The organism is Flavobacterium sp. P1_E4 (assembly GCF_056405915.1).
The window spans coordinates 115,343-207,142 of sequence record NZ_JBFUBE010000007.1 but is presented as its reverse complement, the minus strand read 5'-3'; the positions used below and the strand labels follow the sequence as shown (position 1 = coordinate 207,142).

Here is a 91,800-nt window from a genome sequence, read left to right as displayed (position 1 = left end):
TTAAAGCTGACGCTGATGCCGCTGCTGTGAAACTTGCTGCAGATGCTAAAGCTAAAGCAGATGCTGATGCCACTGCCGCGAAACTTGCCGCTGATAATAAAGCCAAAGCTGATGCTGATGCCGCCGCTGCAAAATTGGCTGCTGATAATAAAGCTAAAGCAGATGCTGATGCCACTGCCGCGAAACTTGCCGCTGATAATAAAGCCAAAGCTGATGCTGATGCCGCTGCCGCAAAACTTGCTGCTGATAATAAAGCTAAAGCTGACGCTGATGCCGCTGCTGTGAAACTTGCTGCAGATGCTAAAGCTAAAGCCGCTGCCGATGCCGCTGCTGTGAAACTTGCTGCAGATGCTAAAGCTAAAGCAGATGCTGATGCCACTGCCGCGAAACTTGCCGCTGATAATAAAGCTAAAGCTAAAGCTGACGCTGATGCCGCTGCTGTGAAACTTGCTGCAGATGCTAAAGCTAAAGCAGATGCTGATGCTGCTGCTGCGAAACTTGCTGCCGATGCTAAAGCTAAAGCAGATGCTGATGCAGCTGCCACAAAATTGGCTGCTGATAATAAAGCCAAAGCAGATGCAGCTGCTGCGAAACTTGCCGCTGACGCCAAAGTGAAAGCAGATGCTGATGCCGCCGCCGCGAAACTTGCTGCAGATGCTAAAGCTAAAGCCGATGCAGCTGCTCAGGCTGAGCAAGATAAAATTGAAGCTGCTGCTGCCGCAAAATTGGCTGTTGAGGCGCTTGCTAAAGCCAAAGCTGATGCTATGCCTAAAGACGAATATGGTAAATCAATGGATAATTTGACCAAGACTCTTGAAGATTCTAAGCGTAAACAACAACAATTGTTAAGTCGTTTGGATGCTTCTGTGGCCAATAAGCAAAAAGCATTGAAAGAAATGAGAGAAGAAAATGATTTAAGTGATAAAGGTATTGTAAAAACGACAGTGGAATTCAAAAGCACGTCTGCTGAAAATGCCGAGCTAGAATCTATTAAGGCGCAAATTGCAGAGGTCAATAGAGCTCAGGCTGAGTCATTGGATGAGTTTAATAGACTTTATGCTGAAAGACTTAAAAAGACTCCAAAAAATGATTTGATCAATCAAAATTATTTAAAGACTATTGAGAATTTAAAAGCGGAACAGGCAAAAGCGGAGCAATCTAATGCTATCATGGCTGCTAAACTTGAACAAATCAAAGTTGAAACGGAGATAGAGAAAAAACGTAGAATTAAGCGTGCAGCTTCTTTGAATGATCAAGATCGTTATACGCAAGATTTGGCTACTCTTAAACGAATAAAAGAAACTACGAAAGTAAGTAGTACACCATTAAAAGCGGAAGATTTTGATTTTGGAGAAAGTCAGTCCAACATGCAGATTATTAAAAATAATAAGAATGTTGAAAGTGGTTATTATTTAATATTGGCCGTTCATACTGATGCTCAAAAACGAGATGCATTTGTTACTAAAACAGTAGCAGCCGGTCAAAAAGACGTGAATTTCTTCTATGATGCCAGTTCAAGTAAATATTTTATTTACGAAGCAATGTTCGATAATTTGGATGAAGCTACTCAGGCGTTAGGAGAGAAAGGTAAGAAACCATATAACGGTAAAATGGTTATTGTTAAAATTCAGAAATAATTAATAAGATTTAAGAGGTTAAGTATAAATAGTTACAAAATACTATTTGTTATTGTTGGATAATGTTTATTTTAGCCGTTTAAGTGCAAATATTTTGTTTAAAATAACATCATTTTAATAAATTGTAATCTTTGTACTATATTTAATAATATTTTTGAATGTTAAACGAAATTCTAATTTTAATAGATTATAAGTTTTTTAGTATTTAAAATGTTAAAAAAGCATTTAATATAAATTATGAATTTAATTTTTTTTTAACCTTTCCCCAATAGGTTTAAAAAAAATGAATTCATCCTAAATATGATTACCATGAAAAAACCTACTTTTTGTAAAGCAGTTTTTACTGTTTTTATTCTTTTATTGAGTTTTACTTCTGTGGCACAGACATATAAGACTTTTTCTATTAGGAAAAAAATAGATGTAAGAGGTGGTATGACTGTAGCGGGAAATAATATTCTGAGTTATGATAAGGTTCTGCCTTATAATGACAACACGAAGTCTAACCAAGATATATCAATGCAATATGTTGATATTGATGGGGATGCTACTACTTTCAACTCAAGCAGTGCCGATGTAATAATTCCAAAACAAAAAAATGGAACCCCTTCTACTTGTTACAGAGTAGCCTATGCCGCTTTATATTGGAGTGCGATGTTACAAAGTGGGAGTAGGACTGATATACACAAGGTAAAGTTAAAATTACCAGGTGCCACAACCTATGAGAATATTGTTGGGACGGTAGTCTATGATGCTGGAACCACTCCCATAGATCCCGATTCGAATAAACCCTATGCTTGTTATGCAGATGTAACTAGTTACTTGAATAAGTTGCCAACTATGGCGGGGACTTATACTGTGGCGGATGTGGTTTCAAGTACTGGTACTAATGGTTCAACTGGATTGTCTGCCGGATGGACCCTTTTTGTGGTTTATGAGGATCCAAGTCTTAATATGAAATCATTTAATGTTTTTGACGGATTTAGTCATGTGTATTCATCCCATTACGAAAAAATTCCTGTTTCTGGATTTATAACCCCCCCATCTGGTAATATTGATTTAGAATTTGCTTATGCCGCTTTAGATGGTGATAAACCTCAGGGAGGGACCAAATTAGAATTTGATACAAAAGAAGTAACAACACCGTTAAGATCCGCAAATAATTTTTTTGGTTCTGTTATTGAAAATACCAATGGTGTTTCAACTCCTAGAAATCCTGCGGGAAGTAATACTTTGGGTTACGACACGGGGATGTTACAAGTAAAGTCAGCTCAGCCTGAGTATATAGATCACGATGCAACTAATACCTCTTTTACCTTACAAGTAGCCAGAGGGCAGGCAGATCCTGTTTTTGTTTTTTTTAATGCCTATGCGGTAGATGTTATTGCGCCAGACATTGAGCTCACCAAAATAGTAAAAAATGCTGTAGGTACTGATATTGGAGGTCAAGAGGTTTTGCTGGCAGATCGATTGTTTTATGAAATCAGTTATCAAAATGTAGGTAATGATAATGTGACAGGAACAGTTACACCTGATAATCCTACAGGACAATATATGATTATTAAGGATGTGCTTCCTAAAAATGTTATATTCAATTATCCGACAGATCTTACTGCTATAGATTTAACGAATTCTGGAGGAGCTACAGTGCTATCATATAATGCCGCTACACGAACAATAATTTTTCAAGTTCCTAATTCTTCGGTGCAAATTGGGGATCCAATATTTACAATTCGATTAAAAGTACAAGTGGTTCCGGATTGTAACTTGTTGAGTGATGCCTGTTCAAATGAAATAAAGAATCAGGCTTTTGCAAGTTATCAAGGTGCTATTAATAAAACTCCCGTTATTGAGGAGGGGAGTTTTGCCTCTACAGTTTGTAATTTTGGGACTGGTGCACCTACCAATTTTTTGGTAGGAATTACCGATTGTAAATTTACCAAAAAATTTATTTTATGTAACACCAGTGTCGTGCTTACAGCTTCAAGTGGATACAGCAGTTATGTTTGGTCAAAAACTTTAAATGGGCCATCAATAGGAACAGGCCAAACGTTTACGGCTACTCAAACAGGAGTTTATTATGTTCATGCTACTGCTGCTGCGACCTGTAAGTCCATTGATGAAGAAATAACAGTTGTCCCTTTTGGAAGCACAATTTCGAATCCGGTGATTCCTTATGCACAAGCGCCTTATGGAGGTTCAGTGACAACATGTACTATCAATGGAAAATTATTGCCTAATATTTTTCTTTGTGGAGCTAATGATGTTCGTGCTATTAAAACAGGAATTAATGATGCAACATCAATTATTTGGGAAAAATTAAATGAAAATGGAACTTGTCCAGCGGCAACCAGTACGACTATTTGCGCCAACGAAAAGACAACGTGTAGTTGGTCCCAAGTGGGAACGGGTCCGGATTATGATGTAAAAACTGCCGGACAATTTAGGCTTACGATAAATTATACGGGAGGATGTTTTAGTGTGTTTTATTTTAACGCATTTCAAAATCTCCTAAACCCAAAAGTTACACCTAGAGATATTACTTGTGACACCAAGGGGCAAATTACCGTTAACAATATTCCTGCGTCAGGTTATGAGTTCAGTTTAGACAATGGTGGAACTGGAACATATCAAGCGAGTAATATTTTTGCTGATGTAGCGGCGGGTTATCATGACGTTTATATTAGACAGATCGGTGTGACAAATGCTTGTCTTTTTAAAGTTCTTAATGTTTACATTAGAGAAAGGATATATAGCGTTACTGTAAATGTTACTCAGCCACTTTGTTATGGTGGAAAGGGGAGTGTAACTTTACAGGCCAATAATGTTCTTCCTCAATATAACTATAGCATCTATCAGGGAGCTACACCAGTGAATGAAGTAGGTCCGATAAATGCAAGTGATTATAGTTATTCTGCTTTGAATGCAGGTAAGTATACTGTTAGGGTTTGGACAGCTGACGGTTGTGATTATTCAGAGGAAATAGAAATTATTAACCCTCCTAAGTTTACTGTTACGGCTGTACTTACTACACCTTTAACCTGTACAAATGGAATGATTACAGTAAATACTTTTAATGGGACAGGTCCTTTTAAATATTTTGTAAATGGTTCTACAAGTTCTCAAAGCTCAAATCAAATTGTAGTGAGCACCCCATTGCCTACTGGAGGTAAGTACGATATAGTAGTTACGGACAGTAAAGGTTGCAGTGCGAGTACATCGATTCCTGTGGCTAAGCTTGCGACTCCTGTTTATACAGTAAAATCAACAAATGTAGTATGTTACGGTGATACTACTGGAACCATTGAATTTTTGTTGACTTCCAATGCTGGCAATTATAAGATTTATTATAGTATTGATGGTGGGGCTAATTATTCTACTAATCCACTTTTCACTGGTCTTGTTGCCAATACGCCGTATACACCTAAAGTAAGATACACCTTAAATGATGTTGATTATTGTGCTGATGCGAATATGCCAACAATTACGTTAACAGGACCAGCTGCTGCTTTAACGGCATCTGCAGGTGTAGGCGAACTAGCAGGTTGTGGTCCATTACAAGGAGGTCAGCCTACAGGATTGATTCGTTTTGCTAATGCTCAAGGAGGAACTGCACCCTACAAATATAGTTTTGATGGAGGTTCTACATGGCAAACAGATCCATTTAAGTATGTGGTATCCTCAACGGTTTCTTATGATTTAAGAGTGAAAGATAATGTAGGATGTGAATATAAAATTCCGTATAATGTTATCTTGGATCCTAAGCCAGCCGATCCTGCAATAGATGATGACATAAAACCAGTTTACAATTGTGATGGTACGGCTACTGCAACTATTGTTGTAAATACTCCAGTGTCTACCGGATCGACTTATACATATGAGTATTATTTGAAAACGGGAACAGCTGCTCCTGTTGCAAATACTCCTATAACAAGTAATGTGTTTACAAATGTTCCTAATGGAAGTCATACTGTAATTGTAAAATACAATATTCAAACGGTATCAAGTTACAGTAATTTATTGTCTGAAAATTTTGGGTATGGAGATGATACGACTTCACCTGGAATTAACACTAGTTTTTATTGTTTTGAAAGACAAGTTGCGGCTACTCAATGTAAAGGAAGTACTGCGATTAATGACGGTGATTATTCTGTAACTTCATTTATAGTAAACCCTTTTGGTCCTTGGATTCAACCAGGGGATCATACTCCACAAACAGTGCCTCCAACACCTAAAGGTAGAAGTTTGGTGGTAAATATTGGTGATCAAATCGCTACTCAAGATGTATTGTATCAAAAAGTAATTAATGATATTATCCCTAATCAGCCTATTAATTTTGAGTTTTATGCAATGAATTTGCTTAACAAAACTAATGGACAATTTGATCCTGATTTAAGAGTCGCTTTGGTTGATGCAACAGGAACGGAAATCTCTTGGTTTGCGACTGGTAGTGTTCCTAAATCAGAAAAATGGGAAGTGTATCCTAAAACTGCCATTACTCTTAATCCTGGACCATATACTACTTTAAAATTTATTGTTCGTTCCAATGTAAGACAAACTAGTGGTAATGATGTGGCTATTGATGATATCAAGGTTTATCAAATGCCAAAATCATGTGGTAATGAAAAATCAATCCCAGTAGTTATTGATTCTAATAATGCGTTTAAAGCGACAACTCCATCGGTTCAAAATACAAAATGTAGCACTTCAGCAGATGGTAGCATTACCATCTCAGCAGTAAATTTTGATCCAGCTTTAGGTTTTTATTACTCAACTAATAATGGTTCTTCCTTTACTAACTCAAAGACTTCACCTGTAACAGTTTCATATCTTGGAGTTGGTACTTATAAAGTAATTGTAAAAAACGATGTTGCGGGAACTTGTAAATTTTCATTTGATTCAAAAATTGATGCGCCACAAGCGGTTGTAATTGTTAAATTGGATCAAACAGCTCCAACTTGTATAACTGGTGGTTCCATTACGGTTACTACTGTTAGCGGAGGAACAGGGGCTTATCAATACCAATTAAGTAATGCGTCTGGTGTTTATAAAGCATATCAGACTAGTAATACTTTTACAAATATTCCTCAAGGAACCTATACTGTGATGGTAAAAGATGCCAATAGTTGTTTATCACCAGCATCTGCGCCAATAACCCTAACAACACCAACAGGGCCAACAGCATCTATTACTCCAACTGCAGGTTTATGTTTTGATGGTTCAAATGCAAGCATCACAGTTGGAATAAGTGGAGGAACATCACCATACAGTTATAAAGTAAAAGTAGGATCAGGGACTTACGGTGCTTTGAGCGCAACTTTCACTGGAACTTCATTTGTATATCCTGTTACGGCAATAGGTGATTATTCATTCATTGTTGTTGATAAAAATAGTTGTGAGTCAGTAGCAGTAACCCAAACGATTAATGATAAATTGACCGTAGCTACACCTGTTACAACGTCTTTAGACTGTGATGTAGCTCCTGCAAACCAGGCTGTGATTACAGGTACAATTTCAGGTGGAACTGCACCATTTGTTGTTTCACTTATTTCTGGAACTGGAGGTACTTTGGTTCAACCTGTTGGAAATGGAAATACTTTTACCTATTCTAATGCTGTTGCAGGTACTTATAAATTTAAAATTGTAGATGCTAATAATTGTTCTATAAATAGTAGTGATGCTAAAATAGATGCATTGGTTGTGGTAACAGGCAAATCTACTGTGACTAATGAAACTTGCGGAACACCTGATAATGGAAGTGTTACGTTGGAAGCACTTACAGGTGTTGCCCCTTTTACTTATAGTTTTAATAATTCAGGCTTTACAGGTACAGTGACATACGGTTCTTTGGCTGGTTCTGTTGCCGGAACGTCGTATCCTTATAAAATTAAAGACAGTAAAGGTTGTATTTATAGTGGTACAGCTACTGTACTCGAGCCAACTCCTATAGCGATCTCTGCCTCTATTACGACAGCATATACTTGTGATAATCTTGCGACTATTACCGCAACAGCTTCTAATGGAAATGGTGGATATACTTTTGATTTGATAAGAGGAACAACAATAGTGTCTTCCAATTCTACCGGTTTGTTTCCTAATTTGAGCGTTGCGGGAAGTTATACCGTAAAAGTTACCGATTCGAAAAATTGTTCAGTAACAAGTACTCCAGCGATGGTAATCACTGCATTGAATAAGCCAGCTTCATGGACGATAGGCAATTCAGCGCTTACTTGTCCAACTAATAAAGCGACAGTAACGATTACGAATGTTAAAAATAGTGGTGGAGTTGTAATTGCTACTTCGGGATTACAGTTCAGAATAGTTTTACCGACAGCTACTGTATTTCAGGCAAGCAGTTCATTTGCAAATTTAGATCCAGGTGTTGAATATACTTTTGAAGTAAAAGATGCCAATAATTGTAGATTTAGTGATATATATACTATAACTCCATTACCTGTTTTTACAGTAATTCTAAAATCATCTGTTAATGAAGCATGTTTAAATGCTGCAGATGGTTCCGCTATATTTACTGTTTCAGGATTAGGAAACGGGATTGGCTATACTTATAAAGTCGACACCAGAACTGCAGTTTCAGGTACTTCTCCTGCAACGGGAACTTCATTTGATATTCCGGTAGCAGGATTAAGTGCAGGTGCTCATACTATTATAGTAACAAACACAACTACTACTTGCCCTGTTTCAGCTCCTGTGACTATTACAGCTCCATCAGCAGTTTTAAAATTAAATGCTCCAACATTGACACACGTTACTTGTTTAGCAAAAGGTACCGCAACAATTAATGCTGTTGGAGGTTGGGGAACGAACACCTATACTGTTACCCCTAAGTCACCAGCAGGTACAGCAATTGTTCAGGTAAATAATAATAAATTCATTGATTTAGGAGCAGGAACTTATTCGGTTTCTGTAAAAGACTTAAGTGGTTGTAGCCTGGCAGGTGCTGATTTTACAATTAACGATAAAGTACTTCCTGCTGCAAGCATAAGTGCAACATCGACTTATTGTGCAGGTGGGGCCGGAGCAACCTTAATAGTAACTCCTACTGTGTCGCCACAAGCTAATTATAGATATAGTATAAATGGAGGCACGCCACAGGTTAGTGGAACTTTCTCTGGATTAGTTCCAGGTGATTATACTATCGAAGTATCTGATATTACTACTGGATGTACATTGCCTTTAGCGAAACAAACCATTGCTCTACCAATGACGGCAAGCACTAGCTTGTTAGCGGATTTGGATTGCGACGTAGCACCAGCTTCTCCAGATGCTTCTATTGAAGTTACTATTGATAACGGATACCCAGACTATAAATACAGAGTTAATAAAACAGGTGTTCCTTTTAGCGGCACTTATACTAATGTTGGTGCTGGACTAAGCGTATTTACTTATCCTGCAGCAACGGCTGGAACGTATTATTTTGAAATTACTGACAGTAAAAGTTGTACAACGGTTGTTTCCAGAACGATAAACGCACTTGTAAAACCTGATTTTACATTCTCTCAAGTTGATGTAAAATGTAAATCTGGAGCTACAGGAAGTATTACAGTTACTGGCGTGCCAGCTTCTGGAACGTATACTTATATTTTGACTCCAACTGCTCCTGTTGGTTCTGTTGTAAGTCAAACAACGAATGTGTTTAATAATCTAAAAGCAGGAACGTATGATGTTCAGGTTAAAGATGAGAAAAAATGTACTTCTCTTTCAAAAACGGTTACAATTACAGAGCCTGTAAATGGTTTAACTGCTACCGCCAATCTTACCACTAAATTAACTTGTGATACCAATAACGCATCACAAGCTGCGACAATTACCGTTACAGCAATCAATGGAACACCATTTAGCGGAACTGATCCATACAGATACAGTTATAATGGAGTACTACCAGCTGTAACATCAAATACCTTTACAACTAGTGTCCCTGGTGCAGTTAGTATTGTGGTATATGATGCAAACAACTGTCCTTACACCGTTCCTGTATCGCCTGTGGTGAATACATTGAATCCTCCAAAAACGATGACTTTTGCGCAAGCAAATCCAATTACTTGTGATCCTACAAAAGGTGATACTGATTTAACCGTATCGTTTTTGAACGGTGTTGGTCCATTTAAAGTTGAAATTACAAGTACAGATGCAGGAGTGGCACCGACTAATCCAGTAGTAACAGGTGTAACTACTAATAGTCATACTTTTGCAAATCTAGCTTCAGGTACTTATTACTTTAAAGTAACCGATGCTAATAATTGTACCCTAATAGGTAATTATACAATAAATCCTGTTGTAACGATCCAGGCTTCTGGGTCAATTTTTACTGATGTGACTTGTAATGGCGCTGCTAATGGTGTACTTAAATTTACAGTTTCAGGTAATAGAACTGGAGGATATACTTATACTTTAGTAGGTAGTATTTCAGGAACAATTGCCGGTGGCGTTAAAGCATTAGACGTTATTACTTACTCTAATCTAAAAGGAGGAGAAAATTATACATTTACGGTTACGAATACTGCAACTAAATGTCAGGATACGGACGCGGTTACACTTTCTCAGCCAACTGCGATTACTGGTTTAACGGCAAATGCTACTAAAGTTTTCTGTTCGAATTTATCAACAACAATTACTGTTACAGCTTCTGGTGGAACATCACCATTATATTATGCCGTAGTGAAATTAGGTGCGGCAATCCCGGTTTTCCCTACAGATTATAACACTACAGGTATTTTTACAAAAGATACTGGTGTTTATGGTTTAGCTTATGATGTTTATGTAGTTGATAAAAATGGAAATTGTCCTCAAAAACTTACTCCTGTAAATGTAGTGAAAGATCCAGCGCCAACAGTAACTGCTAGTGCAGTAGGGCAATGTTTAGGGGTAGGGACTTACACTATAACGGCTACTCCAGGGGCAACTGTATTTGGTACGCCAATGTACAGTTTGAATGGTGGAAGTTTTGTGTCTACTAATACTTTTACTGTAACAGCAGCTGATGATTATACGATTACGATCAAGGACGGGAATGGCTGTACAGCGCCTAGTAATATCGTAACGGTTGCTCCAAAATTAACAGTGAGTGGTACTTTGGATAAAGACATTACATGTGCTTTTACTGCTCCTTTCACATCAAATAGCGCACAAATAACGTTGAGTGGAGATGGAGGGAAAGGTGTTTATACTTATGAATATAGTTTAAATGGAGGTACTTTTACTTCTTTTGCTGGACCGGTTTATAAAACTGCAACTCCTGGTAGTTATATTTTTAAAATAAAAGATGCCAGTGGTTGTAGTGCTAGTACTTCAGGAGCTTTCGTAGTTACTGCTAAAGTTGATCCTGTGATTGATGACGTTGCAATCGCCGGACCGGTGGGAGTTACAGTGACGCAAAAAATTAATTGTACTGGGGACGCCTCTGCTGCAATCGCTATTGCAATGGATGATACAAAAGGTTTAGAGCCGTTTGTATTTAGAGTAGAAAGATTGGCACCAACATATCAAGATTATGGCACTCAAACTTCTGGTTTGAAAGCAGGGGATTATAAGATTACTGCTACTGATGCAAAAGGATGTTATGATACAGAACTTATAAATATTGCTGAGCCAACGCCTATTATTTTAAATTATAAAGCAGATCCTATTACTTGTAATTCAACAGGTGGAGTTTCATTAGGAAAAATTACAATTCTTTCGGTTAGCGGAGGAACACCTAATTATATTTATCACGTCACCGGGGTGAATGGTTATGATAAAAAATTTCCAAACCAAACAGGTAGCGCTATGGTATTTGATGTAGTTGATTTTGGTCTTTATCAAATTATAATTACAGATGCAAATGGTTGTTCTAAAATTCAACAAGATATTTTGGTTGCCTCTCCTCCAAATGATCTAGATATTAATATTGTGCCCCTAGCGGATTGTACTACACTTGGATCTGCAACTGTTTCTATAGGGAATTTACCTTTAGGGAGTATAACAGGTACAGGTCCTTTCTATTTTAGAATTTATACAGGACCTGGTGTAGTGTTTAATGCCGCAGATCCTAGTTGGAAACCGGAGTCACCAGCAGGTAGTAAAAAAGCAACTTTTGGTAATTTAATACCTGGTGTAAGCTATACATTTATGGTATATGATGCTGATGCTGCTCATGGGGGAACTGGAACTGGATGTTACTATTATGAAACTTCAACTGCACCTATTCCAACAAGTTCAACAATATCAGTAAATCCTTTAAAAGCAAATAATATTACTTGTACGGGATCGGCAAACGGGAATGTTTCTTTTACTATTAATCAGAGTTATGGGGCAGCAACACCTGTAAAATATCAAATTTATAATTCACTTACGGTTGCTCCAATAGGGGGACTTGTTTCAGCTACAATTCCAGCCAGTGGTTCATTGGTAGTGAATAATTTTGGTAATTTACCAACGGGTAATTATTTTGTTTTAGTTACAGAAGATGTAGGGGCAACTAATGCTGGTTGTAGTAAAGTGTCTGCATATTTCAACATTACTGAATCTGCAATTCTTTTATCCGTTTCCGCATCAGTTACAAAAAAATCAAATACATGTGTGGCCAATGCTGGAATCATTACAGCCATTGCTAAAGATGGAACAGGACCTTATTTATACCAAATTTTCACTGATGCAGGAACAGCTGGTATAATTGATGCTACTGATAATATTACTACTAATCCAACTTTTTCGGCTACGTTCACTGCCGCAATGACTGCTAATACCTTCAAGAGAAGTCAAGGCAATTATATTGTATACGCAAAAGACGCATACGGTTGTATTAAAGCGGCATTTGTCTCTTTGGTTGATGATGTAGCACCAACAATCAATGCATTACCAACCACTGCTGTTTGTCCTGCTGACATGCCAAAAACGATAACAATTTCTGGTACTGTGTTTACGGGTTCTTCTATAACCTATGCAGTAGGTTCTGGACTTCCTGCTGTAGCAGTACCTGGTGCATACCAAATATTGCCAAACTTTAAACTTACTGCTTCAGGAAATTATACGTTTTTCGTAAAAGACGACAATGGGTGTGTTGCAAAAGCACCATATACTATTAATGATGAAATTATTGTCAATCTTAAGGTTGATAAACAATTGGATTGTACAGCATCACCTAATGCTATCATTCACGCTGATATTGAAGGAGGGCTTGGTACTGGTAAATATTTTTATAAAGTAAAAATTGGAAGTGGTGCTTTTGGAAGTAATGTGCCGATAACTGGAAGTTCATTTGATTATCCAGCCGTCACTTCAGATACTTATACTTTTGTTATTACTGATAACGTTTGTAGTTTTACGCAGCCAATTAGTGTGGGTGCTAAAGTACCTACCGTATTCGGTACATCGGTTGTAAATGTGAAATGTTTTGGTGACAACACCGGAAGTATTACAGTTAATGTGACTTCTGGAGAGGGGCCATTTGAGTATAAGTTAACGGGAGGCCCTGTTTCTTATCCATATCAAGATTCAAACCAATTTAATTTATTGAAAGGATCAACAGCATATATAGTAACTGTTAGAAGCAAAGCAAATCTATGTGAATACACTAAGCCAATAACTGTTGGTCAACCTAATTTGGCTTTGGCAATTAGTTCACCAACTATAATTAAACTTTCTTGTGGTGTTGGAAATAGTCCACAACCGGCTAAGGTAACTTTAAACGTTACTGCAGGAACAGGTACAGGTTCTTATCAATATAATTTTAATGGTAAAGGTTATGATACTGTAAATGTGTTCACTGTAGATGATAATGGAAGTGCGCAAATTATTCCTTACTCAATAAAAGACGCTAACGGTTGTGAGGTTACAAGTTCGGTTACTATTGATAAATTAGATCCACCAACTAATTTCGCCATGACACCGTCTGCTGTTATTACATGTGCAACAACAGCTGTTAATGTTACTATTTCAAATGTTGTAAACTCTGCTGGTCCGGTTACTACTGGCTTAACGTATCAAATTGTTTCGCCTAGTTCGGCTACATCTAATGTAACTGGTGCAACTAGTGGTGTTTTTACAAATTTAGCCCCAGGAAACTATGTTTTCCAAGTAACTTATGCGGCGACTGGTTGTGTGAAACAATTACCGTATGAAATTAAAGACGTTGTTAAAATCAACATTGTAGAGCAATCCACAACTGGAATTACTTGTTCTACAGCTGCAGATGGTAAAGCGAGTTTCTTTGTTTCTGGTTTTGCTTCAACAGCAACTTACCGTTATGAGTTGGATGGAGTTGCAGTTCCTGGTAATTTGTCATCTTCAACAATTAATTTAACAGGATTAGCGAAAGGACCGCATACTATCAAGGTAATTGATAATGTAACAGCTTGTCCAAAACTTATTAATTTCGATATTGATGCTCCAGCGGCTGCTTTGGCAATTGCTTCAAAAGTGGTGACACCATTGGGTTGTACAACATTTGGTGCAGTGAAAATTACAGCAACAGGTGGATGGGGTAATTACGAATACACTGTAAAACAACCAAATAATGTTTTATTGACTAATAATACGGGAGTTTTTGGTGGCCTTACACAAACAGGACTTTACAGTATTTCTGTAAAAGACGCTAATGGTTGTGTGGTAACAGATTCATTCAATTTAGTGACTCCAACTAATCCAACGGCTGCGATTGCTGCAACTTCAGATTTTTGTTATGATACTGTGAATGGGGCAACATTAGTGGTAAACGCTTCATTGGGAGTTGCTCCTTATCTTTTCAGTATTGATAATGGTAATACATTTAGTCCAAGTAATACTTTGCCAACGCCAAATGGTACTTATACCTTTAAGAATCTAGCTCCAGGCAGTTATGATGTTGTGGTTAAAGATGCTTATGGGTGTGAATCAACAGTACCTTTAAATAGAGTTATTGAGCCACAGCTTTTTGCTACTGCACAAAACTTAAAAGACATTTTCTGTACAGGAACTGTTAATGGAGCTATTAAAATTGATGCTGTAGGTGGATATGGTTCTTATACCTATACTGTAGCAAAAGACGGTGCTGCAGCATCAGCACCGATTGCGTTCCCTGCAGGGTCAAATACTGCTAATTATTCAGTAGTATCTTCAGCTCCAGGAAGTTATGTTTTTGTGGTATATGATGCTAGAGGTTGTTCATATCCGATTGCAAATGCAATTGTGATGGTAGCACCGACTCCTGTTACGTATACAGCAACACCTACTTCACCAAGTTGTATTGGAACACAAGGAAATATTGGTAATGGATCTATTTTGGTGACTTTAGCAGCTGGTAATAATAACCCGGATTATACTTATTCAATTGTTAGAACTGCTCCTACTGCTGGGTCTACTATAACACAAGTTAATAATGGATTATTCACAGGATTAATTGCCGGTACTTATAGTGTAACAGTTACATCTGAAAGAGGATGTTCAACTCCAAAGACAGTAGTTATTAATGCTCCAGTTGTTGTAACGGCAGCTGCAACTGCATCGGCATTCACGTGTTCGCCTGCAAATACTGTAAATGTAACGACAGTTACTGTAACAGGTACGGGGGGGGCAGGAACAGGTGCTATTTCGGATTACACTTATAGTGAAAACGGAACTACTTGGAAGACCACTAATACATTTACAGTTATAGATAATGGATCTACTCAAAACCTAACCTATTTTGTGAAAGATGCGAATGGTTGTATGGATGATGTTCAAATACCAATTGCTAAATTCCCTCGATTAGTGTCTGCTACTGCAAGTCTTGTTACCAAAGCGGCATGTAATAACACAGGCGAAGTGATAAAAGTTGATATTGTGGGTGGAGCATCTCCTACTAATTTTGAATATCAAGTGGCTATTAATGGAGGTGCTTACAGTACTCCTGCAATTCCACTGGCTGCTCTTACTTTCAATTATACTGCTTCAACGGCTGGTAGTTATTATGAATTTAAAATCACTGATAAAACTACAGGTTGTAGTATTGTTTCTAATGTCTATTCAGTACCATTATTCAATATTATGGAAGTGGCTGCTTCTGTTACTTCTAATGTAAGTTGTAATGGTGGAACGGATGGTGCTATTGAAATTAATGTTACTGATTATTCTGGTGCTTATACATACAAAGTATTCAACGGAACAAACCCGGTAGCAGTAACTTCAGGTTCTGGAAATACTTCTACTAACCCATTTGTTATTCCTTTCGGATTAGCAGCTGGTACTAAATATAGAGTTGAAGTTGCTCAAAGTGCATATCCATCTTGTACAGTTAGTTCTACAGCTGTTGGAATTACACAGCCGCCAGTTTTAAATTTAAGTGGATTAGTTATAAGTAATGTAAATCAAAACTGTAATAATACAGGTTCAGTTCTTACTGTGGATGAATCTACAATTGTAGGAGGTACACCTGGTTTTACATATGCATTTGTGCCAGCTGGACAAATTCCAACAAATACAGATTACAAAGCTTCAAATACGAAAACTTTTGTTACAACAAAAATTGCCCCGTTGTTTGATGCGTATGATGTATATGTAAAAGATAGTCAAGGATGTCCTGCTTTTAAAACAGTACAAATTATGAAGGATCCTATGCCTGCAATTGCAAAAGTTAGTGTGCTAAGCCAATGTGCTAGTACTGCAGGTTATAGAATTGATGTTACTGCAAGTGGCGTAGCTCCTTTGAAATACAGTTTAGATGGAGTTCAATTCCAAGATAATGCATTCTTTATTGTGGATGCTCCCGGAAATTACACGGTATCTGTAATGGATAAAAATCAATGTGTAACAACAGCTACAGCAACTACCATTTTAGAACCTTTGACATTACGTGGAGAAGTTTCTTTGTTACCAACATGTAAAGATGCTGATGGAGAAATTACTTTATTCGCTGCTGGTGGAACGGTGACACCAGCTAATAACTATGAGTATACTAAAGACAATTGGGTAAGCAAACAATCTTCAGCTGTTTTTGGAGGTTTAGCGCCTGGAACTTATAATTTCAAAGTAAGAGACTTAGGTACACTTTGTGAAAAAGGTGTTCAAGTTATTATTACTGTTCCAACGGATGTTACAGCAATAACTAGTACAGTAACACCAGTAAGTTGTAATGGAGGTTCGGATGGAACTGTTTTAGTCGCTATTGCAGCTACAAACGACAATCCTATATATACTTACGCGTTGTCAGGTATTGATATTATGGGTAATCCAGTTTCTAGACCAGTTCAAAACTCGCCTATTTTTGAGAATCTACGTGCTAGTCAACTTTTAAATGATTATACGGTAACGGTGACTTCTGGAAGAGGATGCGAGGGTACTTCAAGAGTTAAAGTTGTTGAACCAGGTTTAATTGTTGTAAATACGAATGCTGTAAATGTTGCGCAATTTGCATGTGCTACAGGAACTAACGAAGCTAGTTCTGCAACTATTACTGTTAATCCTGCTAATATTAGTGGTGGTTCAGGAAACTATGTGGTATACGAGTTCTTCAAAGCAGGAACTATTCTTCCAGTACAAAAAGGAGTAAATAATGTATATACAGAGGTAGATTTTGCAGGAGGTTCTTATACTGTAAATGTATATGATGATAATGGTTGTATGGGTACTTCAGCGTTACCAATTATCATCGATGAATACATTCGTTTGGATGAAATTAATGTAGTTAAAACTGCAATTACCTGTAATAATCTTGAGAGTATTACTGTAACTGCAGTAGATCCTTCTGGGACTGCTATTGCAGGAACTACATATGATTTAGTTGATGTAAGCGGAGTTCTGACATTCCCAACTAATACAACTGGAATCTTTACAGGCTTAAAAGTTGGTAATTACATTATTACTGCAACAAATCCTGCAACAGGATGTAGCATACAAAAAGTACATTATGTTAATGAGCCAAATACATTCCTGTTGGATGCTGTGAAAACAAGTGATGTAGTTTGTTTTGGTTCAAATGAAGGAGCGGTAACTATTAATTTGATTGATAAATTGCCAAATCCAACAAATGAAGCAGGAGCTTTTAGTTATACAGTTGTTGGACCCGTACCAAGTAGTGGAAATTTATCAAATGCAGGGCCATTGAATCTTACGGGTTTAACTGCGGGTCAATATACAGTTACTGCAACTTTATTGAGTACTCCTTACTGTACGGTAGAAACTACATTTACTATTAGTCAACCAGCAGCTGAATTAGAAATTAGTGAAACTCATACACCAATTACTTGTGTGACTGGCAATAATGATGGATCTATTTCAGCTAATGCCGTTGGCGGATGGCCGGGTGCTTATGAATTCCAATTGGAATTAGTTTCTGGAGCAGTTATAACAGGTTGGGGATCTTCATCAAACTTTACAAGTCTAATCGCTGGTGATTATATTGTAAAAGTGAGAGATTCCAAAAAATGCATTGATAAAGTAGCTGTGACTTTAGTGAACCCAACACCTATCACAGCTGTTTTGTTGGCTGATAAACTTACTTTGGCTTGTTTTGGTGATACCAATGTAATCTTGACAGTAGAGCAACCCGTTACAGGAGGATCAGGTTTTTATAATTATACATTAGAATCTACTTATAGTGACGGAACAGTGACGCTAAATGGTCCACAGACAAGCAATGTGTTTGCTAACTTGGGAGTAGGCAGTTACAGGGTAATAGTTTCAGATACGTGGGGTTGTTCTGCTGTTACAAATGCCGTGGTAATAAACGAACCAACAGTAGTAACGGCTAGTTTGGTTAAAGCTTCTGCTCAAACTTGTTTGAGTGCGGCTACTCTTACTTTATCTGCAACTGGAGGTACAGGACCTTATACCTATAGCGCAGATCCTAATTTCACTAATGTTTTAGGGACATTTACAAGTTCAGTAACTTTCCCAGTACCTTTTACAACTGTGGATGTAGATCATCTTTACTATGTAAAAGATAGTAACGGTTGTGTAAGTTTTAATTCGAATACAATAGCTGTTACTCCTTTAGAGCCATTAGATTTTAAATATGAAAATGACAATCCATATATTAATTGTTTAGGAGATAATAACGGACAGATAACTGCAATTGCTAAAGGAGGTTCTGGAAATTACATTTATACATTATTTGATGGTTCCGGCAATGTTATTACACCAGCGCCTGTTCAACTTGAACCAGGTCATTTCACACAACTTTTGGCAGGTGACTATTTGGTGGAAGTTAAAAGTGGTGATTGTACATCAGCTCGTAAACCAATTACGATTACGCAACCTACAGCGGCATTAATCTATACACCAGTTGTGACAGATGTAACTTGTAATGGTAATGGAGATGGTAAATTGGAACTTACTGCTTCAGGTGGTACGGGAGTTATCAAATTTGCGTTGAGTCCTGATCTGGATAAATTTTTGGACAGCGGAACCTTTTTGAATTTGAAAGTTGGTCAATATCAGGCAATTATTCAAGATGAGAGAGGTTGTAACCACGTTTATGATTTCAAAATTGAGGAGCCACTGCCAATTGTCGCTAACGTTGATCTTGCTACAGTACAACAAGCACTATGTGCAGGAGATAAAGCGTCCTTTGGTATTACTATATCAGGAGGAATCGCTCCTTACAGCACGAGTATAGACGGTGGAGCATTTGTCCCATATATAGTAGGAGAACCTTATAAAGATCTTTCAGGAGGTAAACATACAGTAATTGTACAAGATGCAAACACATGTCCAGTTTCATTGGATGTATTATTAGACCTACCTGTTGTTCTAAATCCAACTGCAGATCCTACTGAAACTTGTGAAGATAATTTACCAATCAACTGGGTTATAGTAAAAATTGATGTTAGTAATAATCCAGCGGATGTTATGTACTCTTTGGATGGTACTGGTGCTGAGCAAGCAAGTAATAAATTTACAAATCTAGCTCCGGGGGATCACTTTGTAATGGTTCATCATACAAAAAACAACTGTTATGAAGTGTCGAACATCTTTCCAATTGAAAAAATTGATCCATTGACTCTTTCTGTTGATCTTGGAGGATTAAATGAAATTGTGTTTACTGCTAAAGGAGGTACTGAGGTTTATCAATACATGGTTAATGGTGAATCAATTGGTTCTAACAATAAATTTATTTATTATAGATCTGGAGAGTACATGGTGACAGTAATTGACAGTCATGGTTGTATGGCATCAGTTACTAAGTATTTTGAGTTTATAGATATTAAAATACCACCAATATTTACACCAACTGGAGATGGCACTAATGATAATTGGAAACCAACCAATACAGAAAACTATCCAGATATTAAATTTGTGGTGTATGATCGTTATGGACGTCAAGTAGGTACTTTTGGTGCAGGACAATCTTGGGATGGTAAGTACAATGGAACGGAGTTGCCAATGGGTGATTACTGGTATGTATTGAAATTGAGACATTCTCAAGATGATCGTGAATTTATAGGCCACTTTACTCTATATAGATAACAATAAGTGAGAGTAGTTATCCAAAATGTAAAATAAAATGAAAAAGATCTTAATCAGCATTTTTCTTTTGACTGTAACAGCCAGTTACAGTCAAGAGTTAAATGTTCCAGTAGCTACACAATATTTGGCCGATAATCCCTATGTGATTTCACCCAGTTATGCTGGTATTGGAGATAACTTTAGAATTAACCTCAATGGTTATAAACAATGGGTAGGTGTTGAAGATGCACCCCAGAGTCAGGCTCTTTATGCCGATTTTAGAGTATTGGACCAATCTGGTGTGGGTGTTACTTTGTACAATGATTCAAATGGTAATACTAAACAAACGGGAGGTAAGCTTACATTTGCTCACCACATTATTTTGGATTATTATACCAAACAATATCTTTCATTTGGGCTTTCGTATATTTATAACTCGTTTCGTATAGATTTGCCTGATTTAACTAACACTCTTCCTGATAGTGGTATTAATGGTGATCGTTCTACTACTAATAATAACTTTGAAGTTGGATTGTTATATCGTAATAGAGGTTTCTATGTGAGTGGTACAGCTACCAATATTTTGCAAAAAAATATTGATTTTACCACAACCAAACTTGAGCCAAATTTACTTACAAATTATCAATTATATTCAGGTTATGTGCTTGATATAGGTAACAGAACTGAATTGGAACCATCAGTTTTTTATCAAATATTTCAAAGTGATGGACGTTCTAACACGGATTTGAATTTTAAATATCGAAAATTCAACAGATATGAAGATTATTATTGGATTGGTGCTACCTATCGTTTTTTGAATGACCAAATTGGTCAGCCATTAGGTGTAGGTCCTATGATTGGATTTACAAAAGGATATATCTCGATGGGATATTCTTATCAAATTACACTGGACAATGATTTGGCCGCACATAATTCAGGGACTCATTCCTTAACGATAGGATTTAGATTCTTGCAAGGAGTTAGTAACTGTCCTTGTACTCAAGGTCCAGTTCATGACTAGGTAACATTTTTTAAAATATAAAAAAGCACAAATTAGTTCTGGTATACAGAAATAATTTGTGCTTTTTTGTTTTATTTCGATGGATCTGAGTAATTTATTTTTTATTGTTGGGTTGTTATACGTTAATGCATATTAATTTGAGAATATGTATATTGATTTGTACTTATTTTATATTTACATCGATTTCGTTAGTAAATTCATAATTTTTTTAGAATTTTCAAATTTAATACTTATTTAAAAGTTATATCTTTGTTATTCTTTCAAAAACAACTAAAAAAAAGAACCATGAAGACTTTGAATAACTTTGATTTCAATAATAAAAAGGCAATAATAAGAGTAGATTTTAATGTCCCTTTGGATGAAAATTTTAATGTAACCGATGCAACGCGTATTGAAGCTGCAAAACCTACTATAGATGCTATTTTGGCGCAAGGAGGAAGCGTTATCTTAATGTCTCACTTAGGGAGACCAAAAGGAGCTCAAGACAAATATTCTTTAAAACATATTCTAAATACAACTTCACAAATTTTAGGTGTACCAGTTCAATTTGCTGCTAATTGTGTTGGAGCAGAAGCTCAGGATGCTGCTAAAAATTTGAAACCAGGGCAAGTATTATTATTGGAAAATTTGCGTTTTCATGATGAAGAAGAGGCTGGAGATGTTGCTTTTGCGAAAGAATTAGCTTCACTTGGAGATATTTATGTAAATGATGCTTTTGGTACAGCACATAGAGCCCACGCTTCGACTACCATTATTGCCCAGTTTTTTCCAACTAGCAAGTGTTTTGGATTGCTATTAGCGAAAGAAATTGAAAGCTTAAATAAAGTTTTAAAAAATAGCGAGAAACCTGTCACTGCTGTTCTTGGAGGATCAAAAGTATCTTCAAAAATAACAGTTATCGAAAATATTCTTGACAAAGTAGATCACATGATTATTGGTGGTGGAATGACATTTACGTTTGTAAAAGCGTTGGGTGGAAAAATTGGAGATTCTATTTGTGAAGATGACAAACAAGAATTAGCTCTTGAAATTTTGAGATTGGCCAAAGAAAAAGGAGTTCAAATTCATATTCCAGTTGATGTTGTTGCTGCAAATGATTTTTCGAATACAGCCGATACTCAAATTGTAGACGTAAGAGAGATTCCTGATGGATGGCAAGGTCTTGACGCAGGACCAAAATCATTGGAGAACTTTGAAAAAGTAATTTTGGAATCCAAAACTATACTTTGGAACGGACCTTTAGGTGTTTTTGAAATGGAAACATTTGCCAAAGGTACAATTGCACTTGGAAACTATATTGCTGCTTCTACTGAAAATGGTGCTTTCTCTCTTGTTGGAGGTGGGGATTCTGTAGCTGCAGTAAAACAATTCGGTTTTGAGGATAAAATGAGTTACGTTTCTACTGGTGGTGGTGCCATGTTAGAAATGTTAGAAGGTAGAACATTACCTGGAATTGCTGCAATATTAGACTAATAATCTTGGTATTGACATCAAATCCTATCACTTGAATTTTTAAATTGTTAGTTATACATTTTTGAAAATCAATTTAACCTTTAGTTGCTTTATTTGCGGCTAAAGGTTTTTGTTTTTGTTTAAAGCACTAAATTAGAGTAATTTGCGTTATATATACTGATGTCCTACAATGCATTTTGTGTTGTATTTCAGAGTTCCGTTTTTAAAAAACATTAATTCCTTGCTTGAATTGTTTTCAATCAAATAATTGTTTTAAGTCTTTGATTAGTCTTGGTTTATTTTTAACGAGAAGTTTGTGTTTAATTTGAGGTTAATATTTAAACACTTTTTGAAATTATTTGCTTACAAAATTTAGTAAATTAGGTTAAATGTCGAATTTTTTTGTATTTTTAACATTATTTATGATTCAAATTAGAAAATACATTCTAAGTTTGCAATAATTGATTTGTAATCGTTTGAATAATAGCGAATTGAAATTACAGTTATGACAATAAAAAATACCACCCTTTCTTTTTTTCTTTTGCTTTCTTTTTCAGTATTCTCGCAGATTGCTGTGGAGAAAACTGATATAGTTAGTGCCGAACGGCCTATTTCCTTTTTAGATTCAATAAAAAATTCTTTTGTTAAATACGATCGTACTGTTAAAAGTGATAGTTTGTGGATGAATCAAATAGGAAGCACTCTAGATATCTATAATGACTTAGAAACGGAAATCAATACAGTTAATATTGACAAAGATATTGATAAAGAATTGCCTACTGAATTGCTGAAAGAACGATTGGCTGCAATGGATGCTAAATCTCCTTTTAATATCGAATACAATCAAGGCTTAGAAAATTTAATAAAGTCCTTCCTTAAAAATAGAAGAAAAGCATTTGCCAATCAAATGGCGGTTGCCGAATATTACTTTCCTCTTTTTGAAGAGGCGATGGCCAAGCAAAATGTGCCTTTGGAAATTAAATACTTAGCCGTTGTGGAATCGGCCCTTAATCCAAAAGCAGTTTCAAGAGTAGGTGCAACCGGTTTGTGGCAATTCATGTATCAAACAGGAAAACAATACAACTTGAATATCGATTCTTATGTTGATGAACGTTCTGATCCTTTGAAATCTTCAGCAGCTGCAGCTCAGTATATGACTAACATGTACGCCATTTTTAACGACTGGGATTTGGTTTTAGCTTCTTATAATTCTGGACCAGGAAATGTAACCAAAGCTATTCGTCGCTCAGGTGGTCAGCAAAATTTTTGGAACATAAAAAAACATCTTCCACAAGAAACCCAAGGATATGTCCCTGCTTTTCTTGCCACAATGTACATTTATGAATACCATAAAGAACACGGTATTGTTCCTAAAAAAGCTTTAGTTAGACATTTTGCCACCGATACAGTAATGGTGAAAAAAGAGATGTCTTTTGCTCAAATTTCGAATTTATTAGACATTCCGATTGAGCAACTTCAAGCGCTAAATCCTTCCTATAAACGCAATGTAATTCCTAATTATGCTGGTGTAAACCATTATTTGACTTTACCTTCTTGCAAGGTGGCTGTTTTTACTTCCAATGAAGATAAAATTTATGCTTACGTTCAATATGAAATGGACAAAAGAGAAAAGATTAATGAAGGCAGAAAGTCTAATTATATCAAAGATTCTACATCTACAGCATTAGCGTCAAATACCAAAGTGAAATACTATAAAGTTAAGCATGGTGATAATCTTGGAGATATTGCAAAAAGAAATGATGTTGCAGTATCTGATTTGAAGAAATGGAATCACCTCAAAGGAAATTCGGTTGCTGCTGGTAAATCATTGAAAATAATCATTGAAAAAGATTCGGATTCAAGTAGTGTTCAATTGGCTTCAAATAGTGATAAAAATAAAACTTTAGTTGCTAAAGAAAATAGCAGTATTGCAAGCAAGGAAAACAAAGCAACTGTAGACAAAACAGATACGCTTGTTGCCAATGCTACGAACTTCTATATTGTCCAAAAAGGTGATAATTTAAATACTATTGCCAAAAAATACAATACTACAGTAGCTGATATTAAAGAATGGAATCATCTTACTTCGCAAACTTTAAAATTAGGAGCTTCATTGCAAATTGGTAATGTAGTTGTACCTGTGACTAATGAAACTGCTGTTGCAGTTGTTGCTGCGCCTGAGCTTAAAGATATTCAATACGAAGTGCAAAAAGGTGATAATCTTGGAGGTATTGCTAAGAAATTTGGTGCTTCTTTAACCGATTTAAAGAAATGGAATAACTTGCACTCAAACAACATAGTTGTTGGTAATTCATTGGTAGTGGCCAAAAATGAAATTGCTATTAATACCAATAATGCGACAGTAGATTCTTTTAAGAAAAAAGAAATTGCTACTGCTTCTTCCAAAAATGACGAAAGCAATTATCTCGTGCAAAAAGGAGATTCCTTGTTTAGCATTTCAAAAAAATATCCAGGGGTTACTGTATCCGATTTGAAAAAATGGAACAATATCACCGGCGATGATTTAAAACCAGGAATGGGATTGAAAATAAAAGGATAATTGAATAAACTGCAGTATATTTGAAGTCTATTCAGTCTTTTTAATATGAATAAAACTGCTATATTATTTCTATTTGTCGTTGTAATTTTTTTTTCTTGCTCTAAGGAAAAAGAAAATAGTTCCAAACACTCTACTGGTAAAATTAATGCTATTTCAATAGTTATAGATAATCAATTGTGGAATGGTGTCGTTGGAGATAGCATTAGAAATAAATTTGCAAGTCCCGTAGAAGGCTTGCCAAAAGAGGAACCTATTTTTGATATTAACCAATACCCTACCAATGTAATGGAGGGTTTTGTAACCAAAAGCAGGGTTATTATTGTTGTCAAGAAAGGGGCTGAGAATCGTTTTTCAGTGCAAAAAAACCAATATGCCACTCCTCAAAACGTATTCCATATTACAGGAAAATCAGTTGCGGCTATTCTGGAATTAATTGAAAAAAATACTCCTGATATAATCCAAAGAATCAGAAAAGGAGAATTGGCAGCCCACCAAGAATTATTAAAAGACTCTTTGGTAATTTCTAAAACAATTCAGAAACAATTTCAACTTGATTTGAAAGTTCCTAAGAGCTATTCTTTTAGTATTAAAAACAACAATTTTGTCTGGTTAAAAAGAGAGTTTGCCAGTGGAAGTAGCAGTATTTTGGTTACTCAGTTTCCTATTAACAAGGGTAAGCTTGAAGATAATGTTTTGAATCAGATTGTGAAAATTCAAGATTCTATTGGGGCTGAATACATTAAAGGACAGGATTCTTCTTCAAATATGTATGTTGATGTGTCTTATCCGCTTTATCTTTCGAAAACTACTTTGAATGATAAAATGACCTATGTAACAAAAGGAACGTGGAGATTGAAAGATAGCTTTATGTTTGGGCCTTTTATTAGTTATCTTATAGTTGATACCAAAAAGAACAGAATTACTTACCTTGTAGGATTTTGTTATGTTCCCTCCAAAGATAAACGCGATTTCATGCATGAATTAGAGTCTATTTTAAAAGAGGTGAGGATAAATTGATTTTGTTTTTGAATAATAATTGTTTTGAGTTTTATATTTGCAAACTTAAAATCAGAATATAAAAAGATTCCAACGATGAATATAGAATGGAAAATAAAGCCTTTTGAGGCATTATCTGTAAATGAATTGTATGATATACTTCAATTGCGAAGCAGAATCTTTGTTGTGGAGCAAAATTGCGTCTATCTTGATCTTGATGGTAAGGATAAGGTTGCTTTACATCTTTTTGGAACTTTTGATGGTAAGATTGTGGCTCACGCCCGACTTTTTAAATCTGGAATTTCTTTTGATAATGCATCCATAGGAAGAGTAACTGTTGATCCCGATTATAGAGAAAGGAAATGGGGACATGAATTGATGAAAGAAGCTATTGCGGGTATTTTGGAACACTTTGGCGAAAGCCAAATTACCATTGGAGCTCAATTATATCTCAAAAAATTCTATGAAAGCCTTGGTTTTGTTCAATCTAGCGAAATGTATCTGGAAGATGACATTCCGCATATTGAAATGGTGAAAGAGTGATTAGCATTGGTAGGTTTTAATGCTTCTTTTTACTATCAAAAATTGTATAACCAAAAACTAAAGACGTTAAACTATATTTGGAATCAGAAAAAGAATAGTTAGCAAAAATATTTGTTGAGTTGTGTTTCAATTCAACATTGAATTTATTTTTAAAACTGTAACCTATTCCATAACCTATTCTGTTTGCGAACTCTACTTCCAATTGAGAAGCATGACCGTCGTTAACATCTGAATTTAAATCCTTCGAAATAATATAGGAACCTTCGATAAATATTTTAGAATTGTCATTAACGAACATATAGTATCTAAAACCAAATGGAAGATCTAAATGACTTAAAGAAACCTCCCATTTTTGTTCTCTCGTTTCTGGGTGAACACCTACAACATATGTATATGTTGCCGTTGCTGAAATTTCATAAGAATTATAACTTGGGCTAAAAAATAATGACCACTTATTTCTATTAATTGGGAGAATAAATTCGAGTTCAGTTCCAAAAGTAAAATTTGTTTTTTTATCAAAATCAAAAGAAAAACTTGTTAAACTATTAGAGGCAGATAAAGAAGATGATGTAAGTCCAGCCAGTACTTTTACATTAAGGCTCCCTTTTTCTAATTTCTTACCATAGTCAACAATATGATTATTTTCACAAGTATTATAATCAATAAAATACTTTATTAAATCTTTACGAGTGTACTTTAATTTTAAAGCGTCATCTATATTTTTGTTACCACAATTTAAATTTTGCCATAACTGTTTTTGAAAATCATTATTAGATACTACCCTGGTAGAAAAATCATTTTCAATGATATACTTTTTATTAATTAGCTGCTCTATAGGTGTGCTTCCTGTTTTATAAAAAAATTGTTTTAGATTTAAAGTTTTGTATTCGTATAAAGGAGTTTTACTATCCACTAAGACTTTGAGAAATACTGTTACTTCTTTCCATTCTGGTTCCCTATTTTCATTTAAATTATTAAGATTACCATTTGAAGTATCAATTTTAACAGTAGCTCTTTCGTATTTTAAAATATCACCAATCTTAAATTCTTTTACAGTTTTAACATCCGCATTCATCACTTGAGAGTCATCCACCCTAAGCTTATATTCAAAATCAGTGGGGTTCTCATTTTTGTCTTTATTTTTTATATAGCATTCCGTCTTAGTTCCTTTATTATCGATAAAATATGATTTTTCGTAATTAACTTGTGCATTAAGATTTAAGCAAAATAAAATAAATAGTAAGACAAATAGCGTTTTTTTCATTGTGAGTTTGCGATTAATTTTAAAACGCAAAGACAATAAAAAAAATCTTAATAAAAAAATTTAAAAATCCTTTTATTTCTAAAAAAAACTCTAGTTTTTATATAGTTGGATTTTGATTAAAAAATTAATCAATTTCAACCAAAACCGGGCAATGATCGGAATGCATCGCATCTGGTAATATAACGGCTCTTTTGAGTTTATGTTTTAGGGAATCGCTCACCAAATTGTAATCGATGCGCCAACCTTTGTTGTTCCCACGAGCTCCGGCACGGTAACTCCACCATGAATATTGGTGTGGCTCGCTGTTGAAATGGCGAAAACTGTCCACAAATCCAGATTTCATGAATTTATCCAACCAAGCTCTTTCTTCCGGTAAAAATCCAGATGTATTTTTATTTCTGATGGGGTCGTGAATATCGATCGCTTCATGGCAAATGTTATAATCTCCGCAAATGATTAGATTGGGAATGCTTTTTTTAAGCTCGTCAATGTAGTTTTGGAAGTCATCCATAAACATAAATTTATGATCCAATCGCTCAATATTTGTTCCCGAAGGCAAATATAAACTCATTACAGAGCAGTCATCAAAATCGGCACGAAGGTTTCTGCCTTCAAAATCCATATGTTGAATTCCGGTTCCGTAAACTACATTATTCGGTTTTATTTTGGAAAGAATGGCAACTCCACTGTACCCTTTTTTGGTGGCTGGGTAGTAATATTGATACGGATATCCTGCAGCGGTAATGTCAGAAACGGGGATTTGTTCCTCTGTGGCTTTTATTTCCTGTAAACAGATAACATCTGGATTAGCATGTTGTAACCATTCTAGAAATCCTTTGGTAATGGCAGCGCGAATTCCGTTTACGTTGTATGAGATAATTTTCATTACTTAACTTTTTTTTAAATCCGAAGTAAATTTTGATGGAAACAGGTTCTTCAAAACCAATTTTTTATATCAAATTCGGAAGATTATTTTTTCTGTGGAATCCAAAAGTAGTAAAAAGTAGAAAGATTGATTCAAAAAAAACCATAAAAAATGGAGGATTTTGCTATCTTTGTTTCTTGCTCAAAAAAGAAAAATAAATGGGTTTAGTTACCGCGAAGGAAGTTGCAAAGACAATAAATACGGACAAGTACGGCGTTTTCGGTACTTTTTCCGGCTGGTTGTTGATGAAAGTTTTAAAGATTTCAACATTAAACAAAATATACGACCGCAACAAACATTTGAAAGAGCTACCGTTCTTGAATGCTATATTGGACGAGTTTCAAATTAAATTTGAAATTCCGGAGGAAGATTTTAAACGTTTGCCAAAAGATGGCGCCTATATTACCATTTCGAATCATCCACTTGGAGGAATAGATGGTATTTTGTTGTTGAAATTAATGCTTGAAAAAGAACCTAATTTTAAGATCATAGCAAATTTTTTACTGCATCGAATTGACCCCATGAAACCCTATATCATGCCGGTGAATCCTTTTGAAAATCACAAAGACGCGAAGTCCAGTGTGGTAGGGATTAAGGAAACGTTGCGCCATCTTAGAGACGGTAAGCCATTGGGGATGTTTCCTGCTGGTGAAGTTTCTACTTATAAAGATGGAAAATTAGTAGTGGATAAAGCTTGGGAAGAAGGTGCCATTAAAGTAATTCGAAAAGCACAGGTTCCTGTAGTTCCTATTTATTTTCACGCCAAAAATAGTCGTTTGTTTTATTTTTTATCCCAAATAAATGACACATTAAGAACAGCCAAATTACCATCGGAATTATTGACTCAAAAAGACAGAATCATTAAGGTACGTGTTGGAAAACCTATTTCGGTTGCTGAACAAAACGAACACGAATCGATTGAAGATTACACGGAATTCTTGAGAAAGAAAACCTATATGTTGGCCAATCCTTTTGAAAAAGAGAATAATTTTTTGAATACGGCTAACTTGAAACCTACCAAAAGCCCTAAAAAGATTGTCACTCCCGCGAGTACGGAAAAAATGATTGCCGAAGTGGAAGCCTTGAGAGTTGCAGATCTTCGACTTTTACAAAGTAAAAATTACGAAGTGTTTTTTGCCGAAGCCAAACAAATTCCGAATATTCTTCATGAAATTGGACGTTTGCGTGAAATTACTTTTAGAGAAGTTGGTGAAGGAACGAATGAGTCAATTGATATTGATAAATACGATAAATACTATCGTCACCTCTTTTTGTGGGATGATGAAACCAAGCAAATTGCTGGTGCTTACCGCATGGGATTGGGATCTCATATTTACCCCAAGTATGGTATTGAAGGCTTTTATTTGAATGGACTTTTCCGTTTTGAGCCTGAATTGCACGACATGATGAGCAAATCTATCGATATGGGTAGAGCTTTTATTATCAAGGAGTATCAGCAAAAACCAATGCCGTTGTTCTTATTGTGGAGAGGAATTATACACACAACTTTGCATTATCCAGAGCATAAATATTTATTGGGTGGTGTAAGTATCAGTAATCAATTTTCGGATTTTTCGAAATCATTGATGATTGAATTTATGAAATCGCACTATTATGACCCATATATTGCTCAGTATATCCATCCTAAAAAAGAATTCAAGGTCAAATTAAAAGATGCAGATAAGGATTTTATTTTTGATGAAGCGGAAGCTGATTTAAATAAATTCGACAAACTTATTGACGAATTGGAGCCAGGAATTTTAAGACTTCCGGTGTTGATTAAAAAATACATCAAACAAAACGCAAAACTGGTTGCTTTTAATGTTGACCCTTTGTTCAATAATGCAATAGATGGATTAATGTACATTCGAATTGCAGATATTCCAGAAAGCACGATGAAACCTGTAATGGAAGAATTTCAGGCAGAATTGGAGCGTAAATTAAACGACAAAGAGGAGTAAAGTAAATTCAGAACTTGATTTAAACTTAGAGTCCCAGAAAAGGCACTTTAGTTTTTTAAATTGCAAACGTTGTCAATTTAAAAAGTCGCTGGATAATTGATGTGGCCTACTATTTGAATAGTTATACAAATATAAAATTGGGTTATTTTTGGTCTTATTATGGGACCAAAAATAACCCAATTTTAATTCATTCATCATTAGATGGTTTTTTATCAAATTTTCAAAATCGAATTATACTCAGTTGTAGTGTTTAAAATACTTACTGCCTTCTTAATCTCAGGATTGTTTTTGATGTAATAATCATAAAGACCTTCTTGATATTGATAGCGTTTGATGATTTCATCCAACAATAAACCTTTAATTTCTTTTTGGTTTTTGTCTAATAATGCATTTTCAGATTTCTGAAGTGCAGTTAGTAGTTGTTGGTATTCTAGTGCAATTGCCTCATCCAGTTTTTCTTTTTTGGCAGTCGCCAAAGTGTTTTTTAAAGCAACTTCAGTCTCAGTGTCAAAAGTTATTTTTTGGTTTTTTAGGAATTGTTTGAAATCGGCATAATCTGCATCTGTAATCACTGGGATTTTTGTTCCTAAATTCGGGTTTTTGTAATAATAGTAAGTGGCATAATTAAAAATACCGTCGTTTTTTAAAAGGGCATTGGCAATCGGGCTTGTTTTGGTTTCTTCCATTTCGATGTCCGGTAAAATTCCACCACCATCATAAACGGTTCTTCCTTTTCTGGTTTTAAAGGCGGTGTAGTTTTTGGCATCGGTTCTAGTCGCTACTCCGTTTTTGTCCTTATGAGCATAATCCAGTGCTTGAATGCATCTTCCTGAAGGGGTGTAATAACGAGAAATTGTTACTTTGAGCTGTGTGCCATAGGTTAATTCTACAGGTCTTTGAACCAATCCTTTTCCAAAACTGCGACTTCCCAAAACGACAGCACGATCTAAATCCTGTAAAGCTCCCGAAACAATTTCGGAGGCTGAAGCACTTCGTCCGTTAACTAAAATTACCAAAGGAATAGTAGTGTCTACTGGTTCTTTGGATGTTTTATAAGTGTTATTGTGTTTCTCTATTTTTGACTTTGTCGTAACAATAACTTCATCTTTTGGCACAAAAAGATTGCAAATATTTACCGCTTCGTTCAATAATCCACCCGGATTTCCCCTTAGATCCAATACAATTCTTTCGGCACCTTCTTTTTTTAATTGTTCCAATGCTTCTCTGGTTTCATTAGAGGCTTTTCTGTTAAAGTGATCCAATACGATATAGCCTGTTTTATCATCAATTTTGGCAAAATAAGGAACCGATTTGATTTCGACTTCATCCAATATAATTACTGTCGAATTGGTTTTACCTTGACGAATGTATTTGATATCGATTTTAGTGTTTTTGGAACCTTTTAATAACTGTGAAGCGTCATCTTTGAAGTCAGCCAAAGGTGTATCGCCTATTTGAATGATTTCGTCTCCGGCTTTGAGACCAGCTTTATCGGCAGGAAAATTTTTGTAAGTCTCTTTTATGATTAGTTTGTCATCTTTTCGGGTTATCAATGCGCCAATTCCAGTATATTCGCCCGTATTGTTGATTTTAAATTTGAGTACTTCTTGTTCGTTAAAATAAACGGTATAGGGGTCAAGTGAGCTCAACATTCCTTTGACAGCGTTGTTCATTAACTCTGCTGGAGTCGTCTCGTCGACATAATTTTTGTTCAATTCCTTGAATAGCGTCGTGAAAATTTCCAATTGTTTGGCAATCTCAAAATAGTCATCTTTGAAACTTACCCCAACAAATAAAAAGGCAGAGGCAACAACTGGAATAATGAATTTTTTTTGGAAAAAATTGGTTCTCATTTTCAATGGGCTAGTTTATATTGTACTAAAATAAGAATTAAATGCAACACCTTGGTCAATAAGAGTGGAGTTAATTTATTTTTAACAAATAATGAAGATTCGTTTTTGCAGACTTCTATTTTTCTTTGGTTTCGCTTACTGTCTTGATTTGCAATAAGAATTTCTCAAACAGCTGTATGGTTTTGGTATTGATTTCCTCATATGACAAGCGGTCTTTGCTTTGGTAAAAAAACATAAATGAGTAAGGTTGATCCAGATTATCTACAAGTAAGTGCTTGTTGAGTCTATAGGTTTCACGGAGTAGGCGTTTGAAATAATTACGGTCAACCGCTTTTTTGAAATACTTTTTGGAAACCGAAACTCCTATTTTTATTTTTTCGCCTTCGCCAAAAGTTCCCGTGTTGTAAACTAATCGCAAAGGATATTTCGATACGGATTTACCTTCGGTAAATAATAATCCAATAGTTATTTTGCTTTTGAGTTTTTCGTTTTTGGGATAGGTGAAGTTCATTTTATTAAGTACACTTAGTTATAACATGGGCAAAGGTACAATTAATGTACAGTCATACAACAGACCGTTTTGAATGTAATTGGTTTTTCAATTGCTGTAAAAGTTTCTTTTTTATTGCTAAAAATTGTAATTAAGATTTTGTAAATTTATGTTTTACAAGTAATTAGATGGGAATGGATTAATTGACGGAGTTATAAATAGACCTAAAAATATATTTCTTACTTTTGTGGCAAATTTAATAGTATGCAAAAGTTAATTTCGTATCCCTTATCTTTTATTGTTTTAGTGTTAATTTTATTGACTTTGGTAGTTTTTCACCCTATTCAATGGATTTGTTTACACGTATTTGGATATCAAGCGCATAAAAAAAGTGTTGATTATCTAAATTTTATATTGCTAAAAATCGTTATTATTTTAGGTACGACTTTTAGTTTTGAAAATAGAGAAAGTATACCAAAAGGAGTGCCTGTCATTTTTGTTGCGAATCATCAGAGTTTGTATGATATCATTGCGATGATTTGGTTTTTGAGAAGATCTCATCCAAAATTCGTGAGTAAAAAAGAGTTGGCAAAAGGAATTCCAAGTGTTTCTTATAATTTGCGTCATGGAGGTTCTGTAGTTATAGATAGAAAAGATCCAAAACAAGCCATACCTGCTATCAAAAAAATGGCAGATTACATTGAAAAGCATAAACGTTCGGCTGTAATTTTTCCTGAAGGAACGAGGAGTCGTAATGGAATACCAAAGGAGTTTGCACAAACGGGTTTGAAGATTTTATGTAAAAATGCACCATCGGCTTATATAGTTCCTGTAAGTATCAATAATTCGTGGAAACTCTTAAAATATGGAACTTTCCCATATGGTTTAGGAAATCATATTACCTTTGTAGTGCATGAAGCATTCGCTGTAAAGGATTTTGAGTTTAAAGATATAATGCAAAAAACCGAATCAGCGGTTGTAAACGGAATAAAAATTTAATAATTTATAAATAATGTCTATAAAAAACATTCGTCTAGAAGTAATGCAATTTCTAGAAAATAAGGTGGATAGTTTTGTTGATCAATACTTGATACCAGTAGAACAAATTTGGCAGCCTTCTGATTTTTTACCTAATTCTGAAAGTGATAATTTCCTTGAAGAAGTAAAAGAACTTAGAGAAATCTCAAAAGATTTGCCTTATGATTTTTGGGTAGCAATGGTAGGGGATATGATTACCGAAGAAGCTTTACCAACTTACGAAAATTGGTTGATGGAAGTAGAAGGAGTCGATAATCTTGAAAGAAATGGTTGGGCTCAATGGGTACGTCAATGGACTGGAGAAGAGAATCGTCACGGCGATTTATTGAACAAATACTTATATCTATCAGGTCGTGTGAATATGCGTGAAATCGAAATGACAACACAACATTTAATCAATGATGGTTTTGATATCGGAACGGGTAGAGATCCATATAAGAACTTTGTATACACGAGTTTCCAAGAGTTAGCTACTTATGTTTCGCATAACAGAGTTTCGCAATTGGCTAAAAGTTATGGAGATAAGAAATTATCAAAAATGTGTAAAATGATTGCGGGTGATGAAATGCGCCATCATCATGCCTATAGCCATTTTGTTACTGAAATTTTCAAAGTGGATCCAAGCGAAATGATGCTTGCTTTTCAATACATGATGAAAGCCAAAATCGTTATGCCAGCACATTTCTTGAGAGAATCAGGGAATAAAATTAGCTCCGCTTTTGAACATTTTTCTGATTCAGCGCAACGTATTGGGGTTTATACCGCAAACGATTATGTGGATATCATGCAAAAATTAATTGACAAATGGGAAATCGATAAGATAGGTGGTTTGACTGACGAAGCCGAAAAAGCACGTGATTACTTGATGAAGTTACCAGCTAGAATGGCAAGAATCTCTGAAAGACTTGTTATTCCATCCGAATCATTCCAATTTAAATGGGTAGAACCGGCGAGATTGTAGATTTTGATTAACGATTAAGATTTTTAAAATTAAAATGATATTGCTGATTTTTGAGGTTTAGACTTTAAAAATCAGCTTTTTTTATAAATATAAACAGTAAATGAGTAATCTAGATTTGATAAATAAAACCATTCTTTTTGTAAAAGAACAATTAGCCAATGCCGAAGGAGGTCACGATTGGTTTCATATTCAAAGGGTGTATAAGAATGCATTATTAATTGCAAGAGGAGAAAACTGCGACGAAACCGTTGTTAAACTCGGTGCTTTGCTACATGATATTGCCGATAGTAAATTTCACGCTGGTGACGAAACAGTGGGTCCAAAAGTGGCTCGTGAGTTTTTGGAAAGTGAAGACGTTTCAGAAACTATTATTTCACATGTTATCCAAATAATAGATAATATCTCTTTTAAAGGCGGAAAAACTGAAAAGACTTTCTCGTCAATAGAATTGGATATCGTTCAGGATGCAGATCGTTTGGACGCCATAGGGGCAATTGGGATTGCCAGAGCGTTTAATTATGGAGGATTCAAGAATAGATCCATCTATGATCCGCAAATCGCACCAAATTTGCACATGAGCAAAGAAGAATACAAAAACAGTCAAGCCCCTACAATCAACCACTTTTATGAAAAATTGTTGTTGCTTAAAGACAAAATGAATACCGAAACAGGTAAACAAATAGCTGAACAAAGACATCACTATATGCAGGGATTTTTGGCTCAGTTTTATGCCGAATGGGACGGTGAATTATAGATTGCAGGTGGCAGAATTTAGATTACAGAATGCTTTTCGTTTTTGAATCAGTACTTTAATCTAAATTTTGCTTTTTGAAACCTACATCCCTTTTTCTTTCATTTCCAGAATCACATCCGAAGCATTCTTAAAAGTAGGTGCTTGTTCGATAATACTTCCAACACGTTTTTTATTCAGTTTGAAAGTGATGTCATTTTCGGTGGTGAACAATAGCGCAGTCAAGAACGGATTGTTCATGTAGGGAGCCAAGACAATATAGGCTTCGTCAAGCGTATGAAAACTTTCTATTTCCTCCGTTTTGTAACGTGCCGTAACCGAAAGGCTAAAAACCCCATCATTCAAAACTGGACGCACATAAATATTTTTCAAATCAGTGTCGCCTATGGTTTTCGCCAAAGTCAATTTGGCATAGGTTTTATTGGCGATACTTTCTTTTACTTTTTCCCAAAACTCGGCGAATACAGGTTGAAAAGACATAGATTTTATTTTTAGGTATTATGGAAAGGCAAAATTAAGTTTTTGAAACCAAACAAATCACTTTCTTCCTAAGATTATATACGTATTGGAGATTTTAGATACAAAATACATTTGATGTTTTGTAGCTGTTAATGTGTATATTTGGTTTTGAGAATGATATGATGATTATTCATGAATTATATCAAACATTTGTTAATTTAACTCTAAAGACATATGAAAAAAATTATTATTCTGCAGTTTGTATTGACTTTCGCATTTATTGGTTGCAATCAAAAAGAAAAGAATGTCGCTTCAGGGAATGCCACTTTTGAAAAATTATCAGAAGAATATTTGAAAGGTTATTTGGATTGGCGTCCGCAATCAGGTGTGGCTCTTGGGTTGCACGAATATGACGGAAAGATTGCTGATTACAGTAAAACATCCCTTGAGGGCGAAATAGCAAGATTGAAAGAATATGACACTAAGTTTTCCAAAATAGATTCAACATCGTTAAGTACGAGTGAATATTATGATTGGAAATTGTTGCAATCCAATATCAAAAACGAATTATTTTCTTTTGAAAATTTGGAAGTTTATACCAAAAATCCAATGACTTATGCAGGAGCTATTGATGTGAATATTTACATTAAAAGAAATTTTGCTCCAATAGAACAACAGATTAAATCCATTATTGCTATTGAGAATGAAGCACCAAAATTATTCGAAGAGGCAAAGTTAAATCTACAGGATTCACTAGCATTACCACATATCCAATTAGCGATTCAAATTGCCAGAGGTTCGGCTTCTTTTCTAGGGAACGATCTTTTGGTCGCATTGAAAGACGTCAAAAACGATTCGTTGATGAAGGCTTTTAATAATGCTAATAAAAAAGCCATTGACGCCATAAATGCTTATGCTACTTTTTTGGAAAAAGAAAAATTACAGAAAGCTAATAATAAGTATGCCATTGGTAAAGAGAATTACCAGAAAATGTTGTTGTATGGGGAAGGAATTACCATGTCTGCCGATGCTATTTTAGCGGTGGGAATGAAAGAACTGCAAAAAGAACAAGCTGCATTTAATGCTGCCGCAAAAATCATCAACCCAAACAAAAAGCCGATTGATGTTTACAATGATATGCAAAAAGAACATCCAACGGCTCAAACTTTAATTCCGGATGCCAAAAAAAATCTGGAGGCCATTCGTCAGTTTATGATTGACCATAAAATAATCACCATACCGTCAGAAGTTAGGGTAAAAGTGGAAGAAACTCCCGCTTATGCAAGAGCTACGAGCACTGCTTCTATGGATACTCCTGGGCCATTTGAAACAAAAGCTACTCAAGCCTATTATTATATTACTCCTGTAGATTCAAAATGGACTCCAAAACAGCAGGAAGATTGGTTGGCGCAATTTAATTTTTATACTACAGATGTCGTTTCGATTCACGAAGCATATCCGGGGCATTATACCCAGTTTTTGCACCTGAATGCATCTGGAGCTACAAAAGTTCAAAAGGTTTTTGGAAGCTATGCATTCATTGAAGGTTGGGCACATTATACCGAAAAAATGATATTGGATGCAGGTTACGGAAATTCTGGAGATCCTGTCAAAGCGGCAAAATTCCGTCTAGCGCAATCAGGTGATGCTTTGTTGCGCATTTGCCGTTTGTGCGTGTCCATCAAAACGCATTGCTATGGAATGAATGTTGACGATGCCACCACTTTTTTTATGAGCAATTGGTATCAAGGAGACAAACCATCGCGTCAAGAAGCGTTGCGCGGTACTTATGATCCAGGTTATTTGTTTTATACTTTGGGTAAATTGCAAATCTTGAAATTACGAGAAGATTATAAAAAACAAGAAGGGGGCAATTATAGCCTGCAAAAATTCAACGATGCCATGCTGGATAACGGAATGATGCCAATTCAAACTATGCGTGAAGTATTGTTAAAAGACAAAACGATATGGAATAAAATTCTATAAAGAGTTTCAATAATCTTATATTAAAAGGTCTAGTTTCAATTGTGAAATTAGACCTTTTTTAGTTTTATATGATAGAATCCATGTTAGCCGTGAGAATTTAGAATTACTATCTTTACGTCTTAGTGCCTTTGCGAATATGTCTATTTAAAAACCTTTTAAATCGGAGTTTGATTAATTAATTTTGGAGCAGAAGCAATTGGCATTTTAGCTGGCATGGGTCCCGCTTTTCGTTACAATCTTTTTGTTTTTAAAGAAAAAACAAAAAGGATTTCCACTGTAATCGGGGCTAAATAGAGAGATTTGGCTTTTTTGAGATCATCTAAAAAATATATAAAAGTAATATCAAACACAGGTTTTGAGTTCAAACAGTAATAAATATTTACAAGCATAAAAATGAAACGAATAACCGTATTCTGTGGTTCAAGTTCAGGAACCGAAGAAATCTATACCTCGCAGGCAACTTTACTTGGACAAACATTGGCCAAACGAAACATCGAGTTAGTGTATGGCGGCGCCAATGTTGGACTTATGGGTGCCGTTGCTGACGGCGTTTTGAAAAACGGCGGAAAAGCAATAGGTGTTTTGCCTAACTTTTTGAGGTCAAAAGAAATAGCCCACAAACAACTCACAGAATTGATTTTGGTTGATACAATGCATGAAAGAAAGACCAAAATGAATGATCTTTGCGACGGCGTAATCGCACTGCCGGGTGGTTTCGGGACATTGGACGAACTATTCGAAATGTTGACTTGGGGACAGCTCGGACTTCATAAAAAACCGATTGCTATTTTGAATGTAGACGGTTATTATGATGCTCTAATTGTTTTCATTCAAACAATGACTGATAAAGGACTTTTGAACGAAGTAAACCAACAAATGCTTTTGGTAAGTGACACTATTGATGATCTTTTGGATAAAATGGAGAATTACGTTCCGCCAACAACGGGAAAATGGATTGAAAAGAAATATATTTAAGGTTAGTCTTCCAAGCTTCATGCCATAAAATGCAAACAATTATTTTAAACAACGATTTAATATATAAAAAATGAAATACGCATTGTCCGTTATTCTTTTAATTCATTTTAGTTTTAGTAATGCACAGGAAAATTTAGTAAAATATGTAAAACCAATTATTGGTACCGAAAAAATGGGGCATACCTATCCCGGAGCAACTGTACCTTTTGGAGCCGTACAATTAAGTCCCGAAACGGATACTATTTCATATGAATTGAACGGAAAATACAATGGCGAAGTTTACAAATACTGTGCAGGATATAAATACGAAGACAAAACTATTGTTGGTTTCAGTCATACCCATCTCAATGGAACGGGACATTCCGATCTTGGTGATTTCTTAGTAATGCCAACGCAAGGGAAATTGCAATTGAATCCCGGAAAGGCATCAAACCCAAAAGGTGGTTATCGTTCAGCATTTTCTCATTCTAACGAAATAGTGGAAGCCGGTTATTATAAAGTCAAACTCGATGATGACAATATCATTGCCGAAATGACTGCAACGACTAGAGTTGGAATGCATCAATACACTTTTCCAAAATCAGATGAAAGCCATATAATTCTGGATTTAATGGCTGGGATTTACAATTACGATGAAAAAAATGTTTGGACGTATGTGAGAGTGGTGAATGACACATTGATAACGGGCTACCGCCAAACAAATGGCTGGGCTCGCACCAGAACCGTATATTTTGCCATGTCATTTTCAAAACGATTCGTTAATTACGGTCAAGAAAATTATGATGGGAAACAGCCTTATCGTGGATTTTGGAGAAAATTTGATCAAGCCAAAAATTTCCCGGAAATAGCTGGGAAAAAGATTCGTATGTATTTTGATTTTAAAACAGCCGAGGCTGAAAAAATAAAAATAAAATTTGCGTTATCATCCGTAAGTCAACAAAATGCTTTGGAAAATATGCAAACGGAAATAAAAGGTTGGGACTTTGAAAAAGTAAAAGCGGAAGCCCAGAAATCTTGGAACACGGAACTCAATAAAATCAAAATTGACGCTCCAGAAGATGTCAAGGTGAATTTCTATACCGCAATGTACCACACATTCATAAATCCAACGGTTTATACTGATGTAAATGGACAATACAAAGGCTTGGATCAAGATAGTCATACTGCTAATGGATTTGTTAATTACAGCACGTTTTCGTTATGGGATACTTATCGTGCTTTGCATCCTTTTTTCAATGTAATTCAGCCCAAGCGCAATAACGATATGGTAAAATCGATGATGGCGCATTATAATCAGAGTGCTTTGCATATGCTGCCTATTTGGTCACATTATTCCAACGATAATTGGTGTATGAGCGGTTATCATAGTGTTTCGGTAATTGCTGATGCCATTCTTAAAGGAGTTTATGATGGAGATCCAAACGAAGCCTTGAACGCCTGTGTTACTACAGCCAAACATAGAGATTATGAAGGGATTGGTTCTTATATGGATTTGGGGTTTATTCCTGCCGAAAAAAGTGGAATTTCGGTTTCCAATACATTGGAATATGCCTACGATGATTGGTGTATTGCTCAATTGGCAAAAAAGCTGAATAGGCAAGATGTTTATGATGAGTTTATTAAACGATCCGAAAATTGGAAAAATAACTATAATTCGGCTACAGGATTTATGCAACCTAAGTTGGCGAATGGAACTTTTAAAGACAATTTTGATGCAATGTCCACCAATGGACAAGGATTCATTGAAGGAAATAGTTGGAACTACAGTTTTTTTGTTCCCCATAATCCAACTGAACTGATTGCCAAAATGGGCGGTAAAACTGCGTTCGCTTCACGTTTGGACACTTTGTTTTCCATGCATTTGCCAGATTCCTTTTTTGCAGAAACAGAAGACATTACCAGAGAGGGGATAATTGGCGGTTATGTTCACGGAAATGAGCCGGCTCATCACGTTGCTTATTTTTACAATTGGACAAGCCAACCTTGGAAGACACAATATCAGGTTAGGAAAATTATGAAAATGCAATACAAACCAACAACTGATGGTTTGGGAGGAAACGATGATTGCGGACAAATGAGTGCTTGGTATATTTTCTCTTCTTTAGGATTTTATCCAGTGGCTCCGGGTTCCAATGAGTATGCTATTGGGTCGCCTTTGGTAAATAACGCTTTGTTGACATTAGAAAATGGCAAAACTTTTACTATTGAAGTAATTAACCAAAATGACAATAATGTGTATGTTCAAAAGACGCTGCTAAATGGTAAATCGTTATCCACTTTGTTTTTAAAGCATAGTGATATTAAAGACGGAAGTAAATTGACATTTTATATGGGGCCTAAGCCTAAAAAATAAGGAAAATGATTGCTTTTTCTTTAGAAGATTTAATTTGGAATTAAATTACCATATGTGGTTTTTTTGATTACATTTAAATTTTTAGAAAAAGATTATCTAAATAAGGATGTACTAGTAGTTTTAAGCAACTACAGACTCACAACAATTGATTCAAATCAATCAAAATGAAGAAAGATACCCATTCGACATATTCAATGCCAACACTTGAGGATTCTATTGCGCATAACAAAATAAAGGAAGCTGATTTATTACCCGACCCAGAATCGCGTTTGGATTCTATGGAAATGAAGGAAAGGCCTATTATGGACTCCAGCATTCCGTTTAGAGATTTGACTGATTCTGAAAGCAAGCGGGAAAGTATTAGCCGACTCATAGACAAACTGGATGTCTTTTCGAATGTTAGATATCAAAGAACGGTAGAAGACACCTACTGTAATGTGTATTCTTACGATTATTGTCATTTCTGCAAAGTATATCTGCCTACGGTTTGGTGGACAGATGAAGCCCTTGAAAAAGTATTGAGTGGACAAGAAGTGGAAGCTGTTTTTGAACAAACCGTTGATCGCATTTATTCCAGTGCCATACATGATTGGTTCCTAGAATGGGGAACTAATTTTGGTTGGGAAAGGATGTTTACCGTTGAAGAAATTCAAAATAAAGTAAATACTGAAGGCGGAGTTGGAATAATTTGTGCCAAAAGAAAAGAAAAAGGACTCTCCGGACATATTGTTCCCGTTGTACCCGAAACGGATTTGCATCAAGCTTACCGAGAGAATGGTAAAGTATTGTATCCACTGCAATCACAAGCTGGAAAGGAGAATTATAACTACTTTTCGGAAGTTAGAAAAGACTGGTGGAATGATGAATTATATTCCTCTTATGTGCTTTATTACCACGAATAATTTAAAAAATTATTCTGACAACTCAAACATTTTGCATTATTATTGATTTTCAGCGAATTAACTACTTGGAAATAAGATAATAATGAAGTACTTTTGCAACTTGGAAAAAACAAGGATAGCAAAAGTTACAATAAGGCTGTTCATCTGCTTAAATTATTGATATAAAAGTGATTAATGACAATAGTAATTTTATAGCCCCCATATAAAATTTCACTTTTTATCAATCGTTCAGTCGATACAAGTGAAAAATTTCTGAGACTGAAACCGCAATGAAGAAATTTTCTTCCAATAAAATGAAAAGCGGTTCCTGACAACCAAATTTTGAATATTATTTCGGAAGAAATAAATTCCTATAATTTAAAAAATAATAGAATGGATTTAACAATTTGTTTAATCCCTTAGAAGGATTGTCTCTGTTCTTTATTTAACAGATAAAAGATTCCTATTTCCGAATAAAAAAAGATTTTAAAAGTTCAATTAACCATAAAAAGAAAATTAGTATAAATGAAAGACAATCAGACAAAAAAATATTATTGGGGTATAGGATTAGAAAACGAAACCTACATGCAATTTGAAGAATCCCTAATAGTTTCTGGTGAGTTTATACAAGAAAAAATTGGTTTTGAGAAATACAGCATTGATTATAGAAAATGCTATAAACCAGAAAGTTTAGCGCCTATATTGAAAAAGGCTTTTGGTTTGAATGAAAACTACAAAGTGAGCCGAATGATTAATAGTCATTCGCTTGAAAAACTCGATATAAATTACCAACACAAAATGTTATCGGCTGTAAAATCTACGGAAACTGCTGAGGTAAACCCACAACCGCTTGAAAATCCTGATTATCTTGGAAAATCCATTATGGAGCTTTTTCTTGAGGATCAACCGTACAATATTCAAAGTATGATTACCCAAAGAAATAAAACGATGGGTTCTGTACATTTTGATGGAGATTCTATTGAATTCGTAACCAAATATTTTGAAAATCGAACGATTGCTGATTCTTGTAAAGAACTAAAAGCGACCAAAAAGTTATTCCTTGATAAAATCAATGAATCATCTGTGTTGAATGGAAAATTAAATTTCCCCGATTACAATAATGGTCTTAATATGTTTATGACGAATCAGGAAAACCTTGTTTTGTTTAATAATGGTACTTACCATTTTCACATTACATTGCCTTCGTTGACTGAGGATAGTAGGATTGTAGATTATAATGAATTTGAAAAAACACACGCCAATGCGATTTATTTGTTGCAATGGTTTGAGCCTTTTTTTATAGCAACTCTTGGAAGCCCAGATATTATGGGAGTGATAAGTGATAAATACAGTTTGGGCAAAAAATTTACTTTGGGTTCTATGCGTAATGCTATGTCTCGTTACATAGGCGTAGGAACTTATAACAAAGCGATGCCAAAAGGAAAAATTTTAACCTATAATGTAGATGATTTTAGAAAATTGCTAAAATTTGAAAAAGAAGAAAACGTTTGGTGGCGCGATCAGATTGAAGCTGACATGGAATATGAAATGCTTTCGGAAGTTGGTCTTGACTTTAATCAGGAAAAAATGTACCAAAGTGGCTTTGAATTCAGAAGTTTTGATGAGTTTCCGGCTGAGTACTTAAACGATGTTCTTTTTTCCATTATTCTAATATGTGAACATTCTCTAAATTTACCGGATGTTCAATGGGGGCATGATAGTGTGGCTTGGAATAATTTAGTTTTTAAAACTTTAAAAAATGGTTATTTAACTGAAATCGATGAAGCTGAAAAGACAGCTGTTTTAGATTTGTTACAATTATTAAATCCATCAGACAGCAATTATAACGCACTAAAATCCGAATTTGAATCCATTGTTATGCTAGATGCCTTTTTCTTCAAAATTTTGGCTGTTTTGCATGATAAATACAAAGACAATAACGTTTGTCTGGATTCGATGTATGGCGAAAAAACAAGTTCTCCTCCAAAATGGGATAACTTCAATAAATACCAAACAGAAAGACATTTGCAACAAATAGGTGATTTCTGCGAGAATTAACTTTTTTCAAATCAGAATTAGATTCATTCAAATCCATCTATGAATTTGCGCATGGTATATTGTTTATCATAGGCGTCGTAATATCCCATAATATAATAGTTTTTGTAGCGAATAATACTTGGCGCGGTCACTTCTGGATGCTCTTCTCGAAAGCGTGAAATAAAATCGACGGCAAGTGGATCTTGATCTTGCTTGGCTTGGTCTAATTTTTTATCGAATGTGCTTTCAAAATAAACAGTTGTTGGGATATTACGGAACGATATATTAGTGTTGTCCTGGCCTATATCTGTAAATTGGATATTTCCTGTACCTCCCAAAGTAATCAAGATGGCTTTTGACGTTTTATAAACGGTTAGTCCTGCCTCTAAATAGATTAATTGATTTAAGAATTTGGTAGTGCTTTTTATCTCTTTTGGTCTTTCTCCTTCTAATTGTAGCCACAAAGGAGAGCTTTTAAAAGGAATAGTTTCGGTTTTTGAAACGGGAATACTTTTGATGATTTCGGCCGATTTGTAATCTTTTATTTCAAACAATAATTCCTCGTCATTGATGTTGAGTTGGTATATTTTATTCTCATGATAGTAGGAATTGGACTGACTCGGTAGTTTTTTGGCTATGGGTTGCGGAAAAGTCTTTTCTTGAATTTCAAAAGTCGCCAAGTCAATGTCGAAACCTTGCGTTTCATTATAATTGTGATCAAAAGTGAAAAGCAATCGATTTTTTAAGACGTAAAGTTTTGTTTTATTTGTGCCCTTGAATAATGGATTGAATTGATTTGTTTCTATTTTTTCAATGGGAAAAACTTCTGTAATTTGGCTGAAAGTTAAAGCTTGGTTTTTACTATTTTTAAAATTAAAGGAACTGAAATCCAATATTTTTTCTTCTTTTTTGCCATTTTTAAAAACATACAAAATCAATTTTTGTTCAAAATGTTTTTGCGAAAGAATATAAAATGTGTTGTTTTCCTGAAATTGGGTGATAACGGATTGATTGAAAAAAGGCAAGTCATAATTAAAAACTGCAACAGTAGTTTTGGCATTCAAATCATATTGGACAGCCATTATTTTATTAAAGTCGGTAGTAGACCAGTAAAGTGTGGGATTACCCTCGTCATTGAAACTATATCCAGCCAGTAGTTTGTATGTTATGTCAGGTCTTGCCAGTGAAAATTGATTCGTTAAGAACAAGGCACTATTGTATTTTAGGATTGTGAGTGTCTCTTTGTCGGAGACAAATGCAAAAAGATCGTGTGTGGTTGTATTTTCCGCATTTACGATTTGCTTATATTCTTTAGTTTTTTTTAGTTCCAATGGAAAAGTAGCCAATACTGTCTGGCTAAAAAGGAAGTTACATTGGATTAGAATCAAAAAAAGAATTAATTTTTTCATACGAAGTTAATAATTGTATTTTATTGGAATATGGTATCGTCATTCTTCATTTTTGTTTGTATTTTGGAATCATGGCGATTTCATAAGTTCGTTGCTTGCTGACTATGATGAATTTGTTAAAATGAATTCAAAAATACAGATTCCATTTTATATCAATTGAATTTATTGATTCATTATTTCTTGAAAATAGTCAACCATTTGGCCAACATGCATGGCATCCATCAATCCGTGATGTGCATGGATTGACATCGGCATTTTTCTTTTTCCCTTTTTTGACAGCATCATTTTCCCAAAAGAAATTTTCGGGCAGCTGTCAGGGAAAGTCATATTGCGCGCATGGGAAAGTGAAGTGAAATTCAGCCAGGGAATTGCCGAAAAGTGAATGACATTGTCGTCTTTGAATTCTCGAGTAAATAAGCCCGTTGTGCCTTGTATACGTTCGATCTCTTTTATTGACGTTTGTTCAAAAATCGCATAATCAGGATGGTATTCTATCAGGGAAAATCCAAAAGTACCATCAGCGCGACTTATAGTCGCAGATCCATCGATTCGGTCGTATATGTAGATGTGTGTATTTGAAATTCGGTATCTGAAATTTTCAAAAGCATTTACAGCCATTAAAGTTTTGTGCAGATAATATATGAAAAAGGAAGTGCCCAGTGCTTTGGACGTGTCGTACGCTTTGGTACAATCAATAGCCACGTTTACTCCAAAAAAAGGTTCTTGCATTTGTTTAAAGAAAAGGAAATGTTCTTTTCGATTCCAATTGTCCAGGTCTAAAAGTTTTTTCATTTTTTCGGTATTTAAGGTAATCCAATTCTTTAGTGCTGTGAACTTTTTAAGGAAGTGCGTTTAAATTTAAAAACCTAGCTAAAATACTAAATAAAAAGCATTTTAACTAGGCACAGTATATTTTAAAAAGCGTTTTTTATAACACCAATAAAGTCAAAACTTCTGTTATTTTTTCAAAGGCTTGAAAGTTTTTGTGCTCCACTTTATGATCAATTTTTTCATGGGCCCAAGTGGTATGAAAAGGAATGTGAACAGCGTGTCCACCAATAGCCAAAACAGGCAACACATCTGATTTTAAAGAATTCCCAATCATAAAAAATTCCTCGGGTTGTATCTCCAAACGTTTAATCAAATCCGAATAATCCACTTCTTGCTTGTCTGACATCACCTCAATATGGTGAAAATAATGTCCCAAGCTCGAATTATGTAATTTTCGACGTTGGTCCAATAAATCGCCTTTGGTGGCAACCACCAATTTGTATTTTCCTTGTAAAGCTTCTAAAGTTTCCTCAACTCCATCCAGTAAAACAACCGGTTTTTCGAGTAATTCTTTCCCGTATTGAATGATTTTTTCAACAATTTCAATCGGAATGGTGTTGTTTGAAATTCGCATCGCCGCTTCAATCATCGAAAGAATATATCCTTTGATTCCGTAACCGTACAATTTGAGATTATCGATTTCAATTTTGAATAACTCTTTCGAAATTCCCTGATGCGACAAATAATCTTCCATCAAACCACAGAATTTTTTCTCGGTTTCATCAAAGTAGGTTTCGTTGATCCATAAGGTATCGTCGGCGTCGAAGGCGATCACCTTTAAATTTTGAATTTTGCTTTTATCTAACATATTGTAAAGATGTTTTTTGTCTAATGTTTATTTTTTAAGCTACGGATTACTATTTTTTAAAAAAAGGTCTTCAATGAAATTGTTTTATTGTAAAATGTAATCCTAATTCCGAAAAGTAAAATGATTCCACCAAAAATCATTTGTAAAGTTATTTTTTCTTCCAAAAATAACCATGCCAATATTGAAGTAATTACTGCCTGACTTAATAAACTAAGCGAAACTCTTGTTGTACGCATGTGTTGTGTGGCATAACTAATCGAAAGCCATGCACACAATTGGCAAATTACAGCCTGTACTACAAATACAAACCATCCACTAGTAGAAAATCCTGTAAAAGATTCATTTAAATAATAACAAAGAATTCCTAAATAAGTGCTTGATGCCAATAAACTTATGACCATGAACGATAAAATATCAACTTCTGAAAGCACATTTTTACTTACCAAAAGATAAATCGAATATAGAATTCCGGATAGAACCGCAAACAAAAAAGCTTGATCAAAATTCAATTCCATAAAAAAACTAAAACCAACCAAAGTTACCATTCCTAATAATGAAACAGCCGTTCCGATCCAAAAGTTCGCTGCAGGTTTTGATTTTAAAAACAAAAAAGAACCAATTCCGACCCAAAGCGGAGATAAATTAGTTAATAATGATGCTTGCGTAGCACTTGAATCCTGAATAGCGATGTTCCAAACCGCTACATCCGAAGCAAATAAAATACCGCATAACCCAGCTAAAAGGGTAAGCTTTAAGGTTGGAAGTTTAAATTTTTTGTTCAAAAGCACATAAGGCAAAAGCAAAATAACCGCAAAAAACATTCTGTAAAAAGCTGAAATTAAGCCCGACGCTAAACGCAATTTTATCAATATAGGAAAAATTGAAATGCAAAGTATCCCGCAGATTAAGGCTAATCTTGGTTTTGTGATTTTCATTTAATTGTTGTTTTTGGCTCAACTGAATGTTTATTTTCTAAAATTTAATCAGTTAAGAAATGTTTCTAAAAGCAAATTGCGTGAATCAATTAAAGGTTAATCGATTCACGCAATTTTATAAATTTTTATAAAACTTTAATTTATCGTCTCACCATTTCCAACACCATCAGCATCTGGATTTATGAAAACCAATTTCCCTTCGGCATTAGTAGTCATCAAAATCATTCCTTGACTTTCAACACCGCGCAACGCTCTTGGTGCCAAATTCACTAAAACAGAAACCCGTTTTCCAATGATATCTTCAGGCTTAAAACTCTCTGCAATACCCGAAACAATTGTGCGGACATCAATTCCAGTATCTACTTTTAAAACTAAAAGTTTGTTGGCTTTTGGCATTTTTTCAGCTTCAAGGATTGTTCCCACACGGATATCCATTTTTGCAAAATCTTCAAATTGGATTAAGTCTTTTTGAGGCTCTGCTACTTTATTCTCAGCTTTGTTTGCTGTTTTAGTTGCTTCCAATTTGTCTATTTGTTTTTGAATTTCTTCATCTTCAATTTTTGCGAAAAGCAATTCAGCTTCACCGATTTGATGACCGGCTGGCAATAAATCAGAAGAGTCCGTTATAGATTTCCAATTTAAAGGCGATTCAATCTTCAGGATTCGAGACAGTTTTGTAGCCGTAAATGGTAAGAAAGGCTCACAAAGTGAACTCAAAGCGGCCGCAATTTGCAAGGCAACATACATTTGGGTTTGTACTCGATCTGGATCGGTCTTAACCATTTTCCAAGGCTCTTCATCTGCCAAATATTTGTTCCCAAGTCTGGCTACATTCATCATTTCACCTAGAGCTTCTCTAAATCTATATCTTTCCAGTGAACTCGAAATTACGGCAGGATAGGCTTTCAATTCGGTCAAAGTTGCTTCGTCAACTTCAGATAATTCATTCGGTTGAGGTACAAGACCGTTGTAATATTTATTAGTTAAAACCACAACACGATTGATGAAATTTCCATAAATCGCTACCAATTCATTGTTGTTTCTCGCCTGAAAATCTTTCCAGGTAAAATCATTGTCCTTAGTTTCCGGTGCGTTTGATGTCAATGCATAGCGCAAAACATCCTGTTGGTTTGGAAATTCTTCCAAATATTCGTGTAACCAAACTGCCCAGTTTTTAGAAGTGGATAATTTGTTTCCTTCCAAATTCAAGAACTCATTCGCAGGCACATTGTCTGGCAAAATGTAACTTCCTTCAGCTTTTAGCATCGCAGGGAAAATCACGCAGTGAAAAACAATATTGTCTTTCCCAATGAAGTGAACCAATTTTGTGTCTTGATCTTTCCAGTACGGTTCCCAATCTTTTCCTTCACGTAAAGCCCATTCTTTTGTGGACGAAATGTACCCGATTGGCGCATCAAACCATACGTATAATTTTTTTCCTTCTGCTCCTTCAACCGGAACATCAATTCCCCAATCCAAGTCACGAGTTACCGCACGAGGCTCCAATCCGCCGTCGATCCAAGATTTTACTTGTCCGTAAACATTCGGTTTCCAGTCATTTTTGTGTCCAACAAGAATCCATTCATTCAAAAAATCTGAATAACGATCCAAAGGCAAAAACCAGTGCTTTGTTGATTTCAAAACAGGAGTTTCTCCCGTAATGGTCGATTTAGGGTTAATTAAATCGGTTGCATTTAGCGTAGAACCACATTTTTCACATTGGTCGCCATAAGCTTCTTCATTTCCACATTTCGGGCAAGTTCCAACTACAAAACGATCCGCCAAAAACTGATTGGCTTTAGCGTCATACAATTGTTCCGTTATTTCCTCAATAAAGTCACCTTTGTCATACAGTTTTCTAAAAAATTCCGAAGCGGTATCGTGATGAATTTTCGCTGAAGTTCTGGAGTAATTGTCGAATGAAATACCGAAATCTGAGAACGATTTTCTAATAATTCCATCATATTTGTCAATTACTTCCTGTGGCGTAATGCCTTCTTTCTTGGCTTTCATCGAAATGGCAACCCCATGTTCATCGCTTCCGCAAACAAACAAAACGTCTCTTCCCTGCAAACGCAAATAACGGGAATAAATATCTGAAGGCACGTAAACCCCCGCCAAATGCCCAATGTGTATAGGTCCGTTCGTATAAGGCAATGCCGCCGTAATGGTATATCTTTTTGGATTCTGTATCATAACTCAATTTTATTGAGTGCAAAAATAAGCAATAGAATTGAGAGTTTAATGGTTTTTATTAGGAGCTAATCCCGCTATCCGTTGCAAATATATTCACTGAACTCCGCTGAGAATAAAAATTAGGTGAAGTAATCTTTTGTGCCGAACACCGGCACAAAAGGATTTTTACTTCTATCGAGGCTAGGGCATTTGGAGTTTTAATTCGTCTCACATTTTTAATTTGACTTTCTTTATATTTGTAGTAGTAATTAAATAAGATTAGAAATTATGGCAAAAGGACCTGAAAAAAATACTAAAAATAAGGCTTTACATACCAAATTGCTAAATCGAAAAAAGGCTAAACTTCAAGAAGAAAAAAAAGAAAAAGCAATACGGTTGAAAGCTTTAGTTGCAAAAATGAATCAGAAAAAGGATAGTAACGAATCTGATCCTACGTAACCCGATAGGTTTTTTGATAACCTATAAATAAAATAATCTAATGGAATCAGAATTTAAAGAGAAACAAAAGTTTACCCAATGGTGGTTATGGTTATTTTTAATCGGACTCGGATTTTTCCAAGCTTATGGGCTTTTTAAACAGTTGATTATAGGAGAGAATTTTGGCGACAAGCCAATGTCAGATATAGGATTAATTATCTTTGCGATACTTCCGTTTGGAATCATATTTTTGTTTTGGTATATGAAACTAGAAACAGTAATTGACCAAAAAGAAATACGAATTAAGTTTGCTCCGTTGATAAAAAAAACATTTAAATGGGAAGATGTAAAATCAGCCACAGTTTTGAACTATAAATTTGTAGGTTACGGAATTCGATTATTCACTTCTTATGGAACAGTTTACAATACCAAAGGAAATACAGGACTTGCCATTGAGTTAAAAAGCGGGAAAAAAATCTTAATTGGTACTCAAAAAGGAGATGAATTAGCCCAAATCATAGAAAATCGTTTGGCTTGAGAATTACCCATTTCAATAATTTTACAATTCGATGATAATAATATAAAGAATATCAGTAATTATATAACAGTCTTCAGACGCTCTAAAGTTAATTTAGCCATTATTAATTTTAAATAAATAGAGCATGAAAACTAAAAGCATATTATTTGCATTGTTATTAAGTATCGGATTATTTGCAACGTCTTGTAATTCTAGTGATTCAAACGAAGGGGATACATTAGCCCCCTTAGAAGGGAAATGGAGTATTGTAAAAGTTGGTACCAATGTTAATGGTGTAGAAACATTGTCTGATCCGCCACAAAATGTAAGTGGCTGTAACCATGATTTTATTGATCTAAAGATTAATAACACATTAATTTCAGGAGATTATGATTCTACTATCAGTCCATGTGCACTAACAACTGTATCAGGAACTTATTCCAAAGGAGATAGTAAAGTGACATTGGTTATAAATGGCACAAGTACAACTTATGACATTGTTAATCTTACACTTACTGAATTAAAACTAAAGAATGGTAACGCTATCTCAGTTTACATCAGATAATTCATTTATTGAGGTGTAGTATAAAACGGAAATGACTTTTTAAAAGTCGTTTCCGTTTTTTTATGAATGATAATTAAATCTAATAAAATGATGTGCGAATTGTGTTTACTTAAAATAATTTTTCAAACTCAGAAGGCAATTTATTTATTGGTTTTATTTTGATGTCTTTGTAGTAAACTTCACCAGCTTCGCTTTGCAATTGTATTTTTCCTTCGGTTAAAGGCTGGAATTTTTCGCCATCAAAATAGCGAGAATTCTGCAAAACCATGACCACTTTGCCATTGATGAGATGAAGACTTTTTCCCTCAAAACAAACCAACTCTATTTCCGTCCAACCGTTATTTGGTGTTTCGGCTCTCATTTTTCGCATGCAAAACCCAGTATTTTCGGTATGAGTCCCAAACGGAATAAATTGCTGACTTTCATCTGCAACAGCATTCATTCCTCCTTCAGGAAGATAGGCTTTAATATCAATTGCTGCATTAGCAATGTTCCAGTAATCACCAAAATGGCCTTCCATTATTTGAAATTCTTGCGATAACATCCAAGCGCGCCAGTAATCCACACCCGCTTTTCCCTGCGAATGATAGAGCACACCCGCATCCATGAGTTTGTCGGTTCTGGGTTCCCATTTTTTAGCTCCAAATTTGACTTTTAGCTTCAAGCGATAGTTTTTGAAATTTTCTTTGGTGAAAACACAACCATAATATTCACCGGAAACTTTAAGTACGGGTTCGTTGTTTTCCTGAATCACCGTAAACATATTGTTTATATTCTTATTGTAGCCAATAGGAGGGATTTCGGTGCCGTTTGCATCAGTTGGAATTTTGCCGGAATACCCGTTCTTGTGTTTGTAACTTAGATACATATCCCATTTGCTGAGGCTGTTGTCTAATAAATTTATCCAACCATCTCCGGATGAGTTCGTGTTTTTAGTTGCAGAGGTCAAGCTAAATAGAAGTGCAAGTGCTATCAGTGTGGCGTATTTTTTCATATAATTGGTTGGTAATTTGGATAGAAATGATTTCTCAAATCTACTAAATAAAGTCTCAGGCATGTTATGCTTTTTATTCAAAATCAGATACCATTTCTACATTTTATCTCTCTGTCAAATGATTTGTCAAGCTGAGATTCCTTTTAGTGATAGCTTTAGATTTAAATAGAATTAATGTAAACAATGGTTTTGAGTAATAAATCAGAATATATTTTGCAACCTTTGCCCTCGAAAAAAAACAAAACAAACTTATGAGCAAGACGAAGCTAATCATTAATAAAAACGGATCTATAAAAATAGAAGGTGATTTTGAAATTATGGACCAAGAGGGAACAGTTTATGGACTACAAGGAAGATCAGCCTTAGGTCTTTGCCGTTGTGGATTATCGGCAAACAAACCTTTTTGTGATGGTGGACACCGCAATAATTTCGAACACGATTCAAAAGCATTTGATTTGCCACCAATGAAAACGAATTAAGAAATTCTGTTTTTTGGTTTGAATATCTAAGAAGCTGCATTATTTAATGTGGCTTCTCTGTTATAAATAAAGTTCACCCCGCATCGTAATAATGGATGAACCGCCTACCAAAATATCATTTTCCCTATGCATAACTTCAATCAGTGAAGGTTGATTTAATTTAACTCCTTGCAAAATTTTATATTCTCTATTAGGTTGGGTATACTTCTTTTTTGTCAAAAAACCGATTAGAGGTCCTGCTGCTGTTCCTGTAGCGGGGTCTTCATTTATGCCGATTATTGGATTGAAAAACCGAGCTTCGGCTATGTTTTCTTGGTCTTGTTTCGAAATCGTAAAACAATAAAATCCTTCAAACCCATATTCTTTTGAGATTTCAATTAAAAGTTTGTTGTCTGGCACACACTCATTAAGTATCTGACTATTCTTTATTGGAACCATAGTGTGAGCAACTTCTGTTTTTACGATTGTGGGAACATAGTCACTAACATCTAAATCCTCGATTTTTAAACCAAGTGCCACTGCTATTTTATAAGTGGGTATTTCCTGTATAATCACAGCTGGTTTTTGATGCATTTGAACAATAGGATATTGAGTAATAGGATCAAAGTGTACCGTTAGTTTTATGGGAGAATGTTTCATGATTACAAAACGGTTGGTTTCATTTTGTTCATGGAATATTGGTATTTGTTTTAATAAAGCACCACAAACCGCACCTAACAAATTGTGTCCCGCTCCCTCTATTTCAATACCTGTAGGTGTAAACGAGCGTACGGTTAATGCTTTTTGTGCCGAGGAATAATAAACAAAAGACGTTTCAGAATAGCCAAATTCTTTAGCAATATTTTGATATACCTCTAATTTTAAATTACCATTAGTAAAGACAAMTGACAATGGGTTTCCTTTGTAACTTTTATTCGAGAATACATCCAAAACATAGTATTCCAATGTTATTCTTTCTTCCATTTAGCGTATTTTAATGATTTATTGAAAGAATAAAGTTACTACTTGTCAGTGAATCAAAGCTATAATAATGTAAATATTATGTTTTTTACAACATTCGTTTTGTTAAGTACTTAGATTTGTTGCTTTTTTGAGTTATGAAATTGTAGTTGCTGACAGTGTTTTTATTTTAAGGATAAATAGATTTAATACAATTTCATTCAGATAAATCATTTTGTTTTTCTTTTCTGTTTTAATTTAACTGAAATTTGCACCAAAGTATTTAAATATAAAACACATGGAATTCGGTAGAATAATAGTTTCAGAAACGGCCTTCAATAGTGAAAATCTTCAAGATGTGATTCACTCCAATATTTCGGTAATCAATCTAATGCGTGAAGAAGGTGTTAACAACGATTTGATTCATGAAGACGCTTTGACGAGTTATTATTTAGACTATTATTATTCCCAATATGTGGCGGGTAACTTTGCGCAATTTGTACATCAGTCAGGTTGGAATGCAGAATTGAATGAATTGATAGAAGAAGGTTTGGCATTGATTGGTGCTGAAAAACATTTGGAATTATTCCAACAGCAAAGCAAAAAAGTAAAACTAATGAGCAGTGTAAAGCTCAATAAATTCCTAAAAGGTAAATTGGAAGGTGTGAACCCCACAAGAGATTTACTCATCAACGACACTTTCTTCGAAATAGATGAAAATCTGGTTACTTTGAACGCTAATTTTTTAAAAACCCATCCCGATTTCGAAGTACTTTCCGTTGACGATATGTTTGCCTCTTTGGAAGAATTTGTAGGTCATGAGATTAAAAGGGGATAGATTATTTATTTCACAAAGATTCACAAAGAAAAATTGTAAAGATTCACAAAGAATTCTATAAAATTTTAAAAGAAAGCTTTGCGAATCTTTGTGCTTCTTTCGTGTATCTTCGCGAAACTGTTTCTTAATTTTTCACAAACTTCATTTTTTTAGAGCCTGCATCCGTTTGTACACTCATAAAATAAACGCCAGACGACCAGGAGCTAATATCCCAAGTAGTTGTCGAGTGAGTTGTTTTTATTCTTTGGCCAACTACATTGTAAAATACTGTTTTATCAACTGTTATTCCGCTTAATAAGTTTAGAGTGAGAATATCGTTTTCTTGATTTAGTGATATTTGTGTTGCAGTCAATTCAAATTTTGCTTTACTCAATGTTGTAGTGTTACCTTTTGAGATAATGTTTTTATTCGGGTCGAAAGTGATGCTCGAAATGGTAAAAGGAACGTTTTCTGTAAAAGTTTCTCCATTAATTGTGTTGTTCAAAACCAGATCCAATTGTTGACCACCAGTTCCAAAAACACGAATGGGTACCGGCATTTCAAAATAAGGAACCGAAGCATCGGATTGTGTTTGATTGACAGTAAATTTGGCTTGGCCACTGCCTAAATTTTGTGCTGTTATGTTATAAATAGGGTAGCCCTGATTGTAAATCCAGTCGTTAAAGAATTCCGATAGGCTATTGCCGTAAACCGCTTCCAAATGCGATTGCAAGTCAAGAGTCTTGGCATATTTGTAAGCAAGATTAATGTCTTTTAAATAATTTTTCACTCCTTGAAAAAACAAAGCATCCCCCATTTTTAAACGAAGCATATTCAGAACCATGGCACCTTTATTATACGTTAATCGGGAGTCAAAAATCCTGTTGACATCAGTCAGTTCTGCATCTGTCAAATATATGGCTCCATTAGTTTTGGAAGTAATATTGCTAATCATTTTGTTTTTTTCGGTTACAAAAGCGGCTTGGCCATCAAAATTTTCAATTACCAAAGCGGCAACATAAGTTGCAAATCCTTCGTTAAGCCAAATGTCTTTCCAACTGCCACACGTAATTTTGTCTCCAAACCATTGATGTGCCATTTCGTGAGCAATTAGATCTCTTTCAAAACTTACCATAAAAGAAACCGTAGTGTGTTCCATTCCACCACCCCAGCCAAATTGAGCGTGACCATACTTTTCGTTATGAAAAGGATATATTTCGAAGAGGCTTTCATACAAGTTCAAAATCAATGGTGTTTGGTCCAATTGTGTTTGAACCGAGGCTAATGTTTCAGGATAAATATAATTGATTATTGGATATTGGTTGGGAGTGGTACCGCCCGTTTGGTTGTACACACTGTAATTGGTTACGGCAATGGCAACCAAATAAGCCGGAATAGGGTAGCCGTGATGAAAATGGGTTGTTTTGTATGGACCGCTAATGATTGGTGTTGTAGTTTCTATGCCATTTGCAACGCTAATGTATTGGGATGGAGCCGTAATATAAATATCAATACTATCTGCTTTGTCATTCAAATCTTGCTTGCAGGGCCACCAATCGCGCGCGCCATAAGGCTCGGATAAAGTATATAAAACTGGTGATCCGTTGTGTATTGTTTTGGTAAATGCCTGTTCTCCATTTGCGGGAGCACCAGAATAGGAAATTATAACACTCGCTGAAGTATTTGAATTTAAGACACTTGGTAAAGTAATAACCAATTCGTTATTGGCATTTTGGATGAATGTCAAAGGAGCTCCATCCTTGGTAACCGAACTTACTGTTAATTGATTTGTTAAATCAAAAGTAACTGTTGAAAGATCCGATAATGCAGTAAAAGTCGTCGTTACAACCCCAGAAATGTAATAATTGGCAGGATCTACAGTAAAGCGAAGTTCATGATAAGTAATGTCGTAGTTTTGGGTGTTGGGATTGACTCTTAAGTTCATTTTCTCACCTGCTATCTTTTGCTCGAGAAAAGCAATGTCTTTTGTTTGACTATCTTTTTTTTGGGCGTATCCCGAAATTACTACAGCCAATAATACAATCAAGCAACTCTTTTTCATTTTGAAATTCAATTTGTATATCAAATATAGTTAATGATTTGGCTATAATCTTTGTAGAATCTCTGGTTTTTCAATTTAGCTATGCTTTAGTTAAAATATTTTGGTCATAATTAGATCAATTTTAAAGGCTTATTTTTCTGTAAATCAATTCAATACTGTTAATTTTAAATGTCATATGCAAAAAAATAATATCTTTATGGTCAGGAAATCGTAGGTCTTTTTTACTGTTTTTCTTTGCCCTAAATATTGTTTTATCGTTTAACATAAAAATGGATAGATGCAAAAAATAACTATTTTAATTAGCGGGTTTTTACTTCTTTTTCTGGGCGTGACTATAATTCCTTTTTCGCTTAAGGCAAAAGAAAATATCTCTCCATCATTGACAGTTTTTAAACATTCACAAAAACAGTTACTGTCAAAAATTCAAGATAAAAATTTAATCAAAGGAAATTGGCAAAGAGATGATGCGGCCGTTGAATTGCATATTTTGAGACTTTTAGAAAATGGTTCATTGCAAGTGAATTATTTGAATTCGAAATTTATTTTTATTGAAAAAGCGGGTTGGACAAATTCTTCAGATGTTTTGCGGTTGTTCGTTATATACAGGCAAGATGATAATCCAGGTTATAGTTTGTCGCTAAATTATCTTGCTGAAAAAGATTTGTTAATAGGTGTATATGTTGATGGATCTGATAATAAATCATATAATGTCACCTTCAAAAGAGTTAAATAAAAGTATTTTAAATCCAATAAAAAAGCCATCTGAGAAATCAGATGGCTTTTTGAAATGTATGTTTTGTTTATTCCTAAAGTTTAAACGTAACTCCAAATTTGGCACCGCTTGTTGCTGAACCTCCTCCTAATTCTAGATTAATACCAAATTTATCGGTAAAGAAATAACGACCACCTACTTGAAGTCCAAGACCTAAAGCATCATGATCAGGGTGAGGGTAGTCATTATAGTCATTATAATTCCAAAAGTAATATGTAAGCGCGGCACCTGCATAGAAATCAAATTTGCTTGGCATATTCAATATTCTGTTGAAATGGTAATTTCCATTAGCTCCAATTCCTACTGCAGTAGAATTATAATTATAACTGCTGTTACCATAATGGTATGGGTCATTATCAGTTTGAAAAGAGATTTGTCCGCCAAGAGTCCAATCCTTTGCGATTCCGTAATCAAGACCGAAATATACAGGAACTCCCCAACCTGAAGCCCCTACACCAGCGTTTAATTGTACTCCACCTTCTTCAAGAGGAGCTTGTGCAAATGCTCCAGTTGATATTAAACCAAAGGCAATTATTAGAATAAATTTTTTCATAAGTTTTGTTTTTGTTTTTAAATACAACGTAAAAATAGGATTTTATTATAGCTTCCCCTTTTTTTTTGGTCAAAAAAGGAGTTTTTCTGTGAATTTTACAAATCCGCATCTAGAGAGGGTTCTGATACAAATCAATAAATCTTTGATTATGAGTGCTTAAAAAAGAGTTGCAGTACAATCATTTTAACATTGAACTTGGTTCCAAAAAATGACATCCGATAGGTTATTATTTACCTCATAATCGAAATCAAGTTTTTTGCATCTTTTGTTTTCAAACTTGCTCGAAAAAGGCCTGCGTTGTTTTTATTTGAAAGATACATTTCTAAGCTTTCAAAGGATTTTAAAAACGAAAAATTTTTATTTTTAGAAATAATGAAATGCCAATCTTCTGGATGAAGTTTGTTGAATTGCATCTAAAAATGCCCAAATTCAGTACAGATCCTTGTTAAATTTGAAAGCTTTTTAGTCTCTGAATTTCATTTAATCGACATTTCTTTTTTGGGAAGTTTATTATTGCCTTTTTATCTTTACATTGGTGTAGTTACTAATCTTTTGTCCTTAATAGCATATAACATTTTTAGGGTATTGGATGCTTTAATCACTATTGCAGGAGTATTATAGGTATCTAGTGTTCCCCTATCATTATTAACAATTCCAAAACTTATTGATTTACCCGCTATTGAATTTCGATCAGACCAGTAATACGTTGCATTCATAGATGCATTACAAGTTGCTGGTGGGCCAAAAGAAACTCCATTAACATAACAGGTTATTGTTACCACATTGGTTGAGTTACTACCATTTATATCATCAGTTGCAAATACGGCAATAATTCGGCTGTTATCTGTTTTCATTGGAATAGTCACTTCTTGTGCGATTCCTTCAGCGATTGTTGAGTTAACAGGATTTTTGTTCGTGTAAACAGCGTAAGGATTTCTGTTGTTTAGAATGTTAAACTGATTTAAAATAACTGTGTTTGTTGGACTTGTTGCACCACTAGGTCTGGGAAATTGAGTGGTTTCCAATCTTTCAGGTTCATTTGTTTTGGAGGATGCCGTAAAAGTATTGTTTCCTATTTCTACATTGTCCATTATGAATTGTCCGCTGGCACCTGCAGTTCCGTTGTCAACCAAAGTAAAATTGGTAGTGCTTGTATAACCACTTGTATGGGTAGCTTTGATTTGTATTTCGCTAATCCAAGCAAACATAGATCCTCTTTGTACATTTTTACCTGTAGTTGAGGTGATGAATTCATTTCCAGCAACAATAGTTACCTCAGTGGTTTGTGGGATTGTATCATCTTCAATGGAACAAGAAGATAGTGTAATCAATAATACAATAATCAGTAATGCCTTTTTCATTGCTTTTGCTTCTTCTTTGTAATAGACTACCGCTTTGGTGGCGGTAGTTTCGGATATTCAATCCTCTTCAGTATTACTATTGACTTACTTCAGTCCATGCAGGTATTGTAAATGTACCATAGTTGATGGATTCTGTTAACCCTTCATAGGTTATGGTTATTTTAGTTGTTATCCCTGTGGATTCTATTATTGCAATTGTTTTGTCAAATGTTTTTTCTATAGTTAAACCATCGGGGCCATATACATTGACGATGTACTTCATATAATTGCCTTTTATAGCAGTATCATCGTTCCATACGGCAATTACGGATTTGCTTCCTGTTAGATCAAATGTTGCTTCTGGTGCAAGTGCTGAATTGTTTGGATCAAATCGCTGTGCAATTACTCCTACTTTACGGCCAGTACCCGATAATACTGAGCCTGTTTCCACAGTACCAATTATTCTTCCATTATTGGTTAATAATGGGAATAGGATTTCTTGTGGAGCTCCCAGTATAATATTCATACCTACTACAGCCTCGTATTTCGCATACGGTACAGCATTTTTTTCTGCAGTTATTTTAGCGTCTGTGTTGCCATCACTAACATAATCATAAGGAACTACCGACAGTTTAGGTGTTCCTATTGTTGTCGCTTTTGCCGTAAATGTGTTACTTCCAGAAGCAACATTTTCTATTAAAAATTGGCTTGCCCCTCCTGTACTTACCAAATCAAATACGGTTTGAGCTGATGGAAACGCAGGGTTGTTATTTACTACATCCACGGTAATGGTATTAATGGTTGTGGGTATTGTTCCTCTGTTTACATTCTTACCGGTTGTATTTGGAAAAGCATCTTTACCTACACCGATTTTTGCTGTTATGCTGGTTGAGTTTATTCCTGATATATTTTCAGGAGAGTCATTGTCTTGCGAACATGACACAATACTAAGAGCTATAAAAGCTGATAACATAATCTTTTTCATAATTTTTGTTTTTCGTTTTTGGAACACTTTTGATAGAAGTGAGAAACTATGGTTTTAATGTTTTACCATATTTTCAATTTCCATGCCAAAGTTTAATTTAAATACGTTTAAATCATAAAAAAAACGATGAAATACATTTTTTTATTAAAAATATAAATAAATTATTACTTATTTTAAACAAAAAAACAGTGTCTGAAAAAAGGATTGTTGTAGGGATTCTGTTGTAAATTAGTTATTTAACTCTATGACTTTTGGGATTTATGGGAGGAAGATTGCATCACTTTATTTAATGACTCTAATCAAGTTTTTTGCGTCTTTTGTTTTCAAACTTGCTCGAAAAAGGCCTGCATTATTTTTATTTGAAAGATACATTTCTAAGCTTTCAAAGGATTTTAAAAACGAAAAATTTTTATTTTTAGAAATAATGAAACGCCAATCTTCTGGATGAAGTTTCTTAAAATGGACTTGAAAATATCCAATTTTAGGATCGGAAGGTTGTAAGTTTAATTTTTTTAGAGGATTTGTTTCCAATGTTACGGTATTATCCCGGATGGAAGCTTTTGTTGTTGCGAAAGGAAAATTCACGAACACCTGATGATCATCAATAGCATTTTGGGCTCTCAGGTAATTATAAACCTTTTTGGAATTCGTTGTTTGCATTGAGAAGTAAAAAGAGGGTTCATGACTTGTATGTACAACCACTTTTTTTATTGGATTAAAATCGTCATCATAGTCGTAACTGATGGCCGAATCTTTCTTTTCAACTATTTCATTTAGTAATAATTCTGTTTTGGTTGGGTTGTGAGCCAAAATAGAATCCAAATCAAAACCAATCATTTTGTTGATTTTGTCGGAATGATGTTTGATAATATCTTGATTCCGAATCATTTCAAAATCAAAGCCCAATGACAATAAAGCATTCGAATTTTGAAGAAATCGCGATTCTTTTTTATACTTCGATTTGAATTGTAATTGTCCATCAATCGTTATTTCATGGTCTTCCAATTTTAGATTTAGAATTCCATCTTCTTCCAGCAAGTTGTTTTTTTTGAGCCAAAATGTTACTGCATTGTGTGTGTTAATCGTTTTTTCTATTTTTTCAGCATCTAGAAAAAGCTTTTTCAAAAATAAATCTTCGGCTACTTTTACCGCAATATGTTTTTGCTTCTCAGAAATGTTTGAAACTAGAATTTGGTTCGAATGCCTAATAATGCAAAGATTAAATGAATTTGAATAATAAGTATCCATTCCATTTTGAGGTGTGGTCTTATGGAAATTCGCTTTGGCTATTGCTTTTTCAAACACATTTTCGTTTTCAATTTCGGCGAAGACAAACCATTGACTTATTGGTTGGTTTTCGATGTGGAAAAAAGCTAAATAATCGGGTGTTTTTATTCCATATTTAGAAAGTTCAAAGCGTTTTCTAAATTCAATGTCTGTAGAATTCCATTGACAGTCTGAAGGGTTTTTTAGACAGGAAAAAACAAAATAATTTCGAATGTTTTTTACATCGACCATTGCAATTACATCAGTATTCTTCGGAATGTATTTTTCGTCAAAAGCTTTGTGAAAACCATACCGATACAAAAAAGCCATACTCCCAATGGCAATAAGAAGTATGGCAATTCCGTAAGGATAGCTTTTTTGGCTTTTCATTATTATTCAATAACGATTGTTTCCTTTTTGCTTTCAGCATATAATTCATTGATGACATCAAAGAAATATTGCAAACTGTTAGCGTGTTCCCCTTTAATCGTGTAGGATGCATCAGAAACAATAGCACCATTTTTGAATTTGGATTCTACTGTAATTTCGCCAGCATTTTTCAATGCAATATCATAGTAATTGCTTTTGATATCATTACCGAATTCCGTTTTGGATGCTGCAATTATTTTTTGAATATCAAACCAAGCAGCAGAATTGTTTTTAGAGATCGATTTTTTGAATTCAGCCTTTAATGGCATTGGAGTTTGTTGAATTAAGTTTTCTACATTTACTTTTGAAGTAGTCAACATTACCGCTCCATTTTTCATTCCGATATAAAGGTTCTCGAGCAGATTGTCTTTTTCAAAATGAATGGTGTAATATCCATTGGTCAATTGATAATCGGTAGCGGTAAATTTACTTTTATTCAAAGGAAGCTGAAGCAATTTGTTGACGAATGACTCATTTCTGGTATTCATAAGAAATGTAAAGTCGGGCTGTATTTCATCTTTGATGCCTTTGGTTTCTATTTGTTGATAATCTTCATTATAATCGATGTTCACGAAATCTCTCTGTACTTTTTTTAGATCATGAAGCACAAAAATTGCGTTACCAGGAATGAGGTCTGCTATGGCTTTTTCGTCCAAAAATAATGCAACGGCATCAATCAAAACATCAGCTTCATTGCCGCTGGCGTCTTTTGTGTAGGATTGGTAAACAGAATTCAAAGTGTTTTTTAAGACTTTGTATTCGTAGTTCATAATGGCTTGTGTGTCCATCGCAATGGAGTAATATCCCAAAACATTGTTGCCTATATAATTCAATAGGTTTTTGTCAATTTTTGAATCACATATTTCCTGATACGATTTTTTTGTTTCTTCATTTTTGGGTGTCATAACCTGATTCAATCTAATTCTGTCTTTTTCAAAATAACCATTCATATCGAAATTACTGTTTAGGATTCCGTTTTTGTAAATCCCCACTAAAGCAGAATTTGATCCTAAAATACTTGAATACAATTGGTTTGTTAATGCATCCAAATCGGCAAAAATATAAAAGTCAGATTTAGGGTTGTTGTTTTTAAAAACAGCAGAACTTGCTACTGTAGTTTCTGTTTTGGAATCGAAAGCTTCTTTGAAAATCATATCAACAACAGGACTGATTTTTAATCTTTCGATAGAATCTGTTTTTCTTAATTCGAGTTCCAATAATTTTCTATTGGTTTCTTCCAATTCGGCATTAGCTTTTTCTTGTGCAGCATAAATTTCTTCTTCGGTAGGCTCAATAATTTTTGGTTCTTCAGTTACTTTTTTGGATTTCTTTCCCTTCTTGCTCTTTCCTGTTTTTGCTTTTTCATTCTTTTCAGGATCAGGAGTTGGTTTTATTTGTTCAGAAGCATAGGCTGGTGCAACTGTAGTATAGTCAATTGCTAAGGTGTCTACAAGAACGCCTGTTGTATCCATACTTGCTAAATCAGCGTATGGTTCTGTTTCGTTGTAAATGTTTTTATTAGGTTTAGAATATGTGGCATTCACCAAAATAGCAAATTTGTCATTCCAAGCCAAATGATGCGTTTTTGAAGTAGCTACACTATTGTAAGTCCCTTGTTTTTTTACTTTAAGAGTGTCTCCATATTTAGCTTGAACCAATTTTTCGAACATCGCAGCATTATTTAGCGGAAGCAACACAACATAACTCATCACAGAGTCTTTGTTGATGAAATATTGATAGTGTTTGTTGGTTAGGTCAATGCCCGTTTGACTTAAATCCTTTGGTAAAAATTTTAATTGTTTTTTCAATAACTCTTGCATCCAAGGATATTCCTGAATGGTTTTGATTGCTACTTTGTCGTTGAGGTTTTTTCCGTTAAAGCACAAAGCAAAAGGAGCATTGTCTGGAACTTTGTTGGCTAAATCCTGAGAATATATATTTATGGAGAAACAGATGACAAGGAGTAGGAAAAGATTTTTCATGTCTATATTTAGTTGAGTGTGATTGTATTTTCGATTTTTTCGTTTCCGTTAATTACATTGATTACGGAACCGTTAAGTTTGATAGCTTTATTGCTTTTGGACGTCACTGCATTTTTGTTCGAAAAGGATTTGATGGTCGAATCAAATTTGTAAACAGATGTGTATTTGGCGTTTTGGAAAACTTCTTTATCGGCCTTTTCCAATTTATCGTATAAGGTTTTTATTGGCACTTTTTGGCTTCGAATAAACTTTTTGTCATTAAAAGTAAAATAATCAGTGGCAATTGTTGGGCTTATTTTTTTGCTGTTTTTTAATTTTAAAAAAACCGCATTGAGATTGGTTATTTTTTGAAAATCTAAATCAATTGCAAATATGTAATTAGTTAAGTCGATATTCGTTTTTACATTGGAAATTCCAGTGGTATTTTGTGCAAGTGCTTCTAGTTTGGCGGCTTCATTTTTGATTTCCTCTTTAGAAGGAATGGTATAGCCGTTGATTTTTTGCATTTTTAAAACCGAATTGATTTTAGTTTTGCTTTGGCTAAAATTAATTACAAAATTAAAATGCCCCGATCCGTCGTCTTTCATTTTCACTTCTTCAATTACTTCAAAGCAACTTTGGAACAAAAAGACAAAACACAATAAGGGTATAAAATAAAAATTTTTCATTGTATGTTTTGTTACGAGGTTTTTAGGTCATTACCTGTAATCAATGGAGCTACAAAGGAAAGGATAAAATTTCTCTTTTAGATTTATTTAACACGTTTTTTATCCTATTTATTTGATTTTAATCGATTTTTCGGGAGCTTTAAAAGTGAGTTTTAGCCATAGAAAACCTAATGTTCCAGATAAAAATGAGGCGATTAAAATAGCGATTTTTGAAAAAGTAATAACTTCTTCACCATCATTTTTAAAAGCCAATAGGGTAATAAAAATTGACATCGTAAATCCTATTCCTCCTAGCATTCCTGCCCCTAAGATATTTTTCCATTTTAGATCTCTAGGTAATTTACTAATGCCTAAACTCACGGCAAGAAACGAAAACAGCAAAATTCCTAGCGGTTTCCCAACCACAAGACCCAAAATAATTCCTATTGAATTTTCATGACTCAATCCTTCATACCAGTCAGAGTTAATTGCAATGCAGGTATTGGCGACGGCAAATAGAGGAAGGATAATAAAGGCTACAGGTTCGTGAAGAAAATGTTGTAGTTTATAGGAGGCCGTTTTTTTTCCACCATCTCCAAACGGAATTACAAAGGCCAATAATACACCAGTAATAGTGGCGTGGACACCAGAGTTCAACATAAAATACCACATAAAAACACCACCAATTAAGTATGGAGCCAGGTGATGCACTTTGCGTCGATTTAAGATAAATAAAAGGCCCAAGATGATAAAAGCATAGAGCAAGTTGTCAAAAGCAATAGTTTGAGTATAAAATATAGCAATGACAAGGATAGCGCCTAAATCATCTATTACTGCAAGAGCGGTCAGGAATATTTTTAATGAGGCTGGGATTCGACTGCCCAATAACGATAAAACACCGATGGCAAAAGCAATATCGGTAGCCATTGGAATTCCGGCTCCGTTTTGGGTTTGCGTACCATAATTCAATGCCAGAAAAATTCCGGCAGGTACAATCATTCCGCCCAAGGCTCCAAAAATAGGAAGTATGGCGTTTTTGATGTTAGCCAATTCACCGTGATACATTTCGCGTTCCAATTCTAAGCCAATCAATAAAAAGAAAATAGTCATTAACCCGTCATTAATCCAATGTGTAATAGAATGATGTCCAATTTCGGTGTTCCAAAAAGCGATATATTCAGTTTGAATTAATGAGTTAGCCAGTAATAAAGAGACTACTGTTACAAAAAGAAGCAATAGACCACTTGCTTTTTCACTTTGAAAAAATGCAGTAAATGTTTTGGTTAATTTCATCTTTATATTTCGCTTTAAAAGTAAATGGCTAATTTAAGCATTGTAGGTTAATTATTCTGGGTTCAAACCATAAACCATGATTTTTTAATTAATTTTGAAACTCTAATTTAGCAATCCTTTTATATGGACATCAAAATCCTTCATATTGACAGCAATAATCCCATACTTTGGGAACAACTGGAACAAGCAGGTTTTATCAATCACGCCGATTTTACTTCTTCTAAACAAGAAATCGAAGCCAAAATTCAAAATTATCAGGGAATTGTTATTCGAAGCCGTTTTAAAATTGACAAAGAGTTTCTGGATAAAGCCACTAATCTGCAGTTTATAGCTCGAGTAGGAGCTGGGTTGGAAAGTATTGATTGCGATTATGCAACTTCCAAGAATGTCGCGTTGATAGCTGCTCCCGAAGGGAACTGTAATGCGGTTGCCGAGCATACTTTGGGAATGATACTGTCCTTGTTCAACAAATTGAATATTGCCGACAGTGAGATTCGTTCTGGCGAATGGAATAGAGAAAAAAATAGGGGACATGAACTCGACGGTAAAACAGTTGGAATCATTGGATATGGTAATATGGGAAAAGCTTTTGCCAAAAAACTTCGTGGTTTTGACGTGGAAGTATTGTGTTACGACATCAAAGAAAATGTTGGAGATGCAAACGCAAGACAAGTTTCACTTGAGGAATTGCAGAAAAAGACAGATGTATTGAGTTTACACATTCCATGGACACCCGAAACCGATAAGATGGTAAATTTGGATTTTATTAATGCTTTCGCAAAAGATATTTGGATTATCAATACCTCCAGAGGTAAGAATATCATCACTGCCGATCTGGTTACCGCCATGAAAACCGGAAAAGTTCTCGGGGCAGGATTGGATGTTTTGGAATATGAGAAATTATCTTTTGAAACATTATTTCAAGATAAAAACACGCCAGACGCTTTTCAGTATTTATTGGATGGCAGAAAAGTGATATTAACTCCACATATTGCTGGTTGGACCTACGAAAGCCACGAGCGATTGGCACAAGTGATAGTAGACAAAATTAAAGCATTGTATGGGAGAAATTAAAGTTGTAAGATTTTTAATGGTCTAAAAAATAGTATTTTGTGATATTTTTTATAATTTAGTCCATAACAAACAAACAAACAATAAATTATAAGTTATGGAAAACAAACCGGAAGAAACTTGGAATACGCCCAAGAGTCCAATACCAACATTCAACGTAGACCCAGTTGTGGTATTAATTTTAAGTTTTTTGACCTGTGGATTGTATTTAATCTATTGGAATATTAAAGCGGCAGAAGTATTAAATGCAGTTTACGAAAAAGAAATTATTTCTCAACCAATTGCCATTTTTGCGGGTTGTTGTTATCCAGTAAATGCTTATTTCTTTTATTTGGTGGGTAAAGATGGTTTGCCGGCTGTTCATAAAAGAGTTGGATTGCCAACGAAAGACGATTCTGTGCTTTTATTAGTTTTGGGATTGTTATTTCCAATGGTTGCAGCAATGATTGTACAAAGCGAAATCAATAAATTGTATTCATAAAAATGAAACGAGAACGTAAAATACTCGGAATTATAGGGGCTGTAATAACCCTTATAATTCCGTTTTTTTTAATGTTGAATAACAAGAATAATCATCTTGAAACGGATCAGTCTTTATGCCCTTTCAAAATGCTTACAGGTTTCCCTTGTCCAGGTTGTGGAATAACTAAGTCATTGGTTTATTTCTATGAGGGAGATCTTTATAAAAGTTTATATTATCATATTTTAGGCCCTTTTGTAGTTCTTTTTTGTGTGGTAACAATACTTGTTCTGTTCGCAGAATTAATTACAAAAAAGGAATATTTTAATGGAATTTTATACAATAAAAAATTAGCCTACGTTCTGGCTTGTTTTTTGATTTTTTATCAAATAGTGAGAATAACCTATTTCGTAGAAAACAATACATACGATTCCATTTTAAAAGAATCCATTTGGAAATAAAAAAAAATTAAAATAAACGGCCCCCAAATTGTGTTTAACTTTTTGGGGGCTGTTTATTTTTAGATTGTACACAAAAGTTTATTTTAATATTTCGTTGTGTAATTTTTACAGACGTAATGCGTTTTTTATTAAATGAGCGTTAGATATACTTGTATAAAATATTTTGAGACTTAAATTAGATTCCCTAAAAACATTTTAGGATATTTGGTTTTTATTGTCAAAATGGAATAATTTTTGTCATATCAAAATCTGTTAAATCGAAAAATAGTAATAAGCCCCAAAACTAATAAAGAATGATTAAAAAAATTTCCATCGGACTTTTAATTCTAACACTGTCCACTTCTTGTGTTTCCAAGAAAATCTACAATGATCTCGAAAATCAATTTGCCAATCTAAAAAAGGAAAACAGAGCCATTTCTGATGAAAATACGGCTTTATTGGCTTCCAAAAAACAATTGGAATCAGAGAAAGCCACTTTGCAAAGCAAATTGGATGAAACCAACTCCAATTTGGCCAAAGTTCAAGCTGATTATGAAGCTGCCAAGAACAAAATGAAAGTGATGCAAGATTCGTACGGTGCTTTAGAAAAAAACAGCAACGAAGCATTGGAAGCCAATATGAAAAAGAATCGCGATTTATTGGCACAATTGGATGCTAAAGCGAAAGCATTGGCATTGGAACAAGAAAAATTGAATGCAAGCAGCCAACGTTTGAAAGAGTTGGAAGATTTAATTGCGGCCAAAGAAGCCAGCATGAAAAAACTAAAAGAAACACTTTCTAAGGCTTTAAATGGTTTTGAAGGGAAAGGTTTGACAGTAGAACAAAAAAACGGAAAAGTTTATGTTTCTATGGAAAATAAATTGCTTTTCAATTCAGGTAGTTGGGCTGTAGGTGTTGAAGGTAAAAAAGCGGTTGTTGAAGTAGGGAAGGTATTGGGTGACAATCCTGATATTTCGGTATTGATAGAAGGACATACCGATAATGATCCGTATGAAGGTTCTGGACCAATTGCCGATAACTGGGATCTTTCGACCAAAAGAGCAACTGCTATTGTTACTATTTTGGGTGAAAACAAGAAAGTGAACAAGCAAAATTTAACAGCAGCAGGAAGAAGTGAATATTCACCATTAGCAAGCAATAGTACAGCTGAAGGAAAATCTAAAAACCGTAGAATCGAAATTATTTTGACTCCAAGATTGGACGAAATTTCTAAAATGTTGAATGAGTTTTAGGAAGAAGGTACTAAGGTGCAGAGAAGCTAAGACTCTAAGTTTAGAAAAGGTTCACGTGAAAACGTTGAACCTTTTTTTATTGAAATAAAGATTTTTTTGAATAGACTACAGCTTTAGCTGGAGGAGAGAAATTTGGATTAGTCAACAGGCTTCAGCCAAACATTTTAGATATTTTGGCTAAAGCCTTTTCATAATGTTTCTTTTTTTATTCCTCCAGCTAAAGCTGGAGGCAATTCAAAAAATGCTGTTTGTCTAAAATGCTAAACGATAAATTAATTTTATCTTTGCTTCAAATAAAAACTTAGCCACTTAGCGCCTTAGTATCTTAGCCACTTAAAAACATGAAATACACTACTTTACCGAATACCGATATAAAAGTCAGTAGAATATGCCTAGGAACAATGACCTTTGGGCAACAAAACACCGAATCCGAAGGACATGCGCAAATGGATTATGCACTCGAAAAAGGTGTCAATTTCTTTGATACTGCCGAGATGTATTCTATCCCAGGAAAGAAAGAAACCTATGGAAGTACTGAAAAAATCATTGGATCTTGGTTCAAGAAAACTGGAAAAAGAGAAGAAGTAGTTTTGGCTTCTAAGATTGCAGGCCCAAACCCAATTTTTGGTTATATGCGTGAAAAATTAGATTTTTCGCCTGCCAGTATTCAATATGCACTGGATAATAGCTTACAACGTCTTCAAACAGATTATTTGGATCTCTATCAAATGCATTGGCCAGAACGCAAAACTAATTTTTTTGGACAGCGTGGTTACAAAGTTCAAGATGACGCTTGGGAAGACAATATTTACGCTGTTCTAGAAGCGTTGGATGGTTTTGTAAAAGCTGGGAAAATCAAACATATTGGAGTTTCAAATGAGAATCCTTGGGGAATGATGCGTTTCCTGGAAGAAAGTAAATACAATAATTTGCCAAGAATCAAAACCATTCAAAATCCGTATTCGTTGCTGAACCGACTTTTCGAAAACGCTTCTGCCGAAGTTTGTCTTCGTGAGAATGTGGGATTATTGGCGTATTCACCTTTGGCTTTTGGAGTTTTATCTGGAAAGTTCTTAACTGGTGAGTCTCATCCTAATGCAAGATTGAGTTTGTTTCCACAGTACTCGAGATACAGCAGTGCAAAATCAACCGAGGCAACAAAACTGTATCAGGAAGTGGCCCACAAACATGGTTTGACATTAACTCAATTGGCTCTGGCTTTTGTACAACAGCAGCCTTTTATGACGAGTTCAATTATTGGTGCTACTACAATGGAACAGCTCAAAGAAAATATAGATACAATTCAGGTAACACTGACCGAAGAAATTTTAAAAGATATTGACGCCGTTCAGGCTATTATTCCTGATCCGGCACCTTAATCTTGATGTGAATATTTTTATAATAACCCAGTTAGAGTTCAAAGATCTGACTGGGTTATTTGTTTATAAATTCTCTATAACCTGATCCTTAGGGTATCTCACTTTGTAACTAATCCTAATTTTCTTGGTTTCATTCGGTTTCATTTGCAATTGCCAGGTTAGAATTCCTGTTTCCAGGTTTACTTTAGCATTGTCACTTTGCAGTAATTCAATTTCGATGTCTTTATTCGAGCTTAATGGATATTGGTCTTTCAATAACATTTCAATCGCTTCTTTCTTGTTGTTTCTAATAGTGATATCAAAGGTGAAAGTTTGCTCTTTTTTGGAAGATAAAAACTTGGTTCCCGATTGATCCACAACTTTCTCTCGTTTGATGGTCACTTTTTTATCGCGACCCATACTCAAACTCAAAGTGTCACTTGTTTGACTCGGTTCGATGAACGTTTTACCAACATACATGCCTTCAAAAATGATATTGGCTTCACCTCTCAGCAAGTTATATTTGCTGTAATCGGCAATTTGAGCCAGTAAAAACGCATCTTTTTCTGCTTTTGGGACAGCATAAAATTTATAAGATGCAGGAAGCTTGATTTCTTTTAGCGAGACACTGTGCACTTTTCCATTTGATAAAATATCATAAGGTATGTCTATATCAAAGGAGACGTTCAGTTGGTTTTCGGATACTGTTGTATAGTTTGAAATTGATGATTCTGATTGCATAATTGGTTGTGCGTCCATTTCTTCGTTAGCAATTTGAACTCCTGCAACTCTTCCTTGTAATTGATTTGAAACTCCCTTTTTCTTAGAGCCATAGCCAACTACAACTACTTCTTGTAATCTGTCATTTGTTCTATAGTTTAAGAACCAAGAACTTAACAATGGTGCTTGATTGTTTTGATTGGGGATACCGCTGGACAAAGTCAGTTTTACTTTTTTCCAATCTATTCCGGTGTTTTGAATTACTTGTGCTTTATACATCATATTGATTGGGGCAGTTACGCTTTCTGTACGTAAGTCATAGAAAGGAGTCCATGAAGCATTATTAGATAAATAAGTAATGTCTAATGGAACGGGTCCAGCCAAATTATTCATCACCTGAACGATCAGTTTTCCAGATGAGGTTTTCTCTTCGTTACTAGTGTTGACTTCAAGTTTGTGGTTTAATCGGTTAAGAGTCTCATTCAGTTTTTGTTCTTTTTCGGTTAACGTATTTATGGTATTGGCGATTTCGGTCTGTTTGGCTTTGTAATAATCGACCATTTTCATTAATTCCATCACATTTAACCCTGAATTTACGCCTGAAACTTGTTGGTTTTTATCTAAAAGAGCCAGTGTTTTGGTTTCCGAATTTTTGGCATTGCCTACTTTTAAAATCTCTTTTTGTACCAAAAAAATACTGTCTTTTACTTTTTTTAAGGCGGGCGATTTTAAATCTATTTCATATTCCGAAACATAATCATTGGTGAATTGAACAGAAAGTACCGTTACAGATGCTGGCGCTCCTATTTGAACCGAATTTTCATTTAGGTCAACTGCCACATTTTTGATTACGATTTCACTGGTACCTAATGGCAAATTTACAGAAGTGGTTTGCGAAATCTCCGCAGCATTAAAATATACTGTTGCTGCTTTTACTTTAGCAGTCGTGAAAATTGGTTTTTGTGCGAAAGTTATGGCTGTAGCCAATAAAAGGGCGGATAGTATTGTTTTTTGAAACATAAGGAGGTGTTTAATTTTTATATGATAAGCATTACAAATAACGTATTTTTTGAACCATATAAGTCATCGAAACAAAAAATATTGACTTCAAATTAACTTATATGGTTAACAATTTTTTTATGGTTCTACCGAATAACCTTTTGCTTTTGCCAAAGTGACAATAGAAGTGTTTATGGCATTTCCTAAATCGTCTTGTGATTTTGTTTTTTTAGCTTCGGAGTCTATATATTGTTGGCGTTTTTTAGCCAAATCGCCAATTTCTTTTTGAATAGTTTCTCTTTCTTTGGCTTTTTGGGTAACAATTACCTCTACTTCGGCTTCCGATTTGTTTTGAAGTTCCGTTGGCAATTCCTCTTTTTTAAGTTTTGCAATGGCCTTTGGATCCTCTTTTAATCGGTCAACAAGATCCCAACTTTCATTTTTATATACCGCTTTGGATTTGCTTACGGCACGTTCGGCATAATTGGCAGATGAAACTTTTTGTGCATTTTTGTCTTGTGCTTCTTGGTTCATTTTTTTGGAAGAACCCTTAGCTCCGTAGCCAATATAAGTGGTATTTATTTTTACATTGCATTTGGATATTTGATCGTCATAAGGCGTTGATACGTATTGTATAGATAGGTTTGAATCAATGTTGAAGTATTTCCCTTTTCCATAATCGGCACCGTCTTTCCAAAAGGTATTAATACCTTCCATACTGCTTCCACAGAAAATAGTGTTCACATAAATATCGTTTTTCATCGCATCGCTTATGGCTTCTTTGTAGTTTATTCCGCCTTGATTGAAAGCTTCATTTCCTGCAATGTAAATGAGTTTCATATTGGTGCTTTCTTTTTCCCATTGCAATTTCTGAGTTGCATCTTGAATTACCGCACCGCAGTATTCGTTACCGCCGTTGGTTTTTAAAGCAAATAATTTTTCGGAAATCAAGTCCAAGTCGGTGGTGAGAGGCGTTACTTGTCGAATGTAATTGGATTGTTGAGCCAATCCATCGTTGCCATATTCATACAAGGCAATTTCGATATCGGGAGTTTTACCAGAGTATTTGAGCGTAGTCAGCGTGTTTACTATATTCCAAAGCCTAGATTTGGCTTGGTCGATTAATCCGTCCATACTGTTGGAAGTGTCCAATAAAAGAGCGACTTGAATTTTGTTGTTTTCTGATGTTTTTGGTTTTTCAGTTGTATCATTGTTGATTGGTTTCGCATTCGAAGAATTACAGCTAGCGAAAGCCATTGTAGTTGCCAAAAGCGCCGAGATAAATAGAGTCGATTTCATAATTTCTAGTTTTTAAGGGTTGATTACAGATCAAACTTAGAAACTTAAAACACCCCTTTTTTGGACAAATGGTGAAACGGCCTTTTCACTTGGTGAAACGAGTTGTAAAAGGAGTATAAAATACTTTACTTTACATTGATGATTTTTTTGGAAGTTGCTAAGACTCTAAGAGGCTAAGATTCTAAGTGTTTTAGATATTAAAAAAGCAAAATCTCTTCCTCTAGCCCCGATAGAAGAGGAAATCCTTATAAGCCGGGGTTCGGCTTATAAGATTGTAACGGAAAGCGGGACTAATGCTGATAAAAAGCAAAATCTTTCTGCTCCAAATCATTATTAATAATCATAGTAACTTAGAGACTTAGCATCTCAGAAACTTTAAAAAAAAATGCGTTTACTAGTTATACATATTTTCATCCTTTTTACGCTGTTATTGTTTCCTTTTGGAGCGATGGCTCAGGATTCTTTGCCCAAAAGCAAATCGGCACCTTCTAAAATGAAAATGGTGACCAAAGATTTGAAAAAGTCTTTGGAGATAAATGATGAAGCTCAAATTGCCCAAAATTATGAACGGTTGGCCAATGAGTTTCTCAATAAAGGTGATAATGCAAAAGCCGAAGAATATTTCAAAAAAGCAATCACGAGTTACACTAAATTAAAGTTGGTGGACGACAAAACCCGTGTGACCAGAAGCCTTGCCAAAGTTCAAGAATCGCAGAAAGACTATAAATCGGCAATTAAGAGTTACGAAGTGGCCGGTGAAATAGCTGAAGACAAAAGTCTTGAAAAAATTAATTCGAATGATGCCAATCGCTTGCGTTCTGTGGCGAGTCCTGCTGCTCAAATGGGTTATGTCAATTCGAATATTGAGTTGTTTAAAAAGGAAAAGAAAGAGGAAGAAGTCTCTGCAGCTTATGTCCAAAAGGCTGAAAATTCACTGCAGCAGAAAAACAAGGAAGTTGCTATAGAGAGTTATACTAAAGCGCTCGCTTACGCAAAAGGAAAACCGGCAACGATCATCAAAATCAATAATGAAATTGCTAAGGTTTACGCTTCAGACAATCAGTTTGATAAAGCAATTGGTATTAACGAAAAGCTTTTGGCGGAAGCGATAACCAAACAGGATTTTACTACACAGATTAAGCAATTGCAATCATTATCGGCTCTGTATTTCAAAAAAGAAGACCCGAATAAAGCGATTACAGCTTTGAAAGAAGCTTTTGATTTGGCGTTGGAGAAAGGAAATTCAGCTGAAGCGAAAAAGAGTTTGGTTTCCTTAACTCAGTATTACAATGGAAAAGGGAATAACAAAGAAAGCTTGGCTTTATACGACCAATTTCTTCAAAATTTTGACCAATTAGTAAAATCCGATACGACTTTGATTGATACTAAAGTGTTTCAGGTTAGTGAAGATAAAATTCGCCAATTGGAAAAAGAGAAATCGTTGAAAGACGAGCTAATCACAAAAACAAATACCTTCAATTACTTTCTTTTGGGTTCGATTGGGTTGCTTTTATTGTTGTTTTTGTGGATTGTAAAAACGCTTTTCTCGATTAAAACCAAAAACAAAGAAATTGCATTGCAGTCGCTGCGCCGCGAAATGAATCCGCATTTTATTTTCAACAGTCTCAATAGCGTTAATCAGTTTATAGCCGAAAACAAGGAGCGCGAAGCCAATAAATACTTGACTTCCTACTCGAATTTAATGCGGAATACGATGGAGAATTCCAACAAGGATTTCATTACCTTGGATAACGAATTGGAACAATTGAAAAAATATTTGGAATTGGAGCATTTACGTTTTCAGGATAAATTTGATTTTAAAATTAGTGTTGACCCAGAATTGGATGCCGAAAGAACGATGGTTCCCAATATGATTATTCAGCCTCATTTGGAGAACGCCATTTGGCATGGATTACGTTATTTGGATATTAAAGGACTACTGCAATTGCAAGTTCAGCTTGCTAACGGTAAAGTGGTGATTCGTATTGAAGATAACGGCATTGGTTTGACCAAAAGCCAAGAGCTAAAAACAAGCAACCAAAAAGCGCATGAATCGCGGGGAATGAGCAATACGAAAGAGCGCATTAGTCTACTGAATGAGCTGTATAAAAAGAATATTACTTTTCAGATTTCAGAGAAAGCCTTTCCGGAAACGGGAACTACAGTCGAAATTGTTTTTCCATTAATTGATAAAATAGGATGAATTTTCAAAAGATAAAAAGCGTTATTGTCGAAGATGAATTGGCGGCCCGTGAAGTGCTCAAGAATTATTTGAGCAAATATTGCCCGCAAGTGGAGGTTATTGGCGAAGCTCAAAATATAAAAGAAGCGGTTCCGTTGTTGCATGAATTACAGCCACAGTTGGTTTTTTTGGATGTTGAAATGCCTTTTGGAAATGCTTTTGATGTTCTCGAAGCCTGTAAAGATTTGCATTTTGAGACTATTTTTGTAACGGCTTTTTCGGAGTATTCTTTGAAAGCCTTGAATCAAAGTGCAGCTTATTATTTGCTGAAACCCATTAGCATTGAAGAATTAATCGTGGCAGTAAACAAAGTGCATCATCAAATTCTTAACCATGAGATTTTTAACAGAAACAAAATAATCGTAGAAAATTTTCAGGAACCAAAACCTGAAAAGCAACAGGTAATTTTGCCAACATTGGAAGGTTTTGAAGTCGTAAAAATGGAAGAGATCGTTCGTCTTCGAGGCAACGGTAATTTTACCGATTTGTATCTCAATAATGGAAACAAGAAAATGGCGTGTCGTTTTTTAAAGCATTTCTCAGAAATCTTGCCCTTGCCTTTTATCCGAGTTCACAAATCCCATATCATCAATTTGAACTGCGTGAAATCATATAATAAAGGCGGTATTATAACCCTGAATGATGGTACTGAAATTGAGGTTTCCCCAACGTATAAAGAGGAATTTTTGAGGAATTTTAAGTAATTGGGTTAGATTTTACCACATAGAAACATAGAATTTGTAGTATTTGAAAAGAGTTGATAAGCGTTTCACTTTTCACATAGCCTATCTATGTGAAAAAATAGACCTATTTCTATTCATTCTTTAATGATTTGCTATTAAATCTATGTTTCTACGTGGTTAATTTTTTTTAGTGATAGTTTAAAAATCAAACTCTTCTTTTACCGATGTTGAATCAATAACAGTTGTATCTTTTACTTTGATATTCAATAAAGAATGCGCACGACCAGTAAGTGTTATTGGAGCGGACAGTCCAATAGTGTCTTCGGGTACCAATAAACCGCGACGAAACATAAGGTTTCTCAAGAAAGTTTGTTGCTTAGTAGCGTAGGCTTTTTGCAAACCTTCCTGGTCAAATTGCCACATGAATTTTTTTGGTTTTGGGATAATCGTAGCTAGGAACAGACATTCTTGTACATTCAAATCGGCTGGTCTTTTCTGGAAATAAAATTCTGCAGCTTCACCAATTCCATATATGTTCGGACCCCATTCGATAATGTTGAAATATACCTCGAGCATACGCTGTTTGCTTGTGATTCGGTTGTTTTCAATGATATACACCAATAGGATTTCTTCCAGTTTTCTTGATAAGGTTTTTTCTCTGGTAAGGAATACGTTTTTAACCAATTGCATACTTATGGTACTCGCGCCACGAGAGAATTTTTTGGTACGGATATTTTTAAGAATAGATTGTTTGAAGGCTTCGTTTATAAAACCGCGATGCGACATAAATGAAGGATCTTCGGAGGTCAAGACACATTTTTGCAAATACGGTGAGATTTGGTCCAAAGGCGTGTAATACGGATTGCTTGTGCCAACAAATACTGGACGTTGTGGTACGCCTTTATCAATTGCTCGATAGGTAAATTCTCCGTTCAATTTGGCAAGGTCTATATTTCCGTATTTGGTTATGTTTACATTTTGTTTGTTTACGTTACTCTTGAAAACAATGGTACTCGGCTTGTTTTTATTGAACATGAAATCCAATTTATAATCAAAATCTCCCGTGGCTTCCATGCCTTGAAAGTGGGTAAACAATCCATCGGGAAGAGAAGTGATGAAATCCTGTGTCTTCATTTTTGGAGTGGTGATTTTGAACCTATAAACCGTATCTTCTTCCGTGTTATAGGAAAGGTAAGGGTGTATTTTTATTTTGTTGAACTGGAAAGTTGAACTACTATCGATCGAAATAAAATCGGAACCCAATAGGAAACGGAAATCAAACCTGGCATTTTTGATGTTTACGTCTTTATTGGCAATTCGTTTGTGATTTACTTTTAAATTGGTAATCGAACTGTAACCGTCAAAGTGTAATTCACCGTGACTCATATCAATATTTTGAACATTGAAACGAATGGAGTCAAAACTGGCTTTTAGATTGTAACGTTCGTCAAAATAGGGCACTTTGATAGCGCCAGTGTCAATGTTAAAAAAATGCAGATCTCCCTTTTTGTTTCTTGGGTCTGCCATTCCATTAATTCTCCATCGTTGTGCAAAAGTATTGGTCTGAACCTCTATGGATGATTCCAGTTTGGTTTGGTATAAAGTTAGTTTTTTGAATTTTACAGTCGCCTTTTTTCCATTGTCATCGAGTTTGAATACTAAATTTTCCAGAGTCATGTCTGTTGGGACTAAATTGAGGACTTTGGAGATAATGCGATAGGCAAATTCGGCGTAATCTCTTTTATTGGTTGTCTTTGGTTCGTTTTTATCTCTTTTCAAGAAAGCACCAAAGTTTTTGATATTCCCTTTTTTGGTTAATTGAACATAGCCATTTTTTATTTCAAGAGTTCCGAGCTGAACATCGCCAATTAGTAATTTCCATAAATTGACGCTTGTCTTTATTCGTTCAATTTTAAAAATCGTGTCTAAGTTGTGGGGAGCAAGCGAGATTTCTTTTAATTCTATTCCTGAAACACCATCAAAGGAAGCTTTTTTGATGGCAAATTCACTATTGTATTCCAGTTTCATTGTTGCCGAAGCCTTGTCGATGGCCTGATCCAAAAGCTCGTCCCTAAATACAAGAAAACCAATTAAGAGTATAGCAATAACTATCCCAAGTATTTTGGACGCAAGTAGTAACTTTTGTTTGTTAGTTCTCATATATAAAAGGAAAAGAAGTCTTTTTTTAAATAATGTTTTATCCAAACAATTGGCTGGCAACATCTTCAATTTTGGCTACCAATTGGATTTTTATTCCAGTGTTTTTTAAGGCGATTTTATTGTATTTAGATACAAAAATAGTCGAAAATCCCAATTTTTCGGCTTCTTGAATGCGTTGATCCACTCGGTTCACAGGACGAATTTCACCTGAAAGTCCGACTTCGCCAGCAAAACAAAAATCTTTATTTACTGGAATGTCTTCATTAGACGATAAAATGGCGGCCACAACAGCTAAATCTATGGCGGGATCGTCTACTGATATTCCTCCGGTTACATTGAGGAAAACATCTTTGGCGCCAAGCCTAAAACCAGCTCTTTTTTCCAAAACGGCTAAAATCATATTCAGTCTTTTGGCGTTGTAACCTGTGGTACTTCTTTGTGGAGTTCCGTAAACTGCGGTACTTACCAACGATTGTATCTCGATCATCAAAGGGCGCATACCTTCAAGCGTAGTAGCGATGGCAGTTCCTGATAATTCTTCATCCTTGTGTGAAATTAATATCTCAGATGGATTGGATACTTCTCGCAATCCACTTCCAAGCATTTCGTAAATTCCAATTTCGGCAGTTGATCCGAAACGGTTTTTTAACGATCTCAAAATACGGTAGACATGATTACGATCGCCTTCAAATTGAAGTACCGTATCGACCATGTGTTCTAAAATTTTGGGACCTGCAATAGTTCCGTCTTTGGTAATATGCCCAATTAAAATTACTGGAATATTGGTTTCTTTGGCAAATTTGATTAATTCAGCAGTAGTTTCCCTAATTTGGGATATACTTCCTGCGGTCGATTCTATATAATCGGTATGCAAAGTCTGAATTGAATCGATTATGACAATTTCGGGCTGAATGGCTTCAATTTGTTTAAAGATATTCTGGGTTTTGGTTTCGGTAAGGATAAAGCAATTGTCTCCGTTTGGAGTAATGCGTTCTGCACGCATTTTGATTTGCTTCTGACTTTCCTCTCCAGATACGTATAAAGTTTTGTAAGGTAATTTTAAAGAAATTTGCAATAAAAGGGTACTCTTTCCAATTCCAGGTTCACCACCTAAAAGGATGAGAGACCCAGGTACGATTCCGCCACCAAGTACTCTATTGAGTTCTCCGTCGGTGGTATCCAATCGGATTTCTTCGGTGCTGTCAATTTCATTGATTCGTAAAGGTTTTGGTGCTTTACTGGTGGTAGTTGATTCACTTTTCCAAGCAACTTTTTCCTGTTTTTGTATAATTTCCTCAGCAATAGTGTTCCATTCTTTACAGGAATTGCACTGTCCTTGCCATTTGGCATATTGTGCACCACAATTCTGGCAAAAAAAAGTCGTCTTAACTTTGGCCATTATTATTGTTTTTTTTCTTCTGAAACAGGAGTGTCTGTTGGGGTATCAGTTGCTGGTGCTTCTTCAATTACTTCTTGTTTTGCTTCAACATCTTGGCCTACTTTTCCTTTAATTTTTGGTTTTTTTGCAAAGGTTTTTTTCAATTCTTCGGCTTTGGCAAACATCATATCTTTTGTTAGGTCTGCAATTTCTTCTTTATTGAATCCTGACATGTAATAGCGTACAGCTCTAGGATTATCGCCTTTTCTTTCAAACATAGTTGCCAACAGATAATCTCCCAACATGCTTTTTGGGTAGTTTTTATCGGCAAGAATCGCCAATGCGTCTAATTCATTATAATCTTTGTTTTCTATAATGGCTGCTTCTATAGCTTTGAAGTCAGTAATTCGAATAGGGTTTTTTATTCCAAAGGAATTTTCAATTATATCATACTTGCTTTTTAAATAATCAACATAGCCCTCTTTGAGAGTCACTATTTTGGTGTTGTATTCTAGAACTGAAATAGGTTGAGCTGCAGCAAAAATTTGATATAAAGCTGTTGGGATAGAATGTAAGACCAGAGAAAAATGGGAGGCATCATTAAAGTTTTCAAACTTGTAGTTCAAATTAGGATTCTTAATGGCTTGGGTTTTGGAATCAAAGATTTTAATTTTTTCTTGCGTTTTTTTATCATCTCCATCTGCTGTTGATAGATAATAAAAAATGGGTTGTTTGATAGATGCTAATAAATCTGGTAAATCATTTTCCATATTTACAGGCAATTCGGGGCTTAAAGAGATATAAGCATTAAACAGCGAATTGTCCTTGTATAAAAAGAAATTTGAAAAAGCAGCTGTTATATCATGTCCCGCAATGATTTTGAAATTGGTCGTTCTATAGTCCTGTTGTATAAAAGGAATAAGCTCCAGAGATATAAAATCAAAGAAATCTACACTTTTCCCATCAGGCATTCCTGTTACTTCGTCCAAACCACAATCAATTGCCCTTTGGTTGTTTTGACCTTGGCTTATTCCTACAATAATTACTTCAGGTAAATCATCCCAATGAGATCCATAAATTAAAGTTCCCAAAAAGGGATTTAGTAAATAATCGCCATCCATTAAAATTAATAGTGGGTATCTTTTTGTTGGATTTTTTTCGTAAGAAGCTGGTAAAGAAACATAAAGTTGTCTTTTTTCTTGAAGTTTTCCAGAGTCAAAATTGATGGTTTTTATTTGTGAGAAACAAGAAATAGAAAAAATGGCCAGTAATACTACAAATAAATGTTTCATATGATAAGGGGTTGGTTGTTTATGATAAAATAGATTAGCAATATAAACAATTATTTAATGTATTGACAAAGGAGAAATGGATAAACTGCTATGTCAATGAATTGTCTTTTTCATTTGGAAAAACAATCCAGGGCTTAAACGTTTTTGCTTCTTCAAATTCTAGAGTTGCATATGAAATGATGATGATAATATCGTCTTTTTGTACTTTACGTGCAGCAGGACCATTTAAAGTAATTATCCCAGAATTTTTTTCGCCAACGATGGCGTAGGTATCAAATCGTTCTCCATTATTTATGTTAACAATGGACACTTTTTCGCCTTCTATTATGTTTGCTGCTTCTAATAATGCTTCGTCTATAGTGATACTTCCGATATAATTTAAGTCGGCTCCTGTGACTCTTACTCGGTGAATTTTTGATTTAACAACTTGAATGTGCATGGTATTTTTAATTTAATGAAATGGTATCTATTAATCGGATGTTGTTGACAAATACCGCTATGAATGCTCGATATTTTTTGTTTTTACTTTTTCGTTTGCATGTGGTAAGTGTTGCTTCATCTGCAATTTCAAAGTATTCTAAAGTAAATGTTTTGTTTTTTTCAAATTCATTTTTAACCCATTGGGTAGTTTTTTCAGCGCTATTATTTGAGAATTTTGCCTTAGCTTCGTTTAGTATTTTATAGATAATTCCAGCTTCTTCTCTTTCGTACAAAGTTAAGCGTTCATTTCGAGAACTCATAGCTAAGTTGTTGATTTCTCTGTAAATAGGACAGACAATAATCGCTACATCTAAGCGGTTTTTTTGAACCATTTTTTTGACTATTTGCACTTGCTGGAAATCTTTTTCGCCAAAATAAGCTCTGGTTGGTTTTACGATTTCAAAAAGTCGTTTTACGATGGTTCCCACACCATCAAAATGGCCTGGTCTAAACTTTCCTTCCATTTTATTTTCCAATCCATCAAAATCAAAAGATTGCGATAAGGTTTTTCCTTCATACATATCATCAACCGTTGGGGCAAAAACGATAATGTTTGAATCGATGTCGGAGATTTTTAGTATATCAGCATCCAAAGTGCGAGGATATTTTTCCAAGTCTTCCGGATTGTTAAATTGAGTAGGATTTACAAAAATACTAACAACAGTTATTTCATTTTCCTTAGTGGATTTAAGCATTAACGACTGGTGGCCTTTATGCAAAGCGCCCATTGTTGGAACAAATCCAATTGAAGAATTTGTAGTCTTTAATGTGGCTAAATAGTCTATTAAAGCCGCTTTTCCATAGAAAATTTGCATGGCAGTTTTGTTTAAATTAGGTGCAAACTTAATATTTTAGTCCATAACTGCATAAATTTTTGTAATTTTGCGTGGTTTTTATTGCCAATAATTAATCAATTTATACTATGAAAGATAAGAGGATATTATACGTATCATCTGAAGTTGTGCCTTATCTCGCTGAAAATGAGGTTTCATTAATGTCTTATGACGTACCAAAAATGATTAATGATCAAGGAGGGCAAATTAGAATTTTTATGCCAAGGTATGGAAATATTAACGAGAGAAGACACCAATTGCATGAAGTGATTCGGTTGTCTGGAATGAATTTGGTGGTGAATGATTTGGATATGCCTCTTATTATTAAAGTAGCTTCTATTCCGAAAGAAAGAATACAAGTTTATTTTATCGACAATGAAGAATATTTTAAAAGGAAAGCAACTTTTGCTGATGAAGAAGGGGTGATGTACCCAGATAATGACGAGCGTGCTATCTTTTTTGCCAAAGGAGTTGTAGAGACAGTAAAGAAATTAAATTGGGTGCCTGATATTATTCACGTACACGGTTGGATGGCTGCCATGTTGCCTGTTTACATGAAGCATTTTTATAAAAATGAAGCATTATTTTCAGATACTAAGATTGTTACCTCGGTTTACAGTCAGTCTTTTGATGGAACGTTGGATGTTGAAATGATCAATAAAGTTAGATTTGACGGTATTCCAGATGAAGCAATTTCTGAATTGGAAGTGCCAAATTATGAAAATATTATAAAAACTACTGTTCGTAATTCTGATGCTGTAATTATTGCTTCGGATGGACTCTCTCCAAGTTTAACAAAATTTATAGAATCTTCCAACAAACCTTTTTTACCTTTGAAACATAAAGAAGAATTTTCGGTAGCTTATACCGAATTCTATAAAAATATGTTGTTATAAATCAATCTTTTACGAATTAATATGCTTAAAAATTCTTTTTTTAAAACAATTCCTTTCCTTTTATTTGTTGTTCTTTTTAATTCCTGTGATAAAGAATTTAATGTTGTTGGTGAAGATCTTATAGGTGAAAATTCTTTTGATATTAAAAAAGATACCTTTAGTGTAAAAGCATATAATCAAAAACTAGGACCAATTCAATCAAATAATCTTGAGGTAAATCAACTAGGAATATACAATAACCCCTCATTTGGAACCACCACTGCAAATTTTGTTACACAAGTAACTTTAGCAACTGTAAACCCTACGATTGATAAGGTAACTGTCAAAATTAAGAGCGCAGTATTGACTATTCCTTATTTTTATGACAAAACTAAAACTGTTGTGAAGACGGATGGAAGTAGTACTTATGTTTTAGATTCTATTTACGGTAGTCCACTAAATGCCAAAATGAAACTTAGTGTGTATGAGTCTAATTATTTTATGGCCGATTTGGATCCTCTTGAACAACTTACTCAGCCACAAAAATTTTATACCGATCAATATTCTGAATTTTTTGCTCAAAAAAAACCGCAACTTTTGAATGATAGCACTAATAAGGCTGAAAATATTGAGTTCTTCTTTGATGCTGCTGAACATTCCGTGACTACTACTGGTACTAATCCGGTTACAACAAAATCACCTCCTCGAATGGAGCTGAACTTGAATAATAATTTTTTCTTGGATAAAATATTGAAAGCTCCAGATGGATCATTGGCTGATAATACTACGTTTAAAAATTATTTTAGAGGCTTGTTTTTTAATATAGAAGCGATTGATGGGACCCAAGGAAATATGGCAATGCTTAATTTTAAAGCAGGAAAAATAACAATAACATATACAGAGACTGTTGATTCAAAAGATGTAGAAAAAACGTTAGTCTTGAATTTGTCGGGGAATACGGCTAGTTTATTGAATCAAAGTAATACGAATGTCAAATATGCTAATGCTACTATTGTTGATGAGGCTGCTGATACTAATTTATATCTTAAAGGAGGCGAAGGTTCGTTGTCAGTTTTGGAATTATTTGGGCCAGATGAGCATGGAGATAAAGATACAAATGGGCCAAATGATGTGCCTGATGAATTGGATGAAATCAGAAAAAATAAATATCTTATCAATGAGGCTGATTTGATATTTTATTTAAATTCAGCTGAGATGGGAGCAAGTTATATTCCGCAAAGATTATATTTGTATGATTATACAAATAATAAAGTTTTGGTTGATTATAATGAATCTACAGTTGTTAGTTCTAATACTAAATATAATAAATATGTTTTTGGTGGAATATTAGGCAAAGACAAGGATGGTGCTTATTTTTATAAATTTAGAATTACAGGCCATGTCAGAAACCTTGTTAATTCTACAGAGTATGACAATGTTAAATTAGGATTGGTTGTTACTGAAGATGTTAATAAATCAGCTTTTTATGCGTTAAAGGATAAAACGGGTATACCATTATATGCGCCACTTGCTTCAGTTATGAATCCATTAGGAGCCATTGTTTTTGGGAATAATATTCCATCTGATAATGCAAATTATGCAAAAAGATTGAAATTCGAAATTTATTATACAAAACCTAATTAAGAGAAACTATGTGTGGAATTGTTGGATATATTGGCTATAGAGAGGCTTATCCTATAGTTATAAAGGGACTAAAAAGGCTAGAATATCGCGGTTATGATAGTGCTGGTGTGATGTTGTATGATGGTGAAGCTGTAAAATTATCTAAAACAAAAGGTAAGGTTTCAGACCTTGAAGCTAAAGCACAAAATGAAATAACTACAAATGGGACTATAGGGATTGGGCATACACGTTGGGCTACTCATGGTGTGCCAAATGATGTTAATTCTCATCCTCATGTTTCTAACTCAGGTGATTTGGTGATTATTCACAATGGAATCATAGAGAATTATGCCCCTTTAAAAGTTGAATTAATAAAGAGAGGGTATACTTTTATTTCGGATACGGATTCTGAGGTTTTGATAAATCTTATTGAAGAAGTACAGAAAAAGGAAAAATTAAAATTAGGTAAAGCAGTACAAGTAGCATTAAATCAAGTTGTTGGTGCTTATGCTATTGCTGTGTTTGATAAAAAAAATCCAAATGAAATTGTTGCAGCAAGATTAGGAAGTCCGTTGGCAATTGGTATTGGTGAAGGTGAATATTTCATTGCTTCAGACGCTTCACCATTTATTGAGTATACTTCGAATGCAGTGTATCTTGAGGATGGAGAAATGGCTAATATTAGGTTGCATAGAGCTATGAAAGTTCGTAAAATTAAAGACGATTCTATCGTTGATCCTTATATACAAGAGCTTCAGATGAATTTGGAGCAAATTGAAAAGGGAGGTTACGATCATTTTATGTTAAAAGAAATCTACGAGCAACCAAGTGTGATTAAAGATACTTACAGAGGAAGATTACATGCCAATGAAGGAATTATTCAGATGGCAGGTGTTGAAGACAACCTTGAGAAATTTTTAAATGCAGACCGTATTATAATAGTAGCTTGTGGTACATCTTGGCATGCTGGTTTGGTTGCTGAATATGTTATTGAAGAATTTGCTAGAATCCCTGTGGAAGTTGAATATGCTTCTGAATTTAGATACAGAAATCCTATTATAAACAGTAAAGATGTTGTAATTGCTATTTCGCAATCGGGTGAAACTGCCGATACTATGGCGGCTATAAAATTAGCTAAAGAACACGGTGCATTTGTTTTTGGAGTTTGTAATGTAGTAGGTTCCTCTATTTCGAGAGAAACTCATGCAGGTGCTTATACACATGCTGGGCCTGAAATTGGTGTTGCTTCGACAAAAGCATTTACAACTCAAATTACGGTGTTGACAATGATAGCATTACGTTTAGCTAAAGCTAAGGGTACTTTAACACAGTCTGATTTTCATACTTATTTGCAAGAATTGGAAATCATTCCTGAAAAAGTTAAGGAAGCATTAGAAACTAATGATAAATCTAAGGAAATTGCGGCTGTGTTTAAAGACGCACCAAATTGTTTATACTTAGGTCGTGGATATAACTTCCCAGTTGCACTTGAAGGAGCTTTAAAGCTAAAAGAAATATCATATATCCATGCTGAAGGATATCCCGCTGCTGAAATGAAACACGGGCCAATTGCATTAATTGATGAGTTGATGCCGGTTATTGTTATTGCACCGAAACAAGGCCATTATGATAAAATTGTAAGTAACATTCAAGAAATAAAGTCTAGAAGTGGAAAAATCATAGCTGTAGTAACAAAAGGGGATACTCAAGTTCGTGAATTGGCAGATTATGTAATTGAGATACCAGAAACTTCAGATGCATTATCGCCACTGATAACTACTATACCATTGCAGCTTTTGTCTTATCACATTGCTGTTATGAGAGGTTGTAATGTTGATCAACCACGAAATTTAGCAAAATCAGTTACGGTTGAATAAAGAACTGCCATATAATTTTAAAAAAAGCGAGATTTATTTCTCGCTTTTTTTTGGTTTATACTTTTTACGAAAACGTTGTAAATTTTGTGATAAATTTAATAGAAATACTAAATTGTTATGTATGCATAATATATTTTGAGAATAACTCATTATTTTATTATTAATTATGCAATATGCAAAAATATTGAATTGTTATATATTGAACTGTTTTGTTAATAATAATAATAAGTATTTTTAATTTTATTATTGATAATTAAAAAATATGTGTAATTTGGCGCCACTAACCAACAAAATTTTACCATATGAGATTGTATTTGCTTTTTTTAACATTATTCTTTTGTAGCATATCTTTTGCGCAAAATTCTATCAAAGGTGTTGTTACTGATGAAAATAGTCAACCCATTCCTGGAGCTAGTATTAAAGTAGCTGGTTCAAATGAAGGGACTACTTCGGATTATGACGGTTCTTTTGTTTTGAGTACTAAACAAACACCTCCTTTTTCTATTGATGTTACTGCAGTTGGGCATTCTTCTTCCAGTGTAAGTGTAGAAACAGTATCTCAAAAAATTAGGGTGCAGCTAAATTCAGAAGAAACGAAATTAAATGAGATTGTGGTTTCTGCTTCCAGAGCACCAGAAAGAGTACTCCAATCTCCTGTTACGATTGAGAGAATGGGGATTGCGCAAGTGAAAAGTACCACCGCTCCAACATTTTATGATGGTTTGGAAAATTTAAAAGAAGTGCAATTCAATACTAGTAGTATCTCATTTAAAACAATTAATACTAGAGGGTTTGCTTCTGTTGGTAATACTCGTTTTATGCAGTTGGTAGATGGTATGGATAATTCATCACCTGCATTGAACTTTGTTTTGGGTAACTTAATTGGTCTTTCAGATTTAGATGTAGCTAGTGTGGAGCTTTTGCCTGGGGCATCTTCAGCATTATATGGAGCAAATGCATTTAATGGTATTTTGTTTATGAATAGTAAGAGTCCTTTTGTTTATCAAGGTATTAGTGCTTATGTGAAATACGGACAGACTTCTCAAGATGCAGCTGGAACAAATGATTATTTTGATATGGGAATAAGAGCTGCTACTGCTTTTAACAAGCATTTTGCGGTTAAGGCTAATTTCAATTATATGAAAGCTACAGAGTGGATTGCTAATGATCAAAGAAGTATGACAGGTGGTTCAATTGGGCATGATGGAAATCAAAACTATGATGGACTGAATTTGTATGGGGATGAGGCTAGTACTTTTATAACAAATGTTGGGCAAGTGAGTAGAACTGGGTATCGTGAGCAAGATCTAACAGATAATAAAGTGCATAGTGTTAAAGCTGACTTCTCTTTAAATTTTAAACCTTGGGAAAATGATACCGAGATTATTCTTCAGTACAAATTAGGATTGGGGAGTACAATATATCAAGGAGCAAACAGATATGCGTTGGATGATTTCTTTATGAGTCAAATTAAATTAGAGGCTAAAGGGAAAAACTTTTTTGTAAGAGCCTACCGTTCTGCTGAAGATGCTGGAAATTCTTATGATATGCGTTTTGCTGGATTGAATGTAAATAGAGCAGCTAAGTCTGATATAAACTGGTTTACGGATTATGGTAAATCTTTTCAGTTGTCATCAGCAGTATTAGGTCTTAATGCAAATGAAGCTGCAAATTACGCAAGAAACTTTGCTGATAATAACCTTTCGCCAGGTTTGGGATTGACGCCAAACAGTAATGTTACGAATGGTGTTCTTGATCCAAGAGGTGTTAGATTTGCTGCTGGTACACCAGAATATAATAGTGCATTAGCATCTATTGTGAGTAATCCAGATTTTACGCAAGGAGCAAAATTTATTGATCATTCAAAAATTTATCATTCAGATGCAAATTATAATTTTAAAGACATGATTGAATTTGCGGAAATCCAAGTTGGTGGTTCTGCACGTCAATACGAAATGAATTCTGAGGGGACTATTTTTACTGATTATGATGGTCCTATTCGTTATAATGAATTTGGAGCTTATGCACAAGGATCTAAGTTGTTTATGGAAGATCGTTTAAAGTTGGTTGCTTCCATACGTTATGACAAAAGCCAGAATTTTGACGGAAAAGTTTCTCCAAGAATTTCATTTGTTTATTCTGCGGGAGCTAATAAAACACACAATTTTAGAGCGTCTTACCAAACGGGTTTTAGAAATCCAACTACGCAAGATCAATACATCGGTTTGGATTTAGGGCCATATGCTTTAATCGGTTCAGCGCCTGAAAATTTAGATCGTTATTCAGAAACTTTTAATGTAAGTGCTTCGGGCCAAGCATTGCCAGGTGTTGATCCAACGGTTACAATGAATGGTCAAAATGCTTATCACAATGCTTATACTTTAACTTCTGTTAAGGATTTTGGAGATGCAATTGCTGAAAATCCAGCAGATGTAACTGCTGCTGTAGCAAAATTGCGAGTAGCTAATGTGAATTTAGTGAAGCCTGAAGAGGTTCATGCTTTTGAAGTGGGATATCGTACAGTTATCAATAATGATTTCTCCATTGATGTAAATGGATATTATAATATCTATAATAATTTCTTGAATACAGCTAGAGTGGTTGGGCCTTATTATGGTAAAGTAGGAACAGATTTTACAAAACCTGAAACAGCAATGACATTAGCGGCTCTAAAATATGGAGACAGAAGAGTGTACCAAGTGTATACAAATACAGATGCAGATGTTTCTTCTCTTGGTTTTGGGGTTGGTCTGTCTAAAAAAGTATATAAAGATTTTGAAGTAGGGGTGAATTATAATTATGCGCAACTTGATTTTGATCAATCTGAAGATCCTGGATTTGTTACTGGATTTAATACCCCAAAACATAAAGTGAAAGGTTCGATAGGAAATGCTAAATTGTTCAAGAATTTTGGATTCAATGCTAATGTAAGATGGAATACAGAATATTTATGGGAATCTTCATTTGCTGATGGAATGATTGAAGAAACAACTGTTTTTGATGCGCAAATAAATTATAGTATACCAAAATTAAAGTCTATTCTGAAATTGGGTGCTACCAATATAGGCGGTAAGGATTATATTCAAGTGATCGGTTCGGGAGCTATTGGTCAACAATGGTTTGCTTCATTGACAATTAATCCTTAATTAAAAAGACAAGACAAAAACTTAAAAATACAGTGAGTATGATAAAAAATTTCAAATGGCTACTATTGGTTTCTTTAAGCTTTGTAGCATGTAATAATAACGATGATGATTCGGCAACACCTGCAGAAGTTCCTGTTACGCCAGGGTCGGCTGTCTTTACTAAATATGTTGCATTAGGGGATTCCTTTGCAGCTGGTTATAGTGATGGTGCATTATTTAAAAAAGGTCAGGAAACATCTTATCCTTCAATTTTGGCGCAACAATTTACTCAGGCTGGTGGTGGAGCTTTTAATGTTCCTTTTTGTGGAGATGACAATCTAGGGGGGCTTTTGTTTAACGGTACGCCAATTGCTGAGACTAGGAAATGCATTTTTGGTTTTTTTCCAAATGGCAGGCCAGATATTAAAAACGTGCCTGGAGTTCCAGTGACTGAAGTGAGAACCCATTTGGCGGGGCCGTTTAATAATTTAGGAGTGCCGGGTGCGAAAAGTTTTGATTTATTATCTACTGTTTATGGTAATGGTAATCCAGCTGGATTTGCAACAGGAGCAACAAGTCCATACTTTTCTAGATTTTCTTCTTCAGCCGGGTCATCTGTTGTAGCTGATGCTTTAGTTCAAAAGCCAACTTTCTTTTCTTTATGGATTGGTGGTAATGATGTTTTGGGTTATGCTTTAAGTGGTGGTGATGGAACAAATCCTATTACACCAACTGGAACTTTTGAAACTGCATATAATGATTTAGTTAACCAATTATCTGCGGATGGTAGAAAAGGGGTTGTCGCAAACTTGCCTTTTATAACTACATTGCCAAATTTTAGTGTTGTTTCTGTAAAACCA

General features: G+C 34.8%; 60 protein-coding genes and 1 pseudogene (1 of these 61 running past the window's edge). 34 read left to right on the top strand and 27 right to left on the bottom strand.

Features of this window, described 5'->3' with window-relative positions:
• The 7 genes and pseudogenes from AC1DY0_RS09490 to AC1DY0_RS09460 form a co-directional block, all read left to right on the top strand.
• Positions 1-1,637, top strand: a pseudogene (locus AC1DY0_RS09490) (PorP/SprF family type IX secretion system membrane protein); the annotation flags it as partial.
• 309 nt (positions 1,638-1,946) lie between these two features.
• Positions 1,947-20,051 (top strand): T9SS type B sorting domain-containing protein, encoded by an 18,105-nt coding sequence (locus AC1DY0_RS09485; protein ID WP_477188364.1) that lies wholly within the window; start codon positions 1,947-1,949, stop codon positions 20,049-20,051.
• Positions 20,052-20,088: 37 nt separating this feature from the next.
• Positions 20,089-21,051 carry a PorP/SprF family type IX secretion system membrane protein gene (locus AC1DY0_RS09480; protein WP_477188363.1) on the top strand — a complete coding sequence of 321 codons (963 nt, stop codon included), beginning with the start codon at positions 20,089-20,091 and terminating at the stop codon, positions 21,049-21,051.
• Positions 21,052-21,336: 285 nt separating this feature from the next.
• Entirely contained in the window at positions 21,337-22,524 is a 1,188-nt protein-coding gene (locus tag AC1DY0_RS09475) for a phosphoglycerate kinase (RefSeq protein ID WP_477188362.1), read from the top strand.
• A gap of 484 nt (positions 22,525-23,008) precedes the next feature.
• Complete coding sequence (locus AC1DY0_RS09470; RefSeq protein WP_477188361.1) at positions 23,009-25,063, top strand: LysM peptidoglycan-binding domain-containing protein; 2,055 nt, start codon at positions 23,009-23,011, stop codon at positions 25,061-25,063.
• Between the two features lie 45 nt (positions 25,064-25,108).
• A complete protein-coding gene (locus AC1DY0_RS09465) occupies positions 25,109-26,080 on the top strand; it encodes a DUF4837 family protein (RefSeq protein WP_477188360.1) in 972 nt (323 codons plus the stop codon).
• A gap of 75 nt (positions 26,081-26,155) precedes the next feature.
• On the top strand, positions 26,156-26,602 hold the full coding sequence (locus AC1DY0_RS09460; protein ID WP_477188359.1) for a GNAT family N-acetyltransferase: 447 nt from the start codon (positions 26,156-26,158) through the stop codon (positions 26,600-26,602).
• 16 nt (positions 26,603-26,618) lie between these two features.
• On the opposite strand, the gene AC1DY0_RS09455 is transcribed toward AC1DY0_RS09460, so the two are convergent.
• Positions 26,619-27,866, bottom strand: a complete 1,248-nt coding sequence (locus tag AC1DY0_RS09455) for a porin family protein (protein WP_477188358.1) — start codon at positions 27,864-27,866, stop codon at positions 26,619-26,621.
• 124 nt (positions 27,867-27,990) lie between these two features.
• Entirely contained in the window at positions 27,991-28,752 is a 762-nt protein-coding gene (locus tag AC1DY0_RS09450; protein WP_477188357.1) for an exodeoxyribonuclease III, read from the bottom strand.
• Between the two features lie 197 nt (positions 28,753-28,949).
• On the opposite strand from AC1DY0_RS09450, the gene AC1DY0_RS09445 reads away from it, so the two are divergent.
• The gene (locus AC1DY0_RS09445) at positions 28,950-30,752 is read left to right on the top strand and encodes a GNAT family N-acyltransferase (protein WP_477188356.1); all 1,803 of its coding nucleotides are present in this window, start codon (positions 28,950-28,952) and stop codon (positions 30,750-30,752) included.
• Between the two features lie 212 nt (positions 30,753-30,964).
• Here the strand turns inward: AC1DY0_RS09445 and AC1DY0_RS09440 are convergent, their stop codons facing one another.
• Positions 30,965-32,605, bottom strand: a complete 1,641-nt coding sequence (locus AC1DY0_RS09440) for a S41 family peptidase (protein ID WP_477188355.1) — start codon at positions 32,603-32,605, stop codon at positions 30,965-30,967.
• A 115-nt stretch (positions 32,606-32,720) separates the two neighbouring features.
• Entirely contained in the window at positions 32,721-33,116 is a 396-nt protein-coding gene (gene rnpA, locus AC1DY0_RS09435; RefSeq protein ID WP_477188354.1) for a ribonuclease P protein component, read from the bottom strand.
• Between the two features lie 243 nt (positions 33,117-33,359).
• On the opposite strand from rnpA, the gene AC1DY0_RS09430 reads away from it, so the two are divergent.
• The 3 genes from AC1DY0_RS09430 to AC1DY0_RS09420 all read left to right on the top strand — a co-directional run bounded on the left by AC1DY0_RS09430 (position 33,360) and on the right by AC1DY0_RS09420 (position 35,848).
• Entirely contained in the window at positions 33,360-34,094 is a 735-nt protein-coding gene (locus AC1DY0_RS09430) for a lysophospholipid acyltransferase family protein (protein WP_477188353.1), read from the top strand.
• A 13-nt stretch (positions 34,095-34,107) separates the two neighbouring features.
• Entirely contained in the window at positions 34,108-35,094 is a 987-nt protein-coding gene (locus AC1DY0_RS09425; RefSeq protein ID WP_477188352.1) for an acyl-ACP desaturase, read from the top strand.
• A gap of 100 nt (positions 35,095-35,194) precedes the next feature.
• Positions 35,195-35,848 (top strand): HD domain-containing protein, encoded by a 654-nt coding sequence (locus AC1DY0_RS09420; RefSeq protein ID WP_477188351.1) that lies wholly within the window; start codon positions 35,195-35,197, stop codon positions 35,846-35,848.
• Positions 35,849-35,929: 81 nt separating this feature from the next.
• Here the strand turns inward: AC1DY0_RS09420 and AC1DY0_RS09415 are convergent, their stop codons facing one another.
• Complete coding sequence (locus AC1DY0_RS09415) at positions 35,930-36,325, bottom strand: hypothetical protein (protein ID WP_477188350.1); 396 nt, start codon at positions 36,323-36,325, stop codon at positions 35,930-35,932.
• 213 nt (positions 36,326-36,538) lie between these two features.
• Here AC1DY0_RS09415 and AC1DY0_RS09410 point away from each other — a divergent pair, with 213 nt between their 5' ends.
• From AC1DY0_RS09410 to AC1DY0_RS09390, 5 genes are all read left to right on the top strand, one after another.
• Complete coding sequence (locus AC1DY0_RS09410; RefSeq protein WP_477188349.1) at positions 36,539-38,290, top strand: DUF885 domain-containing protein; 1,752 nt, start codon at positions 36,539-36,541, stop codon at positions 38,288-38,290.
• 393 nt (positions 38,291-38,683) lie between these two features.
• The gene (locus AC1DY0_RS09405) at positions 38,684-39,265 is read left to right on the top strand and encodes an LOG family protein (RefSeq protein ID WP_477188348.1); all 582 of its coding nucleotides are present in this window, start codon (positions 38,684-38,686) and stop codon (positions 39,263-39,265) included.
• 70 nt (positions 39,266-39,335) lie between these two features.
• Positions 39,336-41,618 (top strand): GH92 family glycosyl hydrolase, encoded by a 2,283-nt coding sequence (locus AC1DY0_RS09400; RefSeq protein WP_477188347.1) that lies wholly within the window; start codon positions 39,336-39,338, stop codon positions 41,616-41,618.
• A gap of 164 nt (positions 41,619-41,782) precedes the next feature.
• The gene (locus AC1DY0_RS09395; protein ID WP_477188346.1) at positions 41,783-42,520 is read left to right on the top strand and encodes a hypothetical protein; all 738 of its coding nucleotides are present in this window, start codon (positions 41,783-41,785) and stop codon (positions 42,518-42,520) included.
• Between the two features lie 504 nt (positions 42,521-43,024).
• Positions 43,025-44,557: a hypothetical protein gene (locus AC1DY0_RS09390; protein ID WP_477188345.1), complete on the top strand. Its 1,533-nt coding sequence runs from the start codon at positions 43,025-43,027 to the stop codon at positions 44,555-44,557.
• Between the two features lie 23 nt (positions 44,558-44,580).
• Here AC1DY0_RS09390 and AC1DY0_RS09385 read toward each other — a convergent pair whose 3' ends face one another.
• The 5 genes from AC1DY0_RS09385 to metG all read right to left on the bottom strand — a co-directional run bounded on the left by AC1DY0_RS09385 (position 44,581) and on the right by metG (position 50,715).
• Positions 44,581-45,945, bottom strand: coding sequence for a hypothetical protein (locus tag AC1DY0_RS09385; RefSeq protein ID WP_477188344.1), 1,365 nt, complete (start codon positions 45,943-45,945; stop codon positions 44,581-44,583).
• Positions 45,946-46,107: 162 nt separating this feature from the next.
• On the bottom strand, positions 46,108-46,737 hold the full coding sequence (locus tag AC1DY0_RS09380) for a CatA-like O-acetyltransferase (protein WP_477188343.1): 630 nt from the start codon (positions 46,735-46,737) through the stop codon (positions 46,108-46,110).
• A 136-nt stretch (positions 46,738-46,873) separates the two neighbouring features.
• On the bottom strand, positions 46,874-47,584 hold the full coding sequence (locus tag AC1DY0_RS09375) for an HAD family hydrolase (protein ID WP_477188342.1): 711 nt from the start codon (positions 47,582-47,584) through the stop codon (positions 46,874-46,876).
• Positions 47,585-47,640: 56 nt separating this feature from the next.
• Positions 47,641-48,519 (bottom strand): DMT family transporter, encoded by an 879-nt coding sequence (locus AC1DY0_RS09370; protein ID WP_477188341.1) that lies wholly within the window; start codon positions 48,517-48,519, stop codon positions 47,641-47,643.
• 135 nt (positions 48,520-48,654) lie between these two features.
• The gene (gene metG, locus AC1DY0_RS09365; RefSeq protein ID WP_477188340.1) at positions 48,655-50,715 is read right to left on the bottom strand and encodes a methionine--tRNA ligase; all 2,061 of its coding nucleotides are present in this window, start codon (positions 50,713-50,715) and stop codon (positions 48,655-48,657) included.
• A 267-nt stretch (positions 50,716-50,982) separates the two neighbouring features.
• Here metG and AC1DY0_RS09360 point away from each other — a divergent pair, with 267 nt between their 5' ends.
• From AC1DY0_RS09360 to AC1DY0_RS09350, 3 genes are all read left to right on the top strand, one after another.
• On the top strand, positions 50,983-51,153 hold the full coding sequence (locus tag AC1DY0_RS09360; protein WP_477188339.1) for a hypothetical protein: 171 nt from the start codon (positions 50,983-50,985) through the stop codon (positions 51,151-51,153).
• A gap of 40 nt (positions 51,154-51,193) precedes the next feature.
• A complete protein-coding gene (locus AC1DY0_RS09355; protein ID WP_477188338.1) occupies positions 51,194-51,670 on the top strand; it encodes a hypothetical protein in 477 nt (158 codons plus the stop codon).
• 124 nt (positions 51,671-51,794) lie between these two features.
• Positions 51,795-52,214 carry a lipocalin family protein gene (locus AC1DY0_RS09350; RefSeq protein WP_477188337.1) on the top strand — a complete coding sequence of 140 codons (420 nt, stop codon included), beginning with the start codon at positions 51,795-51,797 and terminating at the stop codon, positions 52,212-52,214.
• A gap of 109 nt (positions 52,215-52,323) precedes the next feature.
• Here the strand turns inward: AC1DY0_RS09350 and AC1DY0_RS09345 are convergent, their stop codons facing one another.
• Positions 52,324-53,271: a 3-keto-disaccharide hydrolase gene (locus AC1DY0_RS09345; protein ID WP_477188336.1), complete on the bottom strand. Its 948-nt coding sequence runs from the start codon at positions 53,269-53,271 to the stop codon at positions 52,324-52,326.
• 188 nt (positions 53,272-53,459) lie between these two features.
• On the opposite strand from AC1DY0_RS09345, the gene AC1DY0_RS09340 reads away from it, so the two are divergent.
• Positions 53,460-53,687 carry a CDGSH iron-sulfur domain-containing protein gene (locus AC1DY0_RS09340; protein WP_111408501.1) on the top strand — a complete coding sequence of 76 codons (228 nt, stop codon included), beginning with the start codon at positions 53,460-53,462 and terminating at the stop codon, positions 53,685-53,687.
• Between the two features lie 60 nt (positions 53,688-53,747).
• Here the strand turns inward: AC1DY0_RS09340 and AC1DY0_RS09335 are convergent, their stop codons facing one another.
• Positions 53,748-54,650 (bottom strand): PhzF family phenazine biosynthesis protein, encoded by a 903-nt coding sequence (locus tag AC1DY0_RS09335; RefSeq protein ID WP_477188335.1) that lies wholly within the window; start codon positions 54,648-54,650, stop codon positions 53,748-53,750.
• A 274-nt stretch (positions 54,651-54,924) separates the two neighbouring features.
• Here AC1DY0_RS09335 and AC1DY0_RS09330 point away from each other — a divergent pair, with 274 nt between their 5' ends.
• Positions 54,925-55,464 (top strand): DMP19 family protein, encoded by a 540-nt coding sequence (locus AC1DY0_RS09330; protein WP_477188334.1) that lies wholly within the window; start codon positions 54,925-54,927, stop codon positions 55,462-55,464.
• 124 nt (positions 55,465-55,588) lie between these two features.
• Here the strand turns inward: AC1DY0_RS09330 and AC1DY0_RS09325 are convergent, their stop codons facing one another.
• Positions 55,589-57,505 (bottom strand): M1 family metallopeptidase, encoded by a 1,917-nt coding sequence (locus AC1DY0_RS09325; RefSeq protein ID WP_477188333.1) that lies wholly within the window; start codon positions 57,503-57,505, stop codon positions 55,589-55,591.
• Positions 57,506-57,782: 277 nt separating this feature from the next.
• Here AC1DY0_RS09325 and AC1DY0_RS09320 point away from each other — a divergent pair, with 277 nt between their 5' ends.
• Positions 57,783-58,238, top strand: coding sequence for a hypothetical protein (locus AC1DY0_RS09320; RefSeq protein WP_477188332.1), 456 nt, complete (start codon positions 57,783-57,785; stop codon positions 58,236-58,238).
• Positions 58,239-58,311: 73 nt separating this feature from the next.
• Here the strand turns inward: AC1DY0_RS09320 and AC1DY0_RS09315 are convergent, their stop codons facing one another.
• From AC1DY0_RS09315 to nhaA, 7 genes are all read right to left on the bottom strand, one after another.
• Positions 58,312-58,830, bottom strand: a complete 519-nt coding sequence (locus AC1DY0_RS09315; RefSeq protein ID WP_477188331.1) for an outer membrane beta-barrel protein — start codon at positions 58,828-58,830, stop codon at positions 58,312-58,314.
• Positions 58,831-59,357: 527 nt separating this feature from the next.
• Positions 59,358-60,191, bottom strand: a complete 834-nt coding sequence (locus AC1DY0_RS09310) for a hypothetical protein (RefSeq protein WP_477188330.1) — start codon at positions 60,189-60,191, stop codon at positions 59,358-59,360.
• Positions 60,192-60,267: 76 nt separating this feature from the next.
• Positions 60,268-61,155, bottom strand: a complete 888-nt coding sequence (locus AC1DY0_RS09305; RefSeq protein ID WP_477188329.1) for a hypothetical protein — start codon at positions 61,153-61,155, stop codon at positions 60,268-60,270.
• A 282-nt stretch (positions 61,156-61,437) separates the two neighbouring features.
• The gene (locus AC1DY0_RS09300; protein ID WP_477188328.1) at positions 61,438-62,811 is read right to left on the bottom strand and encodes a hypothetical protein; all 1,374 of its coding nucleotides are present in this window, start codon (positions 62,809-62,811) and stop codon (positions 61,438-61,440) included.
• A gap of 2 nt (positions 62,812-62,813) precedes the next feature.
• Positions 62,814-64,832, bottom strand: a complete 2,019-nt coding sequence (locus tag AC1DY0_RS09295) for a hypothetical protein (RefSeq protein ID WP_477188327.1) — start codon at positions 64,830-64,832, stop codon at positions 62,814-62,816.
• Between the two features lie 8 nt (positions 64,833-64,840).
• Complete coding sequence (locus AC1DY0_RS09290; protein WP_477188326.1) at positions 64,841-65,500, bottom strand: hypothetical protein; 660 nt, start codon at positions 65,498-65,500, stop codon at positions 64,841-64,843.
• Between the two features lie 108 nt (positions 65,501-65,608).
• Positions 65,609-66,772 (bottom strand): Na+/H+ antiporter NhaA, encoded by a 1,164-nt coding sequence (gene nhaA, locus AC1DY0_RS09285; RefSeq protein ID WP_477188325.1) that lies wholly within the window; start codon positions 66,770-66,772, stop codon positions 65,609-65,611.
• Between the two features lie 123 nt (positions 66,773-66,895).
• Between nhaA and AC1DY0_RS09280 the strand changes: the two genes are divergently transcribed.
• The 5 genes from AC1DY0_RS09280 (at position 66,896) to AC1DY0_RS09260 (ending at position 71,375) form a co-directional block, all read left to right on the top strand.
• Positions 66,896-67,846 carry a 2-hydroxyacid dehydrogenase gene (locus AC1DY0_RS09280; RefSeq protein WP_477188324.1) on the top strand — a complete coding sequence of 317 codons (951 nt, stop codon included), beginning with the start codon at positions 66,896-66,898 and terminating at the stop codon, positions 67,844-67,846.
• Between the two features lie 94 nt (positions 67,847-67,940).
• Positions 67,941-68,324 carry a DUF4234 domain-containing protein gene (locus AC1DY0_RS09275; RefSeq protein ID WP_477188323.1) on the top strand — a complete coding sequence of 128 codons (384 nt, stop codon included), beginning with the start codon at positions 67,941-67,943 and terminating at the stop codon, positions 68,322-68,324.
• A gap of 2 nt (positions 68,325-68,326) precedes the next feature.
• Positions 68,327-68,764 (top strand): DUF2752 domain-containing protein, encoded by a 438-nt coding sequence (locus tag AC1DY0_RS09270; RefSeq protein WP_477188322.1) that lies wholly within the window; start codon positions 68,327-68,329, stop codon positions 68,762-68,764.
• A gap of 293 nt (positions 68,765-69,057) precedes the next feature.
• Positions 69,058-69,996, top strand: coding sequence for an OmpA/MotB family protein (locus tag AC1DY0_RS09265; RefSeq protein WP_477188321.1), 939 nt, complete (start codon positions 69,058-69,060; stop codon positions 69,994-69,996).
• A gap of 341 nt (positions 69,997-70,337) precedes the next feature.
• Entirely contained in the window at positions 70,338-71,375 is a 1,038-nt protein-coding gene (locus AC1DY0_RS09260) for an aldo/keto reductase (RefSeq protein ID WP_477188320.1), read from the top strand.
• A 63-nt stretch (positions 71,376-71,438) separates the two neighbouring features.
• Here AC1DY0_RS09260 and AC1DY0_RS09255 read toward each other — a convergent pair whose 3' ends face one another.
• Both AC1DY0_RS09255 and AC1DY0_RS09250 read right to left on the bottom strand, forming a co-directional pair.
• Positions 71,439-73,094 (bottom strand): DUF4139 domain-containing protein, encoded by a 1,656-nt coding sequence (locus tag AC1DY0_RS09255; protein ID WP_477188319.1) that lies wholly within the window; start codon positions 73,092-73,094, stop codon positions 71,439-71,441.
• Positions 73,095-73,211: 117 nt separating this feature from the next.
• Positions 73,212-74,372: a vWA domain-containing protein gene (locus AC1DY0_RS09250; protein ID WP_477188318.1), complete on the bottom strand. Its 1,161-nt coding sequence runs from the start codon at positions 74,370-74,372 to the stop codon at positions 73,212-73,214.
• A gap of 385 nt (positions 74,373-74,757) precedes the next feature.
• Here AC1DY0_RS09250 and AC1DY0_RS09245 point away from each other — a divergent pair, with 385 nt between their 5' ends.
• Positions 74,758-76,575 (top strand): tetratricopeptide repeat-containing sensor histidine kinase, encoded by a 1,818-nt coding sequence (locus AC1DY0_RS09245; RefSeq protein WP_477188317.1) that lies wholly within the window; start codon positions 74,758-74,760, stop codon positions 76,573-76,575.
• Positions 76,572-77,318: a LytR/AlgR family response regulator transcription factor gene (locus AC1DY0_RS09240; RefSeq protein WP_477188316.1), complete on the top strand. Its 747-nt coding sequence runs from the start codon at positions 76,572-76,574 to the stop codon at positions 77,316-77,318. The genes AC1DY0_RS09245 and AC1DY0_RS09240 overlap by 4 nt, the downstream gene beginning before the upstream one ends.
• Before the next feature lie 177 nt (positions 77,319-77,495).
• On the opposite strand, the gene AC1DY0_RS09235 is transcribed toward AC1DY0_RS09240, so the two are convergent.
• The 5 genes from AC1DY0_RS09235 to panC all read right to left on the bottom strand — a co-directional run bounded on the left by AC1DY0_RS09235 (position 77,496) and on the right by panC (position 83,422).
• Positions 77,496-79,457: a transglycosylase domain-containing protein gene (locus AC1DY0_RS09235; protein ID WP_477188315.1), complete on the bottom strand. Its 1,962-nt coding sequence runs from the start codon at positions 79,455-79,457 to the stop codon at positions 77,496-77,498.
• A 37-nt stretch (positions 79,458-79,494) separates the two neighbouring features.
• Positions 79,495-80,856, bottom strand: coding sequence for a DNA repair protein RadA (radA, locus tag AC1DY0_RS09230; RefSeq protein WP_477188314.1), 1,362 nt, complete (start codon positions 80,854-80,856; stop codon positions 79,495-79,497).
• A 2-nt stretch (positions 80,857-80,858) separates the two neighbouring features.
• Entirely contained in the window at positions 80,859-82,127 is a 1,269-nt protein-coding gene (locus tag AC1DY0_RS09225) for an alpha/beta hydrolase (RefSeq protein WP_477188313.1), read from the bottom strand.
• An 88-nt stretch (positions 82,128-82,215) separates the two neighbouring features.
• On the bottom strand, positions 82,216-82,566 hold the full coding sequence (panD, locus tag AC1DY0_RS09220; protein WP_077378752.1) for an aspartate 1-decarboxylase: 351 nt from the start codon (positions 82,564-82,566) through the stop codon (positions 82,216-82,218).
• A 7-nt stretch (positions 82,567-82,573) separates the two neighbouring features.
• Positions 82,574-83,422 carry a pantoate--beta-alanine ligase gene (gene panC, locus AC1DY0_RS09215; RefSeq protein ID WP_477188312.1) on the bottom strand — a complete coding sequence of 283 codons (849 nt, stop codon included), beginning with the start codon at positions 83,420-83,422 and terminating at the stop codon, positions 82,574-82,576.
• A 107-nt stretch (positions 83,423-83,529) separates the two neighbouring features.
• Between panC and AC1DY0_RS09210 the strand changes: the two genes are divergently transcribed.
• The 5 genes from AC1DY0_RS09210 to AC1DY0_RS09190 all read left to right on the top strand — a co-directional run.
• Positions 83,530-84,336: a glycogen/starch synthase gene (locus tag AC1DY0_RS09210; protein WP_477188311.1), complete on the top strand. Its 807-nt coding sequence runs from the start codon at positions 83,530-83,532 to the stop codon at positions 84,334-84,336.
• A gap of 21 nt (positions 84,337-84,357) precedes the next feature.
• Complete coding sequence (locus tag AC1DY0_RS09205) at positions 84,358-85,959, top strand: DUF4270 domain-containing protein (RefSeq protein WP_477188310.1); 1,602 nt, start codon at positions 84,358-84,360, stop codon at positions 85,957-85,959.
• An 8-nt stretch (positions 85,960-85,967) separates the two neighbouring features.
• Positions 85,968-87,815, top strand: coding sequence for a glutamine--fructose-6-phosphate transaminase (isomerizing) (gene glmS / locus AC1DY0_RS09200; RefSeq protein ID WP_477188309.1), 1,848 nt, complete (start codon positions 85,968-85,970; stop codon positions 87,813-87,815).
• A 302-nt stretch (positions 87,816-88,117) separates the two neighbouring features.
• The gene (locus AC1DY0_RS09195; RefSeq protein WP_477188308.1) at positions 88,118-90,961 is read left to right on the top strand and encodes a carboxypeptidase-like regulatory domain-containing protein; all 2,844 of its coding nucleotides are present in this window, start codon (positions 88,118-88,120) and stop codon (positions 90,959-90,961) included.
• Between the two features lie 38 nt (positions 90,962-90,999).
• Positions 91,000-91,800 carry the 5' portion of an SGNH/GDSL hydrolase family protein gene (locus AC1DY0_RS09190; protein ID WP_477188307.1) on the top strand. The gene runs 771 nt beyond the window's last position, so 801 of the gene's 1,572 nt are visible here — the first part of the coding sequence; the start codon lies at positions 91,000-91,002; its stop codon lies beyond the right edge, outside the window.

What these genes read in the sequence shown, in the direction of transcription:
- AC1DY0_RS09485 (WP_477188364.1), top strand. Translation starts at nt 1,947, where the DNA reads ATGAAAAAACCTACTTTTTGTAAAGCAGTTTTTACTGTTTTTATTCTT.
- AC1DY0_RS09480 (WP_477188363.1), top strand. Translation starts at nt 20,089, where the DNA reads ATGAAAAAGATCTTAATCAGCATTTTTCTTTTGACTGTAACAGCCAGT.
- AC1DY0_RS09475 (WP_477188362.1), top strand. Translation starts at nt 21,337, where the DNA reads ATGAAGACTTTGAATAACTTTGATTTCAATAATAAAAAGGCAATAATA.
- AC1DY0_RS09470 (WP_477188361.1), top strand. Translation starts at nt 23,009, where the DNA reads ATGACAATAAAAAATACCACCCTTTCTTTTTTTCTTTTGCTTTCTTTT.
- AC1DY0_RS09465 (WP_477188360.1), top strand. Translation starts at nt 25,109, where the DNA reads ATGAATAAAACTGCTATATTATTTCTATTTGTCGTTGTAATTTTTTTT.
- AC1DY0_RS09460 (WP_477188359.1), top strand. Translation starts at nt 26,156, where the DNA reads ATGAATATAGAATGGAAAATAAAGCCTTTTGAGGCATTATCTGTAAAT.
- AC1DY0_RS09455 (WP_477188358.1), bottom strand. Translation starts at nt 27,866, where the DNA reads ATGAAAAAAACGCTATTTGTCTTACTATTTATTTTATTTTGCTTAAAT.
- AC1DY0_RS09450 (WP_477188357.1), bottom strand. Translation starts at nt 28,752, where the DNA reads ATGAAAATTATCTCATACAACGTAAACGGAATTCGCGCTGCCATTACC.
- AC1DY0_RS09445 (WP_477188356.1), top strand. Translation starts at nt 28,950, where the DNA reads ATGGGTTTAGTTACCGCGAAGGAAGTTGCAAAGACAATAAATACGGAC.
- AC1DY0_RS09440 (WP_477188355.1), bottom strand. Translation starts at nt 32,605, where the DNA reads ATGAGAACCAATTTTTTCCAAAAAAAATTCATTATTCCAGTTGTTGCC.
- rnpA (WP_477188354.1), bottom strand. Translation starts at nt 33,116, where the DNA reads ATGAACTTCACCTATCCCAAAAACGAAAAACTCAAAAGCAAAATAACT.
- AC1DY0_RS09430 (WP_477188353.1), top strand. Translation starts at nt 33,360, where the DNA reads ATGCAAAAGTTAATTTCGTATCCCTTATCTTTTATTGTTTTAGTGTTA.
- AC1DY0_RS09425 (WP_477188352.1), top strand. Translation starts at nt 34,108, where the DNA reads ATGTCTATAAAAAACATTCGTCTAGAAGTAATGCAATTTCTAGAAAAT.
- AC1DY0_RS09420 (WP_477188351.1), top strand. Translation starts at nt 35,195, where the DNA reads ATGAGTAATCTAGATTTGATAAATAAAACCATTCTTTTTGTAAAAGAA.
- AC1DY0_RS09415 (WP_477188350.1), bottom strand. Translation starts at nt 36,325, where the DNA reads ATGTCTTTTCAACCTGTATTCGCCGAGTTTTGGGAAAAAGTAAAAGAA.
- AC1DY0_RS09410 (WP_477188349.1), top strand. Translation starts at nt 36,539, where the DNA reads ATGAAAAAAATTATTATTCTGCAGTTTGTATTGACTTTCGCATTTATT.
- AC1DY0_RS09405 (WP_477188348.1), top strand. Translation starts at nt 38,684, where the DNA reads ATGAAACGAATAACCGTATTCTGTGGTTCAAGTTCAGGAACCGAAGAA.
- AC1DY0_RS09400 (WP_477188347.1), top strand. Translation starts at nt 39,336, where the DNA reads ATGAAATACGCATTGTCCGTTATTCTTTTAATTCATTTTAGTTTTAGT.
- AC1DY0_RS09395 (WP_477188346.1), top strand. Translation starts at nt 41,783, where the DNA reads ATGAAGAAAGATACCCATTCGACATATTCAATGCCAACACTTGAGGAT.
- AC1DY0_RS09390 (WP_477188345.1), top strand. Translation starts at nt 43,025, where the DNA reads ATGAAAGACAATCAGACAAAAAAATATTATTGGGGTATAGGATTAGAA.
- AC1DY0_RS09385 (WP_477188344.1), bottom strand. Translation starts at nt 45,945, where the DNA reads ATGAAAAAATTAATTCTTTTTTTGATTCTAATCCAATGTAACTTCCTT.
- AC1DY0_RS09380 (WP_477188343.1), bottom strand. Translation starts at nt 46,737, where the DNA reads ATGAAAAAACTTTTAGACCTGGACAATTGGAATCGAAAAGAACATTTC.
- AC1DY0_RS09375 (WP_477188342.1), bottom strand. Translation starts at nt 47,584, where the DNA reads ATGTTAGATAAAAGCAAAATTCAAAATTTAAAGGTGATCGCCTTCGAC.
- AC1DY0_RS09370 (WP_477188341.1), bottom strand. Translation starts at nt 48,519, where the DNA reads ATGAAAATCACAAAACCAAGATTAGCCTTAATCTGCGGGATACTTTGC.
- metG (WP_477188340.1), bottom strand. Translation starts at nt 50,715, where the DNA reads ATGATACAGAATCCAAAAAGATATACCATTACGGCGGCATTGCCTTAT.
- AC1DY0_RS09360 (WP_477188339.1), top strand. Translation starts at nt 50,983, where the DNA reads ATGGCAAAAGGACCTGAAAAAAATACTAAAAATAAGGCTTTACATACC.
- AC1DY0_RS09355 (WP_477188338.1), top strand. Translation starts at nt 51,194, where the DNA reads ATGGAATCAGAATTTAAAGAGAAACAAAAGTTTACCCAATGGTGGTTA.
- AC1DY0_RS09350 (WP_477188337.1), top strand. Translation starts at nt 51,795, where the DNA reads ATGAAAACTAAAAGCATATTATTTGCATTGTTATTAAGTATCGGATTA.
- AC1DY0_RS09345 (WP_477188336.1), bottom strand. Translation starts at nt 53,271, where the DNA reads ATGCCTGAGACTTTATTTAGTAGATTTGAGAAATCATTTCTATCCAAA.
- AC1DY0_RS09340 (WP_111408501.1), top strand. Translation starts at nt 53,460, where the DNA reads ATGAGCAAGACGAAGCTAATCATTAATAAAAACGGATCTATAAAAATA.
- AC1DY0_RS09330 (WP_477188334.1), top strand. Translation starts at nt 54,925, where the DNA reads ATGGAATTCGGTAGAATAATAGTTTCAGAAACGGCCTTCAATAGTGAA.
- AC1DY0_RS09325 (WP_477188333.1), bottom strand. Translation starts at nt 57,505, where the DNA reads ATGAAAAAGAGTTGCTTGATTGTATTATTGGCTGTAGTAATTTCGGGA.
- AC1DY0_RS09320 (WP_477188332.1), top strand. Translation starts at nt 57,783, where the DNA reads ATGCAAAAAATAACTATTTTAATTAGCGGGTTTTTACTTCTTTTTCTG.
- AC1DY0_RS09315 (WP_477188331.1), bottom strand. Translation starts at nt 58,830, where the DNA reads ATGAAAAAATTTATTCTAATAATTGCCTTTGGTTTAATATCAACTGGA.
- AC1DY0_RS09310 (WP_477188330.1), bottom strand. Translation starts at nt 60,191, where the DNA reads ATGAAAAAGGCATTACTGATTATTGTATTATTGATTACACTATCTTCT.
- AC1DY0_RS09305 (WP_477188329.1), bottom strand. Translation starts at nt 61,155, where the DNA reads ATGAAAAAGATTATGTTATCAGCTTTTATAGCTCTTAGTATTGTGTCA.
- AC1DY0_RS09300 (WP_477188328.1), bottom strand. Translation starts at nt 62,811, where the DNA reads ATGAAAAGCCAAAAAAGCTATCCTTACGGAATTGCCATACTTCTTATT.
- AC1DY0_RS09295 (WP_477188327.1), bottom strand. Translation starts at nt 64,832, where the DNA reads ATGAAAAATCTTTTCCTACTCCTTGTCATCTGTTTCTCCATAAATATA.
- AC1DY0_RS09290 (WP_477188326.1), bottom strand. Translation starts at nt 65,500, where the DNA reads ATGAAAAATTTTTATTTTATACCCTTATTGTGTTTTGTCTTTTTGTTC.
- nhaA (WP_477188325.1), bottom strand. Translation starts at nt 66,772, where the DNA reads ATGAAATTAACCAAAACATTTACTGCATTTTTTCAAAGTGAAAAAGCA.
- AC1DY0_RS09280 (WP_477188324.1), top strand. Translation starts at nt 66,896, where the DNA reads ATGGACATCAAAATCCTTCATATTGACAGCAATAATCCCATACTTTGG.
- AC1DY0_RS09275 (WP_477188323.1), top strand. Translation starts at nt 67,941, where the DNA reads ATGGAAAACAAACCGGAAGAAACTTGGAATACGCCCAAGAGTCCAATA.
- AC1DY0_RS09270 (WP_477188322.1), top strand. Translation starts at nt 68,327, where the DNA reads ATGAAACGAGAACGTAAAATACTCGGAATTATAGGGGCTGTAATAACC.
- AC1DY0_RS09265 (WP_477188321.1), top strand. Translation starts at nt 69,058, where the DNA reads ATGATTAAAAAAATTTCCATCGGACTTTTAATTCTAACACTGTCCACT.
- AC1DY0_RS09260 (WP_477188320.1), top strand. Translation starts at nt 70,338, where the DNA reads ATGAAATACACTACTTTACCGAATACCGATATAAAAGTCAGTAGAATA.
- AC1DY0_RS09255 (WP_477188319.1), bottom strand. Translation starts at nt 73,094, where the DNA reads ATGTTTCAAAAAACAATACTATCCGCCCTTTTATTGGCTACAGCCATA.
- AC1DY0_RS09250 (WP_477188318.1), bottom strand. Translation starts at nt 74,372, where the DNA reads ATGAAATCGACTCTATTTATCTCGGCGCTTTTGGCAACTACAATGGCT.
- AC1DY0_RS09245 (WP_477188317.1), top strand. Translation starts at nt 74,758, where the DNA reads ATGCGTTTACTAGTTATACATATTTTCATCCTTTTTACGCTGTTATTG.
- AC1DY0_RS09240 (WP_477188316.1), top strand. Translation starts at nt 76,572, where the DNA reads ATGAATTTTCAAAAGATAAAAAGCGTTATTGTCGAAGATGAATTGGCG.
- AC1DY0_RS09235 (WP_477188315.1), bottom strand. Translation starts at nt 79,457, where the DNA reads ATGAGAACTAACAAACAAAAGTTACTACTTGCGTCCAAAATACTTGGG.
- radA (WP_477188314.1), bottom strand. Translation starts at nt 80,856, where the DNA reads ATGGCCAAAGTTAAGACGACTTTTTTTTGCCAGAATTGTGGTGCACAA.
- AC1DY0_RS09225 (WP_477188313.1), bottom strand. Translation starts at nt 82,127, where the DNA reads ATGAAACATTTATTTGTAGTATTACTGGCCATTTTTTCTATTTCTTGT.
- panD (WP_077378752.1), bottom strand. Translation starts at nt 82,566, where the DNA reads ATGCACATTCAAGTTGTTAAATCAAAAATTCACCGAGTAAGAGTCACA.
- panC (WP_477188312.1), bottom strand. Translation starts at nt 83,422, where the DNA reads ATGCAAATTTTCTATGGAAAAGCGGCTTTAATAGACTATTTAGCCACA.
- AC1DY0_RS09210 (WP_477188311.1), top strand. Translation starts at nt 83,530, where the DNA reads ATGAAAGATAAGAGGATATTATACGTATCATCTGAAGTTGTGCCTTAT.
- AC1DY0_RS09205 (WP_477188310.1), top strand. Translation starts at nt 84,358, where the DNA reads ATGCTTAAAAATTCTTTTTTTAAAACAATTCCTTTCCTTTTATTTGTT.
- glmS (WP_477188309.1), top strand. Translation starts at nt 85,968, where the DNA reads ATGTGTGGAATTGTTGGATATATTGGCTATAGAGAGGCTTATCCTATA.
- AC1DY0_RS09195 (WP_477188308.1), top strand. Translation starts at nt 88,118, where the DNA reads ATGAGATTGTATTTGCTTTTTTTAACATTATTCTTTTGTAGCATATCT.